Annotated in this window: 111 protein-coding genes, 3 pseudogenes and 1 riboswitch (2 of these 115 only partly in view); of the genes and pseudogenes, 66 read left to right on the forward strand and 48 right to left on the reverse strand. The window is 74.0% G+C overall.

Annotated features, from left to right (window positions below; translation table 11 throughout):
• The 4 genes in view from EKG83_RS02120 to EKG83_RS02135 are tightly spaced (at most 7 nt apart) and all read right to left on the reverse strand, a layout consistent with a single transcriptional unit that may run on beyond the window.
• Positions 1-153, reverse strand: partial view of a glycoside hydrolase family 3 protein gene (locus tag EKG83_RS02120; RefSeq protein WP_033432256.1) — the start only. It extends 1,266 nt beyond the left edge of the window; the window shows 153 of its 1,419 coding nt (coding positions 1-153); its start codon is at positions 151-153; its stop codon lies beyond the left edge, outside the window.
• A gap of 6 nt (positions 154-159) precedes the next feature.
• Positions 160-978: a carbohydrate ABC transporter permease gene (locus EKG83_RS02125; RefSeq protein WP_033432255.1), complete on the reverse strand. Its 819-nt coding sequence runs from the start codon at positions 976-978 to the stop codon at positions 160-162.
• The gene (locus EKG83_RS02130; protein WP_033432254.1) at positions 978-1,970 is read right to left on the reverse strand and encodes a carbohydrate ABC transporter permease; all 993 of its coding nucleotides are present in this window, start codon (positions 1,968-1,970) and stop codon (positions 978-980) included. Before EKG83_RS02130 ends, EKG83_RS02125 begins: the two co-directional genes overlap by 1 nt.
• Positions 1,971-1,977: 7 nt before the next feature.
• The gene (locus tag EKG83_RS02135) at positions 1,978-3,261 is read right to left on the reverse strand and encodes a sugar ABC transporter substrate-binding protein (protein ID WP_033432253.1); all 1,284 of its coding nucleotides are present in this window, start codon (positions 3,259-3,261) and stop codon (positions 1,978-1,980) included.
• A 242-nt stretch (positions 3,262-3,503) separates the two neighbouring features.
• Here EKG83_RS02135 and EKG83_RS02140 point away from each other — a divergent pair, with 242 nt between their 5' ends.
• Both EKG83_RS02140 and EKG83_RS02145 read left to right on the forward strand, forming a co-directional pair.
• Entirely contained in the window at positions 3,504-4,262 is a 759-nt protein-coding gene (locus EKG83_RS02140; RefSeq protein ID WP_033432252.1) for a GntR family transcriptional regulator, read from the forward strand.
• Positions 4,263-5,213: 951 nt separating this feature from the next.
• Complete coding sequence (locus tag EKG83_RS02145) at positions 5,214-6,377, forward strand: S1 family peptidase (protein ID WP_033432251.1); 1,164 nt, start codon at positions 5,214-5,216, stop codon at positions 6,375-6,377.
• A gap of 112 nt (positions 6,378-6,489) precedes the next feature.
• Here the strand turns inward: EKG83_RS02145 and EKG83_RS02150 are convergent, their stop codons facing one another.
• Complete coding sequence (locus EKG83_RS02150; RefSeq protein ID WP_033432305.1) at positions 6,490-7,245, reverse strand: dioxygenase family protein; 756 nt, start codon at positions 7,243-7,245, stop codon at positions 6,490-6,492.
• The gene (gene thiE / locus EKG83_RS02155) at positions 7,245-7,904 is read right to left on the reverse strand and encodes a thiamine phosphate synthase (RefSeq protein ID WP_033432250.1); all 660 of its coding nucleotides are present in this window, start codon (positions 7,902-7,904) and stop codon (positions 7,245-7,247) included. The genes EKG83_RS02150 and thiE overlap by 1 nt, the downstream gene beginning before the upstream one ends.
• A 43-nt stretch (positions 7,905-7,947) precedes the next feature.
• A riboswitch (TPP riboswitch) is annotated at positions 7,948-8,060 on the forward strand.
• Here thiE and thiO point away from each other — a divergent pair.
• The 4 genes from thiO to EKG83_RS02175 all read left to right on the forward strand — a co-directional run bounded on the left by thiO (position 8,051) and on the right by EKG83_RS02175 (position 10,528).
• Entirely contained in the window at positions 8,051-9,049 is a 999-nt protein-coding gene (thiO, locus tag EKG83_RS02160; protein WP_153277841.1) for a glycine oxidase ThiO, read from the forward strand. Its footprint overlaps the riboswitch before it by 10 nt.
• The gene (gene thiS / locus EKG83_RS02165; protein ID WP_033432248.1) at positions 9,046-9,246 is read left to right on the forward strand and encodes a sulfur carrier protein ThiS; all 201 of its coding nucleotides are present in this window, start codon (positions 9,046-9,048) and stop codon (positions 9,244-9,246) included. The genes thiO and thiS overlap by 4 nt, the downstream gene beginning before the upstream one ends.
• 1 nt (position 9,247) lies before the next feature.
• A complete protein-coding gene (gene thiG / locus EKG83_RS02170; protein WP_033432247.1) occupies positions 9,248-10,006 on the forward strand; it encodes a thiazole synthase in 759 nt (252 codons plus the stop codon).
• Positions 10,007-10,096: 90 nt separating this feature from the next.
• Positions 10,097-10,528 carry a MarR family winged helix-turn-helix transcriptional regulator gene (locus tag EKG83_RS02175; RefSeq protein WP_033432246.1) on the forward strand — a complete coding sequence of 144 codons (432 nt, stop codon included), beginning with the start codon at positions 10,097-10,099 and terminating at the stop codon, positions 10,526-10,528.
• Between the two features lie 127 nt (positions 10,529-10,655).
• Here EKG83_RS02175 and EKG83_RS02180 read toward each other — a convergent pair whose 3' ends face one another.
• From EKG83_RS02180 to thiC, 3 genes are read right to left on the reverse strand one after another with little or no spacing between them, the layout of a single operon-like run.
• Entirely contained in the window at positions 10,656-11,465 is an 810-nt protein-coding gene (locus EKG83_RS02180) for a class I SAM-dependent methyltransferase (RefSeq protein ID WP_033432245.1), read from the reverse strand.
• A gap of 9 nt (positions 11,466-11,474) precedes the next feature.
• The gene (gene thiD / locus EKG83_RS02185; protein ID WP_033432244.1) at positions 11,475-12,278 is read right to left on the reverse strand and encodes a bifunctional hydroxymethylpyrimidine kinase/phosphomethylpyrimidine kinase; all 804 of its coding nucleotides are present in this window, start codon (positions 12,276-12,278) and stop codon (positions 11,475-11,477) included.
• A gap of 14 nt (positions 12,279-12,292) precedes the next feature.
• Positions 12,293-13,942 carry a phosphomethylpyrimidine synthase ThiC gene (gene thiC, locus EKG83_RS02190; protein WP_033432243.1) on the reverse strand — a complete coding sequence of 550 codons (1,650 nt, stop codon included), beginning with the start codon at positions 13,940-13,942 and terminating at the stop codon, positions 12,293-12,295.
• A 204-nt stretch (positions 13,943-14,146) separates the two neighbouring features.
• On the opposite strand from thiC, the gene EKG83_RS02195 reads away from it, so the two are divergent.
• A complete protein-coding gene (locus EKG83_RS02195) occupies positions 14,147-14,863 on the forward strand; it encodes a hypothetical protein (protein WP_194282986.1) in 717 nt (238 codons plus the stop codon).
• A gap of 132 nt (positions 14,864-14,995) precedes the next feature.
• Here EKG83_RS02195 and EKG83_RS02200 read toward each other — a convergent pair whose 3' ends face one another.
• Positions 14,996-15,583, reverse strand: a complete 588-nt coding sequence (locus EKG83_RS02200; RefSeq protein WP_033432242.1) for a peptide deformylase — start codon at positions 15,581-15,583, stop codon at positions 14,996-14,998.
• 109 nt (positions 15,584-15,692) lie between these two features.
• On the opposite strand from EKG83_RS02200, the gene EKG83_RS02205 reads away from it, so the two are divergent.
• On the forward strand, positions 15,693-15,989 hold the full coding sequence (locus EKG83_RS02205) for a DUF3263 domain-containing protein (RefSeq protein ID WP_033432303.1): 297 nt from the start codon (positions 15,693-15,695) through the stop codon (positions 15,987-15,989).
• Entirely contained in the window at positions 15,986-16,639 is a 654-nt protein-coding gene (locus EKG83_RS02210; protein ID WP_033432241.1) for a LytR C-terminal domain-containing protein, read from the forward strand. Before EKG83_RS02205 ends, EKG83_RS02210 begins: the two co-directional genes overlap by 4 nt.
• A 151-nt stretch (positions 16,640-16,790) precedes the next feature.
• On the opposite strand, the gene EKG83_RS02215 is transcribed toward EKG83_RS02210, so the two are convergent.
• From EKG83_RS02215 to moeA, 5 genes are all read right to left on the reverse strand, one after another.
• Positions 16,791-18,158: an alpha-amylase family protein gene (locus EKG83_RS02215; protein WP_228122477.1), complete on the reverse strand. Its 1,368-nt coding sequence runs from the start codon at positions 18,156-18,158 to the stop codon at positions 16,791-16,793.
• 154 nt (positions 18,159-18,312) lie between these two features.
• Positions 18,313-20,715, reverse strand: a complete 2,403-nt coding sequence (locus EKG83_RS47370; protein WP_033432240.1) for an AAA family ATPase — start codon at positions 20,713-20,715, stop codon at positions 18,313-18,315.
• 233 nt (positions 20,716-20,948) lie between these two features.
• A complete protein-coding gene (gene pssA, locus EKG83_RS02230) occupies positions 20,949-21,911 on the reverse strand; it encodes a CDP-diacylglycerol--serine O-phosphatidyltransferase (protein WP_033432239.1) in 963 nt (320 codons plus the stop codon).
• Between the two features lie 4 nt (positions 21,912-21,915).
• The gene (locus EKG83_RS02235) at positions 21,916-22,620 is read right to left on the reverse strand and encodes a phosphatidylserine decarboxylase (protein ID WP_033432238.1); all 705 of its coding nucleotides are present in this window, start codon (positions 22,618-22,620) and stop codon (positions 21,916-21,918) included.
• Between the two features lie 200 nt (positions 22,621-22,820).
• On the reverse strand, positions 22,821-24,032 hold the full coding sequence (gene moeA, locus EKG83_RS02240) for a molybdopterin molybdotransferase MoeA (protein ID WP_033432237.1): 1,212 nt from the start codon (positions 24,030-24,032) through the stop codon (positions 22,821-22,823).
• A 64-nt stretch (positions 24,033-24,096) separates the two neighbouring features.
• Between moeA and EKG83_RS02245 the strand changes: the two genes are divergently transcribed.
• The 5 genes from EKG83_RS02245 (at position 24,097) to EKG83_RS02265 (ending at position 30,022) form a co-directional block, all read left to right on the forward strand.
• The gene (locus tag EKG83_RS02245) at positions 24,097-24,741 is read left to right on the forward strand and encodes an AIM24 family protein (RefSeq protein ID WP_033432236.1); all 645 of its coding nucleotides are present in this window, start codon (positions 24,097-24,099) and stop codon (positions 24,739-24,741) included.
• A 79-nt stretch (positions 24,742-24,820) separates the two neighbouring features.
• Positions 24,821-25,027 carry a cold-shock protein gene (locus tag EKG83_RS02250; RefSeq protein ID WP_033432301.1) on the forward strand — a complete coding sequence of 69 codons (207 nt, stop codon included), beginning with the start codon at positions 24,821-24,823 and terminating at the stop codon, positions 25,025-25,027.
• Positions 25,028-25,123: 96 nt separating this feature from the next.
• Positions 25,124-26,314, forward strand: a complete 1,191-nt coding sequence (locus EKG83_RS02255; RefSeq protein ID WP_051766223.1) for a serine/threonine-protein kinase — start codon at positions 25,124-25,126, stop codon at positions 26,312-26,314.
• A 217-nt stretch (positions 26,315-26,531) separates the two neighbouring features.
• Positions 26,532-28,154, forward strand: a complete 1,623-nt coding sequence (gene groL / locus EKG83_RS02260; protein ID WP_033432235.1) for a chaperonin GroEL — start codon at positions 26,532-26,534, stop codon at positions 28,152-28,154.
• A gap of 1,415 nt (positions 28,155-29,569) precedes the next feature.
• A complete protein-coding gene (locus EKG83_RS02265) occupies positions 29,570-30,022 on the forward strand; it encodes an NUDIX domain-containing protein (RefSeq protein ID WP_228122478.1) in 453 nt (150 codons plus the stop codon).
• Between the two features lie 18 nt (positions 30,023-30,040).
• Here EKG83_RS02265 and EKG83_RS47375 read toward each other — a convergent pair whose 3' ends face one another.
• The 4 genes from EKG83_RS47375 to EKG83_RS02285 all read right to left on the reverse strand — a co-directional run bounded on the left by EKG83_RS47375 (position 30,041) and on the right by EKG83_RS02285 (position 34,477).
• On the reverse strand, positions 30,041-32,923 hold the full coding sequence (locus tag EKG83_RS47375) for a CHAT domain-containing protein (RefSeq protein WP_228122479.1): 2,883 nt from the start codon (positions 32,921-32,923) through the stop codon (positions 30,041-30,043).
• A gap of 116 nt (positions 32,924-33,039) precedes the next feature.
• Positions 33,040-33,462 (reverse strand): carboxypeptidase regulatory-like domain-containing protein, encoded by a 423-nt coding sequence (locus tag EKG83_RS02275; RefSeq protein ID WP_407690774.1) that lies wholly within the window; start codon positions 33,460-33,462, stop codon positions 33,040-33,042.
• Between the two features lie 59 nt (positions 33,463-33,521).
• The gene (locus EKG83_RS02280) at positions 33,522-34,127 is read right to left on the reverse strand and encodes an RNA polymerase sigma factor (RefSeq protein WP_033432233.1); all 606 of its coding nucleotides are present in this window, start codon (positions 34,125-34,127) and stop codon (positions 33,522-33,524) included.
• A 179-nt stretch (positions 34,128-34,306) separates the two neighbouring features.
• Complete coding sequence (locus tag EKG83_RS02285; RefSeq protein ID WP_153277843.1) at positions 34,307-34,477, reverse strand: hypothetical protein; 171 nt, start codon at positions 34,475-34,477, stop codon at positions 34,307-34,309.
• Between the two features lie 132 nt (positions 34,478-34,609).
• On the opposite strand from EKG83_RS02285, the gene EKG83_RS02290 reads away from it, so the two are divergent.
• The 5 genes from EKG83_RS02290 to EKG83_RS02310 all read left to right on the forward strand — a co-directional run bounded on the left by EKG83_RS02290 (position 34,610) and on the right by EKG83_RS02310 (position 39,706).
• Positions 34,610-35,260, forward strand: a complete 651-nt coding sequence (locus EKG83_RS02290; protein ID WP_228122480.1) for a copper homeostasis protein CutC — start codon at positions 34,610-34,612, stop codon at positions 35,258-35,260.
• Positions 35,261-35,350: 90 nt separating this feature from the next.
• Positions 35,351-36,625: an extracellular solute-binding protein gene (locus EKG83_RS02295; protein ID WP_033432231.1), complete on the forward strand. Its 1,275-nt coding sequence runs from the start codon at positions 35,351-35,353 to the stop codon at positions 36,623-36,625.
• Positions 36,622-37,515, forward strand: a complete 894-nt coding sequence (locus tag EKG83_RS02300) for a carbohydrate ABC transporter permease (protein WP_033432230.1) — start codon at positions 36,622-36,624, stop codon at positions 37,513-37,515. The genes EKG83_RS02295 and EKG83_RS02300 overlap by 4 nt, the downstream gene beginning before the upstream one ends.
• Positions 37,512-38,357, forward strand: coding sequence for a carbohydrate ABC transporter permease (locus EKG83_RS02305; protein ID WP_033432229.1), 846 nt, complete (start codon positions 37,512-37,514; stop codon positions 38,355-38,357). Before EKG83_RS02300 ends, EKG83_RS02305 begins: the two co-directional genes overlap by 4 nt.
• A complete protein-coding gene (locus EKG83_RS02310) occupies positions 38,354-39,706 on the forward strand; it encodes a beta-N-acetylhexosaminidase (RefSeq protein WP_033432228.1) in 1,353 nt (450 codons plus the stop codon). Before EKG83_RS02305 ends, EKG83_RS02310 begins: the two co-directional genes overlap by 4 nt.
• Positions 39,707-39,757: 51 nt before the next feature.
• Here EKG83_RS02310 and EKG83_RS02315 read toward each other — a convergent pair whose 3' ends face one another.
• Together EKG83_RS02315 and EKG83_RS02320 are read right to left on the reverse strand one after the other, a co-directional pair.
• The gene (locus tag EKG83_RS02315) at positions 39,758-39,979 is read right to left on the reverse strand and encodes a PspC domain-containing protein (protein WP_033432227.1); all 222 of its coding nucleotides are present in this window, start codon (positions 39,977-39,979) and stop codon (positions 39,758-39,760) included.
• A gap of 58 nt (positions 39,980-40,037) precedes the next feature.
• On the reverse strand, positions 40,038-40,829 hold the full coding sequence (locus EKG83_RS02320; protein WP_033432226.1) for an NADP-dependent oxidoreductase: 792 nt from the start codon (positions 40,827-40,829) through the stop codon (positions 40,038-40,040).
• 72 nt (positions 40,830-40,901) lie between these two features.
• Between EKG83_RS02320 and EKG83_RS02325 the strand changes: the two genes are divergently transcribed.
• The 11 genes and pseudogenes from EKG83_RS02325 to EKG83_RS48850 form a co-directional block, all read left to right on the forward strand.
• Positions 40,902-41,828 carry an AraC family transcriptional regulator gene (locus EKG83_RS02325; protein ID WP_228122481.1) on the forward strand — a complete coding sequence of 309 codons (927 nt, stop codon included), beginning with the start codon at positions 40,902-40,904 and terminating at the stop codon, positions 41,826-41,828.
• Complete coding sequence (locus EKG83_RS02330; protein WP_407690755.1) at positions 41,825-42,679, forward strand: AAA family ATPase; 855 nt, start codon at positions 41,825-41,827, stop codon at positions 42,677-42,679. Before EKG83_RS02325 ends, EKG83_RS02330 begins: the two co-directional genes overlap by 4 nt.
• Before the next feature lie 19 nt (positions 42,680-42,698).
• Positions 42,699-43,784, forward strand: a complete 1,086-nt coding sequence (locus EKG83_RS02335) for a vWA domain-containing protein (protein WP_033432295.1) — start codon at positions 42,699-42,701, stop codon at positions 43,782-43,784.
• Positions 43,777-44,883, forward strand: a complete 1,107-nt coding sequence (locus EKG83_RS02340; protein WP_033432225.1) for an XdhC family protein — start codon at positions 43,777-43,779, stop codon at positions 44,881-44,883. Before EKG83_RS02335 ends, EKG83_RS02340 begins: the two co-directional genes overlap by 8 nt.
• A gap of 48 nt (positions 44,884-44,931) precedes the next feature.
• On the forward strand, positions 44,932-45,438 hold the full coding sequence (locus EKG83_RS02345; protein WP_033432224.1) for a (2Fe-2S)-binding protein: 507 nt from the start codon (positions 44,932-44,934) through the stop codon (positions 45,436-45,438).
• Positions 45,435-47,801 (forward strand): xanthine dehydrogenase family protein molybdopterin-binding subunit, encoded by a 2,367-nt coding sequence (locus tag EKG83_RS02350; protein WP_033432223.1) that lies wholly within the window; start codon positions 45,435-45,437, stop codon positions 47,799-47,801. Before EKG83_RS02345 ends, EKG83_RS02350 begins: the two co-directional genes overlap by 4 nt.
• On the forward strand, positions 47,798-48,652 hold the full coding sequence (locus EKG83_RS02355; protein ID WP_033432294.1) for an FAD binding domain-containing protein: 855 nt from the start codon (positions 47,798-47,800) through the stop codon (positions 48,650-48,652). The genes EKG83_RS02350 and EKG83_RS02355 overlap by 4 nt, the downstream gene beginning before the upstream one ends.
• Positions 48,649-49,269 (forward strand): SRPBCC family protein, encoded by a 621-nt coding sequence (locus tag EKG83_RS02360; RefSeq protein WP_033432222.1) that lies wholly within the window; start codon positions 48,649-48,651, stop codon positions 49,267-49,269. Before EKG83_RS02355 ends, EKG83_RS02360 begins: the two co-directional genes overlap by 4 nt.
• Before the next feature lie 59 nt (positions 49,270-49,328).
• A complete protein-coding gene (locus tag EKG83_RS02365) occupies positions 49,329-50,420 on the forward strand; it encodes a CapA family protein (protein ID WP_033432221.1) in 1,092 nt (363 codons plus the stop codon).
• Between the two features lie 202 nt (positions 50,421-50,622).
• Positions 50,623-51,198 (forward strand): alpha/beta hydrolase fold domain-containing protein, encoded by a 576-nt coding sequence (locus tag EKG83_RS02370; RefSeq protein WP_051766222.1) that lies wholly within the window; start codon positions 50,623-50,625, stop codon positions 51,196-51,198.
• Between the two features lie 101 nt (positions 51,199-51,299).
• Positions 51,300-51,359: pseudogene (locus EKG83_RS48850) on the forward strand (hypothetical protein); the annotation flags it as partial.
• A gap of 603 nt (positions 51,360-51,962) precedes the next feature.
• Here EKG83_RS48850 and EKG83_RS02380 read toward each other — a convergent pair.
• From EKG83_RS02380 to EKG83_RS02390, 3 genes are all read right to left on the reverse strand, one after another.
• The gene (locus EKG83_RS02380; protein ID WP_033432219.1) at positions 51,963-52,898 is read right to left on the reverse strand and encodes an o-succinylbenzoate synthase; all 936 of its coding nucleotides are present in this window, start codon (positions 52,896-52,898) and stop codon (positions 51,963-51,965) included.
• A gap of 9 nt (positions 52,899-52,907) precedes the next feature.
• Positions 52,908-53,540 carry a hypothetical protein gene (locus EKG83_RS02385; RefSeq protein WP_033432218.1) on the reverse strand — a complete coding sequence of 211 codons (633 nt, stop codon included), beginning with the start codon at positions 53,538-53,540 and terminating at the stop codon, positions 52,908-52,910.
• Positions 53,541-53,613: 73 nt separating this feature from the next.
• Entirely contained in the window at positions 53,614-55,275 is a 1,662-nt protein-coding gene (locus EKG83_RS02390; protein ID WP_033432217.1) for a DNA repair helicase XPB, read from the reverse strand.
• Between the two features lie 143 nt (positions 55,276-55,418).
• Between EKG83_RS02390 and EKG83_RS02395 the strand changes: the two genes are divergently transcribed.
• From EKG83_RS02395 to EKG83_RS02405, 3 genes are all read left to right on the forward strand, one after another.
• Entirely contained in the window at positions 55,419-56,114 is a 696-nt protein-coding gene (locus EKG83_RS02395) for an LppU/SCO3897 family protein (protein WP_051766221.1), read from the forward strand.
• 305 nt (positions 56,115-56,419) lie between these two features.
• A complete protein-coding gene (locus EKG83_RS02400; RefSeq protein ID WP_033432216.1) occupies positions 56,420-56,890 on the forward strand; it encodes an LppU/SCO3897 family protein in 471 nt (156 codons plus the stop codon).
• 70 nt (positions 56,891-56,960) lie between these two features.
• A complete protein-coding gene (locus EKG83_RS02405) occupies positions 56,961-57,869 on the forward strand; it encodes an LppU/SCO3897 family protein (protein ID WP_033432215.1) in 909 nt (302 codons plus the stop codon).
• A gap of 54 nt (positions 57,870-57,923) precedes the next feature.
• Here the strand turns inward: EKG83_RS02405 and EKG83_RS02410 are convergent, their stop codons facing one another.
• Positions 57,924-58,790 carry an ABC transporter substrate-binding protein gene (locus tag EKG83_RS02410; RefSeq protein WP_228122483.1) on the reverse strand — a complete coding sequence of 289 codons (867 nt, stop codon included), beginning with the start codon at positions 58,788-58,790 and terminating at the stop codon, positions 57,924-57,926.
• 557 nt (positions 58,791-59,347) lie between these two features.
• Between EKG83_RS02410 and EKG83_RS02415 the strand changes: the two genes are divergently transcribed.
• From EKG83_RS02415 to EKG83_RS02430, 4 genes are read left to right on the forward strand one after another with little or no spacing between them, the layout of a single operon-like run.
• Positions 59,348-62,599 carry a nitrate- and nitrite sensing domain-containing protein gene (locus EKG83_RS02415; RefSeq protein ID WP_228122484.1) on the forward strand — a complete coding sequence of 1,084 codons (3,252 nt, stop codon included), beginning with the start codon at positions 59,348-59,350 and terminating at the stop codon, positions 62,597-62,599.
• The gene (locus tag EKG83_RS02420; RefSeq protein WP_033432212.1) at positions 62,596-63,015 is read left to right on the forward strand and encodes a roadblock/LC7 domain-containing protein; all 420 of its coding nucleotides are present in this window, start codon (positions 62,596-62,598) and stop codon (positions 63,013-63,015) included. The genes EKG83_RS02415 and EKG83_RS02420 overlap by 4 nt, the downstream gene beginning before the upstream one ends.
• Positions 63,016-63,044: 29 nt before the next feature.
• Positions 63,045-63,815 (forward strand): DUF742 domain-containing protein, encoded by a 771-nt coding sequence (locus EKG83_RS02425; RefSeq protein WP_033432211.1) that lies wholly within the window; start codon positions 63,045-63,047, stop codon positions 63,813-63,815.
• A complete protein-coding gene (locus tag EKG83_RS02430; RefSeq protein WP_033432210.1) occupies positions 63,796-64,401 on the forward strand; it encodes a GTP-binding protein in 606 nt (201 codons plus the stop codon). The genes EKG83_RS02425 and EKG83_RS02430 overlap by 20 nt, the downstream gene beginning before the upstream one ends.
• Before the next feature lie 481 nt (positions 64,402-64,882).
• On the opposite strand, the gene EKG83_RS02435 is transcribed toward EKG83_RS02430, so the two are convergent.
• Positions 64,883-67,129, reverse strand: coding sequence for a helicase-associated domain-containing protein (locus tag EKG83_RS02435; protein WP_033432209.1), 2,247 nt, complete (start codon positions 67,127-67,129; stop codon positions 64,883-64,885).
• Between the two features lie 399 nt (positions 67,130-67,528).
• On the opposite strand from EKG83_RS02435, the gene EKG83_RS02440 reads away from it, so the two are divergent.
• From EKG83_RS02440 to EKG83_RS49495, 4 genes and pseudogenes are all read left to right on the forward strand, one after another.
• Positions 67,529-67,714 (forward strand): hypothetical protein, encoded by a 186-nt coding sequence (locus tag EKG83_RS02440; RefSeq protein ID WP_051766220.1) that lies wholly within the window; start codon positions 67,529-67,531, stop codon positions 67,712-67,714.
• A gap of 97 nt (positions 67,715-67,811) precedes the next feature.
• Positions 67,812-69,218 (forward strand): NAD-dependent malic enzyme, encoded by a 1,407-nt coding sequence (locus EKG83_RS02445; protein ID WP_033432208.1) that lies wholly within the window; start codon positions 67,812-67,814, stop codon positions 69,216-69,218.
• A gap of 197 nt (positions 69,219-69,415) precedes the next feature.
• A complete protein-coding gene (gene moaC / locus EKG83_RS02450; protein ID WP_033432207.1) occupies positions 69,416-69,889 on the forward strand; it encodes a cyclic pyranopterin monophosphate synthase MoaC in 474 nt (157 codons plus the stop codon).
• A gap of 11 nt (positions 69,890-69,900) precedes the next feature.
• Positions 69,901-70,781, forward strand: a pseudogene (locus EKG83_RS49495) (molybdenum cofactor biosynthesis protein MoaE).
• A 92-nt stretch (positions 70,782-70,873) separates the two neighbouring features.
• On the opposite strand, the gene EKG83_RS02465 reads toward EKG83_RS49495, so the two are convergent.
• The 3 genes from EKG83_RS02465 to moaA all read right to left on the reverse strand — a co-directional run bounded on the left by EKG83_RS02465 (position 70,874) and on the right by moaA (position 73,229).
• A complete protein-coding gene (locus EKG83_RS02465; RefSeq protein WP_033432204.1) occupies positions 70,874-71,533 on the reverse strand; it encodes a transglycosylase family protein in 660 nt (219 codons plus the stop codon).
• A 378-nt stretch (positions 71,534-71,911) separates the two neighbouring features.
• Positions 71,912-72,166: a MoaD/ThiS family protein gene (locus EKG83_RS02470; RefSeq protein ID WP_033432203.1), complete on the reverse strand. Its 255-nt coding sequence runs from the start codon at positions 72,164-72,166 to the stop codon at positions 71,912-71,914.
• A 4-nt stretch (positions 72,167-72,170) separates the two neighbouring features.
• Positions 72,171-73,229 carry a GTP 3',8-cyclase MoaA gene (moaA, locus tag EKG83_RS02475; RefSeq protein WP_051766218.1) on the reverse strand — a complete coding sequence of 353 codons (1,059 nt, stop codon included), beginning with the start codon at positions 73,227-73,229 and terminating at the stop codon, positions 72,171-72,173.
• Between the two features lie 83 nt (positions 73,230-73,312).
• Here moaA and EKG83_RS02480 point away from each other — a divergent pair, with 83 nt between their 5' ends.
• The 4 genes from EKG83_RS02480 to EKG83_RS02495 all read left to right on the forward strand — a co-directional run bounded on the left by EKG83_RS02480 (position 73,313) and on the right by EKG83_RS02495 (position 76,486).
• Entirely contained in the window at positions 73,313-73,777 is a 465-nt protein-coding gene (locus EKG83_RS02480) for a MarR family winged helix-turn-helix transcriptional regulator (RefSeq protein ID WP_033432201.1), read from the forward strand.
• An 18-nt stretch (positions 73,778-73,795) separates the two neighbouring features.
• The gene (locus tag EKG83_RS02485; RefSeq protein WP_194282987.1) at positions 73,796-74,602 is read left to right on the forward strand and encodes an HAD-IIA family hydrolase; all 807 of its coding nucleotides are present in this window, start codon (positions 73,796-73,798) and stop codon (positions 74,600-74,602) included.
• A gap of 47 nt (positions 74,603-74,649) precedes the next feature.
• Complete coding sequence (locus EKG83_RS02490; protein ID WP_051766217.1) at positions 74,650-75,402, forward strand: maleylpyruvate isomerase family mycothiol-dependent enzyme; 753 nt, start codon at positions 74,650-74,652, stop codon at positions 75,400-75,402.
• 298 nt (positions 75,403-75,700) lie between these two features.
• On the forward strand, positions 75,701-76,486 hold the full coding sequence (locus tag EKG83_RS02495) for a metallophosphoesterase (protein ID WP_033432199.1): 786 nt from the start codon (positions 75,701-75,703) through the stop codon (positions 76,484-76,486).
• A gap of 31 nt (positions 76,487-76,517) precedes the next feature.
• Here the strand turns inward: EKG83_RS02495 and EKG83_RS02500 are convergent, their stop codons facing one another.
• Entirely contained in the window at positions 76,518-76,892 is a 375-nt protein-coding gene (locus EKG83_RS02500; protein WP_033432289.1) for a YccF domain-containing protein, read from the reverse strand.
• A 33-nt stretch (positions 76,893-76,925) separates the two neighbouring features.
• Here EKG83_RS02500 and EKG83_RS02505 point away from each other — a divergent pair, with 33 nt between their 5' ends.
• Positions 76,926-77,900, forward strand: a complete 975-nt coding sequence (locus tag EKG83_RS02505) for a Gfo/Idh/MocA family protein (protein ID WP_033432198.1) — start codon at positions 76,926-76,928, stop codon at positions 77,898-77,900.
• A 31-nt stretch (positions 77,901-77,931) separates the two neighbouring features.
• Here EKG83_RS02505 and EKG83_RS02510 read toward each other — a convergent pair whose 3' ends face one another.
• Positions 77,932-78,486 (reverse strand): TetR/AcrR family transcriptional regulator, encoded by a 555-nt coding sequence (locus EKG83_RS02510; protein ID WP_033432197.1) that lies wholly within the window; start codon positions 78,484-78,486, stop codon positions 77,932-77,934.
• A 43-nt stretch (positions 78,487-78,529) separates the two neighbouring features.
• Here EKG83_RS02510 and EKG83_RS02515 point away from each other — a divergent pair, with 43 nt between their 5' ends.
• The gene (locus EKG83_RS02515) at positions 78,530-79,180 is read left to right on the forward strand and encodes an HAD family hydrolase (RefSeq protein WP_033432196.1); all 651 of its coding nucleotides are present in this window, start codon (positions 78,530-78,532) and stop codon (positions 79,178-79,180) included.
• Here the strand turns inward: EKG83_RS02515 and EKG83_RS02520 are convergent.
• Positions 79,140-79,337, reverse strand: a complete 198-nt coding sequence (locus tag EKG83_RS02520) for a hypothetical protein (protein WP_033432195.1) — start codon at positions 79,335-79,337, stop codon at positions 79,140-79,142. The genes EKG83_RS02515 and EKG83_RS02520 overlap by 41 nt on opposite strands.
• A gap of 126 nt (positions 79,338-79,463) precedes the next feature.
• Between EKG83_RS02520 and EKG83_RS02525 the strand changes: the two genes are divergently transcribed.
• Positions 79,464-79,850 carry a cold-shock protein gene (locus tag EKG83_RS02525; RefSeq protein ID WP_033432288.1) on the forward strand — a complete coding sequence of 129 codons (387 nt, stop codon included), beginning with the start codon at positions 79,464-79,466 and terminating at the stop codon, positions 79,848-79,850.
• Between the two features lie 127 nt (positions 79,851-79,977).
• Here EKG83_RS02525 and EKG83_RS02530 read toward each other — a convergent pair whose 3' ends face one another.
• From EKG83_RS02530 to EKG83_RS02540, 3 genes are all read right to left on the reverse strand, one after another.
• Positions 79,978-80,448 carry a DUF2771 family protein gene (locus EKG83_RS02530; RefSeq protein ID WP_051766216.1) on the reverse strand — a complete coding sequence of 157 codons (471 nt, stop codon included), beginning with the start codon at positions 80,446-80,448 and terminating at the stop codon, positions 79,978-79,980.
• 24 nt (positions 80,449-80,472) lie between these two features.
• A complete protein-coding gene (locus EKG83_RS02535; protein WP_194282988.1) occupies positions 80,473-82,296 on the reverse strand; it encodes an MFS transporter in 1,824 nt (607 codons plus the stop codon).
• Between the two features lie 61 nt (positions 82,297-82,357).
• Positions 82,358-83,143 carry a glutaminyl-peptide cyclotransferase gene (locus tag EKG83_RS02540; RefSeq protein ID WP_407690756.1) on the reverse strand — a complete coding sequence of 262 codons (786 nt, stop codon included), beginning with the start codon at positions 83,141-83,143 and terminating at the stop codon, positions 82,358-82,360.
• A 57-nt stretch (positions 83,144-83,200) separates the two neighbouring features.
• On the opposite strand from EKG83_RS02540, the gene EKG83_RS02545 reads away from it, so the two are divergent.
• Both EKG83_RS02545 and EKG83_RS02550 read left to right on the forward strand, forming a co-directional pair.
• Positions 83,201-84,025 carry a DUF3027 domain-containing protein gene (locus EKG83_RS02545; RefSeq protein WP_170191870.1) on the forward strand — a complete coding sequence of 275 codons (825 nt, stop codon included), beginning with the start codon at positions 83,201-83,203 and terminating at the stop codon, positions 84,023-84,025.
• Positions 84,022-86,853, forward strand: coding sequence for a sacsin N-terminal ATP-binding-like domain-containing protein (locus tag EKG83_RS02550; protein ID WP_033432193.1), 2,832 nt, complete (start codon positions 84,022-84,024; stop codon positions 86,851-86,853). The genes EKG83_RS02545 and EKG83_RS02550 overlap by 4 nt, the downstream gene beginning before the upstream one ends.
• A 195-nt stretch (positions 86,854-87,048) precedes the next feature.
• Here EKG83_RS02550 and EKG83_RS02555 read toward each other — a convergent pair whose 3' ends face one another.
• Complete coding sequence (locus EKG83_RS02555; protein ID WP_051766214.1) at positions 87,049-87,321, reverse strand: DUF2530 domain-containing protein; 273 nt, start codon at positions 87,319-87,321, stop codon at positions 87,049-87,051.
• A 75-nt stretch (positions 87,322-87,396) separates the two neighbouring features.
• Between EKG83_RS02555 and EKG83_RS02560 the strand changes: the two genes are divergently transcribed.
• The 4 genes from EKG83_RS02560 (at position 87,397) to EKG83_RS02575 (ending at position 91,375) form a co-directional block, all read left to right on the forward strand.
• Positions 87,397-88,863, forward strand: a complete 1,467-nt coding sequence (locus EKG83_RS02560; protein WP_033432192.1) for an NCS2 family permease — start codon at positions 87,397-87,399, stop codon at positions 88,861-88,863.
• 50 nt (positions 88,864-88,913) lie between these two features.
• Complete coding sequence (locus tag EKG83_RS02565; RefSeq protein ID WP_033432191.1) at positions 88,914-89,345, forward strand: MarR family winged helix-turn-helix transcriptional regulator; 432 nt, start codon at positions 88,914-88,916, stop codon at positions 89,343-89,345.
• A 4-nt stretch (positions 89,346-89,349) separates the two neighbouring features.
• Positions 89,350-90,669: an MFS transporter gene (locus tag EKG83_RS02570; RefSeq protein WP_033432190.1), complete on the forward strand. Its 1,320-nt coding sequence runs from the start codon at positions 89,350-89,352 to the stop codon at positions 90,667-90,669.
• A 295-nt stretch (positions 90,670-90,964) separates the two neighbouring features.
• Positions 90,965-91,375: a hypothetical protein gene (locus EKG83_RS02575; RefSeq protein ID WP_033432189.1), complete on the forward strand. Its 411-nt coding sequence runs from the start codon at positions 90,965-90,967 to the stop codon at positions 91,373-91,375.
• Positions 91,376-91,989: 614 nt separating this feature from the next.
• Here EKG83_RS02575 and EKG83_RS02580 read toward each other — a convergent pair.
• On the reverse strand, positions 91,990-93,495 hold the full coding sequence (locus EKG83_RS02580) for a glutamate-cysteine ligase family protein (protein WP_033432188.1): 1,506 nt from the start codon (positions 93,493-93,495) through the stop codon (positions 91,990-91,992).
• 206 nt (positions 93,496-93,701) lie between these two features.
• On the opposite strand from EKG83_RS02580, the gene EKG83_RS02585 reads away from it, so the two are divergent.
• Positions 93,702-94,478: a TrmH family RNA methyltransferase gene (locus tag EKG83_RS02585; RefSeq protein WP_033432187.1), complete on the forward strand. Its 777-nt coding sequence runs from the start codon at positions 93,702-93,704 to the stop codon at positions 94,476-94,478.
• A 37-nt stretch (positions 94,479-94,515) separates the two neighbouring features.
• On the forward strand, positions 94,516-95,145 hold the full coding sequence (locus EKG83_RS02590; protein WP_033432186.1) for a DUF2537 domain-containing protein: 630 nt from the start codon (positions 94,516-94,518) through the stop codon (positions 95,143-95,145).
• 197 nt (positions 95,146-95,342) lie between these two features.
• Here EKG83_RS02590 and EKG83_RS02595 read toward each other — a convergent pair whose 3' ends face one another.
• Both EKG83_RS02595 and EKG83_RS02600 read right to left on the reverse strand, forming a co-directional pair.
• The gene (locus tag EKG83_RS02595) at positions 95,343-97,178 is read right to left on the reverse strand and encodes an ABC transporter ATP-binding protein (RefSeq protein ID WP_033432185.1); all 1,836 of its coding nucleotides are present in this window, start codon (positions 97,176-97,178) and stop codon (positions 95,343-95,345) included.
• Positions 97,175-98,938, reverse strand: coding sequence for an ABC transporter ATP-binding protein (locus EKG83_RS02600; RefSeq protein ID WP_033432184.1), 1,764 nt, complete (start codon positions 98,936-98,938; stop codon positions 97,175-97,177). Before EKG83_RS02600 ends, EKG83_RS02595 begins: the two co-directional genes overlap by 4 nt.
• A gap of 92 nt (positions 98,939-99,030) precedes the next feature.
• Here EKG83_RS02600 and EKG83_RS02605 point away from each other — a divergent pair, with 92 nt between their 5' ends.
• Positions 99,031-99,270, forward strand: coding sequence for a hypothetical protein (locus tag EKG83_RS02605; protein ID WP_228122485.1), 240 nt, complete (start codon positions 99,031-99,033; stop codon positions 99,268-99,270).
• Here EKG83_RS02605 and EKG83_RS02610 read toward each other — a convergent pair.
• The 5 genes from EKG83_RS02610 to EKG83_RS02630 form a co-directional block, all read right to left on the reverse strand.
• Positions 99,267-99,695 (reverse strand): hypothetical protein, encoded by a 429-nt coding sequence (locus EKG83_RS02610; RefSeq protein WP_033432183.1) that lies wholly within the window; start codon positions 99,693-99,695, stop codon positions 99,267-99,269. The two genes, EKG83_RS02605 and EKG83_RS02610, sit on opposite strands and share 4 nt — an antisense overlap.
• Positions 99,688-100,050, reverse strand: coding sequence for a hypothetical protein (locus EKG83_RS02615; protein ID WP_033432282.1), 363 nt, complete (start codon positions 100,048-100,050; stop codon positions 99,688-99,690). The genes EKG83_RS02610 and EKG83_RS02615 overlap by 8 nt, the downstream gene beginning before the upstream one ends.
• Positions 100,051-100,668: 618 nt before the next feature.
• Positions 100,669-101,601, reverse strand: coding sequence for a septation protein SepH (gene sepH / locus EKG83_RS02620; RefSeq protein ID WP_033432281.1), 933 nt, complete (start codon positions 101,599-101,601; stop codon positions 100,669-100,671).
• A gap of 210 nt (positions 101,602-101,811) precedes the next feature.
• Positions 101,812-102,945, reverse strand: a complete 1,134-nt coding sequence (serC, locus tag EKG83_RS02625; RefSeq protein ID WP_033432182.1) for a phosphoserine transaminase — start codon at positions 102,943-102,945, stop codon at positions 101,812-101,814.
• A 299-nt stretch (positions 102,946-103,244) separates the two neighbouring features.
• Entirely contained in the window at positions 103,245-104,360 is a 1,116-nt protein-coding gene (locus tag EKG83_RS02630) for a citrate synthase 2 (protein ID WP_033432181.1), read from the reverse strand.
• Positions 104,361-104,597: 237 nt separating this feature from the next.
• On the opposite strand from EKG83_RS02630, the gene EKG83_RS02635 reads away from it, so the two are divergent.
• From EKG83_RS02635 to ureG, 6 genes are read left to right on the forward strand one after another with little or no spacing between them, the layout of a single operon-like run.
• Positions 104,598-104,900 (forward strand): urease subunit gamma, encoded by a 303-nt coding sequence (locus EKG83_RS02635; protein WP_033432180.1) that lies wholly within the window; start codon positions 104,598-104,600, stop codon positions 104,898-104,900.
• The gene (locus tag EKG83_RS02640; protein ID WP_153277844.1) at positions 104,897-105,058 is read left to right on the forward strand and encodes a hypothetical protein; all 162 of its coding nucleotides are present in this window, start codon (positions 104,897-104,899) and stop codon (positions 105,056-105,058) included. The genes EKG83_RS02635 and EKG83_RS02640 overlap by 4 nt, the downstream gene beginning before the upstream one ends.
• Positions 105,059-105,075: 17 nt before the next feature.
• Positions 105,076-105,387: an urease subunit beta gene (locus EKG83_RS02645; protein WP_033432179.1), complete on the forward strand. Its 312-nt coding sequence runs from the start codon at positions 105,076-105,078 to the stop codon at positions 105,385-105,387.
• Positions 105,384-107,096 carry an urease subunit alpha gene (locus tag EKG83_RS02650; protein ID WP_033432178.1) on the forward strand — a complete coding sequence of 571 codons (1,713 nt, stop codon included), beginning with the start codon at positions 105,384-105,386 and terminating at the stop codon, positions 107,094-107,096. Before EKG83_RS02645 ends, EKG83_RS02650 begins: the two co-directional genes overlap by 4 nt.
• Positions 107,097-107,110: 14 nt before the next feature.
• The gene (locus EKG83_RS02655; protein WP_033432177.1) at positions 107,111-107,779 is read left to right on the forward strand and encodes an urease accessory protein UreF; all 669 of its coding nucleotides are present in this window, start codon (positions 107,111-107,113) and stop codon (positions 107,777-107,779) included.
• A complete protein-coding gene (gene ureG / locus EKG83_RS02660) occupies positions 107,769-108,497 on the forward strand; it encodes an urease accessory protein UreG (protein WP_033432176.1) in 729 nt (242 codons plus the stop codon). Before EKG83_RS02655 ends, ureG begins: the two co-directional genes overlap by 11 nt.
• On the opposite strand, the gene EKG83_RS02665 is transcribed toward ureG, so the two are convergent.
• Positions 108,467-108,985 carry a DUF4232 domain-containing protein gene (locus tag EKG83_RS02665; RefSeq protein WP_051766213.1) on the reverse strand — a complete coding sequence of 173 codons (519 nt, stop codon included), beginning with the start codon at positions 108,983-108,985 and terminating at the stop codon, positions 108,467-108,469. The genes ureG and EKG83_RS02665 overlap by 31 nt on opposite strands.
• 77 nt (positions 108,986-109,062) lie before the next feature.
• Here EKG83_RS02665 and EKG83_RS02670 point away from each other — a divergent pair.
• Positions 109,063-109,782 (forward strand): annotated as a pseudogene (locus EKG83_RS02670) (urease accessory protein UreD); the annotation flags it as partial.
• A gap of 192 nt (positions 109,783-109,974) precedes the next feature.
• Complete coding sequence (gene pdxH / locus EKG83_RS02675) at positions 109,975-110,631, forward strand: pyridoxamine 5'-phosphate oxidase (protein ID WP_033432174.1); 657 nt, start codon at positions 109,975-109,977, stop codon at positions 110,629-110,631.
• 55 nt (positions 110,632-110,686) lie between these two features.
• Here the strand turns inward: pdxH and EKG83_RS02680 are convergent, their stop codons facing one another.
• Genes EKG83_RS02680 through EKG83_RS02690 form a run of 3 tightly spaced genes read right to left on the reverse strand, consistent with a single transcriptional unit; the run spans position 110,687 to position 113,204 of the window.
• Positions 110,687-111,085: a tautomerase family protein gene (locus EKG83_RS02680; protein ID WP_033432173.1), complete on the reverse strand. Its 399-nt coding sequence runs from the start codon at positions 111,083-111,085 to the stop codon at positions 110,687-110,689.
• 1 nt (position 111,086) lies between these two features.
• Complete coding sequence (locus EKG83_RS02685) at positions 111,087-111,659, reverse strand: TetR/AcrR family transcriptional regulator (protein ID WP_194282990.1); 573 nt, start codon at positions 111,657-111,659, stop codon at positions 111,087-111,089.
• A gap of 39 nt (positions 111,660-111,698) precedes the next feature.
• Positions 111,699-113,204 carry a polysaccharide lyase family 8 super-sandwich domain-containing protein gene (locus EKG83_RS02690; RefSeq protein WP_051766212.1) on the reverse strand — a complete coding sequence of 502 codons (1,506 nt, stop codon included), beginning with the start codon at positions 113,202-113,204 and terminating at the stop codon, positions 111,699-111,701.
• Positions 113,205-113,277: 73 nt separating this feature from the next.
• Between EKG83_RS02690 and EKG83_RS02695 the strand changes: the two genes are divergently transcribed.
• A protein-coding gene (locus tag EKG83_RS02695; RefSeq protein ID WP_033432278.1) for an MFS transporter crosses the window boundary here: on the forward strand, positions 113,278-114,112 show its 5' portion. It continues 431 nt past the right edge of the window; only the first 835 of its 1,266 coding nucleotides appear in the window; it begins with the start codon at positions 113,278-113,280; its stop codon lies beyond the right edge, outside the window.

Below are 114,112 nucleotides of genomic sequence, written 5' to 3' on the forward strand. Positions count from 1 at the left end.
CAGGGCGGTCACCTGGGCGTCGTCCACGACGTTGCGGCCGAACAGCACCACGCCGCCCAGGCCGTCCGCCACCCGCTTCAACAGCCAGTCCGGTGCCTCCGTGCCGTGGAAACCCGGCAGCAGCACACCCGACGCGAGCCGGTGCAACGACATCCGCCCCTACCCCTTCACCGCACCGGCGGTGACGCCGGTGACCATCTTGCGCTGCACGATCAGGAAGAACACCAGCACCGGCAGGGTGAACAGGGCCGACGCCGCCATCGCGCCGCCCCAGTCGGTGCCGAACTGGCTCTGGAAGCTCGACAGCCACACCGGCAGGGTCTGCTTGGCCTGGTCGTTCACCAGCGACAGCGCGTAGAGGAACTCGTTCCACGCGGTGACGAAGGCGAACACCGAGGTGGCCACCAGGCCGGGGCCGAGCAGCGGCAGCGTGACCCGGCGGAACGCGCCCCACCGGCCGCAGCCGTCCACCATCGCGGCCTCCTCCAGCTCCAGCGGGATGCCGTTGACGAAGCCGCGCAGCGTCCAGGCGCAGAACGGCAGCGTCACCGCGAAGTAGACCAGGGTCAGCACGGGCAGCCGGTCGAGCAGGTCGAGGTCGCGCATCATCAGGAAGATCGGGATCAGCAGCGCCTCGAACGGCGCCATCTGCGCGACCAGCATCACCATGACGAAGCCCTTGCGCCCCCGGAACCGCATCCGGGACAGCGCCACCGCCGCCAGCAGGCCCACCACCAGCGCCGCCAGCACCGCGCTCAGCGTCACCAGCAGGCTGTTGGCCAGCGAGTCGAGGAAGCCCGCCTTGTTCCACGCGGTGGCGAAGTTCGCGCCCGTCACCGAGAACGGCACCAGGTCGTAGCCGCTGGTGAGCATGTCGACGCGCGGTTTGAGCGCCGAGGTCACCATCCAGTAGGTCGGGAACGCGAAGAACAGCGCCACGACCAGCGCGACGGCGTTCGCCGCGACCTTCTTGGCCATCACAGCGCACCCTCCTGGGAACCGACCAGCCGGCGCAGGTACTGGAACGTCAGCAGCGCCAGCAGCAGCACCATCACCACGGACACCGCCGCCGCCACGCCGAAGTGGCTCTGCGAGATGCCCTCCAGGTACTGGTAGACGGGCAGCGTGGTGCTGCCGCCGTCCGGGCCGCCCTTGCGCATGGCCCAGATCTGGGCGAACACCTTGAAGTCCCACAGCAGGGACAGGAACGTCACCATCGTCATCAGCGGCCGCAGCTCCGGCCACGTCACGGCGCGGAAGGTCTGCCACGCCGACGCGCCGTCCATGCCCGCCGCCTCGTACTGGTCCTTCGGGATGCCGATGACACCCGCGTACAGGGAGAACGCCAGGAACGGCACGGCCTGCCACACGATCAGCAGCCCGATCACGCCCAGCGTCGACGTGCCGGTGGAGAACCAGGAGAACCCGGCGAAGCCGTCGAACCCGACCTTGACCAGCGTCTTGTTGAGGATGCCGTACTGCTGGTCGAAGATCCACTGGTAGACCGTGGTGGCCGCGACCAGCGGCATCGCCCACGCCAGCAGCATGGCGACCTGGAGCGCGATCCGGACCACGGGGTTGACCTGCCGCATCAGCAGCGCGATCAGCAGCCCGGCGACCACCGACGCGGCCACCACCAGCGCGGTGAACACCACGGTGCGCAGCGCGATGGTCCAGAACCCGGGGTCGCCGAGGATCTGGGCGTAGTTGTCGAAGCCGGTCCACACGACCTGGCCGCGGGTCAGCTCGCGCAGGTTGAGCCTGCGGAAGCTGGTGACCAGCACGGACAGGACGGGCCAGCCGATCAGCCAGAGGATGGCCACCACGGCGGGGGCCAGCAGCAGGTAGGGCAGCACCCGGTCGAAGGCACTGCCCCGACGGCGCGGTGCGCCGTCCGGACGCGCGGCACGCCGCGGTGCCGACGAGGGGGTCGTCGGCACCGCGGCGTCGGTCGTGTCAACGGCCGTCATGCGCTCGTCAGCCGGCCAGCGTCTTCGACAGCGAGGCGTTGGCGTCCGCGGCGGCCTGGTCCAGCGGCTTCGCACCGGTCAGGTACGCGGTCAGCATGTCCTTGAGCGGGTTCTGGCCCGCCTCGACCGCGGCCCACGACGGCGTGGTCGGGGTGACCTTGCCGTTGGGGGCGGACTCGGCCAGCGCCTTGCCGATCGGGTTGGTGGCCAGCTTCGCGGTGTCGGTCGAGGTGCCCGGCACCGAACCGCCCTCGGCCAGCATGTCCTGGTACTTCTTGCCGCTCAGCAGCTTCAGGTACTCCTTGGCCAGGTCGGGGTTCTTGGAGCCCTGCGGGATGGCCAGGTTCGAGCCGCCCAGGAACACCGGGGCGGTCTTGCCCGCGGTCTTCGACGGGATCGGGAAGGCGCCGGTCTTGTCCTTCAGGTCGGGGTTGGCCTTGACCGCGCCCGCCAGCTCCCACGGCAGGCCGATCATCATGCCGACCTTGCCCGTGCCGAAGACCTCCATCTGCTGCGGGGTGGCCTCGTCGGCGTCCTTCGGGGCCTTGGTGCCGGAGGTGTCGACGAGCTTCTTGTAGAACTCGACACCGGCCTTGGCCTGCGGGGTGTCCAGCGCGCCGGCCCAGCCCGAGCCCTGCTGCTTGGCCACGTCGCCGCCCTCGTCCCAGATGAACGACAGCAGCGTGTACCAGGACTGGCCCGGCAGGTAGAGGGCCTGGAACTCCGGGTCGGCGGCGTTGGCGGCCTTCAGCTTCTCGATCGCGGCCACCCACTCGTCGCGGGAGGTCGGCGCCGCCGTGATGCCGGCCGCCTGGAACAGGTCGGTCCGGTAGATGACCGTGCGGTTGGCGGCGTAGAACGGCACGCCGTACTGCTTGCCGTCCCAGGTCAGCGAGTCCTTCAGGCCGCTCAGCCACTGGTCGCCGTTGAGGTCGGAGACGTCGCCGCTGAGGTCGGTCAGCGTCTCCTCAGCCGCGAACTTCGACGTCTGGGTGTTGCCCAGCTCGATGACGTCCGGAGGGTTGTTGCTGGTCAGAGCGGTGGTCAGCTTCTCCTGGATGCCGTTCCACTTCTGGACCTCGTACTTGACCGTGACGCCCGCGTGCGAGTCCTGGAACTCCTTGTTCAGCGCGTCGGTCAGGGTGGTCGGCGCGGAGCCGTCCATCAACCAGACCGTCAGCGTCTTGGGGTCACCGGAGTCGCCGCTGCCGCTGTCGGAGCTCGTGCCACACCCGGCCACGGCCACCGCGACAGCGGTCGCCCCTACGGCCAGTCCTCTCCAGCCCTTCACGTGTGCGCCCTTTCCCCATGCCCGGTCCCGACGACCGGAACGCCCGAAGTGGTGTAGACCAATGCGGCCTAGAGTGTGCCCCGCCACAGGGCATGTCAAGAACGTTGCTGGACCGTTGCAAAGTCATCGGGTCAATTTCCGGGGGCATGTCGGGGGTTCGGGTCCACGATCGGAGGTGGACAGGGCATCCTGTTCCCGGGAGCGCTGTGTGTGACAACACTGGCGAGGTCGAGGAGGAGAGCATGCTGGAGACGAGCCCGGCGGCCGGCGTGGACGCCAGGTCCCGCGCGCAGCGCGAGCCGAAGTACTGGGGACTCAAGCGGCACCTGCTCGACCTGCTGCGCGCGCTGCCACCGGGTTCGCCGATCCCGACCGAGCGGTCGCTGGCCGCCGAGTTCGACGTCTCCCGCACCACGGTCCGCCAGGCGCTCGCCGAGCTGACCGTCGAGGGCCGGCTGCTGCGCGTGCAGGGCAAGGGCACGTTCGCCGCCGAGCCGAAGGTCGCCCAGCGGCTCCAGCTGTCCTCGTACACAGAGGACATGAAGGCCCAGGGCCGGCAGCCGTCGTCGAAGTTGATCGAGGCGTCGGAGATGCCCGCCGAGGCCGAGCTGGCCCGCCTGCTGGGCGTGCGCGCGGGCGCGAAGGTGCTCCGCCTGCACCGCCTGCGCCTGGCCGACGGCGAGCCGATGGCCATCGAGACCACCCACCTGGCCCTGGGCCGCTTCCGCGGCCTGCGCCGCTACCTGGCGCCGGGCGCCTCGCTCTACCAGGTGCTGCGCGAGCGCTTCGGCGTCGAGATGGGCCACGCGGAGGAGACCATCGAGACGGCCCTGGCCTCGCCGGAGGAGGCCGAGCTGCTGGGCGCCGACATCGGCCTGCCCATGCTGCTGCTCTCGCGCCACTCGTTCGACACCGAGGGCAACCCGGTCGAATGGGTGCGCTCGGTCTACCGGGGCGACCGCTACAAGTTCGTCGCCACCCTGAACCGCCCGGCCCACTAGTCCCACCGGGGCGGTCCGCCTTCTGCATCGATATTCATCGGACCTGTACGTCCTTCCACGCGACCCGTCCCGGCCCCCGCCACCCCTCCGCCGGCCGGACCGGGGCGCCGCTCCGGCGTGCCCGCCACCCGCCGACACAATTGTTCACCGATCGAACATTTAGCCAGGCCACCGACTTAACACCCCTCCGCTACCCCCTCCTCCGCGCCGCCCCGCGCCCTCCCTCCGCCAAGATCGTCTCCTCCCCCGCGCCCACCTCCCACTCATCGGAGGACCACCCCGCGCGTGTCCTCCACTCCGACACCGCGTGTCCTCCACCGGGGCACCGCGAGTCCGCCACCGGGGCACCGGTCCGAGATCGTCGCGCCGACGCGGAGGCGGGTTGGTGACGGGCGTCACACGGAGGGGGCTCACCCCGGCGGCGGCTTCCGGCTACACCGGGGATGACCGGAACTCCTCCGGTCTCACCCGCTCGGCCTAACAGCATTCACACGTCCGGGCAGTCGATCACCGAATTCCTTACTTCTGGCAAAACCGCCCGAATCGGTGATCGAATAACTACCTTGAGTGAGAGTTAACTGTCAAACGCTACACAGCGCAGTTGCACTGGCGTGGTCTGTGACACACTTCGCCCTCAGATGGCCCGAGCCGTTACAGGTAACAGGGTCATAACGTCGCTCGAACGGGTGAGTACTGGTCGGTAGCGACCGGGAAGGAGGGGCCATGCGAGAGAGCGGAGCCCCGCGCACCGCGTTCGGAGCCGCCGCCGCGGAGACGGGTCGCGCGACCGGGCAGACCGGGAGTGGCGCGAGCCGGAGAACCGGGAAGAGAAGTGGAGGGGTGGGGCGACCCCTGCCGCCGCCCCACCACCCGTCCCCCTAGAGCCCCCGAGAGCGGTCCCTGCAACCAGGCTCTCGGGTTCCCTGCACCCGAAGATGAGGGAGACGCCTAATGAACCGCACGAGTGCGGTCCGCCTCGCCACGGCAACCCTGCTCGCCGTGGGCTCGGCTACAGCACTAAGCGTACCGGCGATCGCGACGGCCGCCGCCCCCTATGCGGCAAGCCCCGCCGACACGGAGAGCTACCCCGCCGAGTTGCTGCAAGCGGCCCAGCGCGACCTCGGCCTGACCGCCGAACAGGTGACCGCCCGTTTGGCGAGCGACACCCGCGCGGGTGAGGTCGAGTCGGCCGCGAAGGCGGCGGTCGGCCACGCCTACGCCGGTTCGTGGATCAACTCCGCCACGGGCAGGCTGGTCGTCGCGGTGACCGACGCGGCCAAGGCGGACGCGGCCCGCGCCGCGGGCGCCGACGTCCGGCGCGTCGCCTTCTCGCACCAGCAGCTCACCGGGGCCAAGGCGTCGCTCGACGGCATGGCCGCGCCGAAGGCCATCACGAGCTGGCGCGTCGACGAGCAGACCAACTCGGTCGTCGTCGAGGTCAACCGCGCGCAGCGCGACGCGTCCGCCGAGGCGTTCATCGCGCAGGCCAAGTCGGTCAGCCCGTCCGTGCGCGTGGTCGAGGTCGCCGAGTCCCCGACGACCCTGTACGACACCCGCGGCGGCGACGCCTACTACATCGGCTCCAGCCGCTGCTCCATCGGCTTCGCGGTGACCGGCGGCTTCGTGACCGCGGGCCACTGCGGCCGCTCGGGCAACGCGACGACCGGCTACAACCGCGTCTCGCAGGGCACGTTCGCCGGGTCGTCGTTCCCGGGCAACGACTACGCCTGGGTGCGCACGAACTCCAACTGGACCTCGCGGCCGTGGGTGAACCGCTACAACGGCAGCAACGTCACCGTCACCGGCTCCACCTCGGCGGCGGTCGGCGCGGCGATCTGCCGCTCCGGCTCCACCACCGGCTGGCACTGCGGCACCGTCCAGGCCAAGAACTCGACGGTGAACTACCCGCAGGGCACGGTGTCCGGCCTGACCCGCACGAACGCCTGCGCCGAGCCGGGTGACTCGGGCGGCTCGTGGGTGGCGGGCTCCGGCTACAGCCAGGCCCAGGGCGTGACCTCCGGCGGTTCGGGCAACTGCTCCTCCGGCGGCACGACCTACTTCCAGCCGGTCGGCGAGATCCTCAGCGCCTACGGGTTGTCCCTGACCCGCGGCTGACGCGACACCGGGCGCGCGGCCCGAGTCCCCTGCGGGCCGCGCGCCACGCCGAGAACACCCCCGGGCCGGCACCCCCTCCGGCCCGGGGGTGTTCCGCGTTCCCGGGTACCTCTCAGGCGAACTGCACGGACCGCTTGGACAGCCCGTACCAGAAGCCGTCGACGGTCGTGGTGGCCTCCTGCCCGCTGCTCGCGCCGAGCGAGACGAACAGCGGCGCGAAGTGCTCGGTGCGCGGGTGCGCGATCCCGGCCGCCGGCGCCTTGCGCCGGAAGTCCAGCAACGCGTCCACGTCGCCCGCGGCCAGCGCCCGGCCCGCCCAGTCGTCGAACTCGGCCGACCACGACGGCGGCGCGTAGTCCGGGCCGGCGGACATGTCCACGCAGCTCAGGTTGTGGGTCATGAACCCGCTGCCGACGACCAGCACGCCCTGCTCGCGCAGCGGCGCGAGCCCGCGGCCCACGTCGAACAGCTCGCGCGGGTCCAGGCTGGGCAGGGACATCTGCAGCACCGGCACGTCCGCCTCGGGGAACATCTCCTTCAGCGGCACGTACGCGCCGTGGTCCAGCCCCCGCGCCCCGTCGTGCGCGACGGGCCGGTCGAGCAGGGCGGTGACCTCGCGGGCCAGCTCCGGCGCGCCGGGCGCCTCGTAGGTCACCTCGTAGTAGCGCCGGGGGAAGCCCCGGAAGTCGTAGGTGAGCGGCACGGTGCGGGTCGCGCCCAGCGTGAGCGGGTCGTTCTCCCAGTGCGCGGACACCACGAGCACCGACCGGGGGCGCGGCAGCGCCGCGGACCACGACCTCAGCTCGCCGGTCCACCGTTCGTCGTCGGCCAGCGGGGGCGCCCCGTGGCCCAGGTACAGCACGGGCATCACGCCGACGACTGTACGCCTTCTAGTTGAAACTTCAACCAAGAAGCGGCTTCGCGGGGGTCCTCGGCGTCGGTGATCGCGCGCACCACGACCACCCGCTCCGCACCCGCGGCCAGCACCTCCGGCAGCCGTGCCCGGTCGATCCCGCCGATGGCGAACCACGGCCGGCCGGTGCTCCCCGCGGTGGCGCGCACCAGGTCCAGGCCCGGCGCGGGCCGCCCCGGCTTGGTCGGCGTCGGCCAGCACGGCCCGGTGCAGAAGTAGTCCACGCCCGGCTCGACCGCCGCCGCCCGCGCCTGCGCCACGTCGTGCGTCGACCGGCCGATCACCACCCCGTCGCCCACCACGCGGCGGGCCACCGGCACCGGCAGGTCGTCCTGGCCCAGGTGCAGCACGTCGGCGTCCACCGCGAGCGCCACGTCCGCCCGGTCGTTGACCGCGAGCAGCGCGCCGTGCCGGGCGCACGCCTCGGCCAGCACCTCCAGCGCCGCGATCTCCTGCCTGGCCTCCAGGCCCTTGTCGCGCAGCTGGACGATGTCCACGCCGCCCGCCAGCACCGCGTCGGCGAACTCCGCGAGGTCGGGGCGGTCCGGCGTGCAGAGGTAGAGCCGCGCGTCGGCGAGCCGCCGCCTGATCTGCGTTCCGTCGAGTCCTGGCACGGCCGCACGGTAACCGCCGCGCCGCCGCGTGCGCTACGGTGGAGGCGGTCCGCACGGGAGCCCGGAGCACACCGGGCTGAGAGGGAGCGTGGGTTCGCTCCGACCGTCGAACCTGATCCGGGTCATGCCGGCGCAGGGAGCGCGAAGTGCCTTTGACAACGCGGGTGACCGTCCTCGGCGGCGGCGTCATCGGGCTGTCCGTCGCCTGGCGCGCGGCGTGCGCCGGGTTCGCCGTGCAGGTCGTCGACCACGCCTCGCCCCACGGCGGCTCCCGGGTCGCGGGCGGCATGCTCGCCCCCGTCACCGAGGCGTGGCCGGGCGACGAGGAGGTGCTGCGCCTCGGCGTCGAATCGCTGGAGCTGTGGCCGGGGTTCGCCCGCGACCTGGGCGTGGACCTCAGCCCGGTCGGGACGCTCGCCGTGGCGGTCGACCGGGCCGACGCCGAGGTCCTGGACCGGCTGTGCGCGTACCTCGGCACGCTCGGCCGGTCCGCGACCCGGCTCACCGGCCGCGAGCTGCGCGCCCTCGAACCCGGTCTCGGCCAGGTCCGGAGTGGACTGTCCGTGCCGGGCGACGTGGCCGTGGACAACCGCGCCCTGCTCGACGCCCTGCGCGGCGCCGCCGGCGCCGCCGGCGTGCGGTTCACCACCGAACCCGGCGAAGCGGACGTGACCGTCATCGCGGCCGGCGCCTGGAGCCGCGACCTGCACCCCGCGCTGCGCCACGTGATCCGACCCGTCAAGGGCGAGATCCTGCGGCTCGCCGCCCGCCCCGGCGCGCTGCCGCCGCCCCGCCACACCATCCGCGCGCACGTCTCCGGCCGACCCGTCTACCTCGTGCCCCGCCGCGACGGCTTCGTCCTCGGCGCCACCCAGTACGAGGCCGGGTTCGACGGCGACGTCACCGTCGGCGGCGTGCGCGACCTGCTGCGCGACGCCGAGGTCGTCTGGCCCGGCATCGCCGAGTACGCGCTGGTCGAGGCCGCCGCCGGGTTCCGCGCGGGCAGCCCCGACAACGCGCCCGTCATCGGCTGGCTCGAACCCGGCGTGCTCGCCGCCACCGGCCACCACCGCAACGGCCTGCTGCTCGCACCGGTCACGGCGCGGCGCGTGGTCGACCTGCTGCGCGAGGGAGGAACCAGTTGAAGGCCAGGATCAACGGCGTGGAGCGCGAACTGGCCGACGGGACGACCGTCGCCGCCGTGCTGACCATGCTCGACGCCCCGGCCGGCGGGGTCGCGGTCGCCGTCGACGGCGAAGTCGTGCCGCGCGCGACCTGGGGGACCACCGCGGTGCCCGACGGCGCCGTGGTCGAGGTGCTGACCGCCGTGCAGGGAGGCTGACGTGGACGACCCCTTGGTGATCGCGGGCCGCGAGTTCGGCTCGCGCCTGGTCATGGGCACCGGCGGCGCCGCGAACCTCGCCGTGCTCGAACGCGCCCTGGTCGCCTCCGGCACCGAGCTGACCACCGTGGCCATGCGGCGCCTCGACTCCACCGGCGGCGGCGTGCTCGACCTGCTGTCCCGGCTCGGCATCGAGGCACTGCCCAACACGGCGGGCTGCCGCACCGCCGCCGAAGCCGTGCTGACCGCCCGGCTCGCCCGGGAGGCGCTGGGCACCGACTGGGTCAAGCTGGAGGTCGTCGCCGACGACCGCACCCTGCTGCCCGACCCCGTGGAACTCCTCGACGCCGCCGAGCGACTGGTCGACGACGGGTTCACCGTGCTGCCCTACACCAACGACGACCCGGTGCTGGCGCAGCGCCTGGAACAGGCCGGCTGCGCCGCCGTGATGCCGCTCGGCTCCCCCATCGGCACCGGCCTGGGCATCCGCAACCCGCACAACATCGAGCTGATCGTGGCACGCGCGTCGGTGCCGGTGGTGCTCGACGCCGGCGTCGGCACCGCCTCCGACGCCGCGCTCGCCATGGAACTGGGCTGCGCCGCGGTGCTCCTCGCCACCGCCGTGACCAGGGCGCAGGACCCGGAGCGGATGGCGGCGGCGATGCGCGCGGGCGTGGAGGCGGGCAGGCTGGCCCGGCTGGCCGGCCGCATCCCGAAGCGGTTCTGGGCCCACGCCTCCAGCCCCGCCCCGGAGGGCTGAGGGCGGCACGGGCGAGTCCGGCACCGGGGTGATTGCCCGGCACGGCATGATGGTTGCTCCACCGCACGCCTGCCCGAGGAGGACTGTCCCGTGACCGCCGACCAGGTCGAGGACGCCACCGCCCGGCTGTACCTGGCGATCGGCAGGCTCTCCCGGCTGCTGCGCCGCACCGGGTCCCCGGGGTTGGGGCCCGGCGCGGTGTCCGCGCTGGCGACGCTCGCGCGGTGCGGCCCCATGCGGCTGGGCGACCTGGCCGCGAAGGAGGGCGTGGCGCCGCCGACGCTGTCGCGCATCGTGGCGTCCCTGGTGGAGGCCGGGTACGTGCGGCGCGAGCCGGACCCGCAGGACGGGCGCGCGTGGCTGGCCACGCCGACGCCCGAGGGCGAGACCATGGTGTCCGGCGTGCGCTCGGCCCGGGTGCGCGAGCTGCAGCGGCGGATCGAGGAGCTGCCGCCGGAGCACCGCGACGCGCTGGTGGCGGCGTTGCCGGCGCTGGAGGAGCTGGTCGGCGAGGTGGGCTGAGCCGCCGCGTTCCCGGGCTCGCGTCGCGCGGCTCGGCGCCGGACGGGAGGCCCGGCCACGCCGAGCACCTGGCCCGTCCCGGCGAGAACGCCCCGGTGGCCCCCCGCGAGCACCACCCGCGGCGGCTCTAGAAGCGGTAGCGCATCATGCGCCCGACGTCCCTGATGCCGGGCAGCCGCGCCATGACCCTCAGCGGCAGCCGGGCGCCCGGCGGCAGCCGGTCGACGCCCGGCATCTCCACGCTGCGCAGCGCGTCCACGCACCGCAGCCCGGGGTGCCAGGACTCCACCACCGCCGGGTCGTCCAGGCCCCAGTGCAGCGTCGCGCCGGCCCGCCGCACCGCGGGCACCAGCTTCTGCAACCGGATGCCCAGCGACCCGTAGACGTCGAACAGCAGCTCGCCGGAGCCGAAGCGCCCGGTGACGCGCCGCACCAGGCCGCGCGCCTCGTCCTCGGTCAGGTACATGGACAGCCCCTCGAACACGGCCACGACCGGCCGGTCCGCGGGCACCTCCGCCGACCACGCCTCCTCGGTGACCGACGCCGCGACCAGCCGGTAGTCGCCCGGTGGCGGGGCCAGCAGCCGTTCCCGCAGGGCCACGACCTCCGGCAGGTCGACGTCGACCCACCGCACGCCCGGGCCGAACGCGGTGCGCTGCGCCCGCGTGTCCAACCCGCACGCCAGGTGCAGCACGGTCGCCTCGCCGGTGCGGGCCAGGAACTCCGCGGTCCAGTCGTCCAGCAGCCTGGCGCGCAGGGCCACGCCGGCCGCGGTGCGCTCGTCGATGCCGGTGCGGCGGAAGTCGTACTCGATGCGCCCCACGACCTCGACCGCGGCGGTGTCGCCCAGGAGGGGACGTGCCGCGCGGGCGTCGAGCGCCCGCGCGTACAGCGTCGCCAGCATGGTCGCCGGTGCCCCGGTCAGGTCGACCCTCACACCGCCAAGCTAGCCCTCCAACCGCCACAGCGGCGAGACCGGGCCGACGCCGCCGCCCAGCGGGTAGGCCGCGGCCACCGAGCGGACGACGAAGTCCTTGCCGAACCGCACCGCCTCGGGCACCGACTCGCCGCGCGCCAGCCGCGAGCAGATCGCCGACGCCAGCGTGTCGCCGCTGCCGTGGGTGTGCTTCACGTCGTAGCGCGGGCCCAGCAGTTCGGTGAACTCCTCGCCGTCGAACAGCACGTCCAGGCACTCCGGGTCGTGCCACAGGTGCCCGCCCTTGACCAGCACCCACCGCGGGCCCAGGGCGTGCAGCGCCTCGGCGGCCTTGCGCTGGTCGGCGCGGCTGCGCACCTCGATGCCGGTGATCAGCCGCACCTCGTCGAGGTTCGGCGTGACCAGCGTGGCCCGCGGGAACAGCAGCGTGCGCAGCGCGTCCAGGGCCTCGTCGGCGAGGAGCTGGTCGCCGTGCATCGACGCGGCCACCGGGTCCACCACGAACGGGCCGACGTCGACCCGGTCCAGCGCGCCCGCGACGGCCTCGATGATGGCCGCCGAGGCGAGCATGCCGGTCTTGGCCGCGTTCACGCCTATGTCGGAGGCCACCGCCTCGATCTGCGCGGCCACCACCTCCGGCGGGATCTCGGTGAACCCGGTGACGCCCAGCGAGTTCTGCACGGTCACCGCGGTGACCGCGGTCATGCCGTGCACGCCGCACGCGAACAGCGTCCGCAGGTCGGCCTGCAGGCCCGCGCCGCCGCCGGAGTCGGACCCGGCGATGGTGAGGACCCGCGGCGGCGTGCCGGCCATCGTTCGAACCTCCATCAGTCCACTACCGGCAGGTAGACCTTGCCGCCCTGGTCGGCGAACTCGTGCGACTTCTCCGACAGGCCCGCCTCGATGGCCTCCACCGTGGACAGCCCGCGCTCCTCGGCGTACCGGCGGACGTCCTGGGTGATCTTCATCGAGCAGAACTTCGGCCCGCACATCGAGCAGAAGTGCGCCGTCTTCGCGGGCGCGGCGGGCAGCGTCTCGTCGTGGAACGACCGCGCGGTGTCGGGGTCCAGCGACAGGTTGAACTGGTCCTCCCAGCGGAACTCGAACCGGGCCTTCGACAGCGCGTCGTCCCACTCCTGCGCGCCGGGGTGGCCCTTGGCCAGGTCCGCCGAGTGCGCGGCGATCTTGTAGGTGATCACGCCGGTCTTCACGTCGTCCCGGTTGGGCAGGCCCAGGTGCTCCTTGGGCGTGACGTAGCACAGCATCGCCGTGCCCAGCCAGCCGATCTGCGCCGCGCCGATCGCCGAGGTGATGTGGTCGTAGGCGGGCGCGATGTCGGTGGCCAGCGGCCCGAGGGTGTAGAACGGCGCCTCGCCGCACCACTCCTCCTCCAGCCGCACGTTCTCCGCGATCTTGTGCATCGGCACGTGGCCGGGTCCCTCGATCATGACCTGCACGTCGTGGTCGCGCGCGATGTGCGTCAGCTCGCCCAGGGTGCGCAGCTCGGCGAACTGGGCCTCGTCGTTGGCGTCCGCGATCGACCCCGGCCGCAGGCCGTCGCCGAGGGAGAACGTCACGTCGTAGGCGCGCAGGATCTCGCACAGCTCCTCGAAGTGCGTGTAGAGGAAGCTCTCCCGGTGGTGCGCCAGGCACCAGGCGGCCATGATCGAACCGCCGCGCGAGACGATGCCGGTGACGCGCTTCGCGGTCAGCGGCACGTAGCGCAGCAGCACGCCCGCGTGGACGGTCATGTAGTCCACGCCCTGCTCGGCCTGCTCGACGACGGTGTCCCGGTAGACCTCCCACGACAGCGCCGCCGGGTCGCCGTTGACCTTCTCCAGCGCCTGGTAGATCGGCACGGTGCCGACCGGCACGGGCGAGTTGCGCAACAGCCACTCGCGGGTCTCGTGGATGCGCTTGCCGGTGGACAGGTCCATGATCGTGTCCGCGCCCCAGCGCGTCGCCCACACCATCTTCTCCACCTCCTCCTCGATCGAGGAGGTCACCGCGGAGTTGCCGATGTTGGCGTTGATCTTGACCAGGAACTTCTTGCCGATGATCATCGGCTCGGACTCCGGGTGGTTGCGGTTGGCGGGGATCACCGCCCGCCCGCTCGCCACCTCGTCCCGGACGAACTCGGGGCTCATCCCCTCGCGGACCGCGACGAACCGCATCTCCGGCGTGACGACCCCGGCCCTGGCGTACGCCAGCTGGGTCACCGCCCCGTTGACGGGTTCGCGGCCCGCGACCCAGTCCGCACGCAGCCGCGGAAGTCCACTGTGGACGTCGACGGTCGCGTTCTCGTCGGTATACGGACCGGAAGTGTCGTAGAGGTCAACGTGCTCGCCGTTGGTCAGCCCCACCCTGCGGAAGGGGACCCGCACCCCGTCGCCCGCGTCGCGGTGGACCTTGTGCGAGCCGGAGATCGGCCCGGTGGTGACGCTGGGCGCGACCGAGCGGTCGTCGAGTGCCGTCACGACATTTCCTCCCTACGCCGGCATTACCCGGTCAGGTTCAGGCGGTCGGCGGCACCGGGGCCCTCGCGCCCCAGCCGCCCTCTCAGCCCGCTGTGGCGCGAGCTCCCGCGTGTGTTGAGTTGTCCGCCCGACCATAGCCACGGGCCCGCACCGGTGCCAAGGTGCGGATGCCAACGGCCACCGTTTGCGCGTACCTTTTCCCGCGTGGCTGATCACCAGCCGTTCCCGCCCGGCGCGCGGCGCGTGGCGCGCCCCGCCGCGGTCTCGCCGTGCCCGTCGTGCGGCGACCTCGCGGGCCGCGGCTACCCCGGGTGCCGGTTCTGCGCCGAGCTGGTGGACCAGTACTGGCTGCTCGACTGGCAGGAGCTGCTGGCCGCCGAGCAGCTGGCCGAGGGCGGCGCGGGCGAGCGGGAGCTGGCCGAGCTGGTGCTGGCCGACGAGGTGGGCAGGCACCCGTGGACCTGCACGGACTGGGCGATGACGCTGGTGGCGTGCTCCCAGTGCGGCGACGAGCTGGGCACCGGGCCGGTGGACTGCTGGCGGTGCGGCGTGGCCGACGGGCTGCGCTGGTCGTGGGACCACGCCGGGCTGCCCGACGCCATCAGCGCGGGCGAGCACGCGCTGCGCGTCGCCCGCGCGGCCCTGCGCGCCCCGCACCGGCACCGGGAGGCGGTGGCGCGCACCTGGCGGCTGCTGCTGCCGTTCCTGCTGGTGGGGGAGCTGCCGACGGTCGGGCAGGTGCGGCGCGTCCGGGCCGCCGTCCTCGCCGGCGCCTACCCCGAACTGGCCGCCTGCACCAGCCACGTCGAGCTCCTGGCGTTCCCCGAGCTGCCGTGGCGGCGCCCCGAACGCGCGCCGCGCCCCGCGCCCCAGCCGAAGGCCGAGCGCGCCGCGGGACAACCGGCCGCCGACGCCGTGTAGCCGCCGGGCCCCTTCCCGCGGCACCCGCCGGACCGCTCCGGACGCCGCGCCGACCCCGCCTCGCCGTTCCCGGCCACCCGCGGTCGTCCCCCGCGGTCGTCCCCCGCGGTCGTCCCGGGTCGTCAGTCCTCGTCAGTCCTCGTCGTCGTCGTCCGCGAAGGGGTCCTCGGAGGTCGCCGGGTCCCAGGACAGCCCGGGCACGCCCCACCCGTTGGCCTTGAGCATCTTCTTCGACGCCCGCTTGTGGCGCCCCACCAGCCGGTCCAGGTAGATGATCCCGTCGAGGTGGTCGGTCTCGTGCTGGAGGCAGCGGGCGAAGAACCCGGTGCCCTCCACCTCGAACGGCTTGCCCTCGGCGTCGAACCCGGTCACCTTCGCCCACGACGCCCGCCCCGTCGGGTACGACTCGCCCGGCGCGGACAGGCAGCCCTCGAAGTCGTCGTCGGGGTCCGGCATGCCCAGCGGCACCTCGGAGGTCTCCAGGACCGGGTTCACCACCACGCCGCGGAAGCGGTTGCCGTCGTCGTCCGGGCAGTCGTAGACGAACAACCGCAGGTCGAGCCCGATCTGGTTGGCCGCCAGTCCGACACCGTGCGCCGCCGCCATGGTCTCGAACATGTCCTCCACGAGCGTGCGCAACGCGTCGTCGAACACCTCGACCGGGCGGGTCGGGTTGTGGAGCACGGGATCTCCGGCGATCCGGATCGGGTGAACTGCCATGCGGGCAGCCTATCGGCGCGTTGTCCGGACGCGCCGACCGATGAGCCGACCCCGATGACGATCACGTGATGTAATGGCCCCGACGCACGGGAGACGGCTGAGGAGCCAGATGGACGCCGCAGAGGCACTGGCGCCGGCGGAGGGGCCGGACGACGGGTTGAACGACCGGGAGCGGGAGATCCTGGCCTTCGAACGCCAGTGGTGGAAGTACGCGGGTGCCAAGGAACAGGCCATCAGGGAGCTGTTCGACATGTCGGCCACGAGGTACTACCAACTGCTCAACGCGTTGATCGACAAGGAAGAGGCTTTGGCGGCCGACCCGATGCTGATCAAGAGACTGCGCAGGTCCCGGTCCGGCAGGCAGCGCGCCCGCCTGGCGAAGCGGCTGGGTGTCGAGCGCCGATGACGAACCCGGAACAGCCCGCGGGCACCGCCCACCCCGCCCGCGCCGCCGGCTACGTGCTGCTCGGGCTGGCCGCGGTCGCCCTGGTGATCGGCGTGATCAGCCTCTTCGGCGGCGGCTCGGACGACCAGCCGCCCGCCGCGCAGACGACCGCCACGTCCACGCCGGGGTCGGACACCCAGTCCTCCGCCCCGCCGTCGGAGACCACCCCGGCCACCTCCCAGGGCGAGCCGACCACCACCCAGCCGCCCCAGGCGCCCACGACCACCCCCGCGCCCACCGGCGCTCCCACCACCCCGGGCACCCCGGCCGGCCAGGGCACCGCCGACACCCCGCCGCCCCCGGTGGCCCCCAAGCCGCCCGTGCGCGTCTACAACAACGGCACGATCGCCGGCCTGGCCGCCGACGCGTCGAACGACGTGCGCCGCGGCGGCTGGGAGGTCGTCGACACGGCCAACTACTCCCAGGGCACCATCCCCACCACCACGGTCTACTTCCGCCCCGGCACCGACGAGGAAGCCTCGGCCCGCCAACTGGCCCAGTTCCTGAACGCCCGGGTCGAACCCCGCTTCAACGGCATCCAAGCCGCCCACGCCGGCATCATCGTCATCGTCACCAACGACTACAAGGGCCCCTCCGGCAAGGTCTCCTAACCCCGCGTGTCATGCGCTCAGCCCGCGCGAGTCATGCGTTCAAGTCGCGCGAGTCATGCGTTCAAGTCGCGCGAGTCGAACGCTCAGACCCCTCGTGTCGAACCTTCAGGACCCCCGAGTTCGACGTTCGACCCGCTCCGGCCCGTTCCGGTCAGCCGGCGAGCACGGCCCACCCGCCGGCGTCGAGGTGGGCCCGCGCACCCGGCGTCCCGGGCGCGTCGAGCCGCGCCCGCCCGGCCAGCACGCCGCTCGCCCCGGGCACCCGCGCGCCGACCGGCCCGCCGGCGGTCGACAGCACCGCGACCAGGCGTTGCCCCTCCGCCGCCGAGGCGTAGGAGAGGAACTCGTTCGACACGTCCAGCACGCTCGTCCGCGCCGCGTGCAGCCACGGGTGCCGGCGCCGCAGCCCCAGCAGCTCCTGGTGCAGGTGGAACACCGGCAACCCGATCGGTGACAGTTCGGCGGGCGTGGCCGGGAACGGCGGCCTGACCTCGTCGTCACCGCCCGCCCGGTCCTCCTTGACCCCGCGGAAGCCGTGCTCGTCGCCCGCGTAGACCGCCGGGGTGCCGCCGGTGGTGGCCAGCACGACCAGGGCGTGGGCCACGTGCCCGGGGTCGGCCAGGCGGCTCGCGATGCGCGTGACGTCGTGGTTGCCCAGGAACGTGTACGGGACGAAGCGCTCCAGGAAGCCGTCGTGCCGGCGCAGCGCGTGCGCCAGCTCGTGGAAGTTCCGGTCGTTGAGCGAACTCCACACGGCCTTCCACAGCTCGTACTGCGTGACCGCGTCGAGACCGCCCTCGGTGACGAACGCGGTGTAGTCGCCGTGGATGACCTCACCCATCAGGTACGCGTCCGGGTGACGGGCGCGTACGCGCTCGGTGACCTGCGCCCAGAACGTCGTCGGCACGGCGTAGGCGGCGTCGAGGCGCCACCCCGACGCGCCCCGGTCGAGCCAGTGGTTCATCACGTCGACCACGTGGTCGACCACGGCCGGGCACGAGTGGTCGAGCGCCACGAGGTGGTGGTGGCCCTCGAAGTCGTCGTACCCGGGCTCGGTGCCGGGCGTCCACGGGCCGTCGGGCCAGCGCAGGCGGAACCACGGCGCGGTCGCCGCCGAAGGCCCCTGCTCCAGCACCGCCCGGAACGCCGGGTGACCCCGTCCGACGTGGTTGAACACCCCGTCGAGCAGGACGCGCAGGCCACGCGCCGAGGCGGCGGCGACCAGCGCGTCGAAGTCGCCTTCGTCACCCAGTCGGGGGTCGATGCGGTAGTGGTCGGTGGTGTCGTAGCCGTGGGTGCCGGAGGCGAAGACCGGGCCGAGCGCCAGGCCGGACGCGCCCAGCTCCAGGGCGTGGTCCAGCCAGGCGTGCAGGTGCCCCAGGCGGTGGGTGACGGGGGTGTCGCCGGTGCTCCGGGGTTCGGCGCCGGTGAAGCCGAGCGGGTAGACGTGCCACCAGATGGCGTGCCGGACCCAGGCCGGGCCGCTCGTGAACACCCGTTCCGCCGCGTCGCTCTTCACCCGTTCGTATCCTTCCGCTGCTCCGCCCCGCCCACGAATGCCCCGCCCACCCCGCGTGTCCTCCACTGCGGCACCGCGTGTCGTCCACTCGGGCAGGGCGTGTCGTCCACTCCCGTACCCCGAATTCGCCGTTCGGAGCCGGCGGGCGCGGAATTCAGCCGTTGCGGGACTCCGCGTAGGCGGCGAGGGAGGCGAGCTGCACCGGGTCCAGCGACGGCCGCACCGCGGTCCGGGCGGCGGCCAGGTGGGCGCCCGTCACCTCGGTCGCCGACAGCGACTCGCGCATCGCGGTCAACGCGGCCTCCCGGATCAGCGCCGCGCAGTCGGCCGCCGAGTACCCGTCCAGCTCCTCGGCCAGCACCGCCAGGTCCACGTCCCCGGCCAGCGGCGTGTTCCGCGACGACGCCCGCAGGATCTCGGCCCGCGCCCCGGCGTCCGGCGGCGGCACGTACACCAGCCGCTCCAGCCGGCCCGGCCGCAGCAACGCCGGGTCCACCAGCTCGGGCCGGTTGGTGGCACCCAGCACGATCACGTCCCGCAGCGGCTCGACCCCGTCCAACTCGGTCAGCAGCGCCGCGACCACCCGGTCCGACACGCCCGAGTCCGACGACTGCCCGCGCCGCGGCGCCAGCGCGTCCACCTCGTCCAGGAACACCAGCGCCGGCGCCGCCTCGGCCGCCCGCCGGAACAGCTCCCGCACCGCGCGCTCCGACTCGCCGACGAACTTGTCCATCAGCTCGGCGCCCTTGACCGACAGCACGTTCAACCGCCCGCTGCCCGCCAGCGCGCGCACCAGGAACGTCTTCCCGCACCCCGGCGGCCCGTACAGCAGCAGCCCGCGCGGCGGCGCGACCCCGAGACGCGCGAACGAGTCCGGGTACTGCAACGGCCACAGCGCGGCCTCGGTCAACGCCTGCTTGACCTCGACCATGTCACCGACGTCGTCCAGCGTGAGACCGCCGGTCCGCAGGGTGTCCGAAGTGGACATCGAGATCGGGCGGACCGTCTCCAGCGCGCCCACCAGGTCGCCCTGCGCCACCCGGGGCTCCGCGACGTCGCGCTGCCGCAGCACCGCGCGGACCGCCGCCTCCCGGCGCAACGCCACCAGGTCCGCCGCCACGAACCCCGGCGTGCGGTCGGCGACCACCCCGAAGTCCACGTCGGACTCGACCGGCACGTCCCGCAGCAGCACCCGCAGCAGCTCCGTCCGCGTCGCCCGGTCGGGCAGCGGCAGCACCAGCTCGCGGTCCACCAGCTCCGGCGCGCGCAACCGCGGGTCCACGGCCTCGGGGTGCGCGCTCGTGACCACCAGCACGACCCCGTCCGGCCGCCCGCGCAACGCGTCGAGCACCACCGTCGCCACCGGCGGCGGCGTGGCGGCCGGCAGCAGCGCCTCGACGTCGGTCAGCAGCAGCACCGCCGGCGCCTGCGCGCGTGCCGCGGCCAGGGCGTCCGCGAGCCGCTGCGCGGTCGCGTTGGCCTCCAGGACCGCGATGCCCGGCGCCGCGACCTCGACGACCGCCACCTCGGCCGCGTGCGCGACGGCCCGCACGAACGTGGTCTTGCCGACCCCTTCCGGGCCGCTGACCTGCACCGCGAGCCGGGGCGTCGCGCCGAGCCTGGCCAGCAGCTCCGGGTGGCTGAACGTCAGGTCGAGCCATTCGGCGAGCCGCTTGGCGGCGTCCTGCTGCCCCACGAGGTCCGCGACCGGCACGGGCGCCGCGGCCGCCGTGACCGCACCGGCGCCCGCCACGCCGGTGCCCGTCGAGCCTGGACCGGTGCCCGAAATGTTCCCGAAGTCTGAAATACCCTTTATGCCCGAAATTTCACCCGAGCCGGAAATCCCGCCCACCCGGCCCGCGCCGGCTGAACCCGCGCCCGAACCTGCCCCTGCGCCCAGGCCGACCCCAGCCGCCGATCCCGCGCCCGACCCGGCCCCCGCCGAGCCACCCGCCGCACCCGACCCGCCCCGGCCGAACCCGACGCCGGCCGCGTCACCCGTGCTCGCCCCGTCGCGCCACCCCACGACCGTCGACGGCTGCACCGCCACCGGCACCCCCGCGGGGTCGGCGGCGGTGATGGTCAGCAGCTCGTTCGTCCACGTCATCCCGATCGCGTTCGCCAGCTTGCGCCTGGTCGCGCTCAGGTCCGCCCCCGGCGGCGGGGCCAGGTCCTGCGGCAGCAGCGACACCGCGTCGCCCACCGTCAGCACCTTGCCGGTCAGCGCCATGCGCAGGGTCTCGGGCGTGAGCGACGTGCTCGCCAGCCGCGACCCGGCCACCACCACCCGCCGGGCGGCGGCGACCTCCACCGGGGCCACCACGACCTCGCTGCCCTCGACGACGCCGAGGTTCGACAGGGTCACGTCGTCCAGCAGCACCACGCCGGGCGGGCCGTCGCCGGCGGCGGCCAGGGCCGCGCTCACCCGCGCGCCCGTCAGGCGCACCGCGTCCCAGGCCCGCAGGCCCAGCGCGTCCAGCACCTCCGGGTGCAGCCGCACCACGCCGCGGCGGGTGTCGAGGGCCGAGGGCGACAGGCGGGCCGTCAGCGTGATCACGGGGTCGAGCGTAGTGCGGTGGCCTGGGCGGTCGGTGCGGGTGGGCGGGGGAGTGCGGGTGGGCGGGGGAGTGCGGAGGGGCGGGGGAGTGCGGGTGGGCGGAGGGGTGCGGGACGGCGCGGGGGCTGGTCGGCGGTTCCTTCATATCCAACCGAGTCGCCGTAACGCCGTTTCCGTACATCTTCGCCCGATGATCACCCGATCGTGTCAGCGAGAGGACGACGTCCCTGTGATCATAGCCGGTCCTGCCTGCGCAAACCGATCTGCCGCCACCCGCGCCGCTTGCCGTCGCGCGCCTGGCCGTTCGTCTCCGCCTGGGCCGGGTCGAACCGGCGGGGCCTGCGGACCGCCCGCAGCGCCGCGCCCGCCACGCGCCCCCGCAGCGGCTGCCGCAACCCCAGCCGCCGCGCGGCCACGCCGTGCGCCCGCTTGATCGCCCGCCGGTCGGCCGCGGGCACCTCCCACGCCTCCGGGTGCTTGGCCAGCCACCGGTACCGGCGCACCGAGTACGGCAGGTGCCCCAGGTACACGAGCATCGCCGCGATCAGCGCCACCAGCGGGAACGTGATCACCGCCGCCGCCAGCAGCCCCACCAGCACCAGCAGCGGCGCCACGAGCCGCGGCGGGACCTTGATCGTCTTCACGGACAGCGTCGGGATGCGGCTGACCAGCAGCAGCGCGATGGCGACCGTCCACACCGCGACGACGACCTGCCCGGACCACCACCCGCCACGGCCCAGCTGCTCGTCCACGATCAGCGGCAGCAGCAGCAGCAACCCGCCCGCGGGTGCCGGCACGCCGACGAAGAACTCCTTGGTGAACGGCGGCCGCTCGACCTCCAGCAGCGTGTTGAACCGCGCCAGCCGCAGCACCATGCACACCGCGAAGATCAGCGCGACGACCCAGCCCTCGCGCGCCCCGGGGTACTTCCACAGGTAGACCACGAGCGCGGGCGCCACGCCGAACGACACCGCGTCGGCCAGCGAGTCGAGTTCGGCGCCCATCTTGCTGGTCGCGTCGAGCAGCCGGGCGAGCCGCCCGTCCAGCCCGTCGAACACCGCGGCCGCGGCGATGGCCCCGATCGCCGCGCCCCACATCCTGACGCTGGCGAAGTACACCGCGGACAGGCCCGCGCACATGGCGAGCACCGTGATCGCGTTCGGCAGCAGCCTGATGCCCGGTCCGCCGGCCGTCATCGGCTCAACCCCCCGCGGGGAGCTCGGCGAGCACGGTCTCGCCGCCGATTGTCCGCTGGCCCGCCTCGACCAGCACCCGGCTGCCCGCCGGCACGTACAGGTCGACGCGCGAGCCGAACCGGATCAGCCCGTAGGTCTGGCCCGCGGTCACCTTGTCGCCCTCGGCGACGTGGCACACGATGCGGCGCGCCACCAGGCCCGCGATCTGCACGACCACCACGTCGTGCCCGTCGGCCGAGGTCAGCCACACCGCGTTGCGCTCGTTGTCCTCGCTGGCCTTGTCCAGGTCGGCGGAGAGGAACTTGCCCGCCCGGTACGACACGCGGCGCACGAGCCCGGCGACCGGGGTGCGCTGCACGTGCACGTCGAACACCGACAGGAACACGCTGATCCGCGTCATCGGCGCGTCGCCGAGACCCAGCTCGGCGGGCGGCGCGGCCTCGACGACGTGCGACACGGTGCCGTCGGCGGGGGCCACGGCCAGGCCGGGGCGGGTGGGCGTGGTGCGCCCGGGCTCGCGGAAGAACCAGGCCACCCACGCGGTCAGCAGCGCGCCGACGACGCCCGCGCGCTTGGAGTACCTGCGCAGCAGCAGCGTCACGACGGCCGCACCCGCCACGAACGGGCGGCCCGCGGGGTTCATCGGGGGGAGGATCCCCTTGGCGAGCTGGAGGAAGTGGGAGACGGCACCACGGTTCTGGTCGGTCATGGCTCTTCCGTTTTGGGGCGGTTCCGGCCCGCCACACGCTACGCGGCCGAGCGGTTCGGCGTCCCGTCCCCCGGCCGGCCCACCCGTGCGTCCCCCGACGAACGCACGGACCACCGGCCGGGGGCCGCGCCCAGTGTAATGCGCATCACAGCAAATGATCGATGTCCGCCACCCGAGCGACCGCTGTCCCGCGCGGACCGCTACCCGTGCAGCAGCCGCACCACGACCTCGTCGCCCGCGGCCAGCTCCGTCACGTCCTCGGGCACCTCGATCAGGCAGTCGCTGACCGCCAGCGCCGACAGCAGGTGCGACCCGGGCCCGCCCACCGGCGTCACCACGCGCCCGGACGCCGGGTCGTAGGCGCCGCGCCGGAACTGGGTGCGCCCGGCGGGCGAGGAGACCGGCGCGTTCAGCCGCGCCACCGCCGTGGGCCGCTCCACCTGCCGGAATCCCATGGCCGCGCGCAGGGCGGGCCGGACGAACACCTCGAACGACACCTGCGCGCTCACCGGGTTCCCGGGCAGCGTCGCCACCGCCACCCCCCGGTAACGGCCCGCGCCCTGCGGTCCGCCGGGCTGCATGGCGACCTTCGTGAACTCGACCCCGCGCCCGGTGAACGCGTCCTTCACCACTTCGTACGCGCCCGCGCTCACCCCGCCCGAGGTGAGCAGCAGGTCGAATGAGGCGATCCGCGATTCGACCGCGGCGTGGAATTGCGCGACGTCGTCCGGGACGAAGCGCAGCAATTCCGCTTCACCGCCCGCCTCGCGCACCGCCGCGGCCAGCATCACGCCGTTCGACTCGTAGATCTGCCCCGGCGCGAGCGGAACTCCGGGCCCGACCAGTTCCGACCCGGTCGACAGCACCAGCACCCGCGGGCGCCTGCGCACCGGCAGCTCCCCGAACCCCAGCGCGGCGGCCAGCCCGAGCTGCGCCGGCCCGAGCGGCGTGCCCGCGGTCAGCACCGTCGTGCCGGGCGCCACGTCGTCCGCGGCCCGCCGCACGTTCTGGCCGGGCGCCACCGACCGGTCCACGCGCACCGCCGACGTGCCGCCGTCGGTCCACTCCACCTGCACCACCGCGTCCGCGCCCTCGGGCACCGGCGCGCCGGTCATGATGCGGTGCGCGGTGCCCGGCTCCAGCGGCACCAGGTCCGTGCGACCGGCGGGGACGTCCTGCGCCACGGGCAGCTCCACCGGCACCGCGGCCACGTCCGCGGCCCGCACGGCGTACCCGTCCATCGCGGAGTTGTCGAACGGCGGCAGCGCGACCGGCGCCACCAGGTCGCGGGCCAGCACCAGCCCCAGGCAGTCCGCGACGGGCGCCGCCACCACCGGCGTGGCACCCACCAGCCCGGCGACGCGGGCCTTGTGATCAGCGACTCTGGTCAGCGCGTTGGACACGGGCACCATCCTGCCCGGCGCGTGGCAGACTGCCCCGAGCGGCTGAGCGGTCGATCGGGGTGAAGGGGGAGCGGTGCAGGTCCGGACGCGGCACACCCCCACCGCCGGCGTGGCCCGCCTCCTGCTCGCGCCGGGCGAGCCCGCGCTGGTCGAGCGCTCCTCGGTGCTCGCCACCAGCTACGGCACCGGCGTCGACCCGCGCGCGAAGGCGCCCGGCGTCACCGCCGCGCTGTGCACCGCGGGCCCGGAGGGCGGCTGGGTGGACGTCGCGCCCCCGCTGCCCGGCGACCTGCACGTGCTCGAACTCGACGGCAAGGCCGGCTGGTGCGTGTCCCGGACCGCCTGGCTCGCCTCGGCCGCCACCGCCCGCCTCGACCCGGCCGCCCCGCCCGTGCGCGCCCTCCACGGCGGCGACAGCGGCTTCCTCGCCCACGTCCACGGAACCGGTCCAGTGGTGCTGTCCTGCTACGGCACCCTCGACGTCGTCACCCTCGACGCGGGCGAGCTGGTCACCGTCGACGCCGGGCACGTGGTGGCCTTCGCCGACACCCTCCAGTGCCGGTTGCGCGCGGTTTCCCCCGACGCGTCCCAATCCGTTCGGAATGGCGAAGGGCTGCTCCTGGACTTCGCCGGTCCCGGCCTGGTGGTCACCCGCACCCACAGCCCGCGCTCATTGGTCAGTTGGTTGCGGGACAATGGTTTCAGTGCGCGCGCATGACTCCATAAGGAGGTATCGGCGGACCCCCTCGTGCCTCTAGCGTGGCGGTTTGCTCAGGTATTTCTCGAAGGAGGACGTCTTGGCTGTCGGCACGGTCAAGTGGTTCAACTCGGAGAAGGGGTACGGCTTCATCGCCGCCGACGGCGGGCCCGATGTGTTCGTGCACTACTCGGCGATTCAGATGGAGGGTTTCCGCACGCTGGCCGAGGGTGACCGCGTGGAGTTCGAGATCCAGGCGGGCCGCGACGGCCGCAGCCAGGCGTCGGACGTCCGGAAGGCCTCGTGACCTCCGCCCGACCCGCCCCGCGGCGGGTCGGGCGGCTTCCCGCCTTTGCCGGGAACCCCGCGCGAGCGGGAACCCGCGGACGTTAGGCTGCCTCGCGTGTCGGAGGACCTGACTGGGCGACGGCTGGGCCACTACCGGATCGACGGGGTGCTCGGCCGCGGTGGCATGAGCGTGACCTACAAGGCCACGGACGTCCGGCTGGGCCGGAAGGTCGCGCTCAAGGTCATCGGGGAGCACCTGACCGCCGACGCGGAGTTCCGCGAGCGGTTCGTCGACGAGGCCCGCAACACCTCGGCCATCGACCACGCCAACATCGTCCCGCTCTACGACTTCGACGAGGTCGACGGGCTGCTCTACATCGCGATGCGCCTGGTGGACGGCCAGGACCTCGCCGCGCTGATCAAGGACGGCCCGCTGCCGCCCGCGCGCGTCCTCACCCTGCTCGGCCAGGTCGCCGAAGCGCTCGACATGCTGCACGGCAAGGGCCTGGTCCACCTCGACGTGAAGCCCGCCAACGTGCTGGTCACCACCAAGGAAGCCTCGCGCGAGCACGTCTACCTCGCCGACTTCGGCCTGACCAGGCGCGGCGCCACCGGCCACCGCACCCGCACCGGCGACTTCCTCGGCTCGCCCACCTACGCCGCGCCCGAGCACCTGCGCGGCGAACCCCTCGACGGCCGCACCGACCAGTACGCGCTGGCCTGCATGCTGTTCGCCTGCCTGTCCGGGCGGCCCCCGTTCCAGGGCGGCGTGCAGGACGTCATCCAGGGGCACCTCGGCTCGGACATCCCCGCGCTGAGCGGCCTGGTGTCGCTGCCGCCCGCCATCGACGACGTGCTGCGCAAGGGCACCGCCAAGGACCCGGCGCAGCGGTACTCCTCGTGCGTGGAGCTGGTCAACGCGGCGCGCGTGGCGCTGTCCGCCGCACCGCAGACCGCCCCGCCCGGCCGGCGCGCCGACCTCGGGCCGCAGAGCGGCGGCGTGCCCGCGCAGCAGCCCTACCGGACCCCGTACCAGCAGCAGCCCGGGTTCCTCCAGGACCCCGTCCGGCTGCGCCCGCCCGCGCAGGTCGGCGGCGCGGGCGCGTTCACCGACACGGGCAGGTCCCGGCCGGTGTGGTTCGCGCCGGTGGTGGTGGGCGCGATCGCCATCGCGGCGATCATCGTGCTCGTCCTGATCCTCACGCCCAAGGACGAGCCGCCCCGGCAGCCCTCGCGGACCACCGGCCAGTCGATGGGCGTCGGCGGGACCACCGGCCCGTTCACCCAGCCCGGGTCACCCGCCTGACCTGTGCTTCTTGCACTCTCCTCCGTCGAGTGCTAAACACGGTGTTGGCACTCGGGCCCACTGAGTGCCAACACGCAGGCTGGGACGGTGAGGCCGGCTCCTCGCGCAGGGGCGGGTCGTCCGTCGCGGGCACCGAGCCTGGCCGAAGCACCGTGTTCCGCTGCGGGCGCGCGTCCGCAGTGGCCCCATTCGTAATCAGGCGGAGGAACACACCGCAATGGCCAAGATGATCGCGTTCGACGAGGATGCCCGCCGCGGTCTCGAGCGTGGCATGAACACCCTCGCCGACGCCGTCAAGGTGACGCTCGGCCCCAAGGGTCGCAACGTCGTGCTCGAGAAGAAGTGGGGCGCGCCGACCATCACCAACGACGGCGTCTCCATCGCCAAGGAGATCGAGCTCGAGGACCCCTGGGAGAAGATCGGGGCCGAGCTCGTCAAGGAAGTGGCGAAGAAGACCGACGACGTCGCGGGCGACGGCACCACGACCGCCACCGTCCTCGCCCGGGCGCTGGTCCGCGAGGGTCTGCGCAACGTGGCCGCGGGCGCCAACCCGCTGGGCCTCAAGCGCGGCATCGAGCAGGCCGTCGAGGCCGTCATCGAGCAGCTGCACAAGACCGCCAAGGAGGTCGAGACCAAGGAGCAGATCGCCGCCACGGCGTCCATCTCCGCCGGCGACTCGACCATCGGCGAGCTGATCGCCGAGGCCATGGACAAGGTCGGCAAGGAAGGCGTCATCACCGTCGAGGAGAGCAACGCGCTCGGGCTCGAGCTGGAGCTCACCGAGGGCATGCGCTTCGACAAGGGCTACATCTCCGGTTACTTCGTGACCGACCCGGAGCGGCAGGAGGCGGTCCTGGAGGACCCGTACATCCTGCTCTACGGCTCCAAGATCTCCACGGTCAAGGACCTGCTCCCGCTGCTGGAGAAGGTCATGCAGTCCGGCAAGCCGCTGCTGATCATCTCCGAGGACGTCGAGGGCGAGGCCCTGGCCACCCTGGTCGTGAACAAGATCCGCGGCACCTTCAAGTCCGTCGCCGTCAAGGCCCCGGGCTTCGGCGACCGCCGCAAGGCCATCCTCCAGGACATCGCCACCCTGACCGGCGGCCAGGTCATCACCGAGGACGTCGGCCTCAAGCTGGAGAACGCCGACCTGTCGCTGCTGGGCAAGGCCCGCAAGATCGTCGTCACCAAGGACGAGACCACCGTGGTCGAGGGCGCCGGTGACGCCGAGCAGATCCAGGGCCGCGTCAACCAGATCCGCGCCGAGATCGAGAAGTCGGACTCCGACTACGACCGCGAGAAGCTGCAGGAGCGGCTGGCCAAGCTCGCCGGCGGTGTCGCGGTCATCAAGGCCGGCGCCGCCACCGAGGTCGAGCTGAAGGAGCGCAAGCACCGCATCGAGGACGCGGTGCGCAACGCCAAGGCCGCCGTGGAGGAGGGCATCGTCGCCGGTGGCGGCGTGGCCCTGCTGCAGGCCGCCGAGGCCGCGTTCGCGGGCCTGAAGCTGACCGGCGACGAGGCCACCGGTGCCAACATCGTCAAGGTCGCCGTCGAGGCGCCGCTGAAGCAGATCGCCGTCAACGCCGGCCTCGAGGGCGGCGTCGTGGTGGAGAAGGTCAAGGGCCTGCCCGTCGGCCACGGCCTCAACGCCGCCACCGGCGAGTACGAGGACCTGCTCGCGGCCGGCGTGCCGGACCCGACGAAGGTCACCCGCTCGGCGCTGCAGAACGCCGCGTCGATCGCCGCGCTGTTCCTGACCACCGAGGCGGTCGTCGCGGACAAGCCGGAGAAGTCCTCGGGCGCCCCGGCCGTGCCGGACGCCGGCGGCATGGACTTCTGACCTCGACGGTCGCCCGGCCGGTGACCGGCGGTCGGTGATCCCGGTGGGTTCGGGGTTGCCGGGGTCGGTGGTTGGTGGTCGGTCGTCGGTGACCGGTGAGGTGCGGCCGGTGGATACCGGTCGAGCCAAGTCCGGGTCGGTGACGGTCCGGTCGGTTCGGTTGGTTCACACGGTCGTGTGAAGGCATGGAAGGGCCCGGTTCGCTTCTCGCGAACCGGGCCCTTCCGCGTGTATAGGTGGGGTGGAATCGAGGTGGAGGGGGCGGCAAACCCGATCGGGTGATCATGGGGACGAAGATGTACGGAAACGCTGTTACGGCCATCGGTTAGAGATATCGACGCCCGAACCACCCGGCCTGCCCGCCTACTTCGACCACCCGCCCGCACCGCCACCCCGACCGCCTACCCCGACCGCCAGCCCCACCTGCCCGGCCGACCCTCAGCCCCAACTACCCGGCCCGACGACCTGGCCCGACTGCCAGCCCCAACCACCTGCTCCGGCTGTTCCACTCCGACCACCTGCCCCGGCTGCCCACCCCAATTGCCTACCCCGACTGCATGTCCGACTGCCCGCCTGAGCCGGCCCAACCACCCGCCTCGACCGCCTGCCCCTGGCCGCCCACTTCGGCCAACCTGCCCGGCGACCCGCCGTGGCCACTCGCCCGGCCTGCCTCGCCTGGCCTGGATCGCCCGGCCTGCCTCGCTTAGCCTGGATCGGTCGGCCGGCCTGCCTCACCAGCTTGCGACCGGCCGCTGCGACTGGCCGCTGCCGAGACCGGTTGCTGCGACCGGCCGCCATTGCGGCTGGTGGCTGTCGCTGCGATCGGGCCTGCCGCTGCGATCGGTCCGTCCCGCTTGGCCTGGCTCGTCTGGCCCTGGTGGTCCCCGTTCGGCTCCTGTCGGCCGGCCCTCGCGTAGCTGTTGGCCCGTCCGGCTTTCTCGTCCGGCTGGGGATTTTCGGTTGGGTTTTCCGGCCGGTGGTGGCGGTCTTGTCGGCCGCGGGTCGTTTTTTGTGGGCTTGTTGGGTGCGGGTGTGTCAATGGTGGTCCGTGGTCGTTGTGCGACTGGGTGGGCCGCGCTTGCATTTCGGGCCTTCGTCGCTGGATTGGCGGGCAATTCGCGGCGGGTGCTTGGGTGTGTCTTGGCGTTGGGGTTGTCTCGGGGTGAGTGCCCGGTTGTGCGAGGTCATCGGCGGGTTTCTCGGTCGCTGCGCCTGGCCGCGGGCAATTGCGGTGATCGCGGCGCTCTGGTTGTGGTCTTCGGGTTCGCTGTTGCCTTGCCCGGTTTTTGGTGGGTGGCGCGGGATGGTGTGGGATTTTTGCTTCATTCGGGACTGGGGGCGGCGGTGTTGTTGATAGCGTGACGACGGTGGGCTTGGTGCGTTGATCGGAGATTTTGGTGGTGTATCGGCATCTGGTGGACGTGCACGTGGCGCTTGTTCGGGGCGACGGTCACGTGCTGCTGATCCGGCGGCGTGACAGCGATTCCCGATTCGACGGGCTCTGGCACCTGCCTGCCGGGAAGGTCGAGGCGGGGGAGTCGCTGGTGGCCGCGGCCGTGCGGGAGGTCGCGGAGGAGGTGGGGGTGGTGGTGCGTGGGGAGGATTTGACGTTTGTGCACGTCACGCACGCTGTTGCGCCTGCGGTCGAGGCTCGGGTGGGGGTGTTCTTCGAGGTGCGTGAGTGGGGTGGGGAGCCTGTTGTCCGTGAACCCGAGAAGTGTTCCGAGGTGGGGTGGTTCGCGGTCGGCGCGTTGCCCGGTGACCTGCTGGACTACTCGGCCATCGGGTTGTCGGTGATCAGGGGGCGGGTTGCGGGGGAGCAGGTCTCCGGTGGGAGCTGCTTCAGCGTTTATGGGTGGGGTGGGTGATTGAGGGGTGCGGCCGGGTTAGGCGCCGAAGCACACGAATGGGCGACGTAGGGGGTCCACGGCGGTCGCCTCCGCCAGGGCGTGGGGGGTGGGGCGGCCGCTGGACAGGAGTTTGTGGAAGGTCTCCATGGTCAGGGCGGCGGCCTGGTCACCCACCTTGTTGACGGCGGCGACCACCGTCCGTGAGCCGCTGGCCAGGAGGGCGCCCGCGAAACCCAGGGCTTCGTCACCCGGTCGTATGTGGCTCAGGGCCAGGGAGCACGCGGCGAGGATCACCTGTTCGGGTGCGGTTCGCAGGCGGGCGGTTTCGTGGGCGAACAGGGGGCCGTCGGCCAGTTCCAGGCGGGAGAACAGGGCGTTGTCCGACTCGTGCTCGCCGTGGGCGGCTATGTGGGCCAGGCGGGCGCCGTCCAGGTGGGTCAGGACTTCGGCCACTTCTTCGGCCGTCACCGCGTCGGGGTAGGTGGCGCGCAGGTTGCTCACCTCGCCCACTGCCTCGGGCAGGTTCGGGCCGCCCACCAGGACCACGCGAGAGGCCGAGGACCCGGGTGCCGACGCCGCGTTCAGCCAGGCCGTGGCGGACGGGGCCACCACCACCGGGCGGCCGTGCAGGGACGGCAGTGCGTTCCACGGCACGGCGTAGAGGTCGCCGGTGGGGACCACCACCAGGTCGCGCCCGCCGACCAGGGGCGACAACGGGGCGATCAGCGCCCCGTCCAGGACCTCGGCGCGGCGGGCCGCCGACGCGGTGATGGCGTCCGCCAGGGGTTTGGGCAGGCGGTCCGGGGCCAGGGCGTCCAGGTCGGCGTGGAGCTGCCTGGCTTGTTCGAAGACCTCCGTCGCGTCGCCCAGGCGCACCAGGGTCGCGTCGCCCTCGGCCAGGACCACGGCGGACAGGACGTTGCCGTGCGCCACGAAGCTCACCATCGCGCGATCACCCAGTCGGGCGTGCACGTCGGTCACCCGGCACACCGGGCGAGGGCGGCCCCACACGCTCGTGTGCCACCCCAGTCGGGCGACTTCGCGCTGCAACGGCTCCAGGCGGGCCTCCAGCTCGTCGGCGGGACGACCGTCCAGGCGCGCCTGCTGCACGGCCCGCGACAGGGTCCGCGACTCGGCCACGCGCCGCGCCAGCACGGGGTCGTCGATCGCGGGCAGGGGCTCGTAGCGGTAGACCTGGGCCCGGGTGCGCTCCAGCCAGTCGAACGCGGTGCCGGCGTCCCCACCCCGGTCGAGGACCAGGCCGATGGCGAGTTCGCCCAGCTCACGGCCGTGCACGGCGGTGCCGCACAGCAGGTCCAGGCCGCCGACGCGGTCGCGCGCCAGGCCCAGTTCGGCCAACCCCTCCTCGGCCTCGCGCAGCGCCGCGGCGGGTGAACCGGTCGCCACGGCCAGCTCGGCCCGGCACAGCCGCAGCAGCATCCGGTGGTCGATCGGGGTGATCGGGCCGGGCACCGGCACGCGGGCCAGCAGCTCGCGGGCGGTGGTGACATCGCCCCGGCGGACCGCCATCCGGACGGCGAGCAGCGTCGCCACGGCCGCCTCGTCGGTGAGGCCCACCGACCGCAACCGCTTCGCCAGGCCCGCCGCCTTCGCCGGGGTGGCGAGGGAGGAGGGGAACGGGGTGGGCGAGGTGTGGTGGTGCGCGAGGGTCGGGTGCGGCCGGGGCGGGATGACGGTCTGTTCGGGGGTGGTCGCCTGGGCGGGGATGGTCGCCGCGGGCCGGGGACCGGGGGCGGGGGTGTCGGTGGAGTGGTCGGCGACAGGCTGGTCGAGAGCGACCCGGCCCACGGCCTGAGCTGCGGCCTGACCCGCGTCCCGGCCTGAAGCCCGACCTGCGGCTTGACCCGCGCCCCCGCCTGAAGCCAGAGCCGCGTCCTGACCGGCACCCCGACCGGCACCTTGATCGGCACCCCGACCGGCGTCCTGCCCCGCCGCGAACTCGGCCCGCATCCGCATCAGCGCCGCCAGCTCGGCCCACGGCTTGCTCCCCCGCCTGCCGAACCGCCGCCGCGCCCGCGCCGCCAGGTCGCGGGCCACCGCGTGATCCCCCTGCAGCAGCGCCGCCGCGGCCCGCCCCAGCTCCGCCTCCGCCAGGTCCTGCCCCACCCGCCGCCGGCGCAGGACGACCAGGGCCTCGTCCAGGTGCTTGGCCGCCTCGGCGGCCAACCCCGCCGCCAGCAGCGTCCGGGCCTGGTCGATCCGCAGCCGGGGCACCAGGTCCGGCGCCAGCGCCGACAGCGCCCGCCCCGCCCGCTCGTAGTGCCCGAGCGCGGCCGGCAGGTCGCCGGACAGCTGCGCCACGTCCCCCAGGTTGTTCAGCGCCTTCGCCTTGAGCAGCGGCTCGTCCTCGGCCTCGGCCAGCTCGATGGTGCGCCGCACGTCCCGCTCCGCCGCCTCGGGCAGCCCGAACGCGATGTTGGTCAGCCCCCGGTTGATCAGCGCCGTGGACAGCGCCGTCGCGTCGACCGCCCCGGCCGCGCGCCCCTCCTCCAACCGCCGCACGGACTCGTCGTAGAGGGCGATCGCGTCGGAGGTCCGCCCGGCCCGGTGCAGGATCAGCGCCCGCTGGTCCTGCACGATCGCGCCCAGCCCGAGCCGCTCCGGGCCCTCGGGCAGGCCCGCCACCAGGCCGTCGGCGGTGGTGAGGTGGGCCAGGCCGTCGTCGACCGACCCGGTCTCGGCCTCCGCGTAGGACAACGTGATCAGGATTCGGATGCGCAGCGTGGCGGCTCCCGGGGGCGCCGGCAGCGCGCCCAGTGCCCGGCGCAGCAGCTCCACCGCGTCGGCCGGGCGCCCGGCCGACGCGGCTCGGTAGCCTTGTTCACGCAGCTCGGACGCCAGTTCGACGCTGTTCCGGACAGGCTCGGTGGCGGGTACCGCGGCACGGGACGGTGGCACGTCCCCAATGCCAGCACACCGGGCGTGCCCGAGGAGCCGTCTTGTGGACATTCCGGCTGAGCCGAACGGGTCACTCTCCGTGAGTACCCGTCGATCGACCGAACGTGACGCCCCCTCTAGAGCATGATCGTCGGCGTCACGACCGTCCGGCCGGGCTCGCCGCGCGAGTTCACCAGGTGCACCACGATCTGCGTGGTCCCGGCGGGCACGTCGGACAGCACGAACCGCCCGCCGTCGTCGGCCTTGGTGGTGCTCGACTCGTGCTCGGCCACCCGCACCTCGACGGTGTGCTCGCCCGCGGGCACCAGCCAGCCGTCGATGCGGTGCCGGGCGCCGGTCGAGGTGAAGTTCACCATCAGGGTGAGGTTGTCCACCGTGAAGGTGATGGTGCCGGGGCCGCCGCCGCGCACGCCGGCGAACGAGCCGGCCCGCTCCCAGCGCGCCACCTCGACGTCCAGGTTCTCCAGGGCCACCGCGAACTGGATGCGCTCGACGAGCCCCACCGGGGGCGCGTCCAGCTCGTACACCAGGCGGTTCAGTTCAGTGAGGACAGCGGTGTCCTCTTGGCCTCTGCGGTCATCGCGCGGGTCGATGTCGTTCACCGCGATCCTCCTTCCGCGTCGAGATGTGCGCGCAACGTCGTCAAGCACCGGCCCCTGGTCGGGCCGATGCTGCCGCGCGGCATGGACAGTGCTTCGGCGACCGCGCGGTACTCCGCCCGCCCGGCCAGCACGGTGAGTCGCAGCAGCTCCTGGCACTTCTGCGACAGCCGCCCGAACGCGCGCCACAACCGGTGGTCCCGGTCGTCGACCAGGGCGGCGTCCTCGGGCAGGCCGTACTCGCTCTCCAGTTGTTCGGCCAGCTCGTCGTTCAGCGCCGCTTCCCGGCGGCTGGGCGTCCAGGTGCGCTGGGCCTCGCGGCGGGTGGTCACCACGAGCCACCCCGCCAGCGCGCGGGGTTCCGCCAGGCGGTCGAGGTGCCGCAGCAGCGCGAGCCACACCGTCTGCACCACGTCCTCCGCGGTGCTGCGGTCCAGCCCGTGGCCGCGGGCCACGTGCCACACGAGCGGGGTGAGGTCGGCGATCAGCACGTCCAGCGCCCTCCGGTCGCCGGCGCGCGCGGCGACGACGCAGGCGGCGTGCCGGTCCGTGCCGTCCAAGCCCTCCCACGGTGGGCGCTCACCCGCCGTGCGCAGTTCTCCCACGTCGTCACCTCCTCCTCGGCATCCCCCGGCCGGAGCTGATCGTCACACATCTCCCCCACCACCGTCGCGGCGGCGGTCCGCGATGCCCCCCTCGCACCGCGGACCGCCGTTCCCCTCCGCGGGCGGTTCCGATCGGCACCCCTCGAAGCCGATCGAACCCGCCCCGTCCCCCAGCGTCCTCAGTTGGTGCCCACCGGCTCGCTGTGCGTCTGGTGCTGCCCGGCCGGGGTGGCGGGCGGCAGGTCCGGGTCCTGCTGGTCGGCGAGCTCCTGCTCCAGCTCGGCGAGTTCGGCGAGGTCCTCGTCCAGGTGGACGAGGTCGTCGTCGACGCCAGGCGGGTTGGCGTTCATCCGGTGTCTCCTCAGTCGGGGTTGAGGATCGGTCATAGGGAAAAGAGTGAGTAGTTCTACGCTGGATACGCGGACCGCGGTTGACATTTGACTTTTCCCCGGCCGGCCCCGGCACGGCCTATGGTCCAGACCATGCTGGAAGTCATCGCGCTGCACGCCGCCGACGCCGAGGCCGCCCAGGCCGGCGGCGCCGACCGCCTGGAACTGACCGTCGACATGGCCGCGGACGGCCTCACGCCCCCGGTGCGCGTGCTCCGGGAGGTGCTGGGCGTCACCGACCTGCCCGTCCGGGTGATGCTGCGGGACGCGCCGGGGTTCGCGCCCGGCGACCCCGACCGGCTGCGGCGCGACGCCGCGGCGCTGCGCGGGGCGGGCGCCTCCGAGTTCGTGCTCGGCTTCCTCGACGGGCGCCGGCACGTCGACGTCGCCGCCTGCGAGGCCGTGCTCGCCGAGCTGGCCGGCTGCGCCTGGACGTTCCACCGCGCCCTGGACCACTCCGTCGACCCCGAGGGCGCGTGGGACGTCGTGGCCGGCCTGGGCTGCGACACCGTGCTCGCCGCCGGCTCGCCGCGCGGCGTGGCCGACGGCCTGCCGGTCCTCGAACGGCTCGCGCGCCGCGACGGGGCGCGCCTGCTCGTCGGCGGCGGCCTGAAGGCCGAGCACGTCGCACCGCTCAAGGCCGCCGGGGTGACCGCCTTCCACGTCGGCGGCGCGGTCCGCCCGGGCGGCTGGGACGCGCCGCTGTCCGCCGACGCCGTGCGCGCCTGGGCGAATCTGGTCTAGACCGCTTGCCGAATCGGTCATAGCATCCCCGTTGCCTCCCGTGAAACAGACGTTGCACAGGACGCAACATGGCGAGAAGAGGTGGCGAGGATGCGGTTCGTAGTGGCAGCAGCCGTGGGCGCCGCCGTGCTGGCCGGGTGCGCCCCGGTCCAGTCCGGCCCGGCGTCCACCGGCACCGACGAGCAGACCGGCCAACTCCGGGTCTGGTTGTTCGACGAGGTCAACCGCGGCCCCAAGGAGGCCGTGGTGCAGGAGGCCGTCGCCGAGTTCCAGAACGCGCACCAGGGCGTCACCGTCGACGTCCAGTACATCCAGGTGCAGACCCGCGCCGAGCGCTTCAAGGCCGCCTTCAGCGACCCGCAGAGCGCGCCCGACGTCGCCGAGTTCGGCAACACCGACCTGGCCGGCTACGTCGCCGGCGGCGGGTTCGCCGAGGTCGACCTGGCCGGCTGGGAGGACGGGAAGGACCTGCTGCCCGCCGTGCTCGACACCGCGAAGGTCGACGGCAAGGTCTACGGCGTGCCGTGGTTCGTCGGCGTGCGCGCGCTCTACTACCGCACCGACGTCTTCGGGGAGCTGGGCCTCCGACCCCCGGCCACCCTCGACGAGATCGCGCCGCTGGCCCGCCGCGTCCGCCAGGCCAGGCCCGACCTGCTCGGCATCTCCGCCGGCGGCAAGTACACCTACGGCGCCATGCCGTTCGTGTGGGCCAACGGCGGCGACATCGCCAGGAAGGACGGCGACGGGTACGTCTCCACCATCGACAGCGCCGAGTCCAAGGCGGGCCTGCGCCAGTACACCGAGCTGATCGCCGACGACATCTGCCCGCCCGCCCAGTGCGCGGGCAACGGCGGCGACGCCAGCGTCGAGGCGTTCCGCGCCGGCAAGGCCGCGATGGTCGTCGGCGGCGACTTCAACCGCAAGTCCGTCGACGCCTCCAGCGCCGCCGGCAAGTACGCCGTGGTGCCCCTGCCCGGCAAGACCCCCGGCTCGATCGCGCCCGCGTTCTCCGGCGGCAACCTGCTCGGCGTGCTCGGCGGCTCCCAGCGCAAGACCCTGGCGACCGAGTTCGTCAAGCTCCTGGGCGGCAAGACCTACCAGCGCAAGATGTTCGACGCCATGGGCAACCTGCCCACGTTCGGCGACGTGCAGCGGGAGGTCTCCGCGGCCAACCCCGTGCTGGAGCCCTTCGTCAAGACCCTGGAGGCGGGCACCCGCTTCGTGCCGGTCACCCCCGACTGGGCCAAGGTCGACGCCCAGGCCGTGCTGCCCAACCTGCTCCAGAAGGTCGCCGCGGCGGGCGACGACCTCGACACCGCGGCCAAGGCGGCGGCCGACGAGATGAACGCCGCGTTCGGTTCATGACCGTCCCCGTCAAGCGGGGCGACGGCCGGGTCGCCCTGACCTACCTCGCCCCCGCCCTGCTGGTGCTGGTCGGCCTCATGGGCTACCCGATCTACCAGCTCGTGCTGATCTCGCTGTTCGACTACGGCCAGGAGCAGGTCAGCGGTGGCGCGCCGCTGACGTTCCTGGGCCTGGGCAACTACGCGCGCCTGCTCGCCGACGACCGGTTCTGGGCCGTGCTCGGGCAGACGGTCGGCTTCGCGGCGGTGTGCGTGGCGGGGACCCTGCTGGTCGGCGCGGCCCTGGCGGTGCTCGCCACCAGGGTCCGCGCCTGGGCCCGGACCACGCTGTTCCTGGCCGCGCTCGGCGCGTGGGCCACGCCCGCGGTGGCCGGGTCCACGATCTGGCTGTTCCTGTTCGACGCCAACCTCGGCTTCGTCAACGAGGTGCTGGGCACCACCGGGTTCTCCTGGACCTACGACAAGTGGGTCGCCTTCGGCCTGGTCGCCGCGCAGGTGATCTGGTGCTCGTTCCCGTTCGTCATGGTCACCCTCTACGCGGGCATCAGGGCCATCCCCGGCGAGGTGCTGGAGGCCGCGGCCCTGGACGGCGCGTCCACCGCGCGCACCGCCACGGCGGTGATCCTGCCGCTGCTGCGGCCGATCCTGGTCGTGGTGACCATCCAGTCGATCATCTGGGACTTCAAGGTGTTCACCCAGATCTACGTGATGACCAACGGCGGCGGCATCGCCGGGCGCAACCTCGTGCTCAACGTCTACGCCTACCAGCAGGCGTTCGCCGCCTCGGAGTACGGCCTCGGCGCGGCGATCGGCGTGGTGACCACGGTCCTGCTGCTCCTGGTCACCGCCGGCTACCTGAGGGCGCTGCGGCGCGGCGGGGAGGAGCTGTGAACCGGCGCGTCTCCCGCGGGGTCGCCGAGGCGGTGGCCGTCGCCGCCGCGGCGGTGGTGGCGTTCCCGCTGTACTGGATGGTGCTGACCGCGCTCAAGCCCGAGGCCGAGGTCGTCTCGGCCGACCCGCGGCCGTGGACGCTCGCGCCCACCCTGGACAGCTTCGTGCGCGCGCTGACCGTGCAGAGCTTCGGCCGCTACCTGCTCAACAGCCTCGTGGTGGCCACCGCGGTGGTGCTGCTGAGCCTGCTGCTGTCGTTCCTGGCGGCCACCGCGCTGACCCGGTTCCGCTTCCGCGGCCGGACCACGATGCTGGTCATGCTGCTGGTGGTGCAGATGGTGCCGGTGGAGGCGCTGACCATCCCGCTGTTCTTCGTGATGCGGTCGGTGCGCGACGTGGCGCCGGCGTTCGGGCTCAACCACCTCGGGTCGCTGGTGCTGGTGCACCTGGCGTTCAGCCTGCCGTTCGCGATCTGGATGCTGCGCGGGTTCGTCGCCGCGGTGCCCGCCGAGCTGGAGGAGGCCGCCACCCTCGACGGCGCGTCCCGCTCCCGCTTCCTGTGGACGGTGCTGTTCCCGCTGGTGGCGCCCGGCCTGGTGGCGACCAGCGTGCTGTCGTTCATCCACGCCTGGAACGACTTCCTGTTCGCCAAGACCTTCATCATCTCGGCGGCGGAGAACCAGACCCTGCCGCTGGCGCTGCAGGTGTTCGTCAAACCCGACCAGAACGACTGGGGGGCGATCATGGCCGGCTCGACGCTGATGACCATCCCGGTGCTCGTGTTCTTCATCGTCGTCCAGCGGCGGCTCGTCGCCGGCCTCGCCGGGGCGGTGAAGTCGTGATCCTGCTGCCCCGCCCCGCGTCCTACACCGCAGGCGAGGGCGAGGTCGACTTCGACGGCGACCACCTGGTCGAGTACGTCGAAGGGCCCGCCGAGGGCTACCGGCTGTCCGTGACGCCCGGGGGCGTCCGCGTGCTCGCCTCCGACGCCGCCGGCGAGTTCTACGCCCGGCAGACGCTGCGGCAGCTCGCCGGGCCCGCCGCGTTCCGCGCCGTGCCGCCCGGACGGGTGCGGCTGCCGGTGTGCGAGGTGGTCGACCACCCGAGGTTCGCCTGGCGCGGCGTGATGCTCGACGTCGCCCGGCACTTCCTGCCCAGGCACGACCTGCTGCGCTACGTCGACCTGCTCGCCGTGCACAAGCTCAACGTGCTGCACCTGCACCTGACCGACGACCAGGGCTGGCGCTTCGAGTGCCGCCGGTACCCCCGGCTGCACGAGGTCGGCGGCTGGCGCCCGGACTCCCGGTTCGGCGACCGCCGCTCCGGCGGCACGACCGGCCGGCCCCACGGCGGCTACTACACGCAGGACGACCTGCGCGAGGTCGTGGCGTACGCGGCGGCGCGGCACGTCACCGTGGTGCCCGAGATCGACGTGCCCGGCCACAGCCAGGCCGCCATCGCCGCCTACCCCGAGCTGGGCGTCTCCGGCGGTCCGGTGTGGACGGACTGGGGCGTGAACCCCAACGTGCTCAGGGCCGACGAGGCCGTGGTGGAGTTCTACCGGCACGTGTTCGACGAGCTGCTCGACGTGTTCCCCGGCGAGGTGGTCGGGCTCGGCGGCGACGAGGCCGAGGGCGGCGACGGCCGGTTCGTCCGGCGCATCGCCCGGCACCTCGTCGAGCGCGGCCGGCGGCCGTTCGGCTGGGACGAGGTGCTCGACGCCGGACCCCTGCCCGCGAGCACGGTCGTCGCGTCGTGGCGCGGCGAGGAACCCGGCCTGCGCGCCCTGGCGCGCGGCCACGACGTGGTCATGTGCCCCGAGCGGCACCTCTACCTCGACTACCGCCAGTCCGACGACCCCGACGAGCCCATCCCCGTCGGCACCGTCACCACCCTGGCGGACGTGTACGGCTACGAGCCGGCGGCGGCGGACCGGGTGCTCGGCGCGCAGGCGAACCTGTGGACCGAGCACCTGGACTCGCCCCGGCGGCTCGACTACGCCGCCTTCCCCCGGTTGAGCGCCTTCGCCGAGGTGGTGTGGAGCCCCGCGCCCCGCGACGGGGACGGGTTCACCACCCGGCTGGCCGAGCACCACCTGCCCCGGCTCGACGCGCTCGGCGTCGAGTACCGACCCCTCGACGGTCCCCGACCGTGGCAGGTCCTCCCGGGCGTGCCCGGCTTCCCCCGATGACCCCGACGACCCCTGTCCCCGCTGTCCCCGACGACCCCGTGACGCCGCGCGTCAGTCCTTCTCGGGCACCAGGACCCAGCCCGCGAGGTAGAGCAGCGCGCCGGTGCCGAACCCGAACAGGGTCGCGGCGACCAGCAGGATCCTCAGCAGCGCGGCGTCCACCCCCAGCAGCTCGGCGACGCCGCCGCACACGCCCGCCACCATCCGGTCGTCCCGGCTGCGGCGGAGCTTCCTGACCTTGTCGGTGGCCTGGTCGATCACGTCGTTCGTCATGCCCCAAGGCTGCCCGCCGGACGCCGCCGGCACATCGGGGAACCACCCTGGTCCGCTCTCAGGGTTTCACCACGGCTTTACCCCTGAGCAGCCCGGCCTCGGCCCGCCGGTGCAGCTCCGGCAGGTCCTCCAGGCGGTGCTCCCCGCTCACGTCGACCTCGACGGCCGCCACCACCTCGCGCAGCTGCGCCGCGTCGAACCGGGTCACCACGTGCGCGCCCGGCACGTCCGACGCGGTCGCCGACACCACCCGGCCGCCGAGGTGCGCCACCCGGGCGTCCGCGACCAGGTTCAGCACCACGTCGAACGCGCCGACCGGCCCGTACCCGACCACCTCGTCCGCGCCCAGCCGCCGCACCACCGCCGCGCTGCGCGGTGACGCCGTCGCCGTCACCCGCGCGCCCGCCGCCTTGGCCAGCTGCACCGCGAACCCGCCGATCCCGCCGCCCGCGCCGTTGACCAGCACCCGCTCCCCGGCCCGGACCCGCGCGTGGTCGAACACCAGCTGCCACGCGGTCAGGCCGGCCAGCGGGATCGCGGCGGCGTGCGCCAGGGGCACCGACCGCGGCGCCGGGACCAGCCGGGCCGGGTCGGCCGCGGCGCGCTCGGCGGCCGCCCCCCCGATCCACCCCACCACCGGCTCGCCGTCGACCGTGCCCGCCACGTCCCAGCCGAGGGTGTGCGGCAGCGGCACGGGGAACCGGCCGGTCCGGACCGCGACCTCGGTGGGGTTGAACGACGTCGCGGCGACCTCGACCAGCACCTGCCCGGGACCCGGCGCCGGGTCGGGGACCTCGTCCACGACGATCACCGAGGGACCGCCGAACCGGTGTATGCGTGCGCTTCTCACCCCGTCGACGCTAGGGGCGCCCACCGGGACGATCCATGCGCCGCAAGCCCCCGGTCATGTTCAATCGTCCTCGTGGACGTGCCCGGAGACGTGCTCGGAGACGTGATCGCCGCCCTGCGCACCGGCCGGCCCGCGGCCGCCCGCGTCGCCCGGGCCGGGCCGTGGGCGCAGCGGTTCGCGCCGGTGCCGGGCGCCTCCGGGTTCCACGTCGTGCTCGCCGGCACCTGCTGGTTCCGGCCGGACGACGGCGACCCGGTGGAGCTGCGCGCCGGGGACGTGGTGTTCCTGCCCGACGGGCACGGCCACGTGCTGGCCGACGCGCCGGGCACCCCCGTCACGAGCGCGGCGTGCGACCCGGCGGCACCCCGCCCGGCGGTCGAACCGCCCGCCGAGCCCACCGCCGTCACCCTGTGCGGCGCCTACGAGCTGGACCGCGCGCACCCCCTGCTGCGGCACCTGCCCGCCGCCGCCGTCCCCGCCGGTCCCGACCTGCGCGCCGCCGCCGACCTGCTCGCCGCGGAGATCGCCCGGCCCGGCCCCGGCTCCGCCGCCCTGGTGCCCGCCCTGCTCGACGCGCTCCTGGTCTACCTGCTGCGCACGCACCTGACCGCCACCAGCCCGGCGCTGCGCGACCCCGTCGTGGCCATCGCGCTGGAGCACCTGCACCGCGACCCGGCGCACCCGTGGACGGTCGCCTCCCTGGCCGCCGCCACCGGGCTGTCCCGCGCCCCGTTCGCCCGGCGGTTCACCGAACTCGTCGGCCGGCCGCCGCTGGCCTACCTCACGTGGTGGCGCATGGCCGTCGCGGCCCGGCTGCTGCGCACCACCGACGCGCCGCTGGCCGCGGTCGCCCGCCGGGTCGGCTACACCTCGGAGTTCGCGTTCGCCGCCGCGTTCAAGCGCCACCGCGGCACCCCGCCCGGCCGGTTCCGCCGCGAATCCCCGCCCGGCTCCGCGCCCCCGCCGGACCGGTCCGGTCCCTACCCTCGGGGATCGTGACGCCCGAAGAGCTCGCCGACGGGCTGGACCGCGTCGGCTACCTGCCCGACCCCGGGCTGGCCACCGCCGCCCACCTGGCCCTGGCCATGCACCGCCCGCTGTTCTGCGAGGGCGAGCCGGGCACCGGCAAGACCTCCCTCGCGCACGCCCTGGCCCGGGCCCTGGACCTGCCGCTGGTCCGGCTCCAGTGCCACGAGGGCATCGACGCCTCCCAGGCCCTCTACGACTGGGACTTCCCGCGCCAACTGCTGCACCTGCGGGCCCTGGAGGCCGCCGGCCCGGTCGACGCCGAGGCCGCCGAGGCGTCCCTCTACACGCGCCGCTTCCTGCTCGCCCGCCCGCTGCTGGAGGCGCTGGAGCGGGCGCCGTGCGTGCTGCTGGTCGACGAGGTGGACCGCGCCGACGACGAGTTCGAGGCGTTCCTGCTGGAGGTGCTGGACGAGAACGCGGTGACGATCCCCGAGCTGGGCCGCGTCGCCGCGGCCACGCCGCCGCTGGTCGTGCTCACCTCCAACCGCACCCGCGAGGTCCACGACGCGCTCAAGCGCCGCTGCCTCTACCACTGGCTGGAGCACCCGGACCTGGCCCGCGAGGTCGCCATCCTGCGCCGCCGCCTGCCCGGCCTCACCGGGCGCCTGGCCGGCCAGGTCGCCGCGGCCGCCCGGCGGCTGCGGGAGCTGGACCTGCTCAAGCCGCCGGGCGTGGCGGAATCGCTGGACTGGGCGGCGGCGCTGCTCGCCCTGGGGCGGGAGGAGCTGGACGCGGAGGCCGCGGCGGTCACGCTCGGCGCCGTCCTGAAGTACCGGGAGGACGTCCAACGCGCTCTTTCAGCGGGTGTCGCCGGCCGGTGACCGCGCGCACAATCGGGGGATGACCGGCGCCGGCGCGTTGACCGGGCTCGTGGGGTTCGCCCACGCGCTGCGGCACGCGGGCGTGGCGTGCGGGCCCGAGCGCGTGCACGCGTTCGTCCGGGCCCTGGACCACCTCGACCTCGCCCGCGCCGACCACGTCTACTGGGCCGGCCGGCTCGCCCTGTGCGCCGAACCCGGCGACCTGCCCCGCTACGACGCCGCGTTCACCGCCTGGTTCGGCGACGGGGACCGGCCGGCACCGCCACGCGGGCGCGCCCCGCGTCCCGGCCGCCTCGCCGCCCTCGTCGACGGCACCGGCCGCCCCGGACCCGCGCCCGACCTCCGCGTCGCCGCCAGTGACGTGGAAGTGCTGCGCCGCAAGGACATCGCCGACCTCACCCCGGCGGAGCGGCGGCACCTGCGGGAGCTGCTGGCCACCCTGCGGCCCGTCCCGCCGCGCCGCCGCGCCCACCGCAGGCGCCCCGCCCGCACCGGCCGGCTCGACGCCCGCCGGACCCTGCGCGGCATGCTCGCCACCGGCGAACCGGTCCGGCTCGCCCGCCACCGCCGGACCCACCGGCCCCGCCGGGTCGTGCTGCTGATCGACGTCTCCGGCTCGATGAAGCCCTACGCCGACGCGCTGCTGCGGTTCGCCCACGTCGTCGCCCGCGCCGTGCCCGTCGAGGTCTGCACGCTCGGCACCCGGCTCACCCGCGTCACCCGCCAGCTGCGCCGGCGCGACCCCGGGCAGGCCCTGGCCGCCGCCGCGCGGGCCGTGCCCGACCACGAGGGCGGCACCCGCCTCGGCGAGACGCTCAAGGCGTTCCTGGACCGGTGGGGGCAGCGCGGCGCCGCGCGGGGCGCGGTGGTGGTGATCTGCTCGGACGGCTGGGAGCGCGGCGACCCCGCCCTGCTCGCCGCCCAGCTGGCCAGGCTGCGCCGCCTGGCGCACCGGGTCCTCTGGGTCAACCCGCACGCCGGCCACGACGGGTACCGGCCGGTGCAGTCCGGCATCGCCGCCGCGCTGCCGCACCTGGACCGGCTGCTCGCCGGCCACAGCCTGGAGACCCTGCACGCCCTGCTGGAGGAGGTTCGACTTGCGTGACGTCCTCGCCGAACTGGCCCGTCTCGTCGAACGCGGGGGCACCGCGGCCGTCGGCACCGTCGTCGCCACGTTCAGCTCCGCGCCCCGCCCGCCCGGCGCGGCCATGCTCGTCGGCGCCGACGGCGAGGTCGTCGGCAGCGTGTCCGGCGGCTGCGTGGAGGGCGCGGTCTACGAGCTGGCCCAGCGGGTCCTCGCCGACGGCCGGCCGGTGCTCCAGCGCTACGGGGTCGGTGACGACGACGCGTTCGCGGTCGGCCTGACCTGCGGCGGGACCATCGACGTCTACGTCGAGCCGGTCGGCGCGGACACCTTCCCGGAGCTGGCCGAGCTGGCCGAGACCGTGCGGGCCGGGCAGCCCGTCGCGGTGGCCACCGTCGTCGAGCACCCCGAGTGGGTCGGCCGGCGCCTGGTGGTGTGGCCGGACCGGGTGGCGGGCGACGTGCCGTCCGCGCGGGCCCGCGACGCCGTCGCCGACGACGCCCGCGGCCTGCTCGCCGCCGGCCGCAGCGGCACCCTGCACTACGGGCCCGACGGCCAGCGCCGCGGCGAGGGCATGACCGTGTTCGTCAACTCCTTCGAACCGCCGCCGCGCATGCTGGTGTTCGGCGCGATCGACTTCGCCGCCGCCGTGGCCCGGCTCGGCGCGTTCCTCGGCTACCGCGTCACGGTGTGCGACGCGCGGCCCGTGTTCGCCACCCGGTCGCGGTTCCCCGGCGCCGACGAGGTGGTGGTGGACTGGCCGCACCGCTACCTGGCCGCGCAGGCCGACGCCGGGCTGGTGGACGGGCGCACGGCCGTCGCCGTGCTCACCCACGACCCGAAGTTCGACGTGCCCCTGCTGGAGGTCGCGCTGCGCCTCAAGCTCGGCTACGTGGGCGCGATGGGCTCCCGCCGCACCCACGACGACCGGTTGCGCCGCCTGCGCGAGGCGGGCGTGACCGAGGACGAGATCGCGGGGCTGTCCTCCCCGATCGGCCTGGACCTCGGCGCCCGCACGCCCGAGGAGACGGCCGTCTCGATCGCCGCGGAGATCATCGCCCTGCGCTGGGGCGGCGCCGGCCGACGCCTGGGCACCACCGCCGGCCCCATCCACCGGTGACCCCGCGGCCCGCACCACCGACGACCCCCACCACCACCAGGAGGGTTCATGCGGATCACCGTCAACGTGGACGGGGTGGCCTACGGCGACGAGGTCGAACCCCGCACGCTGCTGGTCCACCACCTGCGCGAACGGCTCGGCAGGACCGGCACCGTGGTCGGCTGCGACACCGGCAACTGCGGCGCCTGCACCGTCCTGCTCGACGGCCGCAGCGCGAAGTCGTGCTCGGTGCTCGCGGTGCAGGCCGACGGCCGCGAGGTCACCACCGTCGAGGGCCTGGCCCGCGACGGGCGGCTGCACCCGGTGCAGCAGGCGTTCCACGACAACCACGCGCTCCAGTGCGGCTTCTGCACCCCCGGCATGCTCCTGCAGGCCGTCGACCTGCTCACCGAGGACCCCGACCCCGACGAGGACGCCGTCCGCCGCGGCCTGGAGGGCAACCTCTGCCGCTGCACCGGCTACCAGAACATCGTGCGCGCGGTCCGCGACGCCGCCGCCCGGATCAACGCGGCCGCGACGAGCGGAACCGGCGCCGACGCCGGTGGTGCCGCGTGACCGCCACCGCCGAGCCGGAGGTGGGCAGGTCCCGGCGCCGCAAGGAGGACGCCCGGCTGCTCACCGGCGCCACCCGCTGGACCGACAACCTCCGGTTGCCCGGGATGCTGCACATGGCCGTGCTGCGCAGCCCCGTCGCGCACGCCCGGATCACCTCGGTCGACGTCACCGGCGCGACCGGGATGCCCGGCGTGCTGGCCGTGCTCACCGGCCGGGACCTGGCCGGCGAGCAGGGCAGCCTGCCGTGCGCGTGGCCGATCACCGAGGACATCCTCGTCCCGCCCGCCCCGGCGCTGGCCGTGGACGAGGTGAACTTCGCCGGCGAGGCCGTCGCGCTCGTGGTCGCCCGCACCGCGGCCGAGGCCCACGACGCGCTGGCCGCGGTCGACGTCGACTACGCGGACCTGCCGGTCGTGCTGGACGTGACCCGGGCCGTCGAGGGCGGCGACCTCGTCCACGCCGACCTGGGCGCCAACACCTGCGCCACCTGGGTGTTCGACTCCGCCGGGGCGGGCACGGGCGCCGACGTCGACCGGGCGATCGCCGAGGCGGAGGTGCTGGTCGAGCGCACCTACCGCCAGCAGCGGCTGATCCCGGCGTTCATGGAGCCCCGCTCGGTCGTGGTCGACCCGGCGCCGGACTCGGTCACCGTGTGGTCCTCCACCCAGGTGCCGCACATCGTGCGCTGGCTGCTCGCCGCCGTGACCGGCATCCCCGAGCAGCGGATCAGGGTGGTCGCGCCCGACGTCGGCGGCGGCTTCGGCGGCAAGCTCCAGGTCACCCCCGAGGAGCTGCTGACCCTGCTCGCCGCCCGCCGCCTGGGCAGGCCGGTGAAGTGGACCGAGACGCGCACCGAGTCGATGCTGTCCGGCCACCACGGCCGCGACCAGGTGCAGCGCCTGACCCTGGCCGCCCGCCGCGACGGCACGGTCACCGGCCTCAAGGTCGACCTGCTCGTCGACATGGGCGCCTACCTGCGGCTGCTCACCCCCGGCGTGCCGATCCTCGGCGCGTTCATGTTCAACGGCGTCTACAAGTTCCCCGCCTACCGCTTCACCTGCACCAACGTGTTCACCAACAAGGTGCCCACGGACGCCTACCGCGGCGCGGGCCGCCCCGAGGCCACCTTCGCGGTCGAGCGGCTGATGGACGAGCTGGCCGCCGAACTCGGCCGCGACCCGCTGGAGCTGCGCGCGCAGAACTGGATCCGGCACGAGGAGTTCCCCTTCACCACCGTCGCCGGCCTGACCTACGACTCCGGGCACTACGAGGCCGCCACCGCCCGCGCGGTCGAGCTGTTCGGCTACCGCGCCCTGCGCGCCGAGCAGGCGGAGCGCCGCGCGAACGGCGACCCGGTCCAGCTCGGCATCGGCGTCTCCACCTACACCGAGATGTGCGGCCTGGCCCCGTCCCGGGTGCTCGGCGCCGTGCGGTACGCGGCGGGCGGCTGGGAGCACGCCGCGGTCCGGGTGCTGCCCACCGGCAAGGTCGAGCTGGTCACCGGCACCTCGCCGCACGGCCAGGGCCACGCCACCGCGTGGAGCCAGATCGTCGCCGACCGGCTCGGCGTGCCGTTCGAGGACGTGGAGGTGCTGCACGGCGACACCCGGGTGGCCCACCGCGGCCTGGACACCTACGGCTCCCGGTCGCTGGCCGTCGGCGGCGCCGCGGTCGCGCTGGCCGCGGACCGGGTGCTGGCCAAGGCCCGCACCATCGCCGCCCACCTGCTGGAGGTCGGCGAGGACGACGTGGAGTTCGCCGCCGGCGCCTTCTCCGTGCGCGGCACCTCCACCACGATGGCCTTCGGCGACGTCGTGGTCGCCGCGCACACCGCGCACGACCTGCCCGACGGCGTGGAACCCGGCCTGGACGCCGAGGCCACCTTCGACCCGGAGAACTTCTCCTTCCCGCACGGCACCCACCTGTGCGCGGTCGAGGTCGACACCGAGACCGGCGAGGTGCGCGTCCGCTCCTACGCGTGCGTGGACGACGTCGGCGCGGTGGTGAACCCGATGATCGTCGAGGGCCAGGTGCACGGCGGCGTGGCGCAGGGCATCGCGCAGGCCCTGTTCGAGGAGGCCGTGCACGACGAGAACGGCACGCTGCTCACGGCCACGTTCGCCGACTACCCGCTGCCCGCCGCCCCCGACCTGCCGCACTTCACCACCGACCGCACCGAGACGCCGGCGACGACCAACCCGCTGGGCGCCAAGGGCGTGGGCGAGGCGGGTGCCATCGCCTCCACCCCGGCCGTGGTCAACGCGGTCGTCGACGCGCTGCGGCACCTGGGCGTGACCGACGTGGAGATGCCGTGCACCCCGATGCGGGTGTGGCGGGCGATCCGGCGAGGGGGTGCGGCGTGATCCCGGCACCGTTCGACTACGTCGCGCCCGCCACGGTCGAGCAGGCCGTGCGGGCGCTGGCCGGTGGCGGCGAGGACGCCAGGGTGCTGGCCGGCGGGCAGAGCCTGCTGCCGGTGCTGCGGATGCGGCTGGCCGCGCCCACCCTGCTGGTCGACCTGTCCCGGGTGACCGAACTGACCGGCGTGCGCGACGACGGCGACTCCCTGCTCATCGGCGCCATGTCCACCCACCACGACCTGCACCGGGACCGGCTGGTCGCCGGGCACGCCCCGCTGCTGGGCCTGGCCGCGGGCGCCGCGGCCGACCCGCAGGTGCGGCACCGCGGCACGCTCGGCGGCGCCCTCGCCCACGCCGACCCGGCGGGCGACCTGCCCGCGCCCGTCCTCGCGCTGGACGCGGTGCTGGTGTGCACCGGGCCCGGCGGCACCCGCGAGGTGCCCGCGGCGGAGTTCTTCGTCGACCACTTCACCACCGCGCTGGCGCCCGACGAGCTGCTGACCCACGTGCGCGTGCCCAAGCTGACCGGCTGGGGCGCGCGCTACGAGAAGTTCAACCGGATGGCCCAGACGTGGTCGATCGTCGCCGTCGCCGCCGCCGCGCGGGTCTCGGACGGCACGGTCACGGGCGCCCGGGTGGCCCTGACCAACATGGGGTCGACGCCGGTCCGGGCGCGGGGCGTGGAGGAGGCCCTGGTCGGGCAGCCCGCGACGGCCGCCGCCGTCGCCGTCGCGGCCGCCCGCGCCGCCGAGGGCACCGACCCGCCCGCCGACCGCGACGCGGACGCCGGGTACCGGGCCCACCTCGCGCGCGTGCTGACCCGGCGCGCGCTGACCGGGGCGGTGGGCGCGTGAAGCTGGAGCACCGGTTCACCGTGCCCGCGCCCGTGCCCGAGGTGTGGGCGGCCCTGCTCGACCCCGAGGTGGTGGCGCCGTGCCTGCCCGGCGCCACCCTCACCGGCGTCGACGGGCGCGGCTTCACCGGCACGGTCGAGGTCAGGCTCGGGCCCGTCGTGCTGCTCTACCGCGGCACGGGCGAGTTCACCTCGGTCGACGAGCGGGTCCACGCCGCCGTGCTCAGGGCGTCCGGCAAGGACACCAGGGGCAACGGCACCGCCACCGCGACGGTGTCCGCGGCGCTGACCGCGGCCGAGGGCGGCACCGAGGTGTCCGTGGTCACCGACCTCGTCGTCACCGGCCGCCCCGCCCAGCTCGGGCGCGGGCTGATCGGCGAGGTCGGCGCCAAGGTCGTCGCCGAGTTCGCCGAACACCTGGCGGCCCGGCTCGGGCCGGCGGAAGCTGAACGGGTGACTACCCAGGAGACCCGGCCCCGGCTGCGGGCGGTGCCGGACGAGCCCGTCGACCTGATCGACGCCGCCGGCGTGCCCGTGCTCAAGCGCGTGCTGCCGGTCGTGGCCGGGTTGGTGGCGGTGGCGCTGCTGGTCCGCCGGCTGCGCGGGCGGCACCGCTGAACGCGCGCGGCGGGCGGCCGACCCCCGGGACGGCCGCCCGCACCGCCGCGCTCCCGGCCGTGCTGCCGACCGCGCTGCTGGCCGTGCTGCTGGTCGTGCTGCTGGTCGCGGCCTGCACCGGCTCACCGGTGGTGATCACCACCTCGCGGCCGGCGCCGACGACGACCTCGCCCGCCGCGCCGGAACCGCCGTCGTTCACCCTCGCCGCGGGCGGCGACATCCTGGTCCACCCGGCGCTGACCGAGCAGGCCGACCGGGACGGCGCCCGCGACTTCGTGCCGCTGCTCGACGGCCTGCGCCGGGCGATCGAGGCCGACGTGTCCCTCTGCCACCTGGAGACGCCGCTGTCCGCGCCCGGCGCGCCCACCTACGGCTACCCGGCGTTCAGCGCGCCGCCCGAGGTCGCGACCGCGCTCAAGGACATCGGCTACGACAGCTGCTCGACCGCGTCCAACCACACCCTCGACCGCGGCGCGCCCGCCATCAGGACCACCCTGGACGTGCTGGACGCGGCCGGGCTCCGGCACACCGGGTCGTTCCGCTCGCCCGAGGAGGCCGCGACCCCGCTGCTGCTCGACGTCAAGGGCGTGAAGGTCGGGCACGTGTCGTTCACCTACGGCTTCAACGGCATCCCGCTGCCGCAGCCGTGGATGGCCAACCAGCTGTCCACCGAGGGCGTGCTGGCCGCCGCCCGGGCCGCCAAGCGGGCGGGCGCCGAGGTCGTGGTGGCGAGCCTGCACTGGGGCGACGAGTACCGGCACGAGGTCACCGGGCAGCAGCGCGCCATGGCCCGCGAGCTGCTGGCCGACCCCGCCGTGGACCTGATCATCGGCACCCACGTGCACGTGGTGCAGCCCATCGAGCAGGTCGGCGGCAAGTGGGTCGTCTACGGCATGGGCAACGAGGTGGCGCGCCACTCCGAGCCGCGCGGCACCACCGAGGAGGGCATCGTCACCCGGTTCAGGTTCGTCAAGGGCGCGGCGGGCTGGTCGGTGGCCGAGGCGTCCTACGTGCCGACCCTGGTCGAGTTCGGCCCGCCGATCCGCGTGGTCGACCTGACCCGCGTGCCCGCCACGCCCCGCCGCACCGAGGCGCTGGAGCGCACCGACGGCGTGGTGCGCAGCCTCGGCGCGGCCATCGCCCACCCCTGAGCGATTCCTGCCCGCCCGTCCGGGTGTCCGCACCCACGACATCCGCACGAGACGGGAGTGGGAATGGCGAGCGCGCAGTCCGGGGCGGTCAAGGCGGTGTACGAGCGGTGGACGGTCGACCGGCTCAACGGGCGGCCGGTGGACCCGGGGAGCTGGGGCGACCTGACCGCCGAGCCGTGCGGCGTGGACCACCTGGAGACCGGTGAACCCGGTGTGCCCGCGATGTGGCTGGTGCCGCGGGGCGCCGCAGACCGTCGAGGTCTACCGGTGGCTGCTCGGCGCCTCGATCGGGTCGGCGCGCGTCGCGTTCGCCGGCGACTCCGCGGGTGCCGCCCTGGTCGTGAACGCCCAGCCGCGCGCCCGCGAACCGGGCCTGCCGCCGCCCGCCGCGGCGCTGCTGATCTCGCCGTGGGTGGACCCGGAGGCGGGCGGGGGGACGTACCGGACCAACGCCGAGACCGACGGCTACTTCTACCGGGACCTCGTCGCCCTCATGGCGGGCCTCTACCCGGGGCCGGGCGGCGACCCGCGCGACCCGACCGCCAACCCCCCGCACGCCGACCTGACCGGCCTGGCGCCGATGTACGTGCGGGCGGGCGGGCACGAGACGCTGCTGGACGACGGCCGGGCGCTGGTGGAGCGGGCGGGGGAGGCCGGGCTCGACGTGTTCGACGGGCAGGTGCACACCTTCCGGATGGCCGCCGGGCGGTCGCCCGAGGCCGACGACGCGATCCGCCGGCTCGCCGGGTGGGTGCGGCCGGGGCTGGGGCTCGCGTGACCGCCCCCGCCGACTTCGCGCGGGTCGCCGAGCCGTTCCGGGGCGAGCTGCCGGCGCACTGCTACCGGCTGCCCGGCTCGCGGCACGAGGCCGAGGACCTGGTGCAGGAGACCTACCTGCGGGCGTGGCGGTCGTACGGGGCGTTCGAGGGGCGCGCCTCGGTGCGGGTGTGGCTGCACCGGATCGCCACGAACGCGTGCCTGACCGCGCTGGGGCGGCGGGCCGTGCTGATCCCGCGCGAGGTGCTGGATGTCCCGGCCGCCGAGGTCGCCGACATGCCCGGCACGTCGGTGGCCGCGGTGAAGAGCGCGCTGCAACGCGCGCGGGCCCGCCTGGCCGAGGTCGCCCCCTCGGCGGACGACGTGCTCGAACCCACCTCGCCCGAGGCCCGGGCGCTGCTCGCGCAGTACGTCGAGGGCTTCGAGAACGCGGACCTGTCGGCCCTGGAGCGGGCGCTGCGCGCCGACGCCGCCCTGGAGGTGGCGGGCTCGCCGACCTGGTTCGCGGGCAAGCGGCGGTGCCTGGAGCTCCTGGCCACCGTCCTCGGCTCACCCGGCGACTGGCGCATGGTCCCCACCACGTCGAACGACCAGCCCGCGGCCCTGGCCCACCACCGCGGCGAACCGTTCGGCATGGGCGTCCCGACCGCCACCGCGACCGGCATCTCCCGCATCACGGTGTTCCCCGACCCGACCCTCGCGAGTCGAACCCCCGGCACCCCCGTGTCGAACCCCCGGACCCCCCGAGTTCCACGTCCACCACCGTCAGAGCAGGCCCCGGACCCGGTCGAGCCGGTCCAGCCAGCGGGTCGCCGTCGCGCCGTCGGCGGCGAACCCGGCGGCCCGGTCGGGCTCCGGGGCCCGCACCGGCACCGGCAGCCACCCGTCCACCGGCCGCAGCGAGTCGGTCGTGACGTCGCCGTCCAGCAGCGACAGCGTGCCCAGCCCGCACGCGAAGCCCAGCTCCGGCAGCGCACCGGCCAGCGCCAGCCCGGCCGCCATGCCCACCGACGTCTCCAGCGCCGACGACACCACGCACGGCAGCCCGCACGCCTCCGCCACCGCCAGCGCCCGCCGCACCCCGCCCAGCGGCGCGACCTTGATCACCGCCACGTCCGCCGCGCCCGCCACGGCCACCCGCAGCGGGTCCTCCGCCCGCCGGATCGACTCGTCCGCGGCGATCCGCACGTCGACCCGCCTGCGCACGGCGGCCAGCTCCGCCACCGACGGGCACGGCTGCTCGACGTACTCCAGCCCGCCCGCGGCCCGGTCCAGCTCCCGGATCGCGGCGACGGCGGTGTCCACGTCCCACGCGGCGTTGGCGTCCACCCGGACCGCGCCCGACGGGCCGAGGGCGTCGCGCACCGCCGCGACCCGCTCCAGGTCGTCGCGCAGCGGCGAGCCCGGGTCGGCGACCTTCACCTTGGCCGTCGAGCAGCCGGAGGCCGCGACGATCGCGTGCGCGCGCTCGGGGGGGACCACGGGGACCGTGCAGTTGACCGGGACGCGGTCCCGGACCGGCGCGGGCCAGCCTTCCTCGGCGGACTCCAGCGCGCACGCCAGCCAGGGCGCGGACTCGGCGTCGGAGTAGTCCTCGAAGGCGCAGAACTCACCCCACCCGGCCGCGCCCTCCAGCAGCACGCCGTGGCGCACCGTGATACCGCGGAACCTGGTGCGCAGGGGGATCGAGTAGACCGGCACCGGGGGATCCTAGAGCGGGTCCAGCGCCGCCACCCGCCGCAGCGCGCGGGCGGCCAGGTCCGGGTCCGCCTCCTCGGCCAGCACCCGCAGGGCGTCCGCGAACCGGTCCACCCGCCGGTCCAGGTCGGCCAGCTCCCGGGTCGCCTCGGCCAGCTCCGCGGCCAGCCCCGGCCGGTTCCGCGCGCCGGCCAGCCCGGAGCGGGTGGCCAGCGAACCGCGCAGCGCCACGAGCGCCCGCCACAGCTGTTCCTCGACGTGCGCCACCCGCCCGGGGTCGGGGCCGCGCACCGCGTCGAAGTACCCGCACAGCCGGCCCGCCCGCCGCCGCTGGGCCTCGTCGGCGAACTGGAGCGGGTGCACCACGTCGTCGGCGCTCGCCGCCCACGCCACCTGCCAGTCGGTGACCCGCGCCGGCAGCGCGGCGACCAGGCCGACCAGCACCAGGGGCGCGCCCGCCAGGCCCACCGACCACCACGGCGTCGGCCCGACCACCGCCAACGCCCCGGCCAGCGGGACCGCCGGCACCAGCACCGGCCGCAGCCGGGCCCGCCGGACCCGACCGCGGGCGACCCGGGCGGCCCCGGCCCGGTCGGCCCCGGGCCGCCACATCCACCAGCGCGGCGCCGGCGGGTCCGGCTTCACGCGCGTGCCCGGCGGGTCGCGACCGGCACGGCCACCGCCGGCAATCCGCCGCTGTCCACGGCGCCCACCCCGGCTAACCGACCTCGGGCAGCTTCGGCCCGAGCAGGTCGTCGGCGTCCACGATCCGGTAGGCGTACCCCTGCTCGGCCAGGAAGCGCTGCCGGTGGGCGGCGTAGTCCGTGTCCAGCGTGTCGCGCGCCACCACCGAGTAGAAGTGCGCCTGCCTGCCGTCGCCCTTGGGCCGCAGCAGCCGGCCCAGCCGCTGGGCCTCCTCCTGCCGCGACCCGAACGTGCCGGACACCTGCACGGCCACCGACGCCTCCGGCAGGTCGATGGAGAAGTTCGCCACCTTCGACACCACCAGCGTGCGCAGCTCGCCGCGCCGGAAGGCGTCGAACAGGGCCTCCCGCTCCTTGTTCTTCGTCGACCCCTGGATCACCGGCGCGCCCAGGGCCTCGCCCAGCGACTCCAGCTGGTCCAGGTAGGCGCCGATCACCAGGGCCGGCTCGCCGGGGTGCCGGTCCAGCACCGCCCTGACCACGGGCAGCTTGGTGCGCGCCGTGGAGCAGAGCCGGTACCGCTCCTCCGGCTCGGCCGTGGCGTACTCCAGGCGCTCGTTGTCGGTCAGCGTCACCCGGACCTCGGTGCACTCGGCCGGCGCGATCCAGCCCTGGGCCTCGATGTCGCGCCACGGCACGTCGAAGCGCTTCGGCCCGATGAGCGAGAACACGTCGCCCTCCTGGCCGTCCTCGCGCACCAGCGTCGCGGTCAGCCCGAGCCGGCGCCGGGACTGCAGGTCGGCCGTCATCCGGAACACCGGCGCGGGCAGCAGGTGGACCTCGTCGTAGACGATCAGGCCCCAGTCGCGGGAGTCGAACAGCTCCAGGTGCCGGTACTCGCCCTTGGACTTGCGGGTGATCACCTGGTAGGTGGCGATGGTGACCGGGCGGATCTCCTTGCGCTCGCCGGAGTACTCGCCGATCTCCTCCTCGGTCAGCGACGTGCGGGCGATCAGCTCCCGCTTCCACTGCCTGCCCGCCACCGTGTTGGTGACCAGGATCAGCGTGGTCGCCTGCGCCTCGGCCATGGCCGCCGCGCCGACCAGCGTCTTGCCCGCGCCGCACGGCAGCACGACCACGCCGGAGCCGCCCGCCCAGAACGCCTGCGCGGCCATCCGCTGGTAGTCGCGCAGCTGCCAGCCGTCCTCCTGGAGCACGATGGGGTGCGCCTCGCCGTTGACGTACCCGGCCAGGTCCTCGGCGGGCCAGCCGACCTTGAGCAGCAGCTGCTTGAGCCGGCCGCGCTCGCTGGGGTGCACGACCACGGTGTCGTCGTCGATGCGGGCGCCGAGCATCGGCTTGACCTTCTTGTTGCGCAGCACCTCCTCCAGCACCGCGCGGTCCAGCGAGGAGAGCACCAGGCCGTGCGCCGGGTGGTTGGCCAGCTGGAGCCGGCCGTAGCGGCCCATGGTGTCGACCACGTCCACCAGCAGCGGCTGCGGCACCGGGTAGCGGGAGAAGCGCACCAGGGCGTCGACGACCTGCTCGGCGTCGTGGCCGGCGGCCCGGGCGTTCCACAGGGCCAGCGGGGTGACCCGGTAGGTGTGGACGTGCTCGGGGGCGCGCTCCAGCTCCGCGAAGGGCGCGATGGCGATGCGGGCGTCGTCCGACAGCGGGTGGTCGACCTCCAGCAGCAGGGTCTTGTCCGACTGGACGATCAGGGGGCCGTCGGTCACTGGTGCGCACTCCCGTCGGTTGGCTTGTCCCCAGTGTGCCCACCGGGTGCAAGTCGCCGTCGGCCGCGGGGGCGCGTGACCTGGCCACCACACGCCGAGGGCTACCTTCTGGGTCGTCACGCACCAGTCCAACGAGGGTGATCATGAGCAACGAGCCGAACAAGCCCGCCGACGACGCGGCGCGGGCCCAGCCGACACCGCCCGCCGACCCCTCCGTCGCCGAGCCCGCCGCACCGGCCGACCCGTCCGGTTCCGCGCCGGTCGACCCCACCCCGGCACCCGCCCCCGCCGACCCCGGCTCCGCCGCCGTGCCGGGCAGGTCGGTCGACGGCGAGGAGCGCACCGCCGGCTCCGGCACCGCGCGCAAGGTCGTCATCGGCGCCCTGATCGTGGTGCTGGCCGCGGTGGTCGTCTTCGGCGTCGTCCGCCTGACCGGCGGTGGCGAGGCGCGGGCGGGCGACTGCGTCAGCGTCAGCGGCCAGGTCGACACCGCCGACGCCGACGTGGAGGAGCAGGACTGCGACGCGGACCGGGCCTCCTTCAAGGTCGGCCAGGTCGTGGAGGGCGGGGAGGCCACCTGCCCCGAGGAGGGCCTCTACACCGAGGTGCCGCGGCCCGACAACGTCAAGCTGTGCCTGCTGCCGAACATGGTCGAGGGCGCCTGCTACAAGCCCGACGAGGGCCTGGGGTTCACCAAGACCGAGTGCACCGGCCCGGAGACGATCAAGGTCACCAAGGTCGTCCAGGGCTCGACCGACCTGGAGGCGTGCCCCGACTCCGCCGGCATGTCCTACCCCGAGCCGAAGGTCACCTACTGCCTGGCGCCCGCCGAGGAGTGAGCGGCCGGGAGTGACTATTCGGGAGCGGTCGCCCGGCCGTGGTCACCCGCGGGCGACCGCCTGAGAGCGGTCGCCCGGCAGTGGCCGCCCCAGGGCCGGCCGCCCGGCAGCGGCTGCCCAGGAGTGGCCGCCCGGCAGCGGCCGCCCGAGAGCGGCCGCCCAGGAGCGACCGCCCAGGAGCGACCGCCCAGGAGCGACCGCCCAGGAGCGACCGCCCGGCAGCGACCGGCGGGGCGACCCGCGGGAGTGACACGGGCGGGTGAACCCGCTCAAGCGCCGCCGCGGCCGCGCCGATGCCCTGGTCCATGCGCAGGAAGATCCGTTGGGGCATCGCCGCGGCCGCGGTGCTCGCGGCGTTCGCGTTCGCGATGCCGCTGATCAGCGGGGGTGGCACGGCCGAGCCCGGTGGCCCCGCGGCGGGTTCCTGCGCCCAGGTCGAGGGCGCGGGCCACGACGCGACCTTCCGGACCGCGGACTGCGCGGCCGACGTCGCCAACGTCAAGGTCGCCAAGGTGGTCACCGAGACCACCCAGTGCCCGTCCGGCGCGCCCTACACGACCTTCACCAGCAAGACGGTCCTCTGCCTGATCCCCAACTTCGTCGAGGGCGCCTGCTACGTGCGCGACGCCCGCACCGGCCTGCGCAAGGTCGACTGCTCGACCGGCGGCTCGATCCGCGTGCTCAAGGTCGCGCCGGGCATCGCGAGCTGCGGGGACGGCCCCACGGTCCGCTACCCGGAGCCGCAGGTCACGTTCTGCCTCAGCCGCCCCTTGTGATGGCCTGAATTCCCTGCGCCGGGCTCCCGACCGGCGGTACGTTCCGCTCGTCCGACCGAGAGGAACGCAGGTGACCACGCCACCGAACCCGCCACCGGGCCCGCCCCACCAGCCCGACTGGAACCAGCCGCCGCAGGGCTCGCCCGCGCCGCAGCCCGGCCACCAGCCGCCGGGGTACCCGCAACCCGGCCAGACCGGCTTCGCGGCACCGGACCAGGCCGGTTCGCCCCAACCCGGCTACGCCCAGCCCGGGTTCCCCCATTCGGGTTACCCCCAGGCGGGACCGGGTGACCAGGCGCACGCCCCGCACCCGCCGGGCGCCGCCCAGTTCCCCGGCCAGCAGTTCCCCGGCCAGCAGTTCCCGGGCCAAGCCCCCGGCCAGCAGTTCCCGGGTCAGCAGTTCCCGGGCCAGCCGTTCCAGGGCGCCCCCTACCCGCCGCAGTTCCCGGGGCAGCAGCTCCCGCCCCAGCGCACCTCGCGCGGGCCGAAGGTGCTGATCGCGGTGGTCGTGCTGGGCATCGTCGGCGTCGTGGTCGCGGGCCTGTTCGCCAACGCCACCGGCCCGGGCGGCGCCGACGAGGGCGACTGCATGAAGATCAACTCGGCGGGCGTCACCGACGCCGACGTCGAGCAGATCGACTGCGCGTCGCCCGAGGCCGCCTTCAAGGTGGCGTCCCGCCTGGGCAGCAGCACCGACTCCTGCCCGGACGGCGACTACGTCGAGTTCTACGAGCGCGGCGGCCGCCGCAGCGACGGCTACAAGCTGTGCCTGGTCCTCAACGCCGCCGAGGGCGACTGCTTCAAGCAGGAGGGCGGCATTGTGGCCGGCAAAACCACGAAGGTGGCGTGCGGTACCCCCGGGGCTTTCAAGGTCGTCCGGGTGATCGACGGGCGCGCCGACGAGAACGAGTGCGAGAGCGGCGACAGCGCCGTTGTTTACTCGCGGCCCGCCGGGACGATCTGCCTGACGGGCGCGTGAATCCGAAAAAAGAGGGGGCCTTCTCGCAATTGAAGGCCCCCTAATGACTCTGCGTCATTCACCGGTTCCGGGCGGCAACATCGGGCCGACCTCCAGCCGTTCGAGGAGCACCCCCTCGGTGTCCATCATGTCGGCCACGCGCTGGAGCCGGACCGGGTTGAGCGACAGCGGGAACGTGCCCACGGACACCAGCGCCGCGGTCGGCTGGTCCACGTCGATGTAGCTGGGCAGCACGTCCTGCACGGACAGCTTGTCGTTCGACGCCGCCTCCTGCGCGTCGCGCAGCACCTGCCGGAACAGGGCCAGCGTGCGGGGGTTGTCGTCGGCGAACTTCTTGCTGGACGCGTACCCGGAGACGGGGAAGTCCTCGGTCGGGCCGACCGCGGTGTCGGTCACCACGCGGGCGCCCGCGTCGCGCTGGGCCTTGGTGATGAACGGCTCGGTCATCCAGGCCGCGTCCACCTCCTTGGCCTTCATCGCCTCGACCATCTGACCGAACGGCATCTCGCGCAGCCTGAGGTTCTGCTTCTCCACGCCGGCGGTGCGCAGCACGGCCGTGGTGGTCAGGGCGCCGATGTCGCCGGTGGTGTCCACCGCGATGCGCGGCGAGGCCAGCTTGCCGGGGCTGTCGTAGGCGCTGTCCAGGGTGACCAGGGCCATCGTGTTGGTGCCCGCCTGGTACGCCTCGCCCTGGAGCTGGAGCTTGGTGCCCTCGGCGAACGCGCGGAACAGGTTGACGTGGCTGGCCCAGGTGATGTCCAGGGTGGTGTCGAGCTGCTTGATTCCCTCGGTCTCACTCGTCAGTGTGACGAGCTGGACCTGGAGGCCGGCCCGCTCGAACAGCTTCTGGTTGAGCGCCAGCTGCAGCGGCGCGACGTCGACCACGGGCAGCACGCCGATGCGCAGCGTGTTGCGCTCCACCTCGGGCCGGTCGTCACCGTCGGTACCCGGGAGCAGACCACACGCGGTCAAAGTCGCGGCACACGCGAACAACGCTGCCGCACGTCGCAGAACACGCGCTGGGGTAGCCATGGCACCTCTCGCCGGGATGACCTCTAGGGCGGGGTCTGTTTGATCAACGAATATTTCGACGCACACTTGTCGATGCGGGGGATGGTAACCACCCGGAGGGATGAAACGACAGCCCTGCTCCGATACGGTGAGTGCTTCCAGAGTCTTCCCTGGCGCAGGGGTCGCGCACTACGCTCCCCGCCGGGTGGCACAAGGTCTTGCAGGCCGTCGTGTCCCCGTGCAGGGGAGGGGCGCCTAGCCGGCGCCGCCACTCCTGTGCTGCAATTCGGCCCGTTTTCGAGTCCATGCTTCGGTCCTGGGGAGAGGCCGGGGAACACTGCTGCCGGAAGAGGAAGCCCAGGGTGGCCCGTCGAGAGAGAGGTCCCAGCCAGTCGGACGTGGGGATGCCGCCACGCTCGGAAAGCCCCGGAACGGGTGACGAACTGGCTGCGCTGCGTGATGGAAGTGTGACCGAATCCACCAACGCCGGACCCGGCACGGAAGTGCGCGAGCAGCAGGCCCGCACCGCGGGGTGGCGGCTGCGCAACTGGCGCCTGCCCACCAAGCTCGCCGCCGTCCTGCTCATCCCCACCATCGCCGCGGTCGCCCTCGGCGGCCTGCGCGTGCAGTCCGACATCGCCGAGGCGACCGAGCTCAACCGCCTGGCCAACCAGATCCAGCTGGAGGCCGCGGTCGCCGACCTGGTGCAGCAGCTCCAGCGCGAGCGGGACCTCAGCGCGAGCCACGTGGCCTCGGGCAAGGAGCTGGACCGCGTCGTGCTGGACCGGCAGCTGCGCCGCGTCAACGACGAGAGCGACGCGCTCGACAGCAGGATCCTGGAGCTGAGCGGCGACCTCGACGAGGACGTGGTGACCCGGTTCCGGCGGGCGTCGAGCCAGCTCAACCGGCTCAACAGCCTCCGCAACGCGGTCCGCGAGACCCAGTACCCGTCCGACGCGGTGCTGCGCACCTACTCCGAGTCGGTGGAGGGCCTGCTCGACCTCGGTGAGCAGGCCATCGCGGGCATCAACGACCCCGAGCTGGTGCGGCTGCACCTGGCCACCAACGCCATCGCCCGGATCAAGGAGCAGGAGTCGCGCAAGCGCGGCATCATGCTCGACGTCTTCCAGAGCGGCCTGTTCGGCCCGGGCCGCCAGCGCGAGCTGCTGGCCGCCGACGCCGAGCTGGAGGCGGCGCGCAACGACTTCCGCAAGTCCGCGACCCCCGACCAGGCCAAGATCTACGACGACACGGTCACCGGCCTGATCGTCGACACCGCGAACGACATGCAGCAGACGGCGCTCAACCTGGCCGAGGCCGGCAAGAGCCTGCAGACGCTGCGGTCGGAGAAGTGGGACATCGCCTCCACGCTGACGGTGAACCTCACCCGGGAGGTCGAGGTCCTGCTGCTGGAGCAGCTGCAGAACCGCACCGACGAGCTGACCGGCGCGGCCCGCACCGCGGCGTTCCGCGACTCCGGCATCGTGCTCGGCGCGCTGCTGCTGGCCCTGGTCATGGCGCTGTTCGTGGCCCGGTCGATCCTCAACCCGCTGCGCGTGCTGCGCCGCACCGCCCTCCAGGTCGCCGACCGCGGCCTGCCCGAGGCGGTCGGGCAGATCCTCAAGGACCCGAACCCGCAGGAGGCGGCCAAGACGGCCATCGCGCCGGTGCCGATCACCACCCGCGAGGAGGTCGGCCAGGTCGCCCGGGCGTTCGACGCGGTGCACGGCGAGGCGGTGCGGCTGGCCGCCGAGCAGGCGCTGCTGCGCGACAACGTCAACTCGATGTTCGTCAACCTCTCCCGCCGCTCGCAGGCCCTGGTCGAGCGCCAGCTGAACCTGATCGACCGGCTGGAGCAGGACGAGCAGGACCCCGACCAGCTGGCCAGCCTGTTCGAGCTGGACCACCTCGCCACCCGCATGCGGCGCAACAGCGAGAACCTGCTGGTCCTGTCCGGCACCGACCTGTCCCGCCGGCTCACCCGCCCGGTCCCGGTGGCCGAGGTGCTGGGCGCCGCGGTGTCCGAGGTCGAGCAGTACGCCCGGGTGCAGGTCGGCCAGGCGCCGGAGCTGGCGGTCCAGGGCCGCGCGGTCAACGACCTCGTGCACCTGATCGCGGAGCTGCTGGACAACGCCACCGCGTTCTCCGACCCGGTGACCAAGGTCACCGTGCGCACGGCCCGCACCCGCAAGGGCGAGCTGGCCATCGAGATCCAGGACCGCGGCGTGGGCATGGGCGAGCAGGAGATGGCCGACGCCAACGAGCGGCTGGCCGACCCGCCGGACGTGGACGTCGCCGTGTCGCGCCGGATGGGCCTGTACGTGGTCGCGCGGCTGGCCAAGCGGCACGACGTCCGGGTGCGGCTGCGGCCCAACGAGGACATCGAGGGCGGCACCACCGCGGTCGTGCTGGTGCCCGAGACGCTGGTCCAGCAGCCCGGCGCGCCGATGGAGGCACCGACGCCGTTCGCCGGCGGCAGCCCCGCGCAGCGCGCGTCCGGCATCGCCGGCGCGTTCGGCCTCGGCGGCGCCTCCCGCGCCGCGGACGACGAGCCGAGCTTCCCCAGCTTCCCCAGCCTGCCCCGGATCGAGGAGGAGCAGCCGCCCGCGTTCCCGGTGAGCGTCGTGCGCGGCGACGGCGACCACGACCCGGCGCGCCTGCCGGCGTTCGGCGAGGTCCCGGCCGAGACCCCCGCGGAGACCTCGCGGGAGACCTCGCAGCCGTGGCTGCCGGCCGTCGAGCAGCGCGACGACGTGCCGGAGCCGACCGGCTCGTTCGGCGAGCCGACCCTGTTCACCGCCTACGAGGACCGCGACGAGCGCGACTCGGACCACGAGCACGGCTTCGAGACCGCGCAGTTCGCCGCGGCGGTCGACGCGAACTTCGACGCGGGCTTCACCCCCGACGAGCCGGGGCCGGCGCACCGCAACGGCACCCCGCCCGCCAGGGAGGCCCACCCGGACCTGGACGCGCCCACCGAGCGGCTGCCGATCTACGAGGCGGTCCTCTCGCAGTGGTTCCAGGCCGTGGGCAGCGAGACCTCGGCGGCCACCGCCCAGGCCGTGCCGCCCGCGCCCGGTGCGCCCGCGCCCGGTGCGCCCGCGCCCGGTGCGCCCGCGCCCGAGGTGTCCGCGCCCGAGGTGTCCCTGCCGACCCGCAGGCCGCAGGCGGTCCCGCCGGTCACGCCGTCCGCGTTCGAGGACTCGCTGCCGCAGCGCGGCACCCTCGACGTCAACGGCAACGGCCTGCCCAAGCGCGACGCCGAGAAGCCCACGCCTACCCTGGGCGAGGGCGGGCTGCCCAAGCGGCAGCCCGGAGTGCCCGCCAACCTGCCCAAGCGCGCTGCGGAGGTGTCCCGCGTGACCGAGCCCGAGCCGGTCGCCGAGCCCGAGCCGGCCGCCGAGCAGGTGTGGCAGTCGCCCGCCGACGAGGGGTGGCAGGCTGCCCGGGCCTTGCTCAGCAAGGCACCCGAGACCACGACGCAAGCGGGGTTGCCCAAGCGGGTGCCCAAGGCTCAGCTTGTGCCGGGATCCGCCGCGCCGAGGCCCCAGGAGGCCCCGGAGCGGCAAGCGCAGCGGCCCCCGCTGCCACCACGGTCGGCTGACGCGATCCGTGGACGCATGTCGAGTCTTCAGCAGGGCGTCCGTCGAGGGCGACACGCGTTGATCGACGCTTACGCTGGTGACATGTCGAGCCGGCAAGACGAGGAGCAGGAGTGACGACCGCAGCTCAGCCAGGCAGCTTTGGTTGGCTTATCACCGACTTCGTGCGCCGGGTTCCCGGTGTCGCACATTCCGTGGTCGTGTCGGCGGACGGGCTTCTGCTCGCCGGCTCGCAGGGCCTGCCCCGCGACCGCGCCGAACAGCTGTCCGCCGTGGCATCCGGCCTGGTCAGCCTCACCCAGGGCGCCGCCCGCTGCTTCGAGGCGGGCGCGGTCAACCAGACCGTGGTCGAGATGGAGCGGGGGTACCTGTTCCTGATGTCGATCAGCGACGGGTCGTGCCTCGCCGTCCTCGCGGCGCCCAACTGCGACATCGGCCTCGTGGCGTACGAGATGACGCTGCTGGTCGAGCGGGTGGGCCAGCAGCTGACCCCGGAGCTGCGCGCGCAGCTCCAGGGCGTGGTTCGGCGGTAGACCTCATGAGATCGTGGGGGTGAGGGTAAATGGCTGAACGATCTGGCGCCGGTGGCCGCCGCTTCGGTAGGAACTTCAACTACCAGGAGTGGGCGGTCGGCGGCTTCCGATTCGCTGAGCCGGATGCCGACCCCGCACAGGACGAGGAAGCCGAGGACGCACCGAACTCGTGGACGGGCCGCCGGTCGGAGCGGGCGCCGGGGCCACCACGGGTCGAAGGCACAGGGCAGGGGCAAGGCGACATGTCACAGCGTGAGGTTGACGACTCGTCGTACGACTACGACGACGTCCCCAACCGGTTCGACATCGACGGGTACGGCAGCGGGCTGTTCGGAGGTCCGGGCGCCGATCTGTTCGGTGCCCACGGCCTGCCCGACAGCGTGCCGGAACAGGTGCCGTACGCGACCGGTCCGCAGCCGGTCGTGCGGCGGCAGGAACCCGCGGCGGAGCCCTCGGAGGAGTCCGGGTCGCTCGTCCGCCCCTACACCCGCACCGGCGGCCGCACCCGGCCGGACTACGACCTCGCGATCGAGGCGCTGGTGTCCACCAGCGAGAAGGGCATGGACCGGGAGGCGGCGGTGCTGCCGGAGCACCGGTCGATCTGCGGCCTGTGCACCGACACCAGGTCGGTGGCCGAGGTGGCCGCACACCTGAGGTTGCCGCTGGGCGTGGTGCGGGTGCTGATCGGCGACATGGCGAGCATGGGTTTGGTTTTGATTCACCAGGGCGGCTTGGTCGTTGGGGACCGGCCTTCCATTGAATTCCTTGAGAGGGTGCTCAGTGGGCTTCGCAGGCTCTAGCCCCAACGCGGCCGAAGGCGCGCGGAAGCCGACGACCTCCGCGAAGATCGTGGTGGCCGGCGGGTTCGGCGTGGGCAAGACGACGTTCGTCGGTTCCGTGTCGGAGATCGTTCCGCTGACCACCGAAGCGGTGATGACCGAGGCCAGCGCCGGGGTCGACGACCTCTCGGCCACGCCGAACAAGGTCACGACCACGGTGGCCATGGACTTCGGCCGGGTGTCGCTGGACCAGGACCTGATCCTGTACCTGTTCGGCACGCCCGGCCAGCACCGGTTCTGGTTCATGTGGGACGACCTGGTGCGCGGTGCCATCGGCGCGATCGTGCTGGTCGACACCCGCAGGCTGGCCGACGCGTTCGCCTCGATCGACTTCTTCGACGACCGGCAGCTGCCCTACGTCGTGGGCGTGAACTGCTTCGACGGGCTGCTGCACCACCGCATCGAGGACGTGCGGGAGGCGTTGACCATCGACCAGTCGGTGCCGATAGTGACGTGCGACGCGCGGAACCGGCAGTCGACCAAGCAGACGCTGATCACGCTGGTGGAGCACGCCATGCGCCAGTGGATGTCGGTGCGCGCGGGCTGAGGTCCGCGTCGGGGCGGTCCCTCGCGGGACCGCCCCCGCGTCGCTTCGTGCTGCCCCGGTGCCGCCGTCCGGTGCCGCCGCGCGGTGCTTCGCTCCGCGATGCCGGGCAGTGCTCCGCTTCGCGATGCGCCCCCGCGGGCTCGCCCGGGCGGCGCGCTCGGGCCGTGCGCTTCGGCTGTGCGCTTCGGCTGTGCGCTTCGGCGGTGTGCCCCGGTGGCGCGTCCGGGTGGCGCACCGCCGCCGCGCCCGCCTCAGCGGCGTGCCCGGTACCGCCCGGTCACGGGGTGCTCATGATCAGGCCCGTGGCGGTGCCGCCGCCGGTCGGCGGCACCGCGGTGGTGGCACCGCCATGACGAGAACCGCCCTGCGCGCGAGGTTCATGCAAAGCCTCCTGTCGGTCGTCGGCGCCTCGGGAGCGCCCGCACCCGACGCTAGGCCGTTCGGACGACACCCGCGGGTGATCCGCTTCCCCGGACGGGGACTACTCCCGGTCGTCCTCGACCAGCGCCGCCGAGGTGATCCGGTGCAGCGGGAAGCGGCGCACCTCGCCGTAGGCGACGTCCACGCCCTCCAGCACGCCACCCCCGACGACCTGCGGCGTGATGACGCGGCGGGCGGCGGTGCCGTGGCCGTCGACGAAGTCCACCAGCACGTTGCGGCCCTGCTTCGCGGCCAGTTGCAGCAGGGCGAGCGTCGCCGACGGTCCCGCGCCCAGGTGACCCGGCACCGACACGCGGGTGCCGCCGGTGGTCGTGGCCGCCCGGTCACCCGCCCGGACCAGGCGGACCAGCTCGCCGAGCTGCTCGTCGGAGGCGGCGGGCGGCTGGGGTGACCTGCGGCGGCCCTTGGCGGGCGTGCGGCGGCCGCGTTCGCGCAGGTCGAGCACGCGGCCGTCCGGTCCCTCGGCGGCGGGCGCGAACCCCGCGGCGCGCAGCTGGTCCAGCACCTCGGCCAGCGGCTGCGGGCTGACCAGCACGGTCGGCGCGATCCGGCGCAGCTCCAGCCGCTCGGCCGCCGGGTGGGCCAGGACCTCGGCGACCAGCACCGGGTCGTCGCAGCGCAGGAACGACCCGGCCGCGCCGCCGCGCAGCCTGCCGTGCTTGCGGGCGGCGTCGTCGATCAGGTAGGTCAGGGACTGCGGCACGGGCGTGCGGGACCTCGACCGGAACAGCTCGTGCAGGTCGGCGGCGCTGCGGCCCGCGTCGAACGCCCGGCGCACCGAGCCCTCGTGCACGCGGTAGACGGTCGCGCCGCCCGCCGACTCGACGTCCGCGACCAGGTCGATCTCGTCGGCCAGCTCCGGGTCCAGGCGGCCGGGCGCGACGACGGTCAGGTCGGCCTGCACCAGCACGTGGTCCACCGGGGCGGGCAGCGCGTCGCCGAGCCGCTTGGCCGCCGGGCCGGGGCCCTCGGTGAGCAGGGTGCGGCCCTGGGCGGTGATCGCGTCGAGGGCCAGCACGCCGACCGCGGTGCCCTCGTCGACGGTCCAGCGGACCAGCTCGTCGCGCAGGCGCCCGCCGCGGCGGGGCGCGCGCCAGGCCAGCACGGCGGCCAGCCCGTCCGGGTCGGTCACCGCGGTGCCGGGCGGCAGGGCGGCGAGGGCTTCCAGCACGCGCCTGCGGTCCCGGGGCGCGGCGGGCCGGTTCAGCTCGGGCGCGAGGGGGTTGAGCAGGCGGTCGCGGTCGTCGCGCCGGCCGATCAGGCCGGGCAGGCGGGGCAGGTCGAGCCACGCCTGGGCCAGCGTCGCCCACCGCTGCTCGATCGAGGCCACCAGCCAGGTGTCGGCCTGCGTGGTCGGCACCCACTCCGGCTCGGTGCCCTCGGTGTCGGCGACCAGGCCCGCGTTGACGACCAGCTCCACCAGCAGCGCGGCGCGGCGCTCGTCGACGTCCAGGTCCTTGGCCAGCTTGCGCAGGTCGCGCACGCCCAGCCCGCCCGACCGCAGCACCGGCGGCGGTTCGGCCGACCAGCCCTTGACCAGGTTCTCCACGTGGCGCGACAGCTCCAGCGCCACGCCGCCGCCGGTGGAGTCGACGGTCGAGGGGTCCCGGGCCGTGGTGCCCAGCGGCGGCTCCGCCACCCGCACCTCGCCCAGCGGCCGGTCGCCGCGCACCCGCAGGCCGACCTCGCGGGGCAGCTCGACGGTCATCGCGTCCCGGCGGACCAGCAGCCCGCGGGCCAGCAGCTTCTGGATCGGCGTCCGGGCGTTGGCGAGCGAGGTGACGTGCGCGGCGTCGCGGGTCTGCCCGACCGGCGGCCCGGCGGCGAGCGCGCCCAGCACCCGCCGCTCCTCGTCGGACAGCTCGTCCAGGTCGACGCCCGCCAGCGCCGGCACCGACCGCCCCAGCCCGCACGGGAACGGGTTGACCGCGTCCCGGGTGGCGGGCGGCGTGGCCAGCGCGTCGTCGTCGCCCCACAGCAGCGCCCGCTGCCGCAGCGCCTCCACGGCCGGCCGCACGTCCAGGTCCCCGAACAGCGCCCGCAACGCCCCCACCGGCACCGGCGCCAGGTCGGCGTCCAGCACCAGCAGCGCCTCCAGCACCGTCAACGTGAGCGTGTCGAGGTCTTCGCAGGCCCGCGCCACCGAGGCCCGCGACCCGATCCGGGTGGCCAGCACCGTCGTGTCGGCCGGCGGCGGCGTCGCCAGGTCCGGCCGCGCGCGCAACAGCGCCACGAGCGCGGCGTCGTCCTGCGCCCGCAGCCACTCGGCAAGGGTGGTGCCGGACATCCCCACCACGGTATATGCCCCCCACCCCCACCCAACCCCCACCCACCCCACGCGTGTCATGCCCTCAAGCCCGGCGTGTCATGCGCTCAGCTCGCGCGTGTCATGCACTCAGACCCGGCGTGTCATGCGCTCAGACCCCGTGTGTCGAACATTCAGGCCAGTCGAAACCGCTTCCCACACCTGCGGCACGTCGCCCGAGCGCAGAACTCGGGGGTGCTGAACGCATGACACGCGCGGGTTGGGCGCATGACACGCGGGGGCTGGAGGCATGACACGCGCGGAGGGGGCGGGTCGTTAGGTATCGCACAAGTGATGGTGATCTCGCCGGGTACCGCGGGCCGACCGGAGCGCGTCGGTGAGGCACACTTGAGCCGACGCAGGCAACACCTAGGAGGAACCGTGGCCAAGGCCCGCCCCGAGCGCATCGACCCGAACTGGCCGGAGCCGCCGGCGGACGGCAAGTACGCGGTCAGCGAGCTGGCCGCCGACGTCCAGGGCGCGCTGTCCCCGTTCGGCCGGGTCACCTTCCCGCTGCCGGTCGAGGAGCTCGGCTACCACCACCCGGTCACCGAGATCAACCGATAGCACACGGCCGCGCGCGGCGAACGAGCCGCGCGCGTTCCGCAATTCAGCCGGGACTACGCTCGACGGCCTCTTGAGCAGCGCAGTCATGGGAGGTTCGATGCCGGTCCCCGGCCCCGGTTACTCGATCACGGTCCGGCTGGAGGCCCCGCCGTCGGCCTCGGCCGCGGGTGACCTCACCACGGCGGTCGGGCGGGCCGGCGGTGTCATCACCGCCTTCGACGTCGTCGAGTCCCACAACGACCGGGTGATCGTCGACCTCACCTGCAACGCCCTGTCGGCCAACCACGCCAAGGACATCACCGACACCCTGGGCCTGCTGCCCGGCGTCGCGGTCCGCAAGGTGTCCGACCGGACGTTCCTGGTCCACCTCGGCGGCAAGATCGAGGTCTCGTCCAAGGTGGCGCTGCGCAACCGCGACGACCTCTCCCGCGCCTACACCCCCGGCGTGGCCCGCATCTGCCAGGCCATCGCGGAGAACCCCGACGACGCCCGCCGGCTGACCATCAAGCGCAACACCGTCGCCGTGGTCACCGACGGCTCGGCCGTGCTCGGCCTGGGCAACCTCGGCCCGGCCGCCGCGCTGCCGGTGATGGAGGGCAAGGCCGCGCTGTTCAAGAAGTTCGCGGGCGTGGACGCCTGGCCGGTGTGCCTGGACACCCAGGACACCGAGGAGATCATCCGCGCGGTCGAGCTGATCGCCCCCGTCTACGGCGGCATCAACCTGGAGGACATCGCCGCGCCGCGCTGCTTCGAGATCGAGGCGCGGCTGCGCGAGAAGCTGGACATCCCGGTCTTCCACGACGACCAGCACGGCACCGCGATCGTCGTGGTCGGCGCCCTGCGCAACGCCCTGCGCGTGGTCGGCAAGAAGCTGTCCGACTGCAAGGTCGTGGTGTGCGGCGTGGGCGCGGCCGGCTCGGCGATCATCCGGCTGCTGCTCAAGCAGGAGCCCGGCGACGTGGTCGCGGTCGACGTGGACGGCATCGTGCACCGCGACCGCCCCGGCCTGGACGACAACCTGCGGTCCATCGCGGCCGCCACGAACAAGGCCAACGTCAGCGGGCGCCTGCACGACGCGCTGGTCGGCGCGGACGTGTTCATCGGCGTGTCGGCCCCGAACCTGTTCGGCGCCGAGCAGGTGGCCACGATGAACCACGACGCGATCGTGTTCGCCCTGGCCAACCCGGACCCGGAGATCGACCCGATGGAGGCGCAGAAGCACGCCGCCGTCGTGGCCACCGGGCGCAGCGACTTCCCGAACCAGATCAACAACGTGCTGGCGTTCCCCGGCGTGTTCCGGGGCCTGCTCGACGCCAACGCGCACCGCATCACCGACTCGATGCTGCTGGCCGCGGCCAACGCGATCGCGGACGTGGTGGACGGCGACCGGCTCAACGCCTCGTTCGTGGTGCCGAGCGTGTTCGACAACTCGGTGGCGCCCGCGGTGGCCGAGGCGGTGCGCAAGGCGGCGGCCGGCGAGTCGCGCGAGGGCGGTCGGGCGTAGGCCGCTGGGGGCGGGCCGTTGGGGGGCGGGCTGCTGGGTGCGGGTGGCTGGGTGCGGGTGGCTGGACTTGGGTAGCCGGGCGTACGCGGCTGGGCTCGGGTGGCTGGGCGGAAGCGACCGGGCGCGGGTGGCCGGGCGTGGGCGGCGGGCCAGGAGGCGGCGGCGGGCGGGCGGTGGCGCGGCCTAGCATCGCCGGTATGACCCAGCGGTTCACCCACTTGGACAGCGGCGGCGCGGCGCGCATGGTCGACGTCTCCGGCAAGGAGCCCACTACGCGCACCGCGGTGGCCTCCGGCGTGCTGCGCACGACCGGGGAGGTGGTGGCGCTGCTCGGCAGCGACGGCCTGCCCAAGGGCGACGCGCTGGCCACCGCCCGCGTCGCCGGGATCATGGCGGCCAAGCGCACCTGGGAGCTGGTGCCGCTGTGCCACCCGATCGCGCTGTCGCGCGTGGAGGTGGACCTCGCGCTGGGCGAGGCGGAGGTGCGCATCACCGCGACCGTCCGCACCACCGACCGCACCGGCGTGGAGATGGAGGCGCTGACCGCGGTGTCGGTGGCGGGCCTGACCCTGCACGACATGGTCAAGGCGGTCGACCCGGCGGCGCAGCTCGACGCGGTCCGGGTGGAGCGCAAGGAGGGCGGCAAGACCGGTCTGTGGGAGCGCCCGTGAGGCGCGCGCGGGTGGTCACGGCGTCCAACCGGGCGTCCGCGGGCGTCTACGAGGACCGCGGCGGGCCGATCATCGTGGCCTGGCTGCGCGAGCGGTCCTACGACGTGCCGGACGCGGAGGTCGTGCCGGACGGCGAGCCGGTGGCGGAGGCGCTGCGGCGGGCCGTGGCCGACGGCGTTGAGGTGGTGGTCACCACCGGCGGCACGGGCGTCAGCCCCACCGACCGCACGCCCGAGGCGACCCGGTCGGTGCTGGACTACGAGGTGCCCGGGGTGGCGGACGCGATCCGCATGTCCGGCTGGCCGCGGGTGCCCGCGGCCGTGCTGTCGCGCGGGGTGGCGGGCGTCGCGAATCGCACGTTCGTGGTGAACCTGCCCGGGTCGACCGGGGGCGTGCGCGACGGGCTGGACGTGCTCGCGGCCGTGCTGGAGCACGCCGTCGACCAGGTGGCCGGGGGTGACCACGCGTGACCGAGGTCCTGCGCGCGACCGTCAGCGACGAGCCGCTGTCGGTGGCCGAGCACGCGGCGCTGGTGGAGCACGCCTCGGCCGGTGCCGTGGTGACCTTCGCCGGGGTGGTGCGCGACCACGACGGCGGCCGCTCGGTGCGGGAGCTGGAGTACGTCGGCCACCCGACGGCCGCCGCGGTGGTGGCCGAGGTCGTCGCGGACGTGGTGGCCCGGTTCGACCGGGTGCGGGCGGTGGCCGTGTCGCACCGGGTCGGGTCGCTGGCGATCGGGGACGTGGCGCTGGCGTGCGCGGTGTCGGCCGACCACCGCCGCGAGGCGTTCGACGTGTGCTCGGAGCTGGTCGACGAGGTGAAGCGGCGGCTGCCGGTGTGGAAGCGGCAGGTGTTCGCCGACGGCACCGACGAGTGGGTCAACATGCCCTGACCGGCGGCCTGACCCGGTGCGGTGGGCACGACCGAGGGGCCCGACCGCCGGGGGAAGGCGGCCGGGCCCCTCGCGCGCTCACACCGGGTGGATCACTTGGTGGCGATCTTCTGGCCCGGCAGGATCAGGTCGGGGTTCGGGATGAACTCCTTGTTGAGCTCGTGCAGCCGGGTCCAGCCGCCCTCGACCTTCAGCTCGTCCGCGATCTTGGACAGGGTGTCGCCCGCCTTGATCTCGTAGTCGCCGGCGGGGTTGCTGGACGGCAGCGCCACCACGACGGGGGCGGGGGCGGCCTGCTGCACGGGGGCCTGCTGCACCGGCGCCTGCTGCTGCTGGACGGGGGCCTGCTGCACCGGGGCGCTGCGCACCGGCGCGGAGCCGCCGCCGCCGAGGCCCTTGGGGCCGCAGACGGGCCAGGCGCCGATGCCCTGCGACGCGAGCACGTTCTCCGCGACGCGGATCTGCTCCTCGCGGGATGCCTGGTTCGGCATGCCGCTGCCACCGTTGGCCGCCCACGTGGACGGCAGGAACTGCAGGCCGCCGTAGTAGCCGTTGCCGGTGTTGATGGCCCAGTTGCCACCGCTCTCGCACGCGGCGACCGCGTCCCAGTTCACGCCGGAGCCCTGCGCGCTCGCGGTGCCGGCGGCCAGGCCCAGCGGGGCGCCGACGATGACGCCGGCGACGGCGACCTTCGCGATGCCGCGACTGGTCGAACCGGTGGTCGGGCGGTGCTTGCCTCGGTAAGAAGCCATTTCCCTCTCAGCCCGCCGCACCTGCCCTGGCGGCCCGGGTTCGGGGCCCGGGGTCGCCCAGCTTTCCTGTCCCGCGGAGTTCTCTCGCTCGGGGGTGTTCCCGGGGGCCGGTGGACAGGTTCGGTGCGAGGCGTCCCGGGTCGTGCTCTCGGTCGGTCGGGGCCAACCAGGGAGCGACGGTACGTAACCGGGGGAGGGCTCGCCAAACGAAGTCCACTGTGACGCGTGTCACTGTAACGCTATGGGGTGACTCCTCGACCATGGTGTTTATCCTGGTCAGGGCACCGTTATCGGTCCGTTTCCGTTCCGAGATCGGGCGAAATAAATCACTTTAAGTGAGGTCTGGCTCACGTGTTAATCCGTCCGTGTCGGGCAGCGTCAGCCGCCGGCGAAGGGGGGCAACACGTCCAGTTGTGATTCAGGGCACACGGTCGTGTCGAGGTCGCGCACCGCCACCCCGTCGAGCAGGAAGCTGCACGCGGGCAGCACCCGGTTCACCCGGTCGCCGTGCCGCGCGCCCACCGCCGCCAGCACCGCGGCGACCGTCGGCGCCGGGTCGGGCAGCTCGAAGCTCTCGTCGGCCACGCCCGCGGCCGCCCGCGCGCCCGCGAAGTACCGCACCGTCAACCGCACCCGCTCACCCTCCGATGGCGCTCATGGGCCGGGACGGCTGGCTGAACCCCTCGGAGCCGATGCCGTGCCCGGCCGCCTTCGACCACGAGTTCGCCCGCCAGAGGTCCGCGACCTCCTCGTCCGCCGCGCCGCCGCGCAGCAGCGCCCGCAGGTCCGTCTCGGACCGGCTGAACAGGCAGTTCCGCACCTGGCCGTCGGCGGTCAGCCGGGTCCGGTCGCACGCCGCGCAGAACGGCCGCGTCACCGACGCGATCACGCCCACCACGGCCGGGCCGCCGTCGACCAGCCACCGCTCCGCGGGCGCGCCGCCCCGCTCGCCCGGCTCGGGCACCAGCGTGAACGCGGTGCGCAGCGCGGCCAGGACCTCCTCGGCGGTGACCATGCCGTCCCGGTCCCAGCCGTGCTGGGGGTCCAGCGGCATCTGCTCGATGAACCGCAGCTGGTAGCCGTGCTCCAGGCAGAACCGCAGCAGCGGCACGGCCTCGTCCTCGTTGACCCCGCGCATCAGCACCGAGTTGACCTTGACCGGCTCCAGCCCGGCCTCCCGCGCGGCGGCCAGGCCGGTGAACACGTCGCCCAGCCGGTCGCGCCGGGTCAGCTCCCGGAACCGCTTCGGGTCGAGGGTGTCCAGCGAGACGTTCACCCGGTCGAGCCCGGCGGCGGCGAGCCCCGCGGCGCGCCGGGCCAAGGTCAACCCGTTCGTGGTCATCGAGATCCGCGGGCGGGGCTCCAGCGCGGCGGTGGCCGCGACGACGTCCTCCAGGCCCGGCCGCAGCAGCGGCTCGCCGCCGGTGAAGCGGACGTCGGTCACGCCGAGCCTGGTCACCGCGATGCCGATCAGCCTGGTCAGCTCCGCGTCGGTGAGCAGGTCCGGCTTCGGCAGCCAGTCCAGGCCCTCGGCCGGCATGCAGTAGGTGCAGCGGAGGTTGCAGCGGTCGGTCAACGACACGCGCAGGTCGGTCGCGACCCGGCCGAACCGGTCGACCAGCAGCGGGGTGCCCGGGCGGGCGGAGGTGTCCGGGGTGGCGCGCACGGCGGGTAGTCCCAACTCCACGGCTGTCACCCCAGCCAGGGTAATCGGCCCCGGTCGCGCCGAGGCCGGAGGAGCGTCCCTGGGCGGCCCGCCCGGCGGCTAAATTGCCTGACATGACCAGCGAGCACGAGGTCCCCGCCGACGAGCTGGAGCGGTTCGGCGCCTACGCGCGGGAGACCAGCGCGCTCACCGTCATGTTCCACACCAGGGTGGCCGAGCGGATGGGGCTCTCGCCCACCGACGAGAAGTGCCTCGACCTGGCCATGCGCGCCGAGGGCCCGCTCACCGCGGGCCGCATCGCCGAGCTGTCCGGGCTGTCCACGGGCGCGGTGACCGGCGTGATCGACCGGCTGGAGCGCGCCGGGTACGTGCGCCGCGTCCGCGACCCCCACGACCGCCGCAAGGTGCTCGTCGAGGTCACCCTGGCGGACGAGAACCGGTTCTCCCACCTGTTCGAGGGCGCCCGGCAGACGCTGCTGGAGGTGCTGGGGCGGTTCAGCCCCGAGGAGCGGGCCGTGCTGGAGCGGTACAACAAGGCGATGATCGAGGTGTTCCGCAGGCACGTGGTCGACGCCTGAGCCGGCAGCATGTCGCGCATGGCCGCTCAGTGGAACTACCTGATGGACATGGACGGCGTGCTCGTGCACGAGGAGCACCCGATCCCCGGCTCGGCGGAGTTCGTCGCCGAGCTGACCGCGAACGCCATCCCGTTCCTGGTGCTCACGAACAACTCCATCTACACGCCGCGCGACCTGCGGGCCCGGCTGTCCCGGACCGGCCTGGAGGTGCCGGAGGCCGCGATCTGGACCTCCGCCCTGGCCACGGCCCGCTTCCTGGACTCCCAGCGCCCCGGCGGCTCGGCGTTCGTGATCGGCGAGGCCGGCCTGACCACCGCGCTGCACGAGATCGGGTACGTCCTCACCGACCGCGACCCCGACTACGTGGTGCTCGGCGAGACCCGCACCTACAGCTTCACCGCGATCACCAAGGCGATCCGGCTGGTGGAGGAGGGCGCCCGGTTCATCGCCACCAACCCGGACGCGACCGGCCCTTCGCGCGAGGGTTCGCTGCCCGCCACCGGGGCGGTCGCGGCGCTGATCGAGCGCGCCACCGGCCGCGAGCCGTACTACGTGGGCAAGCCCAACCCGCTGATGATGCGGTCGGCGCTGCGCGCGCTCGGCGCGCACTCGGAGAACACCCTGATGATCGGCGACCGGATGGACACCGACGTGCGGTCGGGCCTGGAGGCGGGGCTGCGCACCATCCTGGTGCTCAGCGGCATCTCCGCCGACTCGACCGCCGAGCTGTACCCGTTCCGGCCGACGCGGGTGGTCAAGTCGATCGCCGACCTGGTCGGGCACTCGGCGGACCCGTTCCCGGAGGACGAGCCGAACCCGGTCTGACCTGCGGCTGATCAAGGATTGTCGTACCCCGGCGCTAGCGTGCCGGCATGAGCATCGACCACCTCGCCGTCGCCGAGTCCTACAGCGGTTACTTCACCGAGGCCGTGACCGGCAACCTCGCCGCGGCCGTGCCGAGCTGTCCCGGGTGGACGGTGGACGACCTGGTGGCGCACCTGGCCGAGGTGCAGTCGTGGTGGACGCTCGTGCTGGTCGCCAAGGGGGCGCAGCCGACCGGGGAGGACGCGCGGCGGGCCGCGGACACCGGGCCCGACCGCGTCGAGGGGTGGCGGGAGATCAGCGCCCGGTACCTGGCGGTGCAGCGGGAGTACCCGGCCGACACGCCGGCGTGGGTGTGGTGGAACGACGCCGAGCGCGCCACGGCGGCGGACGTGGCGTCCCGGCAGGCGCACGAGGCCGTGGTGCACTGCTGGGACGCGTGGAACGCGGTGGGGCGGGTCGAGCCGATCCCGGCGGAGGTCGCGGCGGACGGGGTGGGCGAGTTCCTGGACCGGTTCCTGCACGGGCCGGCGTGGGAGTCGGGGCCCGTGGTGGTGGAGCTGGTGGCGACCGACACGGGGGAGAGCTGGCTCGTCGGTGCGGGGGGTTCGGCGGGGTCCGGGGACGCGGTGGCCGCCGGCAAGCCGCGGCGGCTCGACGCGGGGGAGCCGACCGCCCGGGTGGCCGGTCCGGCGGAGCAGCTGTACCTGCTGCTGTGGCGGCGCGTGGGGCTGGAGGGGGTGACCGTGACCGGTGACCGGGCCGGGGTGGAGGCGCTGCTGAGCTGGCCCAGGTTGGGGTGACGGAGGCTTGGCGCGGGAGCGCGGGGAACGGGAGCGGAGCCGGATCGGAATCGCCCAGGCCCGATCCGGTGCGATCCGGTCCGGTCCGACCCGTCGCGTCTTGGGCCCGTCGCGTCCCGAACCCGCCGGGCCCGTCCCGGTTCGGTCCGGCGAACCACCCCGCCGTAGTCGGGCCGCCACCGTCCGCCACGACGCCCTCACCCCCGCGGGGGATGAGGGCCGATCACGACCGGACCCGCGACCCCGCCCCTGATCGACTTTTGGTCACCACCCCCGCGCGTCGCTTATCGTCGCAGGTGTGGAACGACCGCTCTTCGTGGTCGGCGACGTGCACGGGCACCTCGCCGAGCTGACCCGCGCCCTGCACACCTCGGGCCTGGTCGACGCCGACGGCCGTTGGTCCGGTGGCGACGCGGAGCTGTGGTTCCTCGGCGACTTCGTCGACCGCGGCCCGGACGGCATCGGGGTCATCGAGTTCGTGATGCGCCTGGCCGAGGAGAGCGGCGGCCAGGTCGACGCCCTGCTCGGCAACCACGAGGTGCTGCTGCTGGGCATGCACCGCTTCGGCGACGAGAACGTGCCGGGCGCCCCGACCCCGCGCAGCTTCGCCCGCAGCTGGCTCCTCAACGGCGGCCTGCGCAGCGACCAGGACCGCCTCACCGCCGACCACATCGACTGGCTCACCACCCGCCGGGTGCTCGTCGAGGTCGACGGCCACCTGCTGATGCACTCCGACACCCTCGCCTACCTGGAGTGGGGCGACACCGTCGACGAGGTCAACGAGGCCGTCCGCGAGCTGCTCCGGGGCGACGACCTCGACCAGTGGTGGGAGTGCTGGCGCAAGATGACCACCCGCTACGCCTTCCGCGGCCCGGAGGGCGCCGAGGTGGCGGGCGAGCTGCTGGAAGTGCTGGGCGGCCACGAGGTGGTGCACGGGCACAGCGTGATCGCCGACCAGCTGGGCGTGCCGCCGGAGGCGATCGACGGGCCGCTGCGCTACGCCGGCGACAAGGTCCTGGCCGTCGACGCGGGCCTGTACAGCGGCGGGCCCTGCCTGGTCGTGCGCCTGGACGAGGACGAGTGACGGCCGCCTGCCGGCGGGCCGGCGCCCCCTCCTAGGGCACCGGCACGATCTCCTTGCCCAGCGGCACCAGCGACACCGGTACCAGCTTGAAGTTCGCGATGCCCAGCGGGATGCCGATGATCGTCGCGCACAGCGCGATGCCCGTCACCACGTGGCCGATGGCGAGCCAGATGCCCGCGACCAGGATCCAGATGATGTTGCCGAGCAGCGACGGCGTCCCCGCGCCCGGCCGGTCCACGACCGTGCGCCCGAACGGCCACAGCGCGTAGTTGGCGATGCGGAACGACGCCAGCCCCCAGGGGATCGTGATGATCAGCACGCAGCACACGATGCCCGCGAGCGCGTACCCGACGGCCAGCCAGAAGCCGCTGAGCACCAGCCAGACCACGTTCAGGATGAGCCTCACGACCTCCATCCTGCCCGATTAAGCTCCCCGCTCGTGGTGAACGAACTCCGCTGGGGCGTCGTGGCTACGGGCGGCATCGCCGACGTGGTCACCGGCGACCTCCGCCTGCTGCCAGACGTCGAGGTCCTCGCGGTGTCGTCCCGCGCCCTGCCCAAGGCCGAGGCGTTCGGGGCCAGGCACGGCATCCCGCGCGCCTACGGCGACTACCACGACCTGCTCGCCGACCCCGACGTGGACGTGGTCTACGTCGCCACGCCGCACGCCCAGCACCACGAGGTGACGCGGGCCGCGCTGGAGGCGGGCAAGCACGTGCTGTGCGAGAAGCCCGCCACCCTGACCCCGGCCCACCTCCGGGACGTGGTCGACCTCGCCCGCGAGCGCGGCCTGTTCCTGATGGAGGCCGTCTGGACCAGGTTCAACCCGCTGATCGTCGAGCTGGGCGAGCTCGTCCGCTCGGGCGCGATCGGCGAGGTCCGCTCCGTCCGCGCCGACTTCGGCTTCACCGTGCCCCACGACCCGGACCACCGCCTGTGGAGCCGGCGGCTGGGCGGCGGTTCGCTGTTCGACCTGGGCATCTACCCGGTGTCGCTGGCGCACCTGCTGCTGGGCGAACCGGAGGTCGTCCACGCGCACGGCTCGCTGGTCGACGGCGTGGACGCGGAGGTCGGCATGCTGCTCGGCTACCCCGGCGGCGCCCACGCGCTGCTCGGGTCGTCGCTGGTCAGCCCCCTCAAGGAGAGCGCCGTGGTGTACGGCACGGAGGGCCTGGTCGAGCTGCCGGAGGCGATGTACAACCCGAGCCGCATGATCGTCAACGGCGTGGAGCGCCGGTGCGAGCAGGAGGGCGCCGGCTACGTGCCCCAGTTGCGCGAGGTCGTGCGCCGCGTGCGGGCGGGGGAGACCGAGAGCCCCCTGATGCCGCTGGACGAGTCGCTGGCCGTGATGCGCACCCTGACCAGGGCGGCCGAGCAGGTCGGCCTGACCTACGAGGACGTGACGACCGGCTGACCGCCGCGCCCGCGCCTGCCCTGCCGGCCCCTCAGCGGGGCGGGCGGGGCGGCAGCAGGGCCAGGGTCACGGTGACCACCGCCTCCACGCTCCGGCTGCTCGGCGTCAGCAGGTGGCTCAGCGCGACCCGCACGATCGTCTCGGCGGTCAGGCGCACCCGGTCCGCCGCCACCCCCGGCCAGTGCCCGCCGATGTGCTGCGCGAACACCGCGGTCGCCAGCGTCAGCACCGGCTGCCCCCTGGTGGTCAGGAACGGCAGCATGTCCTCGGCGTTCGCCCCGTTCAGCACGGACTTCGCCAGCGGGTCGCGGCCGGCCAGGTCGAACGCGAACGCGATGCCCAGCCGCAGCCCCTCCACCGGGTCCGGGGTCGACCCCAGCCGCTCGCGCACGCCGTCCAGGAACTCCCTGGTCTTGAACAGCGCCACGGCCTGCACGAGGCGTTCCTTGTTGCCGAACTCGTTGTAGACGGTCTGCCTGCTCACGCCCGCTTTCGTGGCGACGTCCACCATGCGCAGGCCGCGGGAACCGTGTTCGGCCACCAGGTCCGCGGCCGCCTCCAGCAGGAGCCGGGTGAGTTCCGTCACGGCGCAAAGCTTGGCACAGCGGGACCGTGGGTAGAGTCCGGCCGTGCCGTTGACCGTGGGTTTCGACCTGGACATGACGCTGATCGACCCCAGGCCCGGCATGGCGGCGGTGATGGACGCCGTGGCCGCCGAGACCGGGTACCCGCTCGACGGCGCCCACTTCGCGGCCAACCTCGGCCCGCCCCTGGACATGGTCTACCGCGACTTCGGCGTGCCCGAGGAGGACGTCCCGGCCCTGGTGACCCGGTTCCGCGCGCTCTACCCGGAGATCGTCATCCCGGCCACGCGCGCCCTCCCCGGCGCCGCGCAAGCGCTTGCGGCCGTGCGTGAGCTGGGCGGCACCACGATCGTGGTCACCGGCAAGTTCCGGGCCAACGCCGCCCTGCACCTGGCCGCGCTCGGCTGGGAGGTGGACCACCTGTTCGGCGAGCTGTGGTCGACCGGCAAGGCCGAGGCGCTGAAGGCGCACGGCGCCGCCGCGTACGTGGGCGACCACGTGGGCGACGTGCGCGGCGCGAAGGCCGCCGGGGCGGTGGCGGTGGGCGTGGTCAGCGGGCCGTGCGACGCGGACGAGCTGGCGGCCGAGGGCGCGGACGTCGTGCTGCCCGACCTGACCGCGTTCCCCGGGTGGCTGCGCGCGAACGCGGACCGGCTCAGCGCCGCCGGGGGCGCCGGGAGTCCCGGACCGCGCTGACCACGCCGAGCGCGAGACCGGCGGGGGCCAGCAGCCACCCGGCGGCGAACACCCAGCCGGGCAGGCCCCGTTCGCCCACGACGAACATGGCGACGATGGCCACGACACCCAGCGCGAACAGGGCCACGGCCAGCGGCATCAGCTTCGAGGACGACATGCCGCGAGCGTAGTCCCGCTATCGGAGGTGCCCCGGGGGTGGTGTTCTGGCTAGTCTGGTGGGACGCGCCCTGGGCACGCCCCGGGCGCGTTCGTCGTGTGGATGACCCAGGGATTGGTGAGCGCGGTGCCGACCGGCAAGGTCAAGTGGTACGACTCGGAGAAGGGTTTCGGCTTCGTCACCCAGGACGGTGGCGAGGACGTCTACGTGCGGAAATCCGCGCTTCCCCCCGGTGTCGAGGGCCTGAAGGCCGGTCAGCGCATCGAGTTCGGCATGGCCGAGGGCAGGCGCGGTCCGCAGGCGCTGTCGGTGCGGCTGATCGACCCGGCGCCGTCGGTGGCCGAGGCGCGGCGCAGGCCGGCGGAGGAGCTGCACGGCCTGATCGAGGACATGATCAAGCTGCTGGAGCTGAAGGTGCAGCCCGAGCTGCGCCGCGGCCGGTACCCGGACCGGAAGAACACCAAGCTGATCGCCGAGGTGGTCCGGGCCGTGGCGCGGGAGCTCGACCCGTAAACCCGGGTTCGCGAGCCCGGACCGCGAGCCCGCGGGCGCTCGCACCGGCGAGTCCGGGTCGACGAGCCCCGCGGTCGACGGGCCGTGACCGGTGAACCCCGGCCCGCGGGCCGCCAGCCCTCGACGGTCAGCCCTCGACGGTCAGCACCCAGACCCGGCGGGCGACGAAGTCGAACGCGCCGGTGGTGCTGGTCTGGATGCGCCTGCTCAGCTGCTGGACCTCGACGCCGATCAGCCGGTCGCCGGGGTTCGGCAGCGTCAGCGTGTAGGCGTGCTTGGGGGCGCTGACGGTGAACACCGCGCTGCGGCCCGGCTCCTGCTCGACGCCCGCGGCGTCGCGGTACCGGAAGTTGACGCCCCACGCGGTGTCCGCGACCTCGCCCGGCACGGAGATCTGCACCGGCAGGCCCGGCCGCACCCGCAGCCTGCCCTCGGCGGCGGGGTCGCGCCGGCAGTTCTCCGCGTCGATGTCGCAGTCGTCGAGCGGCGCGACGGCGACCGCCTCGCCGTCGGCGTAGAACGTCACCTCGGGCGGTGTCGGCGCGGCGCAGGCCGTCGCCGCGAGCAGCAGGACCGGGAGGAGCGGGACTCGGCGCACGGCCGTCGAGCCTACGGGTGCCCCCTACGAGGCGACCGGGGTGGGCCGCAGCGGGCGGTCGCCGCCCAGGCCGGGGATCAGGGTGCCGCCCCGCCGCGTCTGGACGGTCTGCGCGAGGCCCACCGCGAGCAGCGCCGACAGCACGGTGAACCCGATCCAGTACTCGGTGGGCAGCAGCACGCCCAGCGCGCCGCCGAACACCCAGCCCAGCTGGAGGATCGTCTCGGACCGGCCGAACGCCGAGGCGCGCGACGAGTCGGGCACGTCGTCCTGGATCACCGCGTCCAGCGAGATCTTGGCCAGCGAGCTGGCCGTGGCGCCGACCAGGCCGACGGCCGCCGCGGTGGCCAGGCCGGGCAGCACCGCGGCCACCACCGAGGTCGCCAGCGCGGCGGCCAGGCAGCCGATCACCACCCGGTCGGGCGAGCCGAAGTGCAGCCGCGCGCCCACCGCGTTGCCCAGGAAGCTGCCGACGCCGGCGGCCGCCGCGATCACGCCCAGCAGCAGCACCTGCCCGAACGCGTCGCCCTCGGTCTGGGCGCGCACCACGAACGCGGCGAACAGCATCAGGAACCCGGTCAGCATCCGGATCGCGCCGTTGCCCCACAGCGCCACCACGACCGTGCGGCCCAGCGGCTGCCGCCGCGCCTTGCGGGGCGGCCCGGCCCGCAGGGACGCGGGCACCTCGCCCTCGGTGACCTCCACCCACGCCGGGATGCGCAGGCAGGAGTACGCGTTCACGGCCGACAGCACGGCGGTGAACCACAGGGCGCCCGGCGAGCCGAACACGTTGGCGAACCCGGCCGCGAACGCGCCGAACACGCCGCCCGCGGCCAGCCCGAACACCGTCATCCGGGCGTTGGTCTTGGCCAGCGTGATCTCGCGCGGCAGCACGCGCGGCGTGATCGCGGCCTTGAGCACGGTGAACGACTTCGACAGCACCATGCTGCCCAGCGCCGCCGGGTACAGGGCCCAGTTGTCGAAGTTCAGCGCCATCACGGCCGACAGCAGCACGCGCAGCGCGCAGGAGGCGGCCAGCGCCCACCGCCGGCCGTGCTGGATGCGGTCCAGCGCCGGGCCGATGACCGGGGCGACCAGCGCGAACGGGGCCACGGTGATCAGCAGGTACAGCGCGACCCGGCCGCGGCTCTCGCCGGTCGCGGCGGAGAAGAACAGGGTGTTGGCCAGGGCGACCGCCATGGCCGCGTCGGCCGCGTAGTTCAGCATCACCGCGTAGGTCAGCGAGGACAGGCCGGACTGCTTGGCGCCGTCGGCGTGCGCGGCGCGGCGGAACAGGGCCACGGCCCGCCCGGTGAGCTGGCGGGTGCGGAACCAGGCGACGCGGGTGACGGTGAGCTTCTTCGGCGGGGCCGGCGCGGTGGGCCGGTCGTCCGGTGGCGGGGCGAAGCGGGCGGACGCCTCGGTGCGCCGGTCGCGGGTGTCGCGGGGTTCACGCGGGTCGTGCGCGTCACGCGGGTCGTAGGGCGTGGTGCGCGGGCCGCGGGGTTCACGCGGGTCGTAAGGCGTGGTGCGGGGTTCGCGCGGGTCGCGGGGCGTGGTGCGCGGGCCGCCCCGGGAACCGCGGCTCTCGCGGGTTCCACGGCTGTCGCGGGGTTCGTCGTACCAGGACTCGGCGCCGCGCGGCGGTCTGGCCCGGGGCGCGTCGTCGGGCACGGGGTGGGGGCGGGTGCCGCCCGGCCCGCGCCCGCCCGTCCCGGGCGAGGTCCCGGCCCACCCCTCGTCGCGCGGGTCGGGCCCCGGCGCGGGGTGCGGCCGGGTGCGCGGCTCGTACTCGTCGTCCTCCCACGGGTACCGCCGCGACGGGTCTTCCGGCCGAGGGGGTGTCACGCACCCAATCCTGCCTCACCCGTTGCGGCGTGTCCCCGCATTCCAGCCCGTCGTCGCGCGTTCACCCGGTGGTGAACCGGATGCGGAACACGGTGGGCCAGTTCTTGCCGGTGACCAGGAACTCGTCGGTGCCCGGCACGGCCGCGATGCCGTTGAGCACGTCCGAGGCGGGCACGCCGGCGGGCCGCAGCCCGGACAGGTCCACGGTCGCGGTGACGCGCCCGTCGGCGGGGTCGACGCGCACCACCTCGTCGGTCTGCCACACGTTCGCCCACACCTGCCCGCCGACGCACTCCAGCTCGTTGAGCCGGCGCACCGGCTCGCCGTCGCGGGTGACCCGGACGGTGCCGGTCTCGGCGAAGGTGCGCGGGTCGCGGAAGGTCAGCTCGTCGGTGCCGTCGCTCATCACCAGCCGGTCGCCGTCGCGGCACAGCCCCCAGCCCTCGCCCTCGTAGGTGACGCGCCTCACCTCTTCGAGGGTGTCGCGGTCGCGCTCGATGGCCACGCCGTCGCGCCAGGTGAGCTGCCAGATCCGGTCGTCGACGACGGTGATGCCCTCGCCGAACAGCCCGCCGGGCAGGTCCACGCGCCGCCGGACCTCGCCGGTGGCGGGGTCGACGCGCCGGATGGAGGACCTGCCCTCCAGGCCGGTGCCCTCGTAGAGCACGCCGTCGGCCAGCTCCAGGCCCTGGGTGAACGCGTCGGGGTCGTGGGGTGCGGTGCCGAGCACCTCGAAGCCGTCCGGGGCGCCGTTCGGGCCGCTCGCCGGGGTGCCGCCCGGGTCGCCCGCCGGTGCCCCGCACGCCGCCGACAGGACGAGGGCCGCAGCCACCGGGATCCACCGCACGTCCGAAAGGGTGGCACGTCTGCGCGGCGCCGTGCGGACGTGCGGCACAATTCCCCTGTGACCGCCACGCCGACCCAGCAGCCCAACCCAGTGCTCGCCGATGACGCGGCCGTCCGGCTCGCGCGCGCCGCCGCCCGGGAGGAGGCGGGCTCGGAACTCCTCGGCGACCACGTGGGCGTCGTCGCCGAGGACGAGGCCGCGGTCACCCACCTGTTCGAGGCCCGGCACGCGGGCTACCGCGGCTGGAACTGGGCCGTGACCGTGTCGTTCGCGGGCGAGGGCACGCCGCTGTCGGTGAGCGAGGTCGTGCTGCTGCCCGGCGACGACGCGCTGGTCGCGCCGGACTGGGTGCCGTGGCACGAGCGGGTGCGCGCGGGCGACCTGGGCGTGGGCGACCTGCTGCCGGCCAAGGAGGACGACCCGCGGCTGGCGCCCGGCTACGTCGCCTCGCAGGACCCCGCCGTCGAGGAGGTCGCGCTGGAGGTGGGCCTCGGGCGCGTGCGGGTGCTGTCCCGCGAGGGCGTGCTCGACGCGGCCCGGCGCTGGCACGGCGGCGACTTCGGCCCGCGCAGCGAGATGGCGCGCAGCGCGCCCGCGCACTGCGGCACGTGCGGCTTCTACCAGCGGGTCGCCGGGTCGCTGGGCGCGGCGTTCGGGGTGTGCGCGAACGAGCTGACGCCCGCCGACGGGCACGTGGTGCACGCCGAGTACGGGTGCGGCGCGCACTCCGAGGTGGAGGTCGAGGGCGGGCCCGCGGTGCCGGTGGCGGACCTGGTCTACGACGACGCGGTGCTGGACGTGGAGGCCAACGAGGCCCAGGCCGGGCAGGCGCGGTCCGGGCAGGCGCAGGCCGACGCGCCCGACGCCGAGAGCGGGCGGTGAACCCGGCGCAGGCGGACCCGTTCGGCACGGCGGCGCTGCGCGAGTCGGTGCTGGCCGCGTGGCGCGGGTCGCCGACGAGGTTCCGCGAGGACGCCAACGCCGAGGAGGACCTGCGGCTCGGCGGCTACCGCGACCGGCTGCTGGTGGAGCTGGCGCAGAACGCCTCCGACGCGGCCGGGGACGAGCCGGGCGTGCTGCGGCTGTCGGTGGTGGGCGACGAGCTGCGGGCGGCGAACACGGGCGCCCCGCTGGACGCGGCGGGCGTGGCGGCGCTGGCGTCGCTGCGCGCGTCGTCGAAGGCGGCCGGCGCGGTGGGGCAGTTCGGCGTCGGGTTCGCGGCCGTGCTGGCGGTGACCGACGCGCCGCGCGTGGTCTCGCGCACCGGCGGCGTGGCGTTCTCGGCCGAGCGGACCCGCGCGGAGGTGCCGGACCTGGCCGCCGGGCGCGGCGGTGACGTGCCGGTGCTGCGGCTGGTGTGGCCGACCGACGAGGCGGACCTGCCCGGGGGCTTCGACACCGAGGTGCGGCTGCCGCTGCGGGCGGGCGCGGCCGGGCTGCTGGACGGGTTCGCCGCGCAGGCGCCGGACCTGCTGCTGGCGCTGCCGGGGCTGCGCCGCGTCGAGGTCGGCGACCGGGTGTGGGAGCGGGTCGAGGCCGACGGCGTGGTGGAGCTGACCGGCCCCGCCGGGGTGCGGCGGTGGCTGGTGCGCCGCACGGGCGGTGAGCTGCCCGCGGAGCTGGTGGCGGGCGTCGAGTCGCGGCCGCGCTGGTCGGTGTGCTGGGCGTGGCCGCTGGACGAGCCGCTGTCCGGTGACGTGCTGCACGCGCCGACGCCCACCGACGAGAAGCTGTCGCTGCCCGCCCGGCTGATCGCCACGCTGCCGGTCGAGCCGTCGCGGCGGCGGGTGCTGACCGGGCCGGCCGCGTCGTTCGTGCTGGACCGGGCCGCGGAGGCGTACCCGGAGCTGGTGGCCGCGCTGCCCGCGGTGGAGCGGACCGCGCTGGTGCCGCTGCCCGGGTTCCCTCTGTCCGAGGTGGACGGCCTGCTGCGGGCCGGGGTGCTGGCGGCGCTGCGCCGCGCGGTGTGGCTGCCGCTGGCCGACGGCGGGTGGGCCGCGCCGGTGGCCGCGAAGGTGCTCGACGTCGCGTCGTTCGAGCTGGTGGAGCTGCTGGAGGACGTGGTACCCGGCCTGCTCGACTACGAGCTGACGCTGCCGCGGCACGCCAGGGCGCTGGCCGCGCTGGAGGTGCCGCGCGTGCCGGTGGCGGAGGTCGTGGAGGCGCTGGCGGGCGTCGGCGGCGACCCGTCGTGGTGGCGGCAGGTGTACGAGGCGCTGTCGCCGGTCGCGGACGTGGACTCGGCCGCGCGCGAGGCGATGGGTGCCCTGCCGGTGCCGCTGGTCGACGGGCGGCTGGTGAGCAGCCCGCGCGGCGTGCTGGTGGGCGAGGAGCTGCCGGCCGTGCCGGGGCTGCGGGTCGCGCACCCCGAGGCGTCGCACCCGCTGCTGCTGCGGCTGGGCGCGACCGAGGCGACGCCGGCCGAGCTGCTGGACTCCGACGCGGTGCGCGACGCCGTGCGGCACAGCCTGGACGACCCCGGCGTGGACGGCCCCGAGCTGGTGGCCACGGTGCTGCGGCTGGTGGAGCGGGCCGGCGGGCGGCCGTGGCTGGCGGAGCTGGCGCTGCCCGCGGCGGACGGCGGGTGGCGGCGCGCGGACGAGCTGGTGCTGCCCGACTCGAAGCTGCTCGCGGTGCTGGAGCCGGACTCGCCGTTCGGCGTGCTGTCGGCGGGGTTGGCGGGGGAGTGGCCGCGCGAGGTGCTGACCGCGGTCGGCGTGGTCGACGGGTTCGGCGTGGTCGAGGACGACTCGCCGACCGAGCCCGACCACGACCTGGCCGACGAGGGCTACTGGTGGGACGCGTTCGACGTGCCGCCCGCGCGGGTGCTGGGCGTGCGCGACCTGGATTTGGTGGCGCACGACAAGTGGCCGCGGGCGCTGGCGATGATGGCCGCCGACCCGGTGGTGTGGCGCGCGGTCACCGAACCCGACGGCTACACCTCGTGGTGGCTGGCCCGCTACGCCACGCTCGACGGGGTGCCGCTGGGCGCGTGGCGGCTGCCCGGCGCCGACGACCTGGAGGGCCTCTACGACGTGGTGCCGGACGTGGGCCTGCCGGAGCACGTGCTGGCCGCCGCCGGGGTGCGCGCGTCGCTGGACGTGGCCGACGAGGACGACGTGACCGACCTGCTGGCGCGCCTGGGCGACCCGGCGCGCAAGCTGTCCGACGCCCTGGTGCTGCGGGTGCACGCGCTGCTGGCCGAGGTGGCCGGGTCGGTGGGCGTGGAGCCGCCGGACCGGGTGCGGGTGCTGACCGGTGCCGCCGTGCCCGCGGACGACGTGCTCGTGCCGGACCTGCCGTGGCTGCTGGGCGTGCTGCCGCCGGACCAGGTGCTGGCCTCGCGGGGCTCGGCCGCCGCGCTGGCGGAGCTGCTGGCCCTGCCGCTGGCGTCGGAGGAGGTCTCCGGCTCGGTGGTCGGCTCGGGCGACGAGGTGGTGTGGTCGGAGCTGGGCGCGGTGCGCCTGGCGTGCGACCTGCTGGGCGTGGAGCTGCCGACGGGCTCCGTGGTCGTCCACGACGACCTGGTGGTGGCCGCCGAGGGCGCCGAGCACGAGGTGTCCTGGTGGGTGGAGGACGACGTGGTGCACGCCGCCGACACCCCCGAGGGCCTGGCCCGCGCCCTGGCCTGGACCACGTCCCGCTGGGACGACCGGCACACCTTCGCCGCCCTGATCGCCGACCCGACCCCCGCCGTCCTGCTCGGCTGACCCCCCACTTCCCCGCCCACCCCCCGACTCAACCCGCGCGTGTCCTCCACTCGGACACCGCGTGTCCTCCACTCCGGCACCGCGAGTCGAACGTTCAGGACCGTCGTGTCGAACGTTCCGGACCCCCGTGTTCGACGTTCGGGTCACGCGTGTCGTCCAGTGGGGTACCGCCGCGGTCGACGGCGCCGGGCGCGGCTACTCCGTCAGCCCCTGGCCCTGCTGCGCGGTGCGCTTCCCGCGGCGCGCGGCGGAGCGCTGCCAGGCGAAGACGCCGTAGCCGATCACGCCCAGCACGCCGCCCGACAGGCACGTCCACAGCAGCGTCCGCTCCCCGCGCCAGAACAGCAGCACCACCGCGAACGCCAGGAACCACAGCGCCGTGCCGCCGATGATGGCCGGCACCGGGTCGGCCAGGCGCGGCGGCAGGGGCGGGGGCGCGGGGAGGGGTGCTGCGTCCTGTTCGGCCACGTCAGGCAGGCTACCTGTCCGAAACACGGGTGGGGCACGCTCTGCCTCCACGCCACACCGAACAAGGAGTCCCGGATGTCCACCGCCGCACCGGCGCCACGCTCCAAGCTGGACGGGTTCTTCAAGATCACCGAACGCGGGTCCACGATCGGGCGGGAGGTGCGCGGCGGGCTCGTCACCTTCGTGACGATGGCCTACATCGTCGTGCTGAACCCGCTGATCCTGGGCAGCTTCGCCGCCGACGACCCGTCGGCCAAGGTGGACGTGCTGGGCAACGTCCTCACCATCCCGCAGGTCGCCGCGGTCACCGCGCTGGTCGCGGGCGTCATGACGATCCTGTTCGGACTCGTGGCGAACTACCCGTTCGCGCTCGCCACGGGCCTGGGCATCAACTCGTTCGTGGCCGTCTCGATCGTGCCGCAGGTCACCTGGCCCGAGGCGATGGGCCTGGTCGTGGTCAACGGCCTGGTGGTGCTGGTCCTGGTGGTCACCGGCGTGCGCACCGCCGTGTTCAACGCGGTGCCCGCCGAGCTGAAGGCCGCCATCGCGGTCGGCATCGGCCTGTTCATCTGCTTCATCGGCCTGGTCGACGCGGGCTTCGTGCGCCGCGTGCCGGACGCGGCGGGCACCACCGTCCCGGTCGGCCTGGGCATCAACGGCTCCATCGCCTCCTGGCCGACGCTGGTGTTCGTGGTCGGCCTGGTCCTCACCGGCGTCCTGGTCGCCCGCAAGGTCCGGGGCGGCATCCTGATCGGCGTCCTGTCCGCCACGGTGCTGGCCATCGTCGTCGAGGCGGTCGTGGACGCGGGACCGTCGCAGGGCACCAAGGCCACCGGCTGGAACCTCGGCTACCCGGCGCTGCCCGACCAGGTGCTCGGCCTGCCCGACCTGTCGCTGCTGGGCGACGTCTCGTTCGGCGCGTGGACCCGGCTGCCCGCCATCACCGCCGCGCTGCTGGTGTTCACCCTGGTGCTGACCGACTTCTTCGACACCGTCGGCACCATGACCGGCCTGGGCAAGGAGGCCGGGCTGATCGGGGGGGACGGGCAGCTGCCCGGCGTGTCCAGGGCCCTGTTCGTCGACGGCCTCGGCGCGGTCGCGGGCGGCGCGGCGTCCTCGTCGTCGAACACCGTCTTCGTCGAATCGGCCTCCGGCATCGCCGAGGGCGCGCGGACGGGGCTGGCGAACGTCGTCACCGGCCTGCTGTTCCTGGCCGCCATGTTCCTCACCCCGCTGTACGCGGCGGTGCCGATCGAGGCGGCGGCGCCCGCGCTGGTGATCGTGGGCGCGCTGATGATCGCCCAGGTCAGGGAGATCGACTTCGCCGACTTCTCGGTGGCCCTGCCCGCGTTCCTCACGATCGTGGTCATGCCGTTCACCTACTCGATCGCCAACGGCATCGGCGCGGGCTTCGTCAGCTACGCGCTGTTGCGGGCGCTGACCGGACGGGCACGCAGCGTTCACCCGCTCATGTGGATCGTGGCGGCGGCGTTCGTCGTCTACTTCGCGATCGGCCCCATCCAGGCCGCCCTGAACGGCTAGGCGAGAGATTTCACACGTCCGGGTACGAGATCGTGAGGTATGCTAACTACGTGACGGAGACCGAGGTGGAGACCGGACTGGCGAGCCGGCTGCGGCTGGCCGTGGTCCGCCTGAACCGGCGGCTCCGCGCGCAGCGGGTGAACTCCGCGATCTCGCTCACCCAGGTGTCGGCGCTGTCCACGCTGCACAAGTGCGGACCCCTGACACCCGGCGAGCTGGCCGCCAAGGAGGGCGTCCAGCCCCCGTCGATGACCAGGGTGATCGCCGCCCTGGAGGAGTACGGGTTCGCCACGCGCCGCCCCCACCCCACCGACGGCCGCCAGGCCATCGTGGAGCTGAGCGAGGCGGGGCTCAACTACATCAACGAAGAGGTGTCGGCCCGGGAGGCGTGGCTGGACGCCAGGCTCGCCGAGCTGACACCGGAGGAACGGGGCGTGCTCTCGCGCGCCGCCGGGATAATCGACAGGATGGCGGGGCAGTAACGACGTGCCGGCGTACGCGGATGGTGCAGGGACCGAACAGCTCGACCGCAACTCGACCGCACCCCCGCCCAGGCGCCGCAACGCCGGCATGTTCGCCTCCCTGCGGGTCCGCAACTACCGCTACTACGCCTCCGGCCAGGTCGTCTCCCTGGTCGGCCTGTGGATGCAGCGCGTGGCCCAGGACTGGCTCGTCCTCGAACTCTCCGACGGCTCACCGGTCGCCCTCGGCATCGCCGCCGCCCTCCAGTTCGCGCCCACCCTGCTGCTGTCCCTGTGGGCGGGCGTGCTCGCCGACCGCATGGACAAGCGCAAGCTGCTCGTCGCCCTGGAGACCGGCCTCGGCCTGTGCGCCCTGACCCTCGGCCTGCTCGACGTCACCGGCGTGGCCCAGCTCTGGCACGTCTACCTGCTGTGCCTGCTCCTCGGCGCGGTGTCGGCGGTCGAGACACCCGTGCGGCAGAGCTTCGTGGTCGAGATGGTCGGCCGCGACCAGCTCACCAACGCCGTCGCGCTCAACTCCATGACGTTCAACCTCGCCCGCATGGTCGGCCCCGCCATCGCCGGCGGCATGATCATCGTCGTCGGCACCGGCTGGGTCTTCCTCATCAACGCCGTCACCTTCCTCGGCGTCATCGCCGGCCTGCTGCTGATGAGGCCCGCCGAACTGCACCGCGGCGCACCCGTGCCCCGCGAGAAGGGCCAGCTCCGCGCCGGCCTCCGCTACGTGCGCAAGCGCCCCGACCTGGTCATCCTGCTGTGCCTGGTGTTCTTCGTCAGCACCTTCGGCCTCAACTTCTTCGTCACCCTCGCCGTGCTGGCCCGCAACACCTTCGGCGGCGACGCCGACGCCTACGGCCTGCTGTCCACCATGCTCGCCGTCGGCACCTTCGCCGGCGCCACCCTCGCCGCCCGCCGCAGCACCCGGGGCAAACCCCGCCCGCGGCTGCTGATCACCGGCGCCCTGGCGTTCGGCGTGCTGGAGGTCGTGGTCGGCCTGATGCCCACCATGTGGCTCGCCGGCGCGGCCCTCGTCCCGGTCGGCATCGCCATGATGACCTTCACCACCACCGCGAACGCCACCGTGCAGCTGGCCGTCGAACCGTCCATGCGCGGCCGCGTGATGGGGCTCTACATGCTGGTGTTCCTGGGCGGCAACCCCGTGGGCGGGCCCGTGATGGGCTGGCTGGCCGAGCACTTCACCGCCCGCGCGCCCATGGTGTTCGGCGGCGTCGTCTCGATCGTGGTCGCCCTGGTCGGCGGCGTGGTCCTGGCCCGCCGCGGCGGCATGACCCTCGCGGTGCCGCGCCTGCGCCGCCGGGCCTGACCCGGCGGTCTTCGGGGCCTGACCGCGGCGCGCCCCTCGACGGCCGGGGCGCTGCTCCGGACGGTGCACGCCGGCCGCTCCCGGTGGACCCGGTTTCGTGCGGTGGGGTTCCCCGGAAGACTTGGTTAGGCTAACCTAAGCGGCGTCGCTTCGTGGTGGGAGCGGCAGTCAGTTCGGGAACAGACGAGGCCCCGCCCCCGGTCGTACCGCCGGGTGCGGGGCCTCGTCGGCTTTTCGGGTCCGCTTTCCTTCGGGGGCGCTGCCCACCCCCGACGAGCCTGGCAAGATGTGGCCCATGGACACCGAGGAGGAATGGCCGATCGAGCAAACGTGGTCGATGCGCAACACGCACTGGCACGCGTACGTGGAGCACACCTCACTCGATCACGCTTCCCCGCGGTCCGAGCGCCTGGAACGCACGCCGGAAGAGGTCCTCACCACGCCGGCGGAGGTGGCCGCGTGGCTGGAGGTCAACCTGCGCAGCGCGACCAAGCCCGAGGAAGCGGGGAAGAAGCGCACCAAGGACGAACGGGACTTCTCCGACTCCAACCGCGTGCACACCTCCCTGGCGTCCAAGGGGGAGAGCATCTACACCGGGGTGAAGGGGATGCTGACGCTCGCGGTGGAAGCCGTGACCCCCGACGAGTGCCGCAACACCCACGACGGCGCCGACGTGGCACCGCTCAAGGCCGGCCGGCGCCGGTGAAGCCGGGTGCGGTGAAGCCGGGTGCGTGGGGTCGGAAGATCACACGTACGAGGTAGGGACGGCGAAACCGGGATCGATGTCAACGCCGCGAACGTTGCCGGAAATATGGAGGCGGCGCGGCGGACGGGGGAGTGGGCGGGAACGGACGACACCGCGTGGTTGTGGCGGTGGCGGTGGTCGTGGCGGTCGGTTGGCCATGGCGGTCGGTGGTCGGGCACGCGCGTGGGTGCGGTGGGAGTGAGGCGCGCACTCCGAGCGGGGCTCGGATCGGGCTTGGAACCCGGCCGCAGCTCTGAGCGCAGGTGGCCCTCGGCGTGACGGCGTGCGCTGTCGGGCTGTGGGCGACGGTGCGGTTCGGGTGTGACGGGCTTGGCGTGGTGGCCCTGGTCGGAGGACTGGGGTCGGAGAGCCGGTGCGCCGGGCGTGGCGGGCCCCGGTGCGAGGGCTGAGGCGCTGGGCGGGGTACGCCGGATGGCGTGCTGGCGCGGTGGCGGCCAGAGGCGTGGTGGCTCGGGACGTAGTGGCCAGGGCGTGAGGCTCGGGGCATGGCGGCCAAGAGGCATCGTGGCTCGGGGCGTGGTGGCTCGGGGCGTGGTGGCTCGGGATGTGGCGGCTCAGAGCGTGGTCGGCCAGGTGTGGACCGGCTCACCCGCGTGCATCAGCTCGACGTACCGGGCCAGCATCGTCGCCAGGGCCTTGTCGCGATCCACCCCCCGCTCCTCCAGCATCGCCACCGTGTCGCGCTGCCACTGCGACCCCGTGCGCCGGGTCAGGCAGCGCGCCTCGATCACGCCCAGGTACCGCTCCCGCGCCTCGTCGGAAACCCCGCAGTCGCGCAACCCCTCGTGCGCCAACGGCAGCAACCGCCGCAGCACCAGCTCGTCCGGCGGCACCCACCCGGTCCCGGGCCAGTACAGCTGCGCGTTCATCCCGTGCCGCGACCCGGCGTACAGGTTCTCCTCGGCCGCCTGGAACGACATCTGGCTCCACAGAGGACGGTCGGCCGTCGTCAGGGCGCGTTGGGCGCCGTAGAAGAACGCGGCGTTCGCCATGGTGTCCACGACCGTCGGCCCGGACGGCAGCACGCGGTTCTCCACGCGCAGGTGCGGCACGCCGTCCACCACGTCGTACACCGGCCGGTTCCAGCGCCACACCGTCCCGTTGTGCAGGCGCAGCTCCGTCAGCGACGGCGTCCCGCCCGCCCCGAGCACGTCCAGCGGGTCCTCGTCCCCGGTCTCGGGCAGCAGCGCGGGGAAGTACCGCACGTTCTCCTCGAACAGGTCGAAGATCGAGGTGATCCACCGCTCCCCGAACCACACCCGCGGCCGCACGCCCTGGTTCTTCAGCTCCTGCGTGCGCGTGTCCGTGGCCTGCAGGAACAGCGGTATCCGGGTTTCGTGCCACAGCGCCCGCCCGAGCAGGAACGGCGAGTTCGCCGCGATCGCCACCTGCACGCCGGCCAGTGCCTGCGCCGCGTTCCAGTGCGCGGCGAAGTCGTCGGGCGCGACCTGGAGGTGCAGTTGCACCGACGTGCACGCCGCCTCCGGCATGATCGACTCGGCGAAGCTCGAGAGCTTTTCGCCGCTGCGGCCGGGCAGCGGCGACGCCTCGCCGGAGATCGACAGCGCGACCTCCTCGCCGCGCTCGGCGAGGATGCGGTCGTTGAGCACCGCGTACCGGGGTTGGGGCGAGAGCCACCGCCGGTCGAAGTGCTCGTGCCGCAGGGTGGGCAGCACGCCGATCATCACGATGGACGTCCCGGCGTCGTGCGCCTTGTCGTCGGCCGACGTGAGGGTGGAGACCAGTTCGCGTTCCAGGTCGAGCGTCTCGTCGCCGGCCAGTTCGCGCGGTGGGACGTTGACCTCCAGGTTGTGCCGCCCGAGTTCGGTGGTGAACGAGGGGTCGTCGATCTTCTCCAGCACCTCGGTGTTGGCCATGGCGGGCCGGCCGGCGCGGTCGACGAGGTTCAGCTCGATCTCCAGGCCCATCTGCTGGCGCGGGAACGAGAAGCTGCCCTCGGCCAGCATGGTGCCCAGCGCGTCCATGCACCGCTGCATGCGCTCCCGGTAGCGTTGGCGGTCTTCCCTGGTGAACGTCCGACTGGACAGATCCCTACCCATGCCGCCTCCCAATCGGTCGGGGTGCTCCGGCGGGTTCAGCGGAGGTCAACCGTGACACAGCGGCCCCTCTCCTGCCAGCGTCCAAATCGGTGCTCTCAGTCACCTGTTGGTAACAATGAGCGAGAACTTGCTGGTGGTGGACTTGCGGTTGGCCGCCCCAAAAATGTGAGAAGAACTCAAGAACCGCGAGGTGAGACACTGCCGGGGTGATCGAGATCGACGACCCGGCGGACCCGCGCCTGGACGACTTCCGGGACCTGTCGACGGCCGACCGCCGCCCCGACCGACCGGGCGGGCGCGGCCTCGTCATCGCCGAGGGCGTGGTCGTCGTGGAACGCCTCCTCGCCTCGCCCTACCCGGTGCGCGCGCTGCTGGGCGTGCGGCGCCGCGTCGAGGCGCTGGGCGACCTCCCGGCACCGGCGTACGTCACCTCCGCCGAGGTGATGGCCGAGGTGGTCGGCTTCCACCTCAACCGGGGCGTGCTCGCCGCCGCCGACCGCGCGCCGCAGCCGGACCTCGCCGCCCTGGTCGCCTCGTCGCGCCGGCTGGCCGTGCTGGAGGGCGTGGGCGACCACGAGAACCTGGGTTCGCTGTTCCGCAACGCCGCCGCGCTCGGCGTCGACGGCGTGCTGCTCGGCCCGGGGTGCAGCGACCCGCTGTACCGGCGGAGCGTGCGCGTCTCGATGGGTCACGTGCTGCGCGTGCCGTTCGCCTCGGTGCCCGACCTGCCCGGCGGCCTGGACCTGTTGCGGCGCAACGGTTTCACCGTCGCCGCCCTGACGCCGCGGGCCGACGCGGTCGGCCTGGCCGACGCCGGGCTGCGCGGCCGCCGGGTCGCCGTGATGCTCGGTTCCGAGGGCCCCGGCCTGACCGAGGGGGCCATCGCCGCCGCCGACGTGGCCGTGCGCATCCCCATGGCCGGGGGCGTCGACTCGCTGAACGTCGCGACGGCCGCCGCGATCGCCTTCTACGCGATCGCCTGAACGCGCTACGTTGCTCACCGAGCAGAGGAGGTCGCAGGTGGAGCTGCGGGTTCAGGACGGCCGGGCCGTCCTCGCGGGCCGCGACGACGCGGGCGAGCGGGAGGTGGACCCGCACGCGCTGCCGCTGGGCGCGGGCCTGGCCGACGCGCTGCACGAGTGGGCCAAGGTGGCCGACGCGGTGGTGCGCAGCGACGCGTCCTCCGACGGCGTCGCGAGCGCGCTGGTGACCAGGCGCGGGCGGCAGCTCGCGGGCCGGTTGGCCGCCGACATGGGCGCGCCCGTGCGGTACGCCGACCCGGTGACCGGCGAGCTGTTCACCGTGGAGGTGCCCGCCGAGGGCGAGGAGCCCGAGGACGTCGAGGACGCCGGGGAGGACGCCGGCGAGCCCGTCGCGGAGGCGGAGCGGGAGCCGACGCCGTGGGGCACGGGGCTGACGGTCACCCTGATCGTGGCGGCCGTGGTGACGTTCACCGTCTACAGGCTGTCGGTCGGGCTGGCCGAGACGAGCACCTGGCTGGCGGTGCTGGCGAACGCGCTCGTGGTCGGCGGCATCTCGCCGTCGGTGTGGCTGGCGCGCAACGTGCCGGTGTGGCGGTGGGTCGCCTACGGCGTGGTGACCGGGGTGCTGGTGGCCTGGCTGTCGCTGCTGGCGGGCAACTTCCTCTAGGAGGGGCGCCCCGGTGGAGTCCTGGTGCCCGGCCGATCCGGGAACGGCCCCCGAGGCCGGCGCGGACTCCCCGGTGCCCCGCGCCGGCGTCGGCACGACCCCGCACACCGGCCACCGGACGCTCGTGGCCGCGCCCGACCCGCCCACCGCGGCGGACACCCGTGACGGGAGGGGGCCCGGCGGCCCCCTCCCACCACTTACGCCAACGAGTCCCGCCAGGCCGTGTGGAGCGCGGCGAACCGGCCGCGCTCCCCGATCAGCTCCTCCGGCGCGCCGTCCTCGACCACGCGCCCCCCGTCGAGCACCAGCACCCGGTCCGCGATCAGCACGGTCGACAGCCGGTGGGCGATGATGAACGCCGTCCGGTCCGCCAGCACCGTCTCCAGCGCACCCTGCACCAGCCGCTCCGTCGGCACGTCCAGGCTCGACGTCGCCTCGTCGAGCACCAGCACCGCCGGGTCGGCCAGGAACGCCCGCGCGAACGCCACCACCTGCCGCTGCCCCGCCGACAGCCGCCCGCCGCGCTTGCGGACGTCCGTGTCGTAGCCCTCGGGCAGCTCGCGGATGAACGCGTCCGCGCCCACCGCCCGCGCCGCCGCCTCGACCTCCTCGCGGCTCGCCGACGGCCGGCCCAGCGCGATGTTGTCCAGCACGGACCCGTCGAACAGGAAGTTCTCCTGCGTCACCATGACCACCGCGCGCCGCAGCTCGGCGTCGGCCACCGAGCGCAGGTCGATGCCGTCGAGCAGCACCACGCCCCCGGTCGGGTCGTAGAACCGCGCCACCAGCTTGGCCAGCGTCGACTTGCCCGCGCCGGTCGCCCCGACCAGCGCCACGGTCTGCCCGGCGGGCACGGTCAGGTCGAACGGCGGCAGCACCAGCGACGAGTCCGGCGCGTACCGGAACTCCACCCCCTCGAACCGCACCGCGCCGCGCACCTCGCCCAGCGGCGTCGGGTCCTCCGGCTCGCGCACCACCGGCGCCTCCTCCAGCAGCCCCGAGATCTTCTCCAGGGCCGCGGTGGCCGACGCGTAGGCGTTGGCGAACATCGCGAGCTGGTCGAACGGGTCGTAGAAGCGCCGCACGTACAGGGTGAACGCGGCCAGCACGCCCAGCTCCAGGTCGCCGCCCGCCACCCGGAACGCACCCCACGCCAGGATCACCGCCAGCGACAGGTTGCCGATGACGCGCACCGACGAGGTGAACGCCGCCATCACGCCCATCGCCTCGGTGTTGGCGTCCCGGTACCGGTCGTTGAGCCCGCTCATGATCGCGAAGTTCCGCCGCTCCCGCCGGAACGCCTGCACCGCCCGGATGCCGTTCATGGTCTCCACGAACTGCACGATGATCCGCGCGATCGCCCCGCGCGTGCCCCGGTACGCGCGCGCCGAGCGGCGCTGGAACCAGCGGGTCAGCAGCACCAGCGGCACGAACCCGGACAGCACCACCAGCGCCAGCGGCACGTCCAGGTACAGCAGCACCACCGAGATGCCCAGCAGCGACAGCACCGAGGTGAAGAACCCGTCCAGGCCCTCCTCCAGCAGGTCCTGGAGCGAGTCGACGTCGCTGGTGGCCCGCGAGATGACCTTGCCGGAGGTGTACTTCTCGTGGAACGACACCGACAGCCGCTGCGCCTGCCGGAAGATGCGCTCCCGCAGCACCAGCAGCACGTCCTGCCCGATGCGCCCGGTCAGCCGCACGAACGACCAGCGCAGCAGGGTCGCGGTGAGCGCCACCGCCACGTACCCGCCGACGCACCACGCCAGCGCGTCCGGCCGCCCGTCCAGCGCCGCGGGCACCCCGGTGTCGATGGCCGCCGCGATCAGCAGCGGACCGGCCAGGTTGACCAGGTTCTCGCCGACCACGATCGCCAGCGCCAGCAGCGCCGCCCCCGAGTGCGGGCGCAGCAGCTCGCCCAGCAGCCGCCGCGAACGGGCCTGCAGCTTCACCCCGGTGGCGTGGTCGACCTCCTCGACGTCCTCGGCGGCGACACCCCGCCACGCCTGCTCGTCCTGCGCCGTCGCCGCGGTCACGCCGCCACCTCCTCGTCGTCCATGGTCGCCAGCAGGTGCCGGTAGACCGGGTCCCCGTCCAGCAGCTGCGCGTGCGTGCCGACCGCCGCGATCCGGCCGTCGACCAGCACCGCCACCCGGTCGGCCAGCTGCACCGTGCTCGGCCGGTGCGCCACCACCAGCGCGGTCACGCCCTTGAGCACGCGCCGCAGCGCCGCCTCCACCTCGGCCTCGGTGTGCACGTCCAGCGCGGACAGCGGGTCGTCCAGCACCAGCACGGCGGGCCGCCCGACCACCGCGCGCGCCAGCGCCAACCGCTGCCGCTGGCCGCCCGACAGCGACAGGCCCTGCTCGCCGATGCGGGTGTCCAGGCCCCACGGCAGCGCGTCGACGAACTCCTCCGCCCGCGCCACCCGCAGCGCCTCGCGCACCCGCGCCTCGTCCACCCCGGCCGCGCCCAGCGCCACGTTCTCGGTCACGCTCGCCGAGAACAGGATCGGCTCCTCGAACGCGGTGCCCACCACCCGCCGCAGCTCGGCCAGGTCCAGGTCGCGCACGTCCACCCCGTCGACGGTCACCCGACCGCGGGTCACGTCGGCCAGCCGCGGCACCAGCGCGGTCACCGTCGTCTTGCCCGAGCCGGTCGCGCCGACCAGCGCCACCGTCTCACCCGGCCGCAGCTCCAGGTCCACGCCGCGCAGCACCTCGTGCTCGGCGCCGGGGTGGCGGAAGTGGACGCCCTCGAACCGGACGTGCCCGCGCACCGGCGAGGGCAGCGGCACGGGCTCGGCGGGCGAGGTGATCGCCACGGGCGTGTCGACCACCTCGAAGTACCGCTCCAGTGCCGACGCGGTCGAGTTCGTCTCCGCCAGCAACCACCCGATCGAGTCAACCGGCCAGCGCAGGTAGGCACTGACCGTGACGGCGGCGACGAGCGTGCCGACGGTGACCGCGCCGTCCGCGATGCCGACCGCCCCGAACGCCAACTGGCCGGCGATGCCCAGCTCGGGCAGCACGATCAGCACCGCCCACAGCGCCGCGAACACGCGCACCTTCGCGATCTCGGTCTCCCGCAGCTCACGCGCCTGCCGCAGGAACCGCCCGGTCAGGTGCGGGCCCCGGCCGAACGCCTTGAGCACCCGGATGCCCAGCACCGACTCCTCGACCACCGTGGTCAGGTCGCCCGACTGGTCCTGCGCCCGCCGCGCCACCACCTTGAACCGGGACTCGAACAGGTAGGACAGGGCCACCAGCGGCAGCGTGGAGGCCAGCACGATCCCGCCCAGCACCGGCGAGAGCCAGAACAGCACCCCCAGCCCCAGCACCACCACCAGGCTGTTGACCACCAGGAAGATCAGCGCGAACCCCACGAACCGGCGAACCTGCGTCAGGTCGGTCGTGGCGCGGGACAGCAGCTGCCCCGACTGCCACCGGTCGTGGAAGGAGACGGGCAGGTCCTGCAGGTGGTGGTACAGCTCCGCCCGCATCCGCGCCTCCACCCCCGCCGCAGGCCCGGCGATCAGCTTGCGGCGGGCGTAGAACAGGCCCGCCTCGGCACAGCCCAGCAGCACCACCAGCCCGACGAGCAGCGGCAACCCGCTCAGGTCGCGGGCGGCGATCGGGCCGTCCACGATGCGTTGGGTGATCAGCGGGATGCCCAGGCCGCACGTCATGGCCAGCAGGGTCGCCACCATGGCGAGCACGATCGGCGTGCGCACGGGCTTGAGGTACGGCCACAACCGGCGCACCGTCGCCGCCGTGGAAGTACGTTCTTCCGACACGAGTCCCCCTCCGGTCTCACCCCGACGTTACGAAGGCGGACCACCGGTCGGCATCCTGTTTTCCCGTCCCCGAGCCTGCAGGCTCGACCCAGGTGGAGGTCAAGGTGGAGGTGCGGTTCCTGCGCGCGGAGCCCGCGATGGCGTACCCGAAGGGCCGACTGCTGGCGGTGAGAGGCGGCCGGCTCCACGTCCTGGCCCCCGACGGCTGGGACCCGGTGGGAGGCCCCCGACCCGAGGGGGCGCGCCCGATCACCCGAACGGAGGCAGAGGAGTGGTGCCGGTACGAAGGGGTGGACCCCGAAGTGCTGAACACCGTCCCCGGGCCGGCCTAGTCCCGCCGCAGCGCCGAAGGCGACGTGATCAACCCGGCGACCCCGTAACTGGCTCCCGCCAGCAGGACGAGCACGGTCCACCTGTCGCCGACCCCGGAGAACCGCTCCGGCACCCCCGAGTAGTACGCGACCCCCAGCAGAACGGGCCCGCACAACACCACGGGCCACACCGGCCGCACCCGGAGCAACCACAACAACGGCCCGGCCAACAACGCGCTCAACACCAACGCCACCGGCAACCCGACCACCACCAGCAACAGGAACTCGCCCATCCCGGTGCCCTCGACCACCCGGTCGAACACCCCGGTCCGGTAAGCCCGGACCCAGGCGAACAACAACGCGGCGCCCACGACAGCGGACACCACCACCCGCACCAGAACCCTGAACGCGAACCCGCCCGCACCGGGCCCCGACGAGTCACCCACGACGAACAGGATGACGAGCCGTCACCGGCGAGGCCAGCGCGAACCCCAACGCCCCCGCCACCACCGCCCCGGCGGGCACGTTCACCCACACCGTCAACAAGCTCAACACGGCCGCGAACGTCACCCCCACCGCCGAAAACCCCAACGGCCGCTCCTGCCGCAACAGCAAGAACAACAACCACCCCACCAACACGCCGACGGCCAGGCTCACCGGAATCGACACCAGCCCCAACCCGAGGCAGTCCCAGTCGTCCTTGGAGCACACCACCCCGGCCGCGATGAACTCGCGCACCCCCCACCAGCCCGCGCCCAGCAAAGCGCCGACCAGCACCCCGACCACCAGTCGCCCCACCACCCCCACCGGTTACCCGACCACCGGGAACACCACACCCAGGACGTGAGCGCGGCACCGACCAGGAACGCGCCACCACCCCCAGCCCAAAACCCACCGCCGGCCTGTCCGAGTGGAGGACACGCGGTGCCGGACCGGAGGACACGCGGTGTCCGAGTGGAGGACACGCCGGTGCTGAACGTAGAACTCGGGGGCCCGGAACGTTCGACACGAGGGTCCTGAAGGTTCGACTCGCGCGGCTTGAACGCATGACACGCCCGACCTGAGCGCATGACACGCCCGACCTGAGCGCATGACACGCCGGTGCTGAACGCATGACACGCCGGGAGGACGCTGGGTCCGGTGGGGCCGGCGGGCCCCGATTTGACATGGGTTCGAGTGCCATAGGCTGGTCGGAGCCGGCAGGCTCGGCGGGACGCTTTTCCCCGCCGTGCCTGTCGGCTGCGGCCTGCCTCCGGTGCTCGTAAGGGCCCCATGTCAAATCGAGGCCCCACGCGACCCAGGCGATCAAGCAAGATCGACTGGAGAGACCGGAAGACGGAAGAGGCGGAGTGCGAAGGGGCCCCCGCCGGCAGGCGGGGGCCCCTTCGCAAGATCAACGCAGAAGATCAACCGAGAGAATCAGCCCCGGTTGGAGCGGACTCCCAGCAGCACGTCCTCCCAGGACGGCACGATCGGGTGGTTCTTCTTCCCGCGCTTCGGAGGCTCCTTCCGGGCCGCGGCACCCTGCTTCGCCGAAGCCGCCGGCTGAGGGGGCACCGGAGGAACCGGCACCGGCTCCTCCACCACCGGCGCGGGCACGACCTCGGGCTCCGGCTCGACCACGGGAGGCGGCGCGACCGGCTCCTCCCGGACCAGGATCTCGGGCTCCCCGAGCACCCCCGACCCGGCGAGACCGGCCGAAGCCGGCTTCTCCAGCTCCAGGGCCGCCCGAGCCAACTGCGTCACCGGCCGCAAACTGCGCAACCCGCGATTCGGGTTCGGGTCCATCAGGTCCACGGCCGCGTCGTCCAGCGCCGTCACCGTGCCACCCTGCACACCGGGGTGGAACGCCCAGTGGGCCCGGTTGTCCGACCGCCCCGCCCGCCAGTGCAGCTGCACGACCCACCGGCCGTCCTCACCGCGCCACGAGTCCCAGCTGACGTCGGCGTAGTCCTGCCCCCGCAACCCGAACGAGTGCGCCACGACCTCGCCCAACGTCTGCACGTCGGGCCCGTCCTCGCGCACCGGGTGCGCCCGCTGCGCCAGCTCGGCCGTCCGCGACCGCTCCAGCAGCACCGGGTAGGCGAACCGCTCGACCCGGTGCTTGGGGATCCCCGCGGCCAGCGCGACCTGCTCCACCGACTCGCCGGCGCGGATGCGGGCCTGGATCTCCCGCGGCCGCATCTGGCTCTCGGTCTCGACCTCGATCTGCCCCAGCCGGGTGAGGTCGCCGCGGGCCGCCGCCCGCAGCCGCTCGTCCGCGGGCAGCACGAAGCGCTCGCCGCGTTCCGGGTCTTCGAGGAGGACGGTCTTGCCGTCGTCTTCGAGCCCGATGACCCGCAACGCTCGCATCATGGCCTCCCGGTTGGCTCACCTCGCCGAGTACGCAACGCTAATGCGGCGCGCCGCCTTGACGCGGGAGGCTCGCCGTGTTCACCGATATCTTCGTGTGATCTTGCCGTATGTCGCCGGGGTCCGCACGTTCGTTACCCGAAGATTCACCCCACCACGCGGCGAGGGGCCTCCCGGGCACGCCCGGGAGGCCCCTCCGACCGGCACGCCTCAGAGCTGCGACACCACCCAGTCGACCGCCTTGGTCAGCGTCGTCACGTCCTCGGGCTCCACCGCCGGGAACATCGCCACCCGCAGCTGGTTGCGCCCCAGCTTCCGGTAGGGCTCCACGTCCACCACGCCGTTGGCCCGCAGCGCCTTGGCCACCGCCGCGGCGTCCACCGAGTCGTCGAAGTCGATCGTGCCCACCACCTGCGACCGGTGCGCCGGGTCGGCCACGTACGGCGTGGTGTAGGAGGTCGACTCGGCCCACGAGTACAGCCGCGACGACGAGTCGGCCGTCCGCGCCACCGCCCAGTCCAGCCCGCCGTTGCCCAGGATCCACTCGACCTGGTTGTTCAGCAGGAACAGCGTGGCCAGCGCCGGGGTGTTGTAGGTCTGGTCCTTGGTGGAGTTGTCCAGCGCCGTGGTCAGCGACAGGAACTCCGGCACCCAGCGCCCGGACGCCCCGATCTCGGCGACCCGCTCCAGGGCCGCCGGCGACATCAGGGCGATCCACAGCCCGCCGTCGGAGGCGAAGCACTTCTGCGGCGCGAAGTAGTAGACGTCGTACTCCGACGCCTCCACCGGCAGGCCGCCCGCGCCCGACGTGGCGTCGATGGCGACCAGCGCGCCCTCGGAGCCCGCGGGCCGCTCCACCGGCACCGCGACACCGGTCGAGGTCTCGTTGTGCGCCCAGCCCACCAGGTCGGCGCCCTCGGCGTAGGTGATCGCGGGCGCGGAGCCCGGGTCGGCCTTGACCACGATCGAGTCGCCCAGGAACGGCGCGTCCGAGGTGACCTTGGCGAACTTCGACGAGAACTCGCCGTAGGTGAAGTGCTGGGCGCGCTCGCGCACCAGGCCGAACGCGGCGGCGTCCCAGAAGGCGGTGGTGCCGCCGTTGCCCAGGACGACCTCGTAGCCGTCGGGCAGCGAGAACAGCTCGCGCAGGCCCGCGCGCACCTTGCCGACCAGGGACTTCACCGGCTTCTGCCGGTGGGAGGTGCCCATCAGCGCGGCGCCCTCGGCCGCGAGGGCCGCCAGGGCCTCGGGACGGACCTTGGAGGGCCCGCACCCGAACCGGCCGTCGGACGGCCGCAGCTCGGGGGGCAGGACCAACGTGGTCGGGTCGGCGGTCTGGGTCATCGCGAAGCCTCCGGTAGCGGGGAGGGGGTCGGCCGACCGGCGCCGTTGCCGGGGAGCCAAGTGTTGCAGCAGCGTGGCCGGGGGGTGACGACCGGGTGTCCCTGATCACGTCCGCCTGTGCGGGCACACACTGGTCGAGCCACCACTCGGTCTGAAAAGTCCGGTTCACAGAGCGGCCGGACCACCGGATTCGGCGGCCCGACCAACAGGCCAACAGGCAACGGGTCAACAGGCAACGGGCCAACGGACCCGACGACGGCCCCCGGTGCCCACCGCGCCGGTGGGCACCGGGACCCGGCCTACCCGGAGATCCGCTCCCAGCCCTCCACCTCGGAGGGCTTGCGCGGCCCGGGCCCCACGTACGACGCGGACGGCCGCACCAGCCGCCCGGTGCGCTTCTGCTCCAGGATGTGCGCCGACCACCCGGCCGTGCGCGCGCAGGTGAACATCGCGGGCATCATGTGCGGCGGCACCCGCGCGAAGTCCAGGATCACCGCCGCCCAGAACTCGACGTTGGTCTCGATCGCCCGGTCGGGCCGCCGCTCGCGCAGCTCGGCCAGCGCGGCCTGCTCCAGCGCCGCGGCCACCTCGTAGCGGGCCGCGCCCAACTCCTGGCAGGTGCGCCGCAGCACGCGCGCCCGCGGGTCCTCGGCCCGGTAGACCCGGTGGCCGAAGCCCATCAGCCGCTCGCCCCGGTCCAGCACGCCCTTGACGAACGCCCGGGCGTCACCGGTCCGCTCGACCTCCTCGATCATCGGCAGCACGCGCGCCGGCGCGCCGCCGTGCAGCGGGCCGGACATGGCGCCGATGGCGCCGGACATGGCAGCCGCGACGTCCGCGCCGGTGGACGCGATCACCCGCGCGGTGAACGTGGACGCGTTCAGCCCGTGCTCGGCGGCCGACACCCAGTAGGCGTCCAGGGCCTTCACGTGCGCCGGGTCGGGCTCGCCGCGCCAGCGGGTCAGGAACCGCTCGGTGATGGTCCGGCACTCGTCGATGCGGGTCTGCGGCACGGCGGGCCGCCCGATGCCGCGCGCCGACTGCGCCGCGTAGGACAGGGCCATCACCGACGCCCGCGCCAACTGCTCGCGCGCCAGCTCGTCGTCGATGTCCAGCAGCGGCTGGTAGCCCCAGATGGGGGCGACCATGGCCAGCGCCGCCTGCACGTCGACCCGGACGTCACCGGTGTGCACCGGGATGGGGAACGGCTCGGCGGGCGGCAGGCCGGCGCCGAAGCGGCCGTCCACCAGCAACGCCCACACGTTGCCGAAGGTGACCTTGCCCGCCAGGTCCTCGATGTCCACACCCCGGTAGCGCAGCGCGCCACCGTCGCGGTCCGGTTCGGCGATTTCGGTGCGGAAGGCGACCACGCCCTCCAGACCCGGTTTGAAACCGTCGTCCTCGCTCTGCACCACGCTGTGCGCTCCTCACGTCGGCTTATGGCGGAAGTAGGGGTTCGTCAGGGGTTGCCTGCACCCTCCTCTGAGCGGCGCGCCTCGGCAATCACGGAACGCGTGGCGTCGGTCACGATCAAGGAACCGATTCAGAACGGAGCCCGGAACGGGACCGGAACGGAAGCGGAACGCAAGCCGATCGTTAAGCCCTTGTTTCCGCTGCGCGGTACGGGGGTTTCGCGTGGTAGACCACCGGTCATGCACCTGACGCCGCACGAGCGGGACAAGCTGCTGGTCCACGTCGCGGCCGACGTCGCGCGCAGGCGGCTGGAGCGCGGTGTGGTCCTCAACTACCCGGAGGCGGTCGCGCTGATCACCGACCACGTGCTGGAGGGCGCGCGCGACGGCCGCGCGGTCGCCGAGCTGATGGAGAGCGGCCGGCACGTCCTGTCCCGCGCCCAGGTGCTGCCGGGCGTGCCCGAGATGATCGACTCCGTGCAGGTGGAGGCCACCTTCCCGGACGGCACGAAGCTGGTGACCGTGCACGACCCGATCCCGTGAGCCCGGAGCGGAACCCGGCGCACGACCCGACGCACGACCCGGAGCGCAGCCCGACGCAGGCCCCGGAGCGGAACCCGGAGCAGGACCTGGAGCGCAACCCGACGCGGGGCCCGGAGCGCAACCCGACGCACGAGCCGACGCACGACCCGATCCCGTGAGCGTGAGGAGGAGCGCCGTGGTCCCAGGCGAGATCGTCCCCGGCGAGCAGCCGGTGGAGCTGAACCCCGGCCGGCCGCGGACCACCCTGGTCGTGGTCAACACCGCGGACCGCCCGGTGCAGGTCGGTTCGCACTACCACTTCGCCGCGGCCAACCCGGGCCTGGAGTTCGACCGCGAGGCCGCCTGGGGCAAGCGGCTCGACGTCCCCGCGGGCACGGCCGTCCGGTTCGAGCCGGGCGTGGCGCGCGAGGTGGTGCTGGTGCCGATCGCCGGGAACCGGCGGGTGCCGGGCCTGCGGCCGGAGTGGGCGGGGGAGCTGGACCGGTGACCGGGATCGACCGCGCGCGCTACGCCGAACTGCTCGGCCCCACCACCGGGGACCGCGTCCGGCTCGCCGACACCGACCTGTTCATCGAGGTCACCGAGGACCGCAGCCGGGGCGCGGGCGCCGGCGACGAGGTGATCTTCGGCGGCGGCAAGGTGGTCCGCGAGTCGATGGGCCAGGGCGTGGCCACCCGCGCCGAGGGCACGCCCGACCTGGTGATCACCGGCGCCGTGGTGCTCGACCACTGGGGCGTGGTCAAGGCGGACGTCGGCGTGCGCGACGGCCGGATCGTGGGCATCGGCAAGGCCGGCAACCCCGACACCATGGACGGCGTCGACCCCGCCCTGGTCATCGGCCCCTCCACCGAGATCCTGTCCGGCAACGGGAAGGTCCTCACCGCCGGCGGCATCGACTGCCACGTGCACTTCATCTGCCCGCAGATCGTCGACACCGCCGTCGCCTCCGGCCTGACCACCCTGATCGGCGGCGGCACCGGCCCCGCCGAGGGCAGCAAGGCCACCACCGTCACGCCCGGCTCCTGGTACCTGGGCCGGATGCTCGCCGCGATGGACCACATGCCGGTCAACGTGCTGCTGCTGGGCAAGGGCAACACCGTGCGCGAGGACGCCCTGCGCGAGCAGCTGGCCGGCGGCGCGGGCGGGTTCAAGCTGCACGAGGACTGGGGCACCACGCCCGCCGCGATCGACGCGTGCCTGCGGATCGCCGACGAGTCCGGCGTGCAGGTGGCCATCCACACCGACACGCTCAACGAGGCCGGGTTCGTCGAGTCGACCCTGGGGGCCATCGCGGGCCGGTCGATCAACGCCTACCACTCCGAGGGCGCGGGCGGCGGCCACGCGCCGGACATCATCCGGGTGGTGTCCGAGCCGAACGTGCTGCCGTCCTCGACCAACCCCACCCGCCCGCACACCGTCAACACGCTCGAAGAGCACCTGGACATGCTCATGGTGTGCCACCACCTCAACCCGTCGGTGCCCGAGGACCTGGCGTTCGCGGAGAGCCGCATCCGGCCGACCACCATGGCCGCCGAGGACGTGCTGCACGACCTGGGCGCGATCTCCATGATCGGCTCGGACTCGCAGGCCATGGGCCGGGTGGGCGAGGTGGTCATCCGGACCTGGCAGACCGCGCACGTGATGAAGGCCCGGCGCGGCGCGCTCGGCGGCGGCGAGCCGGCCGACAACCTGCGCGCCCGCCGGTACGTGGCCAAGTACACGATCAACCCCGCCGTCGCGCACGGCATCGACCACGAGGTGGGCTCGGTGGAGGTCGGCAAGCTCGCCGACCTGGTGCTGTGGGAGCCGAAGTTCTTCGGCGTGCGGCCCTCGGTGGTGCTCAAGGGCGGGTTCATCGCGTACGCGGCCATGGGCGACGCCAACGCGTCCATCCCGACGCCGCAGCCGGTCCTGGCCCGGCCGATGTTCGGCGCGCACGCCGCCGCCCTGGGCAGCGTCCACTTCGTGTCCCGGCAGGCCGTCGACGCCGACCTGGCCGGCCTGCTGCGGCTGGCGCGGCCGCTGGTGCCGGTCCGCGACACCCGCCGCGTGACCAAGGCGGACATGGTGCTCAACGACGCCCTGCCGGACGTCCGGGTGGACCCGGACAGCTTCGCCGTGCACGTTGACGGCGAGCTGGTCGAGCCCCAACCGGTGGCCGAGCTGCCCATGGCCCAGCGCTACTTCCTGTTCTGACGGGCGGCCGCCGGATGGACCCCGTCGCGCTGATGCTCGCCGACTCCCGCTTCCCGGGCGGGGGTCACGTCCACTCGGGCGGCCTGGAGGAGGCCGCGGCCCGGCGCCTGGTCACCGACGAGGCGTCGCTGCGGTCGTTCCTGGTCGGCCGGCTGCGCACGGCGGGCGCGCTGGCCGCGGCGTTCGCCGCCGCGGCGACCGGCGGCGGCCCGGACCGGGCCGCCCACCACGCCGAGCTGGACTCCGAACTCGACGCCCGCACGCCGTCCCCGGCCCAGCGCGCCGCCTCGCGCACCCAGGGGCGCGGCATCGCGCGCGCCGCCCGGCGGGCGTGGCCGTCGCGCGCGCTGGACGACCTGCTCCGGGTGGCGCCGCGACCGCACCACCCGGTGGTGGTGGGCCTGCTGGTCGCCGACCCGTTCGAGGCCGCGCAGGTCGTCGCCTACCACGCGGTCACCGGCCCGGCGACCGCCGCGATCCGGCTGCTCGGCCTGGACCCGTTCGGCGTCAACGCGGTGCTGGCCCGGCTCGCCGGGGAACTCGACGCGGTCGCCCGGGCCGCCGCCGCGCACGCCGGCACACCGCCGGCCGACCTGCCCGCGCCCGGCTCGCCCGGCCTCGACCTGCTGGCCGAGGCCCACGACCGCCACCACAGGGAAGAGGTGCGTCTCTTTGTCAGCTGACCACGACCACGACGAGCAGGGCCACGGGCACGGGCACGGCCACCGGGTCACCTTCGACCCCGCCGACGCCGGGCGCGACCCGCACGAGCACCCGGACCGCGCCCACCGCGCCGTGCGCCTCGGCATCGGCGGCCCGGTCGGCAGCGGCAAGACCGCGCTGACCGCCGCGCTGTGCCGGGCGCTGGCCGGCGAGGTGGACCTGGCCGTGGTGACCAACGACATCTACACCACCGAGGACGCCGACTTCCTGCGCCGGGCGGGCGTGCTGGACGCCGACCGGATCGAGGCGGTGCAGACCGGCGCCTGCCCGCACACGGCCATCCGCGACGACATCACCGCGAACCTGGACGCGGTGGAGCTGCTGGAGCACCGGTTCCCCGGCCTGGGGCTGGTGATCATCGAGAGCGGCGGCGACAACCTGACCGCGGTGTTCAGCCGGGGCCTGGTGGACCGGCAGGTGTTCGTGGTGGACGTCGCGGGCGGCGACAAGGTGCCGCGCAAGGGCGGCCCCGGCGTGACCACCGCCGACCTGCTGGTGATCAACAAGACGGACCTCGCGCCGATGGTGGGCGCCGACCTCGGTGTCATGACGGCCGACGCCCACCGGATGCGGGACGGGCTACCCGTGATCAGCCAGTCCCTGGTCGAGACGCCGGACGCGCCCCTGGTGGCCGACTGGGTGCGCGCTCAGCTCCGCACGCTCGCGACGGTCAGTTGAGCACCGAACGGGCTGACGTCGCCCGCGCAGCCGTAGGCGCCCGGCAGGGGCAGGTACAGCGGCGCGGTGTTGTCCGGCGGGTAGACGCGGACGCCCCACACGGGCGTCTTGCGGCAGGTCGCCGGGTCGAAGTTGTCGACCGCGGCGAACCCGACGTCCGAGATCGCCGAGGCCCCGTTCGGCAGGGTCAGCGGCGACCCGGGCTCGCCGAGCCGCACCGCGGCCGCGCCGACCTGGTTGCCCGCCGCGTCGACGTAGGACACGCCGGGCCAGCCGCGCAGCACGCAGCCGGCGAGCGCCCGGTTGGTGAGCACGACCTCGCGGTACGTGGTGCCGGCCGCGCCCTCGACGCGGCCGAAGGCGATGTTCAGGTCGACCGAGGCGCAGGTGGCCTGGGCCACCCGCGGGACGCCGGGTTGTGCGACGGCGGCTCCCCCGGTGAGCAGCACCGCGGCCGCGGCCGCGGCGATGCCGATGAGCTTCTTCATCACTGTCTCCCCCGAGATGTGTGGGCGGAACTTCCACCCACGAGGAGGACGTGTCGCACATCACAGGGGTTGCGCCGGTGAGGGCGCGGGCACGCCTGGAGGTGGAACGGGACCCGGATGGCCGATCGGTCGTGCGGGTCCTGCGGTCGGCGGCGCCGCTGCGGCTGGTGCCGCACCGCGGCCGCGCCGGCACCGCCCTGGTCCACCTGGTCGGCTCGGTCACCGCGCCGCTGGGCGGCGACGACCTGGAACTGGACGTCCTGGTCGGGCCGGGCGCGGCGCTGGTGTTGCGCGGAGTAGCCGCCACCCTCGCCCTCCCCGGCCACCGACCGGGTGGCAGTCGTTCACACGTGCGGGTGGAATTAGGGGAGGGGGCCGAGGTGGAATACCTCCCGGAACCGACCGTCGTCACGGCGCGGGCGCGCCACGAAGCGGTGTTCCGCGCGCGGTTGGGTGAAGGCGCCCGACTCCATACCCGGGAAATTCTCGTGTTGGGGCGTTCGAACGAACCGGCGGGCCTGCTCGACACCACCTTGGACGTCCGGGGAAACGGAACCGCAATAAAACAGACATCTCATCTGGGGGTGCCCGAGGTCGACGGCAGCCCGGCCGGGACGGCGGGCCTGCGCGTGCTCGGCGCGGAGCTGCTGTGCTGGGGCGAGGACCCGCCGGCAGCGGTTTCCGCGGCCTGGTGGTCGCTCGTGCCGCTCGCCGGGCGCGGCAGCCTGACCACCGCGTTGGGGCCGGACGCCGTGGCCGTGGAGCGCGAATTGGACGAGGCACGCGCCCGGCACCCGGGTTGGCGCGATCATCTGACTCGATCTCGAACACGATTCCGAGTCCCGGATCACACCGAAAGTGACGGATCGGGTGGTGGTCATCACCGTGCGGGCGGTTCCGCCAAAAGCCCGGAACCCGTACCGTCGCGGGATCGCCAGGTGCCACAAGTGCCAGGCAGGCGGTAGGAACACCACGCCCGGGAGGTCGGAATGTCGGAGACGACGAACATCGCGTTGCCGTCGATGCGCGTGTCTTACGAGCAGGGCTCGCTCACGGAGAGCGACCTGGCCTCGAACTGGCACGAACAGCTCCAGCTGTGGCTCGACCAGGCCACCGGCGCGGGCCTGCCGGAGCCGAACGCGATGGTCCTCGCCACCTCCGACCCGGAGGGCAGGCCCTCCTCCCGCACCGTGCTCGCCAAGGGCCTCGACGAGCGCGGCCTGGTGTTCTTCACCAACTACACCTCGGCCAAGAGCCACGACCTGATGGCCACCCGGTACGCCTCGGCCACGTTCCCCTGGTTCGCCATGCAGCGGCAGGCCCACGTGCGCGGCGTCGTGGAGAAGGTCGGCCCGGACGAGACGGCCCGCTACTGGGCCGGCCGCCCGCGCGGCTCGCAGCTCGGCGCCTGGGCCTCGCCGCAGTCGCGCGTGGTCAGCGGCCGGACGTCGCTGGAGAGCGCGCTGCACAAGGTCGAGCGGCAGTTCGCCGACGCCGACCGGGTACCCGTGCCGCCCCACTGGGGCGGCTGGCGCATCCGGCCCGAGGAGGTCGAGTTCTGGCAGGGCCGCCGCGACCGGATGCACGACCGGCTCCGCTTCCGCCTCGGCCGCGACGGCTGGGAAGTGCAGCGCATCGCGCCCTGAACGACTTCGCGCGAACGGGCCCCGCGGACAACCGCCGCGGGGCCCGTTCCGCGTCTCAGGGGCCGTTCCCGGGGCCGTACTGCGCCACCCCTTCGCCGAAGGACCAGTCGATCGGCTCGTTCTCGGTCAGGGAGACCAGGACGTTGCGCGGCTCGGTCCCCGCGTACTCGTGGGCCAGCTCGGCGATCCGCCGGTACAGCGCCTGCTTCTGCTCCGGGGTGCGCCCGGAGCGCAGGGTGATGGTGACGAACACGACGTCGTCGTCGCGGCGGATGCCCAGGTAGTTCCCGTCGTAGCGCATCGTGCCGGTCGTGCCGTCGTGGCCGACCAGGACCTGGAACAGGTCGTCGGGCGGGATGCCGATCGCCTCGACCAGGGCGTCGTGCACGGCGCGGCCGAGCGCGTCGAGTCGTTCGGGACCGGCGTTCAGCGCGTCCACGCGGACCAGCGGCACGTCAGCCCTCCTTCCGGACGTGGGGTGCGAGCAGGCCCAGGGCGCCGTCCACGGCGCGGGCGTAGACGTCGGCCGAGCCCGCGGCGCGGGCCAGCACGTAGCCGCCCTGGAGCACCGCGACCAGCGCGGTGGCCGTGGCGACCGGGTCGAGCCGGGGGTCCAGCTCGCCGTTCGCGGAGCCCTCCGCCACCAGCGCCGCCAGCTGCTCCGTGACCCGGGTGAAGGTCTCCTCGACCGGTGCGCGCAGCTCCGGGTCCGCCATCACGTCCGGGTCCTGGGTGAGGCGGCCGACCGGGCAGCCCCGCAGGGCCGCGCGCTCCCGCCCCAGGTAGGCGGTGATCCGGTCGAGCGCGGTGCCGGTGCCGGCGAACTCGGCCTCGGCCCTGGCGCGCATCTCGTCGGCGCTGCGGCGGATCGCGGCCAGCGCGAGGTCGGGCTTGCCCCGGAAGTGGTGGTACATGCTGCCCTGGCCCGCGCCCGCCCGCTGCTGGATCGCCTTCGGGCTGGTGCCGACGTAGCCGCGTTCCCACAGCAGCTCCCGGGCGCTCTCGATGAGTTGTTCCCTGGTGTCCACGCCGTCACCGTACATACTAGTAGGTACAGACGCAACGGTTCAGTCGGCGTGCGCGCGGGTGAGCGTCGCGCCACCGCAGCGGACCGCCTGCGCCTCGGGGGTGTTGACCAGCACCTCCACCTCCACGTCGGCCGGTGCGACGACGTAGGAGTAGGTCGCGTCGCGCGGCGCCTCGCCGTGGTCGAACCAGACGGCCAGCAGGCCGTCCCGGACCTCCGCCGACCACTCGCCGCCCAGCGACCGGTAGACCAGGCCCGCGTGGGCGACCCGCCCGGCGCCCGCGGCGACCGGGCCGGCGGCCACCCGCTGGTCGACGGTGGTCAGCACCCGGCCGGCCGCCGGCGCGGTGATGCCCGCGCCCAGCGCGACCACCGCGTCCGGGAAGCAGAACCAGGTCTTCCAGCCGTCGGCGAACCGGTCCGTGCCGGCCAGGCGCATGGTGGCCACGCCGTGCGCGCCGTCGGCCCACCCGCGCACGTCGTCGGACGCGCCGCGCTCCAGGTAGGGGCGGGGGAACAGGGAGCGGCCCTGCTCGGTGGTGGTGCCGGGCAGCCGCGCCCAGTCCCAGCGGGGGATCGCGTCGCGGTAGCCGTCGGGCGCGCCGGTCACGCGGAACGCGGTCACGCCGTCGCCGAGGTGGCGCCCGCTGGTGTTCTCGCCGTTCAGGCTCTCGGTGGGCACCGTGCGGGTGGAGGAGGCGCGGACCGTGCACGACCAGCCGGGGCGGCGGTGGGCCAGGTAGTCCGAGCGCGGGAACCAGCGCGTGCCGACCAGCGGTTCGCCGCCGCCGGACAGCCGCGCGGCGCACGCGGCCAGCTCGTCGGCGCGGTGGCCGTGCCGGGCCAGGGCGGTCACCGCGTCGCGCAGCGAGTCGACCCGGTGCGAGTCCGGGCGGACCACCTCGCGGCCCATGCAGGTGAAGTCGTAGGTGTCGCCGTGGGCGAACCACTGCTGGCCGTCGAGCAGGAAGTCCGCGAAGGCGCGCCTGGCCGGCGCGTCGAACAGGTGGACCCAGCGGGTGAGCGAGGCGACCAGGCTCGCGCCGTAGCCGCCGGAGTAGAGCTGCGGGCCGTGCTGGTGGAAGCTCAGGTCCGGCTGGACGCCCTCGCCGGTGGTGGGTTCGAGCACCGAGCACATGCGCGCGACCTCGTGCCGGACCACGGCGTCGTCGCCGGTGAGCAGGCCGCGGCGGAGCTGGACGGCCGCCGCCCACACCAGGTTCTGCCCGGTCATCTCCACCGGGCCCGCGGCGTCGCGCAGCCAGTCGCCCCACGCCCGGCGCCGCTCGTCGTCGAGCAGGTCGGCCACGCCGAGCAGGGCGTCGCCGACCATCTCGGGCGCGCCGACCTCGTTGTACCACCAGTTCTCCGACCGGGGCGCGAGGCGGCGCCAGGCATCCAGGGCGGTGAGCCGGTCGCGCGGCGGCAGCGCCGGCACCCGGGCCAGGTGCTCCAGCTGGGGGAAGTCGTGGGGGTCGCGCGCGGTGTAGTCGATGTCCGGCCAGGTGCCGTCGGGGGCCATGCCCGGGTTCACGCCTGGGTTCATGCCGGGCAGTGTGGTGGGCGCGGGTGTGCGACGTCTCGGTGAAAAACTTGTTAGTTGTCGTAGGCTAAGGACCGTGCGAAAAGTCCTGGGGCGGATCGCGATCGACACCCGTCCGCTGAAGGTGCCCGCCTTCCGGCGGCTGTGGCTGTCGACCGTCGTGACCGCGGTCGGCAGCCAGCTCACCGCGGTGGCCGTGCCCAAGCAGGTGTTCGACCTCACCGGCTCCTCCGGCTGGGTCGGCGTGTCGGCCGGCATCGCGCTGGTCCCGCTGCTGGTGTTCGGCCTCTACGGCGGTGCGATCGCCGACGTGGTCGACCGCCGCAAGCTGCTGGTGGTGACCAACACCGGCATCGCGGTGACCTCGGTGCTGCTGTGGCTGCAGGCCGCGTTCGCGGTGGACTCGGTGTGGCTGATCATCCTGCTGCTGTGCCTGCAGCAGGTGTTCTTCGCCGCCAACGCGCCCGCCCGCAGCGCGTCGGTGGCCCGCCTGGTGCCCGCCGACCAGCTGCCCGCCGCGTCGGCGCTGTCGTCCACGGTGATGACGTTCGGCGGCGTGTTCGGACCCATGCTGGCCGGCGCGCTGATGCCCCTGGTCGGCCTGTCCACCCTCTACCTCGTCGACGCCGTGGCGCTGACCCTGACCATCTGGGCGGTGTGGCGGCTGCCCCCGCTGCCGCCGCTGGACGGCACCTCGCGGCGGGCCGGCCTGCGCGACGTGGTCGACGGCGTCCGGTACCTGGCGCTGCAGAAGATCCTGCTGGCCAGCTTCCTGCTCGACGTCATCGCCATGGTGTTCGGCATGCCCCGGGCGCTGTTCCCGGAGATGGCGGAGCACACCTTCGGCGACCCGCCCGGCGGCGGCCTGGCGCTGGGCTGGCTGTTCGCCGCGATCCCGCTGGGCGCGATGC

This window comes from Saccharothrix syringae, from assembly GCF_009498035.1.
Taxonomy (GTDB): domain Bacteria; phylum Actinomycetota; class Actinomycetes; order Mycobacteriales; family Pseudonocardiaceae; genus Actinosynnema; species Actinosynnema syringae.

Bases quoted from the DNA above. Each gene is read 5' to 3' on its own strand.
- EKG83_RS02125 (WP_033432255.1), bottom strand. From the start codon at position 978: ATGGCCAAGAAGGTCGCGGCGAACGCCGTCGCGCTGGTCGTGGCGCTG.
- EKG83_RS02130 (WP_033432254.1), bottom strand. From the start codon at position 1,970: ATGACGGCCGTTGACACGACCGACGCCGCGGTGCCGACGACCCCCTCG.
- EKG83_RS02140 (WP_033432252.1), top strand. From the start codon at position 3,504: ATGCTGGAGACGAGCCCGGCGGCCGGCGTGGACGCCAGGTCCCGCGCG.
- EKG83_RS02145 (WP_033432251.1), top strand. From the start codon at position 5,214: ATGAACCGCACGAGTGCGGTCCGCCTCGCCACGGCAACCCTGCTCGCC.
- EKG83_RS02150 (WP_033432305.1), bottom strand. From the start codon at position 7,245: ATGCCCGTGCTGTACCTGGGCCACGGGGCGCCCCCGCTGGCCGACGAC.
- thiD (WP_033432244.1), bottom strand. From the start codon at position 12,278: ATGGCCGGCACGCCGCCGCGGGTCCTCACCATCGCCGGGTCCGACTCC.
- EKG83_RS02200 (WP_033432242.1), bottom strand. From the start codon at position 15,583: ATGGCAGTTCACCCGATCCGGATCGCCGGAGATCCCGTGCTCCACAAC.
- EKG83_RS02205 (WP_033432303.1), top strand. From the start codon at position 15,693: ATGGACGCCGCAGAGGCACTGGCGCCGGCGGAGGGGCCGGACGACGGG.
- EKG83_RS02210 (WP_033432241.1), top strand. From the start codon at position 15,986: ATGACGAACCCGGAACAGCCCGCGGGCACCGCCCACCCCGCCCGCGCC.
- pssA (WP_033432239.1), bottom strand. From the start codon at position 21,911: ATGACGGCCGGCGGACCGGGCATCAGGCTGCTGCCGAACGCGATCACG.
- EKG83_RS02235 (WP_033432238.1), bottom strand. From the start codon at position 22,620: ATGACCGACCAGAACCGTGGTGCCGTCTCCCACTTCCTCCAGCTCGCC.
- moeA (WP_033432237.1), bottom strand. From the start codon at position 24,032: ATGGTGCCCGTGTCCAACGCGCTGACCAGAGTCGCTGATCACAAGGCC.
- groL (WP_033432235.1), top strand. From the start codon at position 26,532: ATGGCCAAGATGATCGCGTTCGACGAGGATGCCCGCCGCGGTCTCGAG.
- EKG83_RS02285 (WP_153277843.1), bottom strand. From the start codon at position 34,477: ATGAACGCCAACCCGCCTGGCGTCGACGACGACCTCGTCCACCTGGAC.
- EKG83_RS02290 (WP_228122480.1), top strand. From the start codon at position 34,610: ATGCTGGAAGTCATCGCGCTGCACGCCGCCGACGCCGAGGCCGCCCAG.
- EKG83_RS02295 (WP_033432231.1), top strand. From the start codon at position 35,351: ATGCGGTTCGTAGTGGCAGCAGCCGTGGGCGCCGCCGTGCTGGCCGGG.
- EKG83_RS02300 (WP_033432230.1), top strand. From the start codon at position 36,622: ATGACCGTCCCCGTCAAGCGGGGCGACGGCCGGGTCGCCCTGACCTAC.
- EKG83_RS02315 (WP_033432227.1), bottom strand. From the start codon at position 39,979: ATGACGAACGACGTGATCGACCAGGCCACCGACAAGGTCAGGAAGCTC.
- EKG83_RS02335 (WP_033432295.1), top strand. From the start codon at position 42,699: ATGACCGGCGCCGGCGCGTTGACCGGGCTCGTGGGGTTCGCCCACGCG.
- EKG83_RS02345 (WP_033432224.1), top strand. From the start codon at position 44,932: ATGCGGATCACCGTCAACGTGGACGGGGTGGCCTACGGCGACGAGGTC.
- EKG83_RS02395 (WP_051766221.1), top strand. From the start codon at position 55,419: ATGAGCAACGAGCCGAACAAGCCCGCCGACGACGCGGCGCGGGCCCAG.
- EKG83_RS02400 (WP_033432216.1), top strand. From the start codon at position 56,420: ATGCGCAGGAAGATCCGTTGGGGCATCGCCGCGGCCGCGGTGCTCGCG.
- EKG83_RS02425 (WP_033432211.1), top strand. From the start codon at position 63,045: ATGGCTGAACGATCTGGCGCCGGTGGCCGCCGCTTCGGTAGGAACTTC.
- EKG83_RS02435 (WP_033432209.1), bottom strand. From the start codon at position 67,129: ATGTCCGGCACCACCCTTGCCGAGTGGCTGCGGGCGCAGGACGACGCC.
- EKG83_RS02445 (WP_033432208.1), top strand. From the start codon at position 67,812: ATGCCGGTCCCCGGCCCCGGTTACTCGATCACGGTCCGGCTGGAGGCC.
- moaC (WP_033432207.1), top strand. From the start codon at position 69,416: ATGACCCAGCGGTTCACCCACTTGGACAGCGGCGGCGCGGCGCGCATG.
- EKG83_RS02465 (WP_033432204.1), bottom strand. From the start codon at position 71,533: ATGGCTTCTTACCGAGGCAAGCACCGCCCGACCACCGGTTCGACCAGT.
- EKG83_RS02480 (WP_033432201.1), top strand. From the start codon at position 73,313: ATGACCAGCGAGCACGAGGTCCCCGCCGACGAGCTGGAGCGGTTCGGC.
- EKG83_RS02485 (WP_194282987.1), top strand. From the start codon at position 73,796: ATGGCCGCTCAGTGGAACTACCTGATGGACATGGACGGCGTGCTCGTG.
- EKG83_RS02490 (WP_051766217.1), top strand. From the start codon at position 74,650: ATGAGCATCGACCACCTCGCCGTCGCCGAGTCCTACAGCGGTTACTTC.
- EKG83_RS02520 (WP_033432195.1), bottom strand. From the start codon at position 79,337: ATGTCGTCCTCGAAGCTGATGCCGCTGGCCGTGGCCCTGTTCGCGCTG.
- EKG83_RS02560 (WP_033432192.1), top strand. From the start codon at position 87,397: ATGTCCACCGCCGCACCGGCGCCACGCTCCAAGCTGGACGGGTTCTTC.
- EKG83_RS02575 (WP_033432189.1), top strand. From the start codon at position 90,965: ATGGACACCGAGGAGGAATGGCCGATCGAGCAAACGTGGTCGATGCGC.
- EKG83_RS02580 (WP_033432188.1), bottom strand. From the start codon at position 93,495: ATGGGTAGGGATCTGTCCAGTCGGACGTTCACCAGGGAAGACCGCCAA.
- sepH (WP_033432281.1), bottom strand. From the start codon at position 101,601: ATGCGAGCGTTGCGGGTCATCGGGCTCGAAGACGACGGCAAGACCGTC.
- serC (WP_033432182.1), bottom strand. From the start codon at position 102,945: ATGACCCAGACCGCCGACCCGACCACGTTGGTCCTGCCCCCCGAGCTG.
- EKG83_RS02635 (WP_033432180.1), top strand. From the start codon at position 104,598: ATGCACCTGACGCCGCACGAGCGGGACAAGCTGCTGGTCCACGTCGCG.
- EKG83_RS02655 (WP_033432177.1), top strand. From the start codon at position 107,111: ATGGACCCCGTCGCGCTGATGCTCGCCGACTCCCGCTTCCCGGGCGGG.
- EKG83_RS02665 (WP_051766213.1), bottom strand. From the start codon at position 108,985: ATGAAGAAGCTCATCGGCATCGCCGCGGCCGCGGCCGCGGTGCTGCTC.
- pdxH (WP_033432174.1), top strand. From the start codon at position 109,975: ATGTCGGAGACGACGAACATCGCGTTGCCGTCGATGCGCGTGTCTTAC.
- EKG83_RS02690 (WP_051766212.1), bottom strand. From the start codon at position 113,204: ATGAACCCAGGCGTGAACCCGGGCATGGCCCCCGACGGCACCTGGCCG.